The organism is Streptomyces eurythermus, from assembly GCF_014649115.1.
In the GTDB taxonomy this organism is placed as follows: Bacteria; Actinomycetota; Actinomycetes; order Streptomycetales; family Streptomycetaceae; genus Streptomyces; species Streptomyces eurythermus.
The window spans coordinates 1-115,343 of record NZ_BMSK01000011.1 but is presented as its reverse complement, the minus strand read 5'-3'; the positions used below and the strand labels follow the sequence as shown (position 1 = coordinate 115,343).

General features: G+C 73.6%; 83 protein-coding genes, 1 pseudogene and 1 riboswitch (1 of these 85 running past the window's edge). Of the genes and pseudogenes, 50 read left to right on the top strand and 34 right to left on the bottom strand.

Annotated elements, in window-relative coordinates:
* Positions 1-922, top strand: partial view of a sensor histidine kinase gene (locus IE251_RS21830; protein ID WP_189754690.1) — the 3' portion only. The gene continues 410 nt to the left of window position 1, outside the view; only the last 922 of its 1,332 coding nucleotides appear in the window; its start codon lies beyond the left edge, outside the window; its stop codon occupies positions 920-922.
* Here IE251_RS21830 and IE251_RS21825 read toward each other — a convergent pair.
* The 7 genes from IE251_RS21825 to IE251_RS21795 form a co-directional block, all read right to left on the bottom strand.
* Entirely contained in the window at positions 902-2,362 is a 1,461-nt protein-coding gene (locus tag IE251_RS21825; protein WP_189754689.1) for an amino acid permease, read from the bottom strand. The genes IE251_RS21830 and IE251_RS21825 overlap by 21 nt on opposite strands.
* Positions 2,363-2,539: 177 nt before the next feature.
* A complete protein-coding gene (locus IE251_RS21820; protein ID WP_229896881.1) occupies positions 2,540-3,232 on the bottom strand; it encodes a GntR family transcriptional regulator in 693 nt (230 codons plus the stop codon).
* Between the two features lie 65 nt (positions 3,233-3,297).
* A complete protein-coding gene (locus IE251_RS21815) occupies positions 3,298-4,299 on the bottom strand; it encodes a proline racemase family protein (protein WP_189754688.1) in 1,002 nt (333 codons plus the stop codon).
* Between the two features lie 21 nt (positions 4,300-4,320).
* Positions 4,321-5,217, bottom strand: coding sequence for a dihydrodipicolinate synthase family protein (locus IE251_RS21810; RefSeq protein WP_189754687.1), 897 nt, complete (start codon positions 5,215-5,217; stop codon positions 4,321-4,323).
* A 66-nt stretch (positions 5,218-5,283) separates the two neighbouring features.
* A complete protein-coding gene (locus IE251_RS21805; RefSeq protein ID WP_189754686.1) occupies positions 5,284-6,681 on the bottom strand; it encodes an FAD/NAD(P)-dependent oxidoreductase in 1,398 nt (465 codons plus the stop codon).
* A complete protein-coding gene (locus tag IE251_RS21800; protein ID WP_189754685.1) occupies positions 6,674-6,976 on the bottom strand; it encodes a (2Fe-2S)-binding protein in 303 nt (100 codons plus the stop codon). Before IE251_RS21800 ends, IE251_RS21805 begins: the two co-directional genes overlap by 8 nt.
* On the bottom strand, positions 6,963-8,132 hold the full coding sequence (locus IE251_RS21795) for an NAD(P)/FAD-dependent oxidoreductase (protein WP_189754684.1): 1,170 nt from the start codon (positions 8,130-8,132) through the stop codon (positions 6,963-6,965). Before IE251_RS21795 ends, IE251_RS21800 begins: the two co-directional genes overlap by 14 nt.
* Before the next feature lie 129 nt (positions 8,133-8,261).
* On the opposite strand from IE251_RS21795, the gene IE251_RS42145 reads away from it, so the two are divergent.
* The 10 genes from IE251_RS42145 (at position 8,262) to IE251_RS21755 (ending at position 16,937) form a co-directional block, all read left to right on the top strand.
* Positions 8,262-8,384: a putative leader peptide gene (locus IE251_RS42145; RefSeq protein ID WP_342450982.1), complete on the top strand. Its 123-nt coding sequence runs from the start codon at positions 8,262-8,264 to the stop codon at positions 8,382-8,384.
* Positions 8,385-8,467: 83 nt separating this feature from the next.
* Positions 8,468-9,355, top strand: coding sequence for a glutathione S-transferase C-terminal domain-containing protein (locus IE251_RS21790; RefSeq protein WP_189754683.1), 888 nt, complete (start codon positions 8,468-8,470; stop codon positions 9,353-9,355).
* A gap of 77 nt (positions 9,356-9,432) precedes the next feature.
* A riboswitch (SAM riboswitch) is annotated at positions 9,433-9,543 on the top strand.
* 32 nt (positions 9,544-9,575) lie between these two features.
* On the top strand, positions 9,576-9,725 hold the full coding sequence (locus IE251_RS21785; RefSeq protein ID WP_157846993.1) for a hypothetical protein: 150 nt from the start codon (positions 9,576-9,578) through the stop codon (positions 9,723-9,725).
* A gap of 171 nt (positions 9,726-9,896) precedes the next feature.
* Positions 9,897-10,880, top strand: coding sequence for an amino acid ABC transporter permease (locus tag IE251_RS21780; protein WP_189754682.1), 984 nt, complete (start codon positions 9,897-9,899; stop codon positions 10,878-10,880).
* Between the two features lie 86 nt (positions 10,881-10,966).
* Positions 10,967-11,986 (top strand): transporter substrate-binding domain-containing protein, encoded by a 1,020-nt coding sequence (locus IE251_RS21775; RefSeq protein ID WP_189754681.1) that lies wholly within the window; start codon positions 10,967-10,969, stop codon positions 11,984-11,986.
* On the top strand, positions 11,902-12,207 hold the full coding sequence (locus tag IE251_RS42140) for a putative leader peptide (protein ID WP_359416352.1): 306 nt from the start codon (positions 11,902-11,904) through the stop codon (positions 12,205-12,207). Before IE251_RS21775 ends, IE251_RS42140 begins: the two co-directional genes overlap by 85 nt.
* Positions 12,208-12,345: 138 nt before the next feature.
* Positions 12,346-13,554, top strand: a complete 1,209-nt coding sequence (locus tag IE251_RS21770) for an LLM class flavin-dependent oxidoreductase (RefSeq protein ID WP_189754680.1) — start codon at positions 12,346-12,348, stop codon at positions 13,552-13,554.
* Between the two features lie 21 nt (positions 13,555-13,575).
* The gene (locus IE251_RS21765; protein WP_189754679.1) at positions 13,576-14,964 is read left to right on the top strand and encodes an NtaA/DmoA family FMN-dependent monooxygenase; all 1,389 of its coding nucleotides are present in this window, start codon (positions 13,576-13,578) and stop codon (positions 14,962-14,964) included.
* A complete protein-coding gene (locus IE251_RS21760) occupies positions 14,961-16,058 on the top strand; it encodes an LLM class flavin-dependent oxidoreductase (RefSeq protein WP_189754678.1) in 1,098 nt (365 codons plus the stop codon). The genes IE251_RS21765 and IE251_RS21760 overlap by 4 nt, the downstream gene beginning before the upstream one ends.
* A gap of 54 nt (positions 16,059-16,112) precedes the next feature.
* Complete coding sequence (locus tag IE251_RS21755) at positions 16,113-16,937, top strand: TauD/TfdA dioxygenase family protein (protein ID WP_229896880.1); 825 nt, start codon at positions 16,113-16,115, stop codon at positions 16,935-16,937.
* Between the two features lie 105 nt (positions 16,938-17,042).
* Here the strand turns inward: IE251_RS21755 and absR1 are convergent, their stop codons facing one another.
* A complete protein-coding gene (gene absR1, locus IE251_RS21750) occupies positions 17,043-18,128 on the bottom strand; it encodes a beta-glucuronidase AbsR1 (protein WP_189754676.1) in 1,086 nt (361 codons plus the stop codon).
* 94 nt (positions 18,129-18,222) lie between these two features.
* Here absR1 and IE251_RS21745 point away from each other — a divergent pair, with 94 nt between their 5' ends.
* A complete protein-coding gene (locus IE251_RS21745; RefSeq protein WP_189754675.1) occupies positions 18,223-20,082 on the top strand; it encodes a helix-turn-helix transcriptional regulator in 1,860 nt (619 codons plus the stop codon).
* A 135-nt stretch (positions 20,083-20,217) separates the two neighbouring features.
* Here the strand turns inward: IE251_RS21745 and IE251_RS21740 are convergent, their stop codons facing one another.
* Positions 20,218-22,830 carry a CHAT domain-containing protein gene (locus IE251_RS21740; RefSeq protein WP_229896879.1) on the bottom strand — a complete coding sequence of 871 codons (2,613 nt, stop codon included), beginning with the start codon at positions 22,828-22,830 and terminating at the stop codon, positions 20,218-20,220.
* 76 nt (positions 22,831-22,906) lie between these two features.
* Between IE251_RS21740 and IE251_RS21735 the strand changes: the two genes are divergently transcribed.
* From IE251_RS21735 to IE251_RS21725, 3 genes are read left to right on the top strand one after another with little or no spacing between them, the layout of a single operon-like run.
* Complete coding sequence (locus tag IE251_RS21735) at positions 22,907-24,334, top strand: S8/S53 family peptidase (RefSeq protein WP_189754674.1); 1,428 nt, start codon at positions 22,907-22,909, stop codon at positions 24,332-24,334.
* Entirely contained in the window at positions 24,331-24,969 is a 639-nt protein-coding gene (locus tag IE251_RS21730) for an RNA polymerase sigma factor (protein ID WP_189754673.1), read from the top strand. Before IE251_RS21735 ends, IE251_RS21730 begins: the two co-directional genes overlap by 4 nt.
* Before the next feature lie 14 nt (positions 24,970-24,983).
* Positions 24,984-25,436, top strand: coding sequence for a hypothetical protein (locus IE251_RS21725; protein WP_229896878.1), 453 nt, complete (start codon positions 24,984-24,986; stop codon positions 25,434-25,436).
* A gap of 131 nt (positions 25,437-25,567) precedes the next feature.
* Here the strand turns inward: IE251_RS21725 and IE251_RS21720 are convergent, their stop codons facing one another.
* From IE251_RS21720 to IE251_RS21695, 6 genes are all read right to left on the bottom strand, one after another.
* Positions 25,568-26,359, bottom strand: coding sequence for an N-formylglutamate amidohydrolase (locus IE251_RS21720; RefSeq protein WP_189754833.1), 792 nt, complete (start codon positions 26,357-26,359; stop codon positions 25,568-25,570).
* Between the two features lie 111 nt (positions 26,360-26,470).
* Positions 26,471-28,690 carry an NADP-dependent isocitrate dehydrogenase gene (locus tag IE251_RS21715; protein ID WP_189754671.1) on the bottom strand — a complete coding sequence of 740 codons (2,220 nt, stop codon included), beginning with the start codon at positions 28,688-28,690 and terminating at the stop codon, positions 26,471-26,473.
* 37 nt (positions 28,691-28,727) lie between these two features.
* Positions 28,728-29,159, bottom strand: coding sequence for a DUF4186 domain-containing protein (locus IE251_RS21710; protein ID WP_189754670.1), 432 nt, complete (start codon positions 29,157-29,159; stop codon positions 28,728-28,730).
* 1,093 nt (positions 29,160-30,252) lie between these two features.
* Positions 30,253-31,344, bottom strand: a complete 1,092-nt coding sequence (locus IE251_RS21705) for a mechanosensitive ion channel family protein (RefSeq protein ID WP_189754669.1) — start codon at positions 31,342-31,344, stop codon at positions 30,253-30,255.
* 188 nt (positions 31,345-31,532) lie between these two features.
* Positions 31,533-33,068 (bottom strand): amino acid permease, encoded by a 1,536-nt coding sequence (locus IE251_RS21700; protein WP_189754668.1) that lies wholly within the window; start codon positions 33,066-33,068, stop codon positions 31,533-31,535.
* A 62-nt stretch (positions 33,069-33,130) separates the two neighbouring features.
* Complete coding sequence (locus IE251_RS21695) at positions 33,131-34,117, bottom strand: hypothetical protein (RefSeq protein ID WP_189754667.1); 987 nt, start codon at positions 34,115-34,117, stop codon at positions 33,131-33,133.
* 353 nt (positions 34,118-34,470) lie between these two features.
* On the opposite strand from IE251_RS21695, the gene IE251_RS21690 reads away from it, so the two are divergent.
* From IE251_RS21690 to IE251_RS21680, 3 genes are read left to right on the top strand one after another with little or no spacing between them, the layout of a single operon-like run.
* Positions 34,471-35,901 carry an FGGY family carbohydrate kinase gene (locus IE251_RS21690; protein WP_189754666.1) on the top strand — a complete coding sequence of 477 codons (1,431 nt, stop codon included), beginning with the start codon at positions 34,471-34,473 and terminating at the stop codon, positions 35,899-35,901.
* Positions 35,898-37,301: an FAD-dependent oxidoreductase gene (locus tag IE251_RS21685; RefSeq protein WP_189754665.1), complete on the top strand. Its 1,404-nt coding sequence runs from the start codon at positions 35,898-35,900 to the stop codon at positions 37,299-37,301. Before IE251_RS21690 ends, IE251_RS21685 begins: the two co-directional genes overlap by 4 nt.
* On the top strand, positions 37,298-38,530 hold the full coding sequence (locus IE251_RS21680; RefSeq protein WP_189754664.1) for an NAD(P)/FAD-dependent oxidoreductase: 1,233 nt from the start codon (positions 37,298-37,300) through the stop codon (positions 38,528-38,530). Before IE251_RS21685 ends, IE251_RS21680 begins: the two co-directional genes overlap by 4 nt.
* 26 nt (positions 38,531-38,556) lie before the next feature.
* Here IE251_RS21680 and IE251_RS21675 read toward each other — a convergent pair whose 3' ends face one another.
* Entirely contained in the window at positions 38,557-39,495 is a 939-nt protein-coding gene (locus IE251_RS21675) for a lysylphosphatidylglycerol synthase transmembrane domain-containing protein (protein WP_189754663.1), read from the bottom strand.
* 96 nt (positions 39,496-39,591) lie between these two features.
* On the opposite strand from IE251_RS21675, the gene IE251_RS21670 reads away from it, so the two are divergent.
* The 11 genes from IE251_RS21670 (at position 39,592) to IE251_RS21620 (ending at position 53,406) form a co-directional block, all read left to right on the top strand.
* Complete coding sequence (locus tag IE251_RS21670) at positions 39,592-41,484, top strand: ABC transporter ATP-binding protein (protein WP_189754832.1); 1,893 nt, start codon at positions 39,592-39,594, stop codon at positions 41,482-41,484.
* A gap of 133 nt (positions 41,485-41,617) precedes the next feature.
* Positions 41,618-42,148 carry a 2Fe-2S iron-sulfur cluster-binding protein gene (locus tag IE251_RS21665; RefSeq protein WP_189754662.1) on the top strand — a complete coding sequence of 177 codons (531 nt, stop codon included), beginning with the start codon at positions 41,618-41,620 and terminating at the stop codon, positions 42,146-42,148.
* Positions 42,145-43,140 carry an FAD binding domain-containing protein gene (locus IE251_RS21660; RefSeq protein WP_189754661.1) on the top strand — a complete coding sequence of 332 codons (996 nt, stop codon included), beginning with the start codon at positions 42,145-42,147 and terminating at the stop codon, positions 43,138-43,140. Before IE251_RS21665 ends, IE251_RS21660 begins: the two co-directional genes overlap by 4 nt.
* A 20-nt stretch (positions 43,141-43,160) precedes the next feature.
* Positions 43,161-45,266 (top strand): xanthine dehydrogenase family protein molybdopterin-binding subunit, encoded by a 2,106-nt coding sequence (locus tag IE251_RS21655; RefSeq protein WP_189754660.1) that lies wholly within the window; start codon positions 43,161-43,163, stop codon positions 45,264-45,266.
* The gene (locus IE251_RS21650; RefSeq protein ID WP_189754659.1) at positions 45,263-47,635 is read left to right on the top strand and encodes a glycoside hydrolase family 65 protein; all 2,373 of its coding nucleotides are present in this window, start codon (positions 45,263-45,265) and stop codon (positions 47,633-47,635) included. The genes IE251_RS21655 and IE251_RS21650 overlap by 4 nt, the downstream gene beginning before the upstream one ends.
* A 116-nt stretch (positions 47,636-47,751) precedes the next feature.
* On the top strand, positions 47,752-48,723 hold the full coding sequence (locus IE251_RS21645) for a GNAT family N-acetyltransferase (protein ID WP_189754658.1): 972 nt from the start codon (positions 47,752-47,754) through the stop codon (positions 48,721-48,723).
* Entirely contained in the window at positions 48,720-50,030 is a 1,311-nt protein-coding gene (locus IE251_RS21640; protein ID WP_189754657.1) for an ABC transporter substrate-binding protein, read from the top strand. Before IE251_RS21645 ends, IE251_RS21640 begins: the two co-directional genes overlap by 4 nt.
* Complete coding sequence (locus IE251_RS21635) at positions 50,024-50,983, top strand: carbohydrate ABC transporter permease (protein ID WP_189754656.1); 960 nt, start codon at positions 50,024-50,026, stop codon at positions 50,981-50,983. Before IE251_RS21640 ends, IE251_RS21635 begins: the two co-directional genes overlap by 7 nt.
* Complete coding sequence (locus IE251_RS21630; RefSeq protein ID WP_189754655.1) at positions 50,980-51,849, top strand: carbohydrate ABC transporter permease; 870 nt, start codon at positions 50,980-50,982, stop codon at positions 51,847-51,849. Before IE251_RS21635 ends, IE251_RS21630 begins: the two co-directional genes overlap by 4 nt.
* A gap of 116 nt (positions 51,850-51,965) precedes the next feature.
* Complete coding sequence (locus tag IE251_RS21625) at positions 51,966-52,775, top strand: LytR/AlgR family response regulator transcription factor (RefSeq protein WP_189754654.1); 810 nt, start codon at positions 51,966-51,968, stop codon at positions 52,773-52,775.
* Between the two features lie 76 nt (positions 52,776-52,851).
* Entirely contained in the window at positions 52,852-53,406 is a 555-nt protein-coding gene (locus IE251_RS21620) for an SRPBCC domain-containing protein (RefSeq protein ID WP_189754653.1), read from the top strand.
* Between the two features lie 13 nt (positions 53,407-53,419).
* On the opposite strand, the gene IE251_RS21615 is transcribed toward IE251_RS21620, so the two are convergent.
* The 6 genes from IE251_RS21615 to IE251_RS21590 form a co-directional block, all read right to left on the bottom strand.
* Positions 53,420-54,616, bottom strand: coding sequence for a cytochrome P450 (locus IE251_RS21615; RefSeq protein ID WP_189754652.1), 1,197 nt, complete (start codon positions 54,614-54,616; stop codon positions 53,420-53,422).
* 31 nt (positions 54,617-54,647) lie between these two features.
* Positions 54,648-56,021, bottom strand: a complete 1,374-nt coding sequence (locus tag IE251_RS21610) for an NAD(P)/FAD-dependent oxidoreductase (protein ID WP_189754651.1) — start codon at positions 56,019-56,021, stop codon at positions 54,648-54,650.
* Positions 56,011-56,220, bottom strand: a complete 210-nt coding sequence (locus IE251_RS21605; RefSeq protein ID WP_030786640.1) for a ferredoxin — start codon at positions 56,218-56,220, stop codon at positions 56,011-56,013. The genes IE251_RS21610 and IE251_RS21605 overlap by 11 nt, the downstream gene beginning before the upstream one ends.
* Before the next feature lie 159 nt (positions 56,221-56,379).
* Entirely contained in the window at positions 56,380-57,426 is a 1,047-nt protein-coding gene (locus IE251_RS21600; protein ID WP_189754650.1) for an amidohydrolase family protein, read from the bottom strand.
* Positions 57,427-57,787: 361 nt separating this feature from the next.
* Positions 57,788-58,420, bottom strand: coding sequence for a TetR/AcrR family transcriptional regulator (locus IE251_RS21595; protein WP_189754649.1), 633 nt, complete (start codon positions 58,418-58,420; stop codon positions 57,788-57,790).
* Positions 58,421-58,559: 139 nt separating this feature from the next.
* Positions 58,560-58,985, bottom strand: a complete 426-nt coding sequence (locus IE251_RS21590; protein ID WP_189754648.1) for a cold-shock protein — start codon at positions 58,983-58,985, stop codon at positions 58,560-58,562.
* Between the two features lie 98 nt (positions 58,986-59,083).
* Between IE251_RS21590 and IE251_RS21585 the strand changes: the two genes are divergently transcribed.
* Positions 59,084-59,539 carry a hypothetical protein gene (locus IE251_RS21585; protein WP_189754647.1) on the top strand — a complete coding sequence of 152 codons (456 nt, stop codon included), beginning with the start codon at positions 59,084-59,086 and terminating at the stop codon, positions 59,537-59,539.
* Positions 59,540-59,613: 74 nt separating this feature from the next.
* Here IE251_RS21585 and IE251_RS21580 read toward each other — a convergent pair whose 3' ends face one another.
* Positions 59,614-62,979 carry a sialidase family protein gene (locus tag IE251_RS21580; protein WP_189754646.1) on the bottom strand — a complete coding sequence of 1,122 codons (3,366 nt, stop codon included), beginning with the start codon at positions 62,977-62,979 and terminating at the stop codon, positions 59,614-59,616.
* Positions 62,980-63,164: 185 nt separating this feature from the next.
* Positions 63,165-65,138 carry a tachylectin-related carbohydrate-binding protein gene (locus IE251_RS21575; RefSeq protein ID WP_189754645.1) on the bottom strand — a complete coding sequence of 658 codons (1,974 nt, stop codon included), beginning with the start codon at positions 65,136-65,138 and terminating at the stop codon, positions 63,165-63,167.
* Between the two features lie 286 nt (positions 65,139-65,424).
* On the opposite strand from IE251_RS21575, the gene IE251_RS41720 reads away from it, so the two are divergent.
* The 4 genes from IE251_RS41720 to IE251_RS21555 all read left to right on the top strand — a co-directional run bounded on the left by IE251_RS41720 (position 65,425) and on the right by IE251_RS21555 (position 78,766).
* Positions 65,425-75,117 carry a polymorphic toxin type 30 domain-containing protein gene (locus IE251_RS41720; protein WP_189754644.1) on the top strand — a complete coding sequence of 3,231 codons (9,693 nt, stop codon included), beginning with the start codon at positions 65,425-65,427 and terminating at the stop codon, positions 75,115-75,117.
* Positions 75,118-75,450: a hypothetical protein gene (locus tag IE251_RS21565; RefSeq protein WP_189754643.1), complete on the top strand. Its 333-nt coding sequence runs from the start codon at positions 75,118-75,120 to the stop codon at positions 75,448-75,450.
* A gap of 310 nt (positions 75,451-75,760) precedes the next feature.
* Positions 75,761-76,381 carry a hypothetical protein gene (locus IE251_RS21560; protein ID WP_189754642.1) on the top strand — a complete coding sequence of 207 codons (621 nt, stop codon included), beginning with the start codon at positions 75,761-75,763 and terminating at the stop codon, positions 76,379-76,381.
* A 183-nt stretch (positions 76,382-76,564) separates the two neighbouring features.
* Positions 76,565-78,766 carry an endonuclease gene (locus tag IE251_RS21555; protein WP_189754641.1) on the top strand — a complete coding sequence of 734 codons (2,202 nt, stop codon included), beginning with the start codon at positions 76,565-76,567 and terminating at the stop codon, positions 78,764-78,766.
* A 68-nt stretch (positions 78,767-78,834) separates the two neighbouring features.
* On the opposite strand, the gene IE251_RS21550 is transcribed toward IE251_RS21555, so the two are convergent.
* The 5 genes from IE251_RS21550 to IE251_RS21530 form a co-directional block, all read right to left on the bottom strand.
* Positions 78,835-79,077: a hypothetical protein gene (locus IE251_RS21550; protein WP_189754640.1), complete on the bottom strand. Its 243-nt coding sequence runs from the start codon at positions 79,075-79,077 to the stop codon at positions 78,835-78,837.
* Positions 79,074-80,393, bottom strand: a complete 1,320-nt coding sequence (locus tag IE251_RS21545; protein WP_189754639.1) for a S8 family serine peptidase — start codon at positions 80,391-80,393, stop codon at positions 79,074-79,076. Before IE251_RS21545 ends, IE251_RS21550 begins: the two co-directional genes overlap by 4 nt.
* A gap of 559 nt (positions 80,394-80,952) precedes the next feature.
* Complete coding sequence (locus IE251_RS21540; RefSeq protein WP_234470509.1) at positions 80,953-82,914, bottom strand: ABC transporter ATP-binding protein; 1,962 nt, start codon at positions 82,912-82,914, stop codon at positions 80,953-80,955.
* 572 nt (positions 82,915-83,486) lie between these two features.
* On the bottom strand, positions 83,487-83,939 hold the full coding sequence (locus IE251_RS21535; protein ID WP_229896877.1) for a hypothetical protein: 453 nt from the start codon (positions 83,937-83,939) through the stop codon (positions 83,487-83,489).
* A 222-nt stretch (positions 83,940-84,161) separates the two neighbouring features.
* Positions 84,162-85,010 carry a dipeptidase gene (locus IE251_RS21530; RefSeq protein ID WP_491590672.1) on the bottom strand — a complete coding sequence of 283 codons (849 nt, stop codon included), beginning with the start codon at positions 85,008-85,010 and terminating at the stop codon, positions 84,162-84,164.
* A 415-nt stretch (positions 85,011-85,425) separates the two neighbouring features.
* Between IE251_RS21530 and IE251_RS21525 the strand changes: the two are divergent.
* From IE251_RS21525 to panD, 4 genes and pseudogenes are all read left to right on the top strand, one after another.
* Positions 85,426-85,541, top strand: a pseudogene (locus tag IE251_RS21525) (IS5/IS1182 family transposase); the annotation flags it as partial.
* A 298-nt stretch (positions 85,542-85,839) separates the two neighbouring features.
* A complete protein-coding gene (locus tag IE251_RS21520; RefSeq protein WP_189754636.1) occupies positions 85,840-87,294 on the top strand; it encodes an alpha/beta hydrolase family protein in 1,455 nt (484 codons plus the stop codon).
* 188 nt (positions 87,295-87,482) lie between these two features.
* Positions 87,483-88,916: a lamin tail domain-containing protein gene (locus IE251_RS21515; protein WP_189754830.1), complete on the top strand. Its 1,434-nt coding sequence runs from the start codon at positions 87,483-87,485 to the stop codon at positions 88,914-88,916.
* 184 nt (positions 88,917-89,100) lie between these two features.
* Positions 89,101-89,520 (top strand): aspartate 1-decarboxylase, encoded by a 420-nt coding sequence (panD, locus tag IE251_RS21510; RefSeq protein ID WP_030611681.1) that lies wholly within the window; start codon positions 89,101-89,103, stop codon positions 89,518-89,520.
* A gap of 886 nt (positions 89,521-90,406) precedes the next feature.
* On the opposite strand, the gene gnd is transcribed toward panD, so the two are convergent.
* The gene (gene gnd, locus IE251_RS21505; protein ID WP_189754635.1) at positions 90,407-91,846 is read right to left on the bottom strand and encodes an NADP-dependent phosphogluconate dehydrogenase; all 1,440 of its coding nucleotides are present in this window, start codon (positions 91,844-91,846) and stop codon (positions 90,407-90,409) included.
* Between the two features lie 271 nt (positions 91,847-92,117).
* On the opposite strand from gnd, the gene IE251_RS21500 reads away from it, so the two are divergent.
* A complete protein-coding gene (locus IE251_RS21500) occupies positions 92,118-93,290 on the top strand; it encodes a transglycosylase family protein (RefSeq protein ID WP_189754634.1) in 1,173 nt (390 codons plus the stop codon).
* Here the strand turns inward: IE251_RS21500 and IE251_RS21495 are convergent.
* Positions 93,260-94,585, bottom strand: coding sequence for a DMT family transporter (locus IE251_RS21495; RefSeq protein ID WP_189754633.1), 1,326 nt, complete (start codon positions 94,583-94,585; stop codon positions 93,260-93,262). The genes IE251_RS21500 and IE251_RS21495 overlap by 31 nt on opposite strands.
* 219 nt (positions 94,586-94,804) lie before the next feature.
* On the opposite strand from IE251_RS21495, the gene IE251_RS21490 reads away from it, so the two are divergent.
* The 4 genes from IE251_RS21490 to IE251_RS21475 all read left to right on the top strand — a co-directional run bounded on the left by IE251_RS21490 (position 94,805) and on the right by IE251_RS21475 (position 101,142).
* Positions 94,805-95,530, top strand: a complete 726-nt coding sequence (locus IE251_RS21490) for a (2Fe-2S)-binding protein (RefSeq protein WP_189754632.1) — start codon at positions 94,805-94,807, stop codon at positions 95,528-95,530.
* Between the two features lie 155 nt (positions 95,531-95,685).
* Positions 95,686-98,007: a GH92 family glycosyl hydrolase gene (locus IE251_RS21485; protein ID WP_189754631.1), complete on the top strand. Its 2,322-nt coding sequence runs from the start codon at positions 95,686-95,688 to the stop codon at positions 98,005-98,007.
* A gap of 138 nt (positions 98,008-98,145) precedes the next feature.
* The gene (locus IE251_RS21480) at positions 98,146-99,477 is read left to right on the top strand and encodes a wax ester/triacylglycerol synthase family O-acyltransferase (protein WP_189754630.1); all 1,332 of its coding nucleotides are present in this window, start codon (positions 98,146-98,148) and stop codon (positions 99,475-99,477) included.
* 171 nt (positions 99,478-99,648) lie between these two features.
* Positions 99,649-101,142 carry an SDR family NAD(P)-dependent oxidoreductase gene (locus IE251_RS21475; protein ID WP_189754629.1) on the top strand — a complete coding sequence of 498 codons (1,494 nt, stop codon included), beginning with the start codon at positions 99,649-99,651 and terminating at the stop codon, positions 101,140-101,142.
* Between the two features lie 122 nt (positions 101,143-101,264).
* On the opposite strand, the gene IE251_RS21470 is transcribed toward IE251_RS21475, so the two are convergent.
* On the bottom strand, positions 101,265-101,660 hold the full coding sequence (locus IE251_RS21470) for a hypothetical protein (protein ID WP_189754628.1): 396 nt from the start codon (positions 101,658-101,660) through the stop codon (positions 101,265-101,267).
* Positions 101,661-102,154: 494 nt separating this feature from the next.
* On the opposite strand from IE251_RS21470, the gene IE251_RS21465 reads away from it, so the two are divergent.
* Positions 102,155-102,328: a hypothetical protein gene (locus tag IE251_RS21465; RefSeq protein ID WP_189754627.1), complete on the top strand. Its 174-nt coding sequence runs from the start codon at positions 102,155-102,157 to the stop codon at positions 102,326-102,328.
* A 275-nt stretch (positions 102,329-102,603) separates the two neighbouring features.
* Here IE251_RS21465 and IE251_RS21460 read toward each other — a convergent pair whose 3' ends face one another.
* A complete protein-coding gene (locus IE251_RS21460) occupies positions 102,604-103,944 on the bottom strand; it encodes an amidase (RefSeq protein WP_189754626.1) in 1,341 nt (446 codons plus the stop codon).
* A gap of 256 nt (positions 103,945-104,200) precedes the next feature.
* The gene (locus IE251_RS21455; protein WP_234470505.1) at positions 104,201-105,274 is read right to left on the bottom strand and encodes a LacI family DNA-binding transcriptional regulator; all 1,074 of its coding nucleotides are present in this window, start codon (positions 105,272-105,274) and stop codon (positions 104,201-104,203) included.
* A gap of 254 nt (positions 105,275-105,528) precedes the next feature.
* Between IE251_RS21455 and IE251_RS21450 the strand changes: the two genes are divergently transcribed.
* The 6 genes from IE251_RS21450 to IE251_RS21425 are packed head-to-tail and all read left to right on the top strand — an operon-like array spanning position 105,529 to position 115,139.
* Positions 105,529-106,815 carry an ABC transporter substrate-binding protein gene (locus IE251_RS21450; RefSeq protein ID WP_189754624.1) on the top strand — a complete coding sequence of 429 codons (1,287 nt, stop codon included), beginning with the start codon at positions 105,529-105,531 and terminating at the stop codon, positions 106,813-106,815.
* 6 nt (positions 106,816-106,821) lie between these two features.
* On the top strand, positions 106,822-107,709 hold the full coding sequence (locus tag IE251_RS21445) for a carbohydrate ABC transporter permease (protein ID WP_189754623.1): 888 nt from the start codon (positions 106,822-106,824) through the stop codon (positions 107,707-107,709).
* Complete coding sequence (locus tag IE251_RS21440) at positions 107,706-108,608, top strand: carbohydrate ABC transporter permease (protein WP_189754622.1); 903 nt, start codon at positions 107,706-107,708, stop codon at positions 108,606-108,608. Before IE251_RS21445 ends, IE251_RS21440 begins: the two co-directional genes overlap by 4 nt.
* Before the next feature lie 26 nt (positions 108,609-108,634).
* Positions 108,635-109,891 carry a glycoside hydrolase 5 family protein gene (locus IE251_RS21435; RefSeq protein WP_189754621.1) on the top strand — a complete coding sequence of 419 codons (1,257 nt, stop codon included), beginning with the start codon at positions 108,635-108,637 and terminating at the stop codon, positions 109,889-109,891.
* Positions 109,888-112,089 (top strand): endo-beta-N-acetylglucosaminidase, encoded by a 2,202-nt coding sequence (locus IE251_RS21430; protein ID WP_189754620.1) that lies wholly within the window; start codon positions 109,888-109,890, stop codon positions 112,087-112,089. Before IE251_RS21435 ends, IE251_RS21430 begins: the two co-directional genes overlap by 4 nt.
* Before the next feature lie 29 nt (positions 112,090-112,118).
* Positions 112,119-115,139 carry an alpha-mannosidase gene (locus IE251_RS21425; RefSeq protein ID WP_189754619.1) on the top strand — a complete coding sequence of 1,007 codons (3,021 nt, stop codon included), beginning with the start codon at positions 112,119-112,121 and terminating at the stop codon, positions 115,137-115,139.
* Positions 115,140-115,343 lie beyond the last annotated feature (204 nt).

The window sequence follows — 115,343 nt, the reverse complement described above, 5'->3', positions numbered from 1 at the left end:
CGCGCCGCTCACCGTCGACCGGCGCGTGCCCGGCGCCCTCGTCGTGCTCGGCGCGGGGGAGCCGGGGTCCGGGGCGCGGGCCACCGAGGAGGTGGCGCGCTGGGTCTCCGTCCAGCTGGAACTCGCCGACCTCGACCGGACCCGCACCGGGCTGATCGAGGCGGAGGTCCGGGCGCTGCGCGCGCAGATCTCCCCGCACTTCGTCTACAACTCCCTGGCGGCGATCGCGTCCTTCGTCCGCACCGACCCCGAGCGGGCCCGCGAGCTGCTGCTGGAGTTCGCCGACTTCGCCCGCTACTCCTTCCGCCGCCACGGCGCGTTCACCACCCTGGCCGAGGAACTGCGCGCCGTCGAGCAGTTCCTGGAGCTGGTCCGGGCCCGGTTCGGGCCGCGCCTGGAGGTCACCCTGCGGATCGCCCCCGAGGTGCTGCCGGTGGCCGTTCCCTTCCTCTGCCTCCAGCCCCTGGTGGAGAACGCGGTCAAGCACGGACTGGAGGGGAGCGCCGGGCGCGGCCGGATCACGATCACCGCGCACGACGAGGGGGCGACGGCCCGGATCGCCGTCGAGGACAACGGGGTGGGCATGGAGCCCGGCCGGCTCCGCCGGATCCTGCGCGGCGAGGACGGACCGACGGCGGGCATCGGGTTGCGCAACGTGGACGAGCGGCTGCGCCAGGTCTACGGCGACGAGCACGGCCTGGTCATCGAGACCGGCGTCGGCGCCGGGACGAAGGTCACCCTCCGCGTCCCCAAGTACCGGCCCGGGGTCCACAGCGCGCCCCCGGACACCCCGCCCGGGGACACCGGCCCCGGGAACGCCGAGCCTCACGACACCGGGCCCGCGCACAGCGAACCCCCGGACACGCAGGTGCCGGGGGTCGCGGAGCCGGGGGACGGTGGGCTACGCCGTCTCGACCGCTGAGGCCTCGGCTGTCGGCGTCCCGCCCGCCGGCGCCAGCCCGCGCTGCCGGCGCGCCGCCATCACCGCGTAGACGATGATCCCGACGAACAGGAACAGCACACCCTGGTACACCGCCGCGTACCCGGCGCCCGCCATCAGCCAGACGGAGAACGCGGCGGCCACGGCCGTGATCACGGAGTCCCGCACCAGCCGCCCCCGGTCGACCTGCCCGGGCCGCCCGGCCACGAGGTGGAAGATCTGCGCGGCGGTGGCCAGCAGATACGGCACGGTCGCGGTGAACGTGGTGACCAGAACCAGGACGTCGAAGACCTTGGCCGAGCCGGAGAAGTAGTTGTAGACGGTGAGCAGCGAGGCGAGGACGACCGTCACGCCCACGCCGACCGTGGGCACGCCCCGCCGCCGGCGGGCGAAGGCGCTCGGGAACAGTCCGTCGCGCGCCGCCGCGTACGGCGTCTGGGCGCTGAGCAGGGTCCAGCCGTTGAGGCAGCCGGTCATCGACACCAGCGCGGCGAGCGCCACCGCCGTACCGCCCCAGCTGCCCCCGAACATCGTGTTCACGGCGTCCGAGAACGGCGCGCTGGAGGACACCAGCCGGTCGTGCGCGACCGTGCCGAACACCGACACCGTGCCCAGCAGGTACACCAGCGCCGCGCCCGCGGTGCCGATGACGGTGGCGCGGCCCACGTTGCGGCGGGCGTTCTTGACCTCGCCCGCGCTGACGGCGGCGGACTCCACCCCGAGGTAGGAGAAGAGCAGCAGGGCGGCGGAGGCGGAGACCGCGCCGACCGCGCCGTGCCCGCTCGCGTTGAACGGCCCGAGCCGGTCCGGGTCGAAGAAGAACAGCCCGCCGACCGCGACCAGCAGCAGCGGTACGAACTTCAGCACGGTGGAGACCAGCTGGACGGCGCCGACGTACCGGGTGCCGGCGAAGTTGGCGAGGGCGGGCAGCCACTGGAGGGCGAGCGCGGCCAGGCAGGCGGTCCAGCGGTGGTCGTCGACCGGGATCAGCACGTCCAGGTAGCCGACGGCGGCGACGGCGAGCGCGGCGTTCGACACCCAGGTGGTGATCCAGTACGACCAGGCCGCGAGGAAGCCGGCGAAGTCGCCGAACGCCTCGCGGGCGTAGACGTAGGGGCCGCCGGTGCGCGGGTCCCGGGCGGCCAGCCGGCCGAAGACCAGGGCGAGCGCGATGGCGCCGACGGTCAGCACGACGAACGCGACCAGGCTGACCGTGCCGTAGGGGGCGATGGAGGCGGGCAGCAGGAAGATGCCGCCGCCGATGATGTTGCCCATGACCAGCGCGGTGGCGACGGGCAGGCCGAACCGGCGGGCATGCCGGCCGGCGTCGCCGTGCGGGTCCTCGGCGGGAACCGTGGGCGGCGCCGCGGGGGTCTCCGCGGAGGCCGGAGCCGACCGTGCGACGGTTCCGGTGTTGTGCATGGGTGGTGCGCCTCTCATGGAACGGATGTTCCCGGGATCACCGGGACGGGCTCCATGGTCGGGGATGCGCCGATCTGGCTCAAAATCGCCGTTTTTTGTTCCGTGCGGGCCGCTTGATCACGCAAAAAACGTCGCGGTGCGGACCTCCCGCCGCCAGATGTCCGGCGCCGGTCGCGGTCAGTCCGCCGCCCACAGCCCGCGCACATGCCCCAGATGCCGGGTCATGATCGCGTCGACGGCCTGCTCGTCGCGCTCCAGCAGGGCGTCCAGCAGCTCCAGGTGCTCCTCGGCGGAGGCGAGCAGCCGGCCCGTCCGGACCAGCGCGGTCAGCCCGTACAGCCGGGAGCGCCCCCGCAGGTCGGCGACGACCTCGACCAGGTGCGCGTTGCCCGCGAGGGCGAGCAGGCCGAGGTGGAAACGGGTGTCCGCCTCGACGTAGGCGATCAGGTCGCCCGCCGCGGCGGCCTGGACGATCTCCCGGGCCGCCGGGCGCAGCGCCTCCAGCGAGACCCGGTCCGCGGTGCGGGCCAGGGCCACCACGGTCGGGATCTCGATGAGCGCCCGGATCTGTGTGTACTCGTCCAGCTGCCGGTCGGAGACGACGGTGACCCGGAACCCCTTGTTGGGCACGGTGTCGACCAGTCCCTCCTTGGCCAGGTCGAGCATCGCCTCCCGTACCGGCGTCGCCGAGACACCGAACCGGGCGGCCAGCGAGGGCGCCGAGTACACCTCGCCCGGCCGCAGCTCGCCCGCGATCAGCGCGGCGCGCAGGGCGTCCGCGACCCGCTCGCGGTAACTGCTGCGCCGTCCGCCGAGCCGGGGGAGGGCGGACAGCTCCGCGTCGCGCGTGTTCTGTGCCATGTCACGCATCACCGGGGTGAGTGTAGAGGAGCCGGGCAGGGGAGGAGCCCGGGGGTGCCACAGGACGAACCCCGCTACAGGACGAACCCCTCGGGGAACGGGTCGTCCGGGTCCAGCAGATACTGTGCCGTCCCGGTGATCCACGCGCGGCCGGTGAAGCTGGGCAGCACGGCCGGCACCCCGGCGACCTCGGTCGTGCCCAGCAGCCGACCGCTGAACCGGGTGCCGATGAAGGACTCGTTCACGAACTCGGTGCCCAGCGGGAGTTCACCGCGCGCGTGCAGCTGCGCCATGCGCGCGCAGGTGCCGGTGCCGCAGGGGGAGCGGTCGAACCAGCCCGGGTGGATGACCATCGCGTGCCGGGAGTGCCGGGCCGTGGCGCCGGGCGCGTACAGGTGGACGTGGTGGCAGCCGCGGATGGACGGGTCCTGCGGATGGACCGGCTCGTCCTGCTCGTTGACGGCCCGCATCAGCGCCAGCCCCGCCGCCAGGATGTCGTCCTTGCGGGCGCGGTCGAAGGGCAGCCCGAGGGCGTCCACGGGCAGGATCGCGTAGAAGTTGCCGCCGTAGGCGAGGTCGTAGCGGACGGTCCGGCCGTCCGGCAGGGTGACCTCGCGGTCCAGCCCGGCGGCGAACGACGGCACGTTCCGCAGGGTCACGCTCCGGGCGGCGCCGTCCGCCACCGCGACCTCGGCGATCACGACCCCCGCCGGGGTGTCCAGCCGGATGGTGGTCACCGGCTCGGTGACCTCCACCATGCCCGTCTCGACCAGGACGGTGGCCACCCCGATCGTCCCGTGCCCGCACATCGGCAGATACCCGGAGACCTCGATGTAGATGATGCCCCAGTCGCAGTCGGGGCGGGTCGGCGGCTGCAGGACGGCACCGCTCATCGCGGAGTGGCCGCGCGGTTCGTTCATCAGCAACCGCTTGACGTGGTCGCGGTGCTGGCGGAAGTACAGCCGCCGTTCGTTCATCGTCGCGCCGGGCACGGTGCCGATCCCGCCGGTGATCACCCGGGTCGGCATGCCCTCGGTGTGCGAGTCGACGGCGTGCAGGACGAGCTTGCTGCGCATCTTCCGGCCTCCTTCCCCTCGTCAGACCAGCCCGGCGGCCAGGGCCTTCTCGGTGGCCGCGCGGACCGCGGCCTCCTGCTCGGGCAGCAGCGGCACCCTCGGCGGGCGCACCGGGCCGCCGTACCGTCCGGCGAGGTCCATGGAGAGCTTGATCGCCTGGACGAACTCCGTCCTGGAGTCCCAGCGCAGCAGCGGATGCAGCTGCCGGTACAGGGGCAGCGCGGTGGCCCGGTCGCCGGACACGGCCGCGCGGTACAGCTCCACCGAGGCGCGGGGCAGCGCGTTGGGATAGCCGGCCACCCAGCCCTTGGCGCCGGCCGTCGCCAGCTCCAGCAGTACATCGTCGGCACCGACCAACAGGTCGAGGTCCGGGGCCAGTTCGGCGATCCGCCAGGCGCGGCGCACATCCCCGGAGAACTCCTTGACGGCCTGCACCAGCCCCTCGCCGTGCAGCCGGGCGAGGAGTTCGGGCACCAGGTCGACCTTGGTGTCGACCGGGTTGTTGTACGCCACCACCGGCAGGCCGGCCCGGGCGACCTCCGTGTAGTGGGCGAGGACGGAACGCTCGTCGGCGCGATAGGCGTTGGGCGGCAGCAGCATCACCGCCGCGCAGCCGGCCGCGCCGGCCTGCTCGGCCCAGCGGCGGGCCTCCGCGGAGCCGTACGCGGCCACACCCGGCATCACCCGCTCCCCGCCGACCGCGGCCACGGCGGTCCGAACCACCCGGGCCCGCTCCTCGGGGGTGAGCACCTGGTACTCGCCGAGCGAGCCGTTCGGTACGACGCCGTCGCAGCCGTTCGCGACGAGCCAGGCACAGTGCTCGGCGTAGCGGTCGTGGTCGACCGAGAGGTCGTCGCGGAAGGGGAGCGCGGTGGCGACGAGGACGCCGTGCCAGGGGCGGTGCGGTAGGTCGGACATCGGAAGTCCCCCATCTCGGCAGGTAACCGTCTTGGTGAGGTGTGATATGGCACTGTTGGACACGGCTTACTCGGTATCCGGCAGCCCGGCCAGGACGCCGAGCGGTACCGGCCGGGCGAACGGCCGGCGTCCGGGATCGAGCGGGCAGCCCGTCAGACCGGCCACCGCGGGCCCGCACATCCGGCCCTGGCACCAGCCCATCCCGGCCCGGGTGAGCAGCTTCACGGTGCGCGCGTCCCCGGCGCCGAGCGTGCCGACCGCCTCGCACACCCGTCCCGCGGTGACCTCCTCGCAGCGGCACACCACCGTCTCGTCCGGCAGTCGCTCCGCCCAGCCCGCGGGCGGGGCGTACACCGAATCCAGGGCCGCGGCGAACGCGCGCGCCCGCGCCCTGGTCCGGTCGGCGGCGGCCCAGCGGCGCGGGTCCGGGGCGGTGCCGTACAGCCGCGCGGCGGCCGACTGCCCGGCGATGCGCCCCTCGGCGAGCGCGAGCGTCGCGCCGCCGACCCCGGTGGCCTCCCCGGCGGCCCAGACGCCGGGCACGTCGGTGCGCTGCTCGGCGTCGACCCGTACGGCGGTGCCGGACAGGGCGCAGCCGAGGGTCTCGGCGAGGTCGGTGTGCGGCAGCAGTCCGTGGCCCACGGCGAGGGTGTCGCAGCGCACCCGGCGGGCGGTGCCGGGCCGCGGGCGTCCGGTCCGGTCGAGCGCGGCCACCGTCACCGCCTCCAGCCGCTCGGTGCCGTGCGCCGCGAGGACCGTGTGCCGGGGCAGGACGCGCACGCCGTGCCGCAGCAGCCGGGCCGCGTACCCGGCGCCCTCGGCGAGTGTGCCGGGCTGTGCGGCCAGGGCGGGCAGCCGGCGTGACAGCGCGGCCGGACCGGCGGACTCCACCAGCGCCGCCACCTGGGCACCGGCCGCGGCCAGCCCGGTCGCCACCGGCAGCAGCAGTGGCCCGGTCCCGGCGACCACGGCCGTCCGTCCGGGCAGCACCAGCTGTCCCTTGAGCATGGCCTGCGCCCCGCCCGCTGTGACGACCCCGGGCAGCGTCCAGCCGGGAAAGGGCAGCACCCGCTCGTAGCCGCCGGTGGCGAGGAGCACGGCGTCCGCGCGGACGGTGACGCCCTCCTCCTGCCCGGGGCCGCGCAGCGCGTACACGGTGAACCCGCCGGAGCCGGACTCGCCTGCCACGCACCACACATGGTGGTCGGTCAGATGGGTGATCCGGCCCGCCGCGCGGTGCCGTTCGAGACCGGTCCGCAGCCGCTCCCAGGTCCGCCACCGGTGGTGCGGGGCGTGGGGCCGGCGGGCGCCGAGACCGGCGGCCGGCTGCCGGTAGAACTGCCCGCCGGCCTGGTCGGCCGCGTCGACCAGGAGCACCCGGACACCCCGTGCGGCGGCCGTCAGGGCCGCGGCGAGACCGGCCGGGCCCGCGCCGACGACGGCGAGCCGAGGGCGCTCAGTCATCGTCCCGGCCCGTCCCCCGCTGGGTGCGGATCACATCGCCCGGGCGCACCGGCACCAGACAAGCCCGTTGGCCGGGGCGGTCGTTGACGGTCACCAGGCAGTCGAAGCACACCCCGATGCCGCAGAACACCCCGCGCGGCGCGCCGGTGCCCCGGGTGCCGCGCCAGGCCGTCACACCCGCCGCCCACAGCGCCGCCGCGACCGTCTGACCGGGCAGCGCCCGCAGGGGCCGGCCGTCGAAGGTGGCGGTGTGGGCCGGGCCCGGCCGGGCCCGCGTCGGCTCAAGGGGATTCACCGTCGTTTCCTCCCTGTGTGTCGAACCGCTCCGGCCGGAACGGTGTGAGGTCGAGCTCCGGCGCCTTGCCGGTGAGCGCCCGCGCGATCAACAGCCCGGTGGCCGGGGCGAGTCCGATGCCGGCGCCCTCGTGTCCGCAGGCGTGGAACAGGCCGGGCACCCGGGGGTCGGGGCCGATCGCCGGCAGATGGTCGGGCAGATACGGCCGGAAGCCCGCGTACGTCCGCAGCGCGCGGACCTGCCGGAGGAACGGGAACAGCCCGACGGCCCCGGCGGCGAGCGCCCGGACCGCGCGCAGCGACAGCGAGCGGTCGAAGCCCACCCGTTCCCGGGTGGCGCCGATCAGCACCGGTCCGGCCGCCGTGCCCTCCACCACCGGCGAGGCGCGCAGCCCGGCCGAGTCGCTGGCCACGTCGGCCACGTAGTCCGCGGCGTACACCTTGTGCCGGACCCGGCGCGGCAGCGGCTCGGTGACCAGGACGAAACCGCGCCGGGGGAGCACCGGCAGCCGGATCCCGGCGAGCGCCGCGAGCTCGCCGCCCCGGACACCGGCCGCGTTCACCACCGCCGGGGCGTGGATGTCCCCCCGGTCGGTGCGGACGCCGTACACCATGCCGTCCGCCCCGCGCAGCACCCCGGTCACCGTGTGGCCGGGGTGCAGCCGGGCCCCGGAGGCGCGCAGCAGATGGGCGGCGGCCAGCGCGGGCATGACCTGGGCGTCCTGCGGATAGTGCACCCCGCCCGCCATCCCCGGCGCCAAGTACGGTTCCAGGTCGGGGAGTCGGTCGGCCGCCACCGGTACGGCCGTGACGCCGGCGGACCGCTGGCGGGCGGCGAGGTCCCGCAGCGCGGCCAGCGCGCCGGGTGCCGAGGCGACCACCAGACCGCCCTTGGGCTCGTACTCGACCGCCGCGCCCAGCTCCTGCGCCAGCCCGGCCCACAACCGGGCCGACAGCAGGGCCAGTCGCAGCTCCGGTCCCGGCTCCTTGTCGGAGACCAGGAGGTTGCCCTCGCCCGCTCCGGTGGTGCCGCCGGCCACCGCGCCGCGGTCCACCACCCGTACCTCCAGGCCGGCCCGGGCGGCGTACAGCGCGCAGGCCGCGCCCGCCATCCCGGCTCCGACGACCACGACATCGCAGGTCAGCCGCTTCGCCACGGCAGTACTATGTCACATGTTTCTCACCCTGAGGAGACCCCCGACTCCGGTGCGTGGACGCCCCCTTGACGTCCTACCGAGCCCGATCGACACTCCAGGGAGGGAATCCTAGTGAACAGGTAGGAAATCATGGCGCGCCTCGCACCGGGCACCGGCCGAACGGACCGGACCCCGTCGCGCGCACCCCTGCTCACCTCCCGCCGTCACATCGACCTCCAGCGTGTCTGCAGCGCGATCAGCCGCCACCGCTGAACCGGGCCGACCCTCGGCCCCCGCCGGCCGGCCGTCGCCCGTGCCGGAGCGCCCGTCCGCACGCCCACCACCCGGGGAGACGCATGTCCATCACTCCGCTCGCCGCCGTCCGGCCCGCCCACCGCACCGCCCCCCTGTTCCGGGGCCGGATCGGCCGGGACGCGCGCAGCGGCCACTACGCCGTGCCGCACCGCTACCGGCTCCACCTGTCCACCGCCTGCCCCGACGGGCTGCGCCTCGCCGTCGGCCACAGCCTCCTCGGCCTGGACACCCGCTGTCCGGTCACCCTCCTGCCCGCCGTCCCCGACTGTCCCGACGGCGGCCACACGGCGCTGCGTCCGCTGTACGAGGCGAGCGCCCACCACTACACCGGCCCCGCCCACGAGCCCGTGCTCAGCGACGACTGGTCCGGACGCATCGTCAGCACCCACACCCCCGACATCCTGCGCGACCTGGACCTGCTGCGCCCGGACGACCGCGCCGGCCTGTACCCCGCGGGCCTGGAGTCCGTGATCGAGGCGGTGGAGCGGATGTGCGCCGAGGGCATCGAGGAGGCCGCCCAGCGCGCCGGCCGGGCGGGCGCCGACCCGGGGGAGCGGGCCGCCGCGCTCGACACCCTGCTGGACACCCTGGGCCGGCTGGAACGCCGGCTGAGCGGCGAGGAGTACCTGGCCGACGGCCGGCTCACCGCCGCCGACATCGAGCTGTGGGTGACCCTGGTGCAGCTCGACACCGTCCACCGCTGCCACCTCGACGCCTCCGCCGTGCACCGGGTGGCCGGGCACCGCGCGCTGTGGGCCTACGCCCGCCGGCTGGCCGCCCACCCGGCCTTCGGCCGCCATCTCGACCTCGACGGCATCGCCCGCCGCCACCATGGCCACTGCCAGGGCCTGGAGGCCGCCGGAGCCGCCGTCCAGATCCTGGACTGGGCGAGCCACGCCGCGCACACCCCGGGCGCCTGCCGCAGGTGAGAGCGGTCCGCCGGGGTCCACTGGGCGGACGGGCGTTGACATTCGAACGGTCAACTGCCTTACTTACGGCTCAGAACGGTCATGAGCGTCAGCGCCAAGCCCTGGCTCGCTGACCGGCAACCCTCGCACCGCGGTGGGGTGCCCCAGGTGACGACCGGACCGGACGACGCATTCGGTAAGCGCGAGGCTCCCCGGGGCCACGACAGTGACAGGTGACGCCATGTACGCAGCTTCCAGGACGGCCCCGAGCCGCCCCCAGGGCCGCATGCCGTCGTACGCCGGTCTCCTGGTCGCCGACCGTGCCGTCGACCTGCTCCGTGTGAACAGCGCGCTGTGTACCGCGCCGGGCATCGCCCGCCGCCAGGGCTGACCGCTCCTCATCGCCCTCGCGTTCCCGCCGCACACCCCGCCCGATCGGTGTGCCGTTGTCCGCCCAGCCCCCGGTTAGCGCCGGCCCGTGCGCCGCCCCGTGCCCCAGAGCCGTCGCGGCGCGCGTCCGCCCGGCCGCGGCCCGGGGTGTCCGATCCCGCCGGAGCCCCTCATGAGTGAACCGCCAGGCGCCGCCGTCTCCCTCGCCGAGGCGCCCATCCCTGCCGACAGACCGTCAGAAAGACACGACGCGCCGCAAGTTCAGCCGCAGCGCCGGCCCGGCCGGTGGGCCGTCACCGCCGTCGTCCTCGTCCTCCTCGCGCAGATCCTGCACGGCCTGGTCACGAACCCCTTCTACCAGTGGGACCGCTTCCGCTACTGGTTCCTGCGCCCCGCCGTCCTCGACGGGCTCCTCGTCACCCTCGAAGTCACCGCGCTCAGCGCCGTACTGGGGCTCCTCGGCGGTGTCCTGCTCGCGCTCGGCCGGCTCTCCGGCAGCGCGGTGCTGCGCGCGGTCAGCTGGACCTACACCTGGCTGTTCCGCTCCGTCCCGCTGATCGTGGTGCTGATCTTCCTGTACAACTTCAGTGCCCTGTACAAGACCCTGAGCCTCGGGGTGCCGTTCGGCCCGGCCTTCGTGACCTTCGACGAGTCCCGGCTGGCCACCGACATGACCATCGCCGTCGTCGGCCTCACCCTGAACGAGGCGGCGTACGCGGCCGAGGTGGTCCGCGGCGGCATCCTCTCCGTCGACCAGGGTCAGCACGAGGCCGCCGCCGCGCTCGGCCTGCCCCGGGGCCACCGGTTCCGCCGGATCGTCTTCCCGCAGGCCCTCAGGTCCATCACCCCCAACTACGTCAACCAGCTGATCGGCCTGATCAAGAGCACGTCCCTGGTCTTCTACGTCTCCCTGCTCGACCTGTTCGGCGTGGTGCAGTCGATGGGCAACACCTACCCCGGCGACGTGGTGCCGCTGCTGATGGTCGCCACCGTCTGGTACCTGATCCTGACCAGCGCCGTCTCCATCGCCCAGTTCTACGTCGAGCGGTACTACGCCCGCGGCGCCACCCGCACCCTGCCGCCGACCCCGCTCCAGCGGCTGCGCGCCCGACTCGCGGAACTCCGGGACCGGTTGCGCCGCGAAGCCGCCGTATGACCGCCGCGCGGACCACCGAGGAACCCGCGCACGCCCCACGACCTTCTGCCCCACGACGCCCCGACACCCGAACGACAAGGACAGCCATGCCCAGCCAGTTCTCCCGACGCCGGCTCCTGCGCGGCCTCGCCGCGGCGACCGCGACCCTCTCCCTCGCCGGCTCCCTCGCCGCCTGCGGGGGAGACAGCGACGCCGCCACGACCGGCGACCGGGCCGGCACGGTGACCGTGGGACAGCTGTCCAACGGAGCCGCCGAACCGGTCGAACTGAAGGTCTCCGAGGTCAAGTCCATCAGCGCCGAGCTGCCCGCCTCCGTCCGCAAGAGCGGCAAGCTCGTCATCGGCGTCGGCGGCCTGCCCTCCGGCTCCGCACCGCTGAACTTCGTGGGCAGCGACCAGAAGACCCTCACCGGCTCCGAACCCGACCTCGGCCGGCTGGTGGCCGCGGTGCTCGGCCTCGAGCCCGAACTGCGCAACTCCACGTGGGAGAACCTCTTCGTCGGCCTCGACAGCGGCAAGAACGACGTCGCCTTCTCCAACGTCACCGTCACCGAGGAACGCAAGAAGAAGTACGAGTTCGCCTCCTACCGCAAGGACGACCTGGCCTTCGAGGTACTCAAGAAGAGCACCTGGAACTTCGACGGCGACTACCGCAACCTCGCCGGCAAGACGGTCACCGTCGGCGCCGGCACCAACCAGGAGAAGATCCTGCTGGAGTGGAAGGCCCGGCTGGCCAAGGAGGGCAAGAAGCTCACCGTCAAGTACTTCCCGGACCAGAACGCCATCAACCTGGCGCTGCGCGGCGGCAAGGTCGACGCCTACCTCGGCCCCAACCCCGCCGTCGCCTACCGCACGAGGCAGACCGCGCACACCCCCGACCCCACGCGCAGCGCCGGCACCTTCTCGGGCGCCGGCGAGACGGTCCAGGGCCTGATCGCCGCCACCGCCAAGAAGGACAGCGGGCTCGCCAAGCCGCTCGCCGACGCCCTCAACTACCTCATCGAACACGGGCAGTACGGCAAGTGGCTCGCCGCCTACAACCTGTCGAGCGAAGCCGTGCCCAAGGCCGAGATCAACCCGCCCGGCCTGCCCCTGGACAACTCCTGACCCGGCCAGGGAACAACCCGCGGCGGCGGCGTGTTGAGAGTCATGAAGAGATCCACCCGGCGGACGCCACACCGGCCCGCCGCGACCGACGGAGGGAGGCGACGGCCGTGGCCCCGGTGCCCGAACGGACCCGCCCGCCGCGCCCGTACCGCTCCGTCCGGCTGCACTCCCGGCCGCACATAGATCTCCAGCGCGTGTCCGCCGCGCTCTGTCGCCACTGATCTCCGCCCGGCCCCCCGGCCCGGCCGCTTCCCCCGCTTCCGCTCCCGCGCGCCCGCCCGGCCCGCGCCGCGTGCACCACGGCCCGCGCCCGGCCGCGCGCCGCTCACCGACGTACGGACATCAAGGAAGGCACCGACGTGTCGCCGACTCCCTCCGCACACCTGCACCTCGCCGTCGCCCTGGACGGCACCGGCTGGCATCCCGCCTCCTGGCGCGAGCCCGTGGCCCGCCCCCGGGACCTGTTCACCGCCGGCTACTGGGCCGACCAGATCACCGAGGCCGAACGCGGTCTGCTCGACTTCGTCACCATCGAGGACGGCCTCGGCCCGCAGTCCTCCCGGCGTTACGAGCGCGACGAGCGCACCGACCAGGTCCGCGGCCGGCTCGACGCGGTCCTCATCGCTTCCCGCGTCGCCCCGCTCACCCGGCACATAGGCCTGGTCCCGACCGTGGTGGCCACCCACACCGAGCCGTTCCACATCTCCAAGGCGATCGCCACCCTCGACTACGTCAGCACCGGGCGCGCGGGCCTGCGCGTCCGGATCAGCGCCCGCCCCGACGAGGCCGCCCACTTCGGCCGCCGCACCATCCGCCGGGCCGACGCCCCCGACACCCCCGACGCGCGCGAAGCGATCAGCGAACTGTTCGACGAGGCCGCCGACTACGTGGAGGTCGTCCGCCGGCTCTGGGACAGCTGGGAGGACGACGCCGAGATCCGGGACGCGGCGACCGGCCGTTTCATCGACCGGGACAAGCTGCACTACATCGACTTCCAGGGCCGCTTCTTCAGCGTCAAGGGCCCCTCCATCACCCCCCGCCCGCCGCAGGGCCAGCCGCTGGTCACCGCCCTGGCCCACCAGACGGTCCCCTACCGGCTGGTGGCCCGCCAGGCCGACATCGGCTACGTCACCCCGCACGACGCGGACCAGGCCCGAGCCATTGTCGCCGAGATCCGCGCCGAGCAGCAGGCGGCCGGCCGCGCCGGAGAGCCGCTGCACGTCTTCGGGGACCTCGTCGTCCTCCTCGACGACAGTGAGGCCGCGGCCCGGGCCCGGCTGGACCGGCTCGACACCCTCGCGGGCGAGCCGTACCGCAGCGACACCCGCGTCTTCACCGGCACCGCCAGCCAACTCGCCGACCTCCTGGATGAGTTGGCGAGCGGCGGCCTGACCGGCTTCCGGCTGCGGCCCGCCGTCACCGGACACGACCTGCCCCGCGTCACCGGGGACCTGGTGCCCGAACTCCAGCGCCGCCGGCGCTTCCGCACGGCCTACGACGCCACGACCCTGCGCGGCCACCTCGGCCTCACCCGCCCCGCCAACCGCTACGCCACCGCCGCCGCCTGAGCCGGGAGGACTCGCCCCACCATGAGCAAGCCGCTGAAGCAGATCCACCTGGCCGCCCACTTCCCCGGGGTCAACAACACCACCGTCTGGAGCGACCCGGCCGCCGGCAGCCACATCGAGTTCAGCTCCTTCGCGCACTTCGCCCGGACCGCCGAACGCGCCAAGTTCGACTTCCTGTTCCTCGCCGAGGGCCTGAGGCTGCGCGAACAGGGCGGCAAGATCTACGACCTGGACGTGGTCGGCCGCCCCGACACCTTCACCGTGCTCGCCGCGCTGGCCGCCGTCACCGACCGGCTCGGCCTGACCGGCACCATCAACTCCACGTTCAACGAACCGTACGAGGTGGCCCGCCAGTTCGCCAGCCTCGACCACCTCTCCGGCGGCCGGTCCGCGTGGAACGTGGTCACCTCCTGGGACGCCTTCACCGGCGAGAACTTCCGGCGCGGCGGCTTCCTGCCGCAGGAGGAGCGCTACTCCCGCGCCAAGGAGTTCCTCGCCACCGCGCACGAGCTGTTCGACTCCTGGCACGGCGACGAGATCCTCGCCGACCAGGCCACCGGCACCTTCCTGCGGGACGCCCGGGCCGGCGCGTTCGTGCACAAGGGACAGCACTTCGACATCCAGGGCCGGTTCAACGTCCCGCGCTCCCCGCAGGGCCGCCCCGTCATCTTCCAGGCCGGCGACTCCGACGAGGGCCGCGAGTTCGCCGCCGCCGACGCGGACGCCATCTTCAGCCGGTACGCCACCCTGAAGGAGGGCCAGGCCTTCTACACGGACGTCAAGTCCCGCCTCGCCAAGTACGGCCGCCGCCCGGAGGAGCTCCTCATCCTGCCCGCCGCGACCTTCGTGCTCGGCGACACCGACGAGGAGGCCGCGGAACTCGCCCGGGAGGTACGCCGGCAGCAGGTCAGCGGCGCCACCGCGATCAAGCACCTGGAATTCGTGTGGAACCGGGACCTGTCGGCGTACGACCCCGAGGGCCCGCTGCCCGACGTGGACCCGGTCGTCGCCGAGGAGCACATCTCGCGGGGCCGCGCCCAGGTGCGGATGTACCGCGACCCGGTCGCCATCGCCCGCGAATGGCGCGAGCTCGCCGAGGCCAACAAGTGGTCCATCCGCGACCTGGTCATCAACACCGGCAACCGGCAGACCTTCATCGGCTCGCCCGCCACCGTCGCCCGGACCATCAACGAGTTCGTCCAGGCCGACGCCTCGGACGGCTTCATCCTCGTCCCGCACATCACCCCCGGCGGGCTCGACCCGTTCGCCGACCAGGTGGTCCCGCTCCTCCAGGAACAGGGCGTCTTCCGCGCCGACTACGAGGGCACCACCCTGCGCGACCACCTGGGCCTCGCCCACCCCGACGCCGCCCGGCGCACCGGCGCCCCCGCCGAGCGGGCCGCGTCGTGAAGTTCCTCGCCATCACCCTGATCGTGCACCGGCCGGACCCCGCCACCGGCCTGCTGAAGCCGGCGCACGACCGGTTCCGCGAGGTACTGGACGACGCCATCCTGGCGGAGGAACTCGGCTTCGACGGCTTCGGCGTGGGGGAGCGGCACGAACGGCCGTTCCTCTCCTCCGCGCCGACGGTGGTGCTCGGCCACATCGCCGCGCTCACCCGTCGCATCCGGCTGTTCACCGCCGTCACCACGCTCAGCCTGCTCGACCCGGTCCGGGCGTACGAGGACTACGCCACCCTGGACCACCTGTCCGACGGCCGGCTGGACCTGATCATCGGCAAGGGCAACGGCACCGCTCAGCGCGAGCTGTTCCAGGTCACCCCCGAGGACCAGTGGGCCCGAAACGCCGAGAGCTACGAGGTGTTCCGGCGGCTGTGGCGCGAGGACAAGGTGAGTGCCGACACCCGGTTCCGGCCGCCGCTGAAGGACGCCGAGGTGTGGCCACGGCCCTACCAGCGTCCGGTGCGCGTCTGGCACGGCAGCGCCACCAGCGAAGAGTCCGTGGACCTCGCGGCACGCTACGGCGACCCGCTGTTCTCGGCGAACGTCACCCACCCCATCGAGCCCTACGCCGCGCTGATCCGCCACTACCGGGAGCGCTGGGAACACTACGGCCACGACCCGGCGGACCTCGCGGTGGGCGCCGGCACGGCCGGACTGTACGTCGCGCGCACCTCACAGGAGGCGCTCACGGCGTACCGCCCGGTCTTCGAGGCCGACCTGGCCATGAAGCGGGCGGCGGGCCTGCCCGTGGTCTTCGAGACCCTGGAGGACTTCGTCGCCCGCAGCTCGGCCCTGATCGGCAGCCCCGAGCAGGTGATCGACAAAGTGCACCGCTACCACGAGGAGTTCGGGCACACCGTGCTGCACGTGGCAGCGGACGCGGGCGGGCTGCCGCCCACGCTCCACCGCGACTCCCTCGAACTGTTCCAGGCCGAGGTCGCCCCCGTACTGCGCCGCCACATCCCCGACCCGCCGTTCCCCTGGGCCCCGGTCGTCCCCCGCCCGGCGCCCGCACCGGCCCCCGTGCCGGCCGGCCGCTGAGCCGCCGCATGTCCGCACCACGCACACCGTGAGCTTCCTACCGAGGAGATGGGCATGACCACCGTCACCGATCCCGGCACCAGCCTCGTCGTCCACCGGACCGGCCCGCGCATCGGCGCGGAGATATCCGGCGTCGACCTGACCCGCCCCGTCGACGCGGCCACCGCCGACGCGCTGCGCGGCGCCTTCCGCGACCACAAGGTGCTGGTGTTCCGCGACCAGCACCTGACCCCCGAACAGCACGTCGAGGCGGTCCGGCTGTTCGCCGAACCGTTCGACCACCCCACCGCCAAGCGCCACCCGGACCACCCGCTGGTCTACCCCTACAACGTGCGGCACACCGGCAAGGCCAGCACCTGGCACATCGGCGGCCTGTGGCGCACCCCCGCCTTCGCCATCGAGTCACTGACCTACGACGAGGTGCCCGAACTCGGCGGCCACACCCTGTGGGCCGACCTCCAGGCGGCCTACGACGACCTGTCCGAGCCCTTCAAGACGCTGCTCGCCGGCGTCACCGCGGTCTACGACGGCAACCCGGAGAACTACGCGCAGGGCAGCCGGAAGACCGCCCCGGACGAGACCACCACCGAGCACCCGGTCGTCCTCGAGCACCCGCTCACCGGACGCAAGGGACTCTTCCTCAGCTCCTCCGCGCTCGGGCTCACCGGCGTCACCGCGCAGGAGGGCCGGGTCCTGCTCGACCACCTCCTGCGGCACGCCGCCTCACCGGACTACACGATCCGCTTCGGCTGGCGGCCCGGCGACTTCGTGCTCTGGGACAACCAGGCCACCTGGCACTACGCCGTCGACGACTACGGCGACGGCGCCCGCGTCTACCGCAAGGTCATCGGCGTGGAACCGCTGCGCACCGCGTCCTGAGCGGGTACGAACGCGGCGTGGGCGCGGACGTCACCTCCCCCGTAGGTGACGTCCGCGCCCGTTCCCCCGGTGCCGGACTGTGGCCTCGGTGCCGTCCGTGTGCCGTCACCAGCACATGACCGCCGTCTCTCCCGACCCCCACGTCGAGTACAGGCGGACCCGGACGGTGTAGCGGCGGCCCTTGACGAGCCGGACCCGGACGGCGGCGTTGTCCGGCGTGCCGCCGTCGTCCCGCCCCGTGAGGAAGCGCGGCTCCCCGTCGCGTTCCTCGAAGACCACCAGCACGGTGTCGGCCTCGCCGAAGGTGCCCACGGTGTACTCGCGGGTCTCCGGCGGCTCGACGGCGAAGTCCGCCTGCTCGCCCGGCCCGAGACCGAGCGGCACCGACCGGAACGGCACCAGCGCGGCCGGCCCCGCCGTACCGGCGGGCGGATACCAGCGCAGTACGAACTCCTTGTCGGCCGGGGACGGGCTGCCGGGCGGCCGCAGCCCCCCGCGGTACTGCTCCGGCTCCAGCACCAGCCCCGGTCCGAGCGGCAGCGTCATCACCGACTGCGGATCCCACACCGAGGCCCCCGCCTCGCAGGCGTCCAGCCGGCCCAGCACATTGGTGTACGTCGTCTCCCGGCTCCAGAAGTTCGGCGGGCCGGCCAGCTCCGCGTACACCGCCTCGTCGTCCCAGTGCAGCCCCGCGTACGGGCTCTGGTGCTCGTGCACCATGCCGAGCGCGTGCCCGATCTGGTGCAGGACCGTCCCGCGCTCCCCGGGCGCGGTCACGTCCCAGCCGAGGTTCATGGTGCGCTCGCCCCGGCCCGCCGACAGCGCGTCCCGGCCGACCGCCGACCAGGACCCGGCACCGGCCTGGAACCCGATCCGCAGCTCCGCCTCGTGCCGGTCGGCGACCTCGGCGAAGGTGACGCCGATGCCGAGGTCCTGCCACTCGCGGAAGCAGTCGCGGACCACGTCCCGCTGCCCCTCCCCGCCCGCCCACGGCACCCGGCGCGGCTCCCCGGTCCCGGGAACCGGGATGACCGAGGCGTCGGTGCGGGCGTCCAGGAAGCAGTAGTGCAGCACCGTGCCGTTGACCCACATCCGCCGTCCGGCGAGCAGCGCGCCCAGCCGCTCGGCGGTCAGTCCCGCCGCGAACGACGGGGCCGGCTGCCGCGGGAGCGAGCAGAGGCGTCGGGTCATGTCACCAGAGTGCCGCCCGCCCCGGCCGCACACCTGAGTCGAGGGCTACTCAAGTCGCCCTGTATCAGAACCGAGTACCCGTGCTCAGCATGGTGTGAGGACTTACCGACAGGACGCGAAGACCCTTCAGCCGCCCTGGCCGTTCACCGGCCGGTCGGAGGAACTGGAGCGGGTGCGTGCCGCGTTGGCCGGGGGACGGCCCGGCATCGTGGTGACCGGACCGGCGGGCCACGGCAAGACCCGGCTGATCGACGAGGCGGTGCGGGGCCTGGACCACGCCCGGGTGACCGGCACGCCCGAGGCCCGGGACCTGCCGCTCGCGGCGTTCGCGCATCTGCTTCCCGACACCGTCTCGCTGCACCGCGCGGTCCGCGCGCTGTCCGGCGTACGGGTCCTCGTCGTGGACGACGCCCAGCTGCTGGACGAGACCTCCGCCGCCCTGGTCCACCAACTGGCCGTGCACGGCCGCACCCGGCTGATCGTGGCCGCGGCGGACGGGGCACCGGCGCCCGGCGCGGTGTCCCGGCTGTGGACCGGGGAACTGCTGCCCCGGCTGCCCCTCGGCCCGCTCCCGCCCGAGGACACCGCCCGGCTCCTCGCCGGCGCCGCACTGGACCCCCTCACCGTGCGCCGGCTGCACCAGGCCTGCCGAGGCGATCTGCGCCTGCTGCGCGACCTGCTCACCGCGCTGACCGAGGCGACCCGGCCGGCACCCCTGGCGAGCCCGGCGCTTGCCGGGGTGGGGGTGCCGGTGTCTGCCTCGGGGACGACGCTTGCCCCGGCCGAGTCGCCGGTACCCCTCCCGGGTGCCGGGCTCGTCGGGACCGGGTGGCTGGAGCCCGTGCCCGGTACCGGCGAGTGGGCCTGGCGGGGGCCGTTGCCGGTCACCCCGGCGGTCCGGGAGCGGCTCGCCCCCGCCCTGGAGCGCCCCGGCCCCGGCGAACGCGACATCCTGGACCGCCTCGCCTTCGCCGAACCCCTGCCGCTGCCGCTGGACGAGCTGGACGAGTCGGACCTGGAGGCCCTGGAACGCCTGGAGGCGGACGGTCTGATCGACGTCGGCGGACAGGGCGCGCTCACCCTCGCCCACCCCCTGCACGGCACCGCGCTGCGCGCCACGGCCGGCCGGCTGCGGGCCCGCCGGCTGGGCCGGACGGCCCCCGCTTACGAACCGGCGCTCGACGCCGAACGACGCACCCTGGTACGGCATGTGGAGCGGCTGGACGTCCGGCCGCTGCCCACGCCGGTGGGGGAGTGGCTGGTGGCGCACGACGTCCCGCTGCCCGCCCGGTACGCCGAGACCCGCGCCCGGTTCGCCCGCCTGCGCGGCGAGTTGCGCGAGGCGGCGGCCTGGGCCCGGGAAGGGCTGCGGTCGACTCCCTCGGACGGCGGCTGCCGCGGGGAACTCCGGCTGGCCGAGGGCGGCCCGGACGAGCCGGCCGACCCGGACGACGTCCACGCCCGCTACGCCGCCGTACGCCTCGGGCGGCCCGGCCGGGCGGCCGGGCGGCTGCCGGCCGGCAGCGTGCTGGCCCGGCACGCCGACGCCCTCGCCCGCGCGGACGGGCCCGCGCTGGACCGGGCCGCCGAGGCGCTGGCGGAACGGGGCTTCACGCTCTACGCGGCGGAGGCGTACGCGCAGGCCGCCCGCACGCACCGGGATCCGAGCGCCGCGAGGCGTTCCCGGACCCGGGCCGTGGCCCTGGCCCGCCGCTGCCAGGGCGCGAGCACGCCCGCGCTGGCCGGCCTGGTCCTCGGCGAACTCACCGCCCGCCAGCGGCAGATCGTCACCCTGGCCGCGGCCGGACTGAGCAACCGCGAGATCGCCGAGAAGCTGACACTGTCGGTACGGACGGTCGGCAACCACCTGTACAGCGCCTACACACGCCTGGGCACGGGCGACCGGACCGCGCTGCCCTGGCTACTGGACGGCCCCGACCGGGAGACGGCGTAGCGGCCACCGCCCGTACGTATGCCTGGTGTGGTGCCGGCCTCTGCGCCGTCCTGCTGCGACACTCTTCGGAAACCGTCATCATCGTGGTGCATCCGCCGCAGCCCGATCAACAAGGCACTTCGCAACGGAGCACCGCTAGGCCGCCCCGAACGCCGCGAAGGCCCAGCCCGTCGCCTGGTGGAGCGCATCGCCGGGCAGGGCGGCGCGGGCGTCGCGCAGGGCCTCGGCCAGGGACAGGCCCGCGTCGAGGCCCTTGTGCAGGGCCAGCATCAGCGGCACCACCGCCGCGTCGTTCACCGGCGCGCTGCTCGCCACCACCCCGGCCGTGCCCAGCGGCAGCAACGCCGTCACCACACCCAGCAGTTCGTCCGCGCCGACCGAGGCCAGGCGCGCCGTCTCGCAGCTGGACAGGATGATCCGGTACGGGCTGCGGGCCAAGCGCTCGAAGTCGTGCACGATCAGCGGCCCGTCCGCCATCCGCAGCGCGGAGAACAGGGGGCTGTCGGCGCGGAACGTGCCGTGCGCGGCGAGGTGCGCCAGGCCCGCGCCGTCCAGCTCCGCCAGCACCCGCGGCACCCGCGCCTCGTCGTCCTCCAGGACCGTCGCCGTGCCGTACCGGCCGGCCAGCTCCGGCACCTCCGCGCCCCCGGTCGCCAGACCCGGGCCGCGCACCAGCACCGGCCGGCCCCGGGGCGGCGGCTCCGTCTCCCGCGCGCGCAGCCAGCTGCCCGCCGACGGCGACACGCTGAGCACCCGCTCGCGCAGCGCGGGCAGCAGCGCCCACGGCACCTGGTGCAGCGCGCCCGGCGGCACGATCACCACCGGGCCGGCCCCCAGATGCGGCACCGCGCCGGCCAGCAGCAGGTCCTGGAGCCGCCGGCCGGCCTCCTCCACCAGCGGCAGCCGCGCCTCGGCCCCCGGATGCGCCAGCCGCCGCAGCGCGGCCTGCACATGCCCGGCCTCGGCCACCGCCTGGTCCAGCGATCCGCCGGCGAACCGCCGTACCCGGCCCTGACCGCACAGCAGGACGTGCACCCGGCCGTCGACCACGACCAGTTCCACCAGCCGCCCGTCGCCGAGCCGGTCCAGCAGCCGGTCCACGTCGAAGCGGTACCCGGCGCCCGCCGCGGCCCCGCCCATGTGCCGGGTGCGGGAGCGCACCTCCCGTTCCAGGCGCCGCTGTTCGCGCTCCAGCGCCGGCACCGGGCGGCCCTCCATCCGGGCGGCCTCCGCCCGGGCCGCGATCTCCCGGTAGGCGGTCAGCCCGCTCAGCAGCGCCGGATCGTCCGGCGGCCGGGTCGGCGGCGCGGACAGCACGGTCGCCCGCCACCGCTCGCTCCACGCCAGCAGCCGCCGCGGACTGCCCTGCGCGAGACTCACCTCCTGCGCCAGCGCGGCCAGTTCGGCGCCCTGCGCGGTCGCGTGGGCGCGCAGCTCCGAGGCGCCCAGCGTCATCCGGTGGTCGTCCAGCACGTCCAGGCCGCGCCGGCACGCCTCCAGCACGCCCCGCCGGGACCCGGCCGCCCGCGCCCGCAGCGCCTGCGCCGCCCAGCCGGTCACCCGGGCCGGCGGCGGCCCGCCGTACCGGCTGCGCGCGGCCACCGCCAAGTGCCGTTCCGCGTCGGCCGTCCAGCCCAGCGCCAGCGCGATCCGGCCGGCCAGCAGCGAGGCCTCCGGCGCGGCGGGCGAGCCGAAGGAGGCCAGCTTCTCGGCGACCGCCGCCGCGTCCGCGACCATCCGCCCCGACCGGCGCCCGGCCGCCACCCGCGCCTCGATCAGCACCAGCCGCGCGTGCGTCTCCCACCAGGTCCGGCGCTGCGCCGCGAACAGCCGTACGGCGACGGCGGCGCGGGCTATGGCGGTGTGCGCGTCCCCCGCCGAGCGGGCGGCCCAGGAGGCGGCGAGCAGCAGTTCGGCCTTGCGGGTGGACTGCCCGCCGATCCGGTCCAGTTCCGCGATCGCCGCGTCCGCCTCGGCCAGCGCCTCCGGGGCCAGCCCCGCCGCCCGCAGCACCTCGCAGCGCCGGATCGACAGGTTGTAGGTGGGGGTGCCCAGCTTGGCGTAGCGCTCCTCGGCCTCGTCCAGCAGCCGCAGCGCCGCCGGGATGTCCCCGGACCGGAAGGCGGCCAGGCCCCGGCTCTCCACCGCGTCCGCCTTGTCGTGCTCCTGGCCGGTGGTGTCCCACAGCCGCTCCGCCGCCGTGAAGTCGGCGACCGCCCGGTCCACCGCGCCGAGCGCCAGATGCACGGTGGCCCGCAGGGTCAGCGCCCGCGCGGTCCAGATGTCGTCGGCGACCTGGCGCAGCACCGGCAGCGCCCGCCGCACGTCCTCCAGCGCCTCCCGGTGCCGGCCCAGCACCCACCACACGTAGGCCCGCCGGTACAGCACCCGGGCCCGGGTGTGCCCGCTGCCCCGGGCCACCCCCCGCTCGAACGAGGCGAGTCCCTGCCGTGTGCGCCCCGCGTGCACCAGTGCGACCCCGAGCGTCGCGAGCACGTCGGCCTCCCGGTCGGCCGACTCGGCGCGCGCGGCCAGGTCCCGGGCCCGCCGCAGGTGCCGCAGCGCGATCCGCAGGTCACCGAAGTCCCGCTGCCAGATGCCGAGTACCTGGTGGGCCACGCTCGCGTGCAGCGGCGACGGACCCGAGCGCAGCACGTGTTCGGCCCGCGCCCGGGCCTCGCCCGGGTCGGCGAACACCATGGGCAGCAGTTCGAGAATCGCCTCGCTTCCCGCTGTCACGTCTCGCATGGTAGTAGCCGGCTGTATCAGACGGCGGTCCGGCGGCTCTCACTGTCGCAGCACCGTCTACGGGGGAGGACATCACGTGGCACCACAGCGTTTCCACGAGCAGTTCCAGCACATCCAGCGCGCCCTGCCCGACGTCCCGCTGACCATGGGGCCGGACGACTCGGCGGGCTTCCTCTACGAGAAGGGGGTCGTCCTCGTCCGGGACGGCGAGGAGGCCCCGTTCGTCGAGGACGCCGTGCGCACCCACTTCACCGAGACCCAGGGCCTCGTCCCCGACCACGTACGCCGCGAGGGCCCGCAGACGGGCCGCACCGGCGTGACCCGGATCCGGGTCGGCGACCCGGCCGACGGCGAGGACACCGTGCCGCACGCCCTGCACGCCGTCCGGCAGGCCGAGGACCGGCGGGGCCGCCGGCTGGCCGGCCGCAACCACGTCATGCACATCGCGGTCAACGCCTGCCCCGGCGACGAGCCGGTGCCCGTACCGCGTACCGAATCCGCCAACCCGGCCGCCGCCGAGGGCCGTTACGACCCGGCCACCGCGGTCGGCGTCCTCGTCGTCGACACCGGCCTGGTGCACGACCACCGGTGCTGCCCGCTGCTCGCCCACACCACCGGCGACGCCCAGCGCGCCGAGACCGACGCCGACGGCGTGCTGCGCCAGTACGTCGGCCACGGCACGTTCATCGCCGGGATCCTCGCCGCCGTCGCGCCCAACACCGACATCACCGTGCGGGGAACGCTCAGCGACGCGGGCGCCGTGCTGGAGTCGGAGTTCGGCGCCCTGCTGTTCGAGGCGGTCGACCGGGACGGCTGGCCGGACATCATCAGCCTGTCGGCCGGCACGCCCAGCGAGGACGCCGACGGCCTGATCGGGCTGGACGCGTTCATGCGGGAACTGCGCGACCAGCGCACCCTGCTGGTGGCCGCCGCCGGCAACAACGGCAGCGCCACCCCGTTCTGGCCCGCCGCCTACGCCGGGCTGCCCGAGTACGCCGGCAGCGTGCTGTCGGTCGGGGCGCTGCGCGCGGACGGCGAGGGCGGGGCCTGCTTCAGCAACCACGGCCCCTGGGTACGGGCGTACGCCCCCGGCGAGCGCCTCACCAGCGCCCTCACCGGCTTCCGGGTCCCGGTGCCGTACGTCTACCAGCACTCCACCTACGACTCCTGCCGGTTCGGCCCCGACGAGTACCCGTGCACCTGCCAGTACCCGCCCCACACCGGCGTGCTGAGCGAGGGACTGGCGAGCACGGGCGGGAAGCCGGACCAGGTGATGTTCGAGGGGCCGGCGCAGTGGAGCGGCACCTCGTTCGCCACCCCGGTGGTCGCGGGGCTCGTCGCCGACCGGATGACGCGGTACCGGGAACGCGACCCGCGGGCGGCCGGCGCCGCGCTGCTGGCGGCCACCGCGGACCGGGCCGAGGTACGCGGGTCGCGCGCTCCGGCGCTCCGCCCGCCGACCTGGCGCCCCGTACCGGCCGCGACCCCGGCGCTGCCGGTATGAGCGCCGGGACCCTTCCCCGCACGGCGTACGATGGCGTGCCGTACACAAGGGGTGGAGTCGTGGACCGAACAGAGGTCGGCGCGTTGGTCCGGTCCGCCGTCGACGGGGACGCCGCGGCCTGGAAGGCGCTGGTGGAAGGGCTGAGCCCGCTGGTGTGGTCGGTGGTGCGCGCCCACCGGCTCTCGGAGGCCGACGGGCACGAGGTCTTCCAGACCGTGTGGTTCCGCTTCGCCCAGCACCTCGGCCGCATCCGGGAGCCCGACAAGGCCGGTGCCTGGCTGGCCAGTACGGCCCGGCACGAGTGCCTGAAGGTGCTCAAGGGCCTGTCCCGGCTGACCCTGACCGACGATCCGCGGGTGCTGGACCGCGCCAGCGAGGAGCGCACCCCGGAGGAGTCGCTGATCGACTCGGAGGAGGCGGCGGACCGGGCCGAGCGGGTCCGCCGGCTGTGGCAGGAACTGGACGCACTGGGCGAGCGCTGCCGGCAGCTGCTGCGCGTGCTGATGGCGTCACCGCCGCCCAGTTACGGGGAGATCTCGGCCGCGCTCGGCATCGCGGTCGGCAGCATCGGCCCGCTGCGCCAGCGCTGTCTGCGCCGGCTGCGGGCCCGGATGGACGCGCGGGGTGAGCTGTGAACGGGGACGAGGAGATGCCCGGGGGACCGGACGCGCTCGCGGACGGGCTGCTGGAGGAGGAGCTGCGGCAGGCCGCCGCCGTGCTGGACCCGGTCCCGGCCGAGCTGCTCCAGTCGGCCCTGGACGCGTTCGCGCTGCACGACCTGGACGCCCGGCTCGCCGAGCTGACCTTCGACTCGCTCGTGGACGCCCTGCCGGTCCGGGGCGCCATGGACCCGCCGCGCATGCTCACCTTCCGCGCGGGCGAGGTGACCGTGGACGTGGAGGTCACCGGGGACGGGCTGATCGGCCAGCTGCTGCCGCCGCAGTCGGCGCGGATCGAACTCCTCGGCGGCCCTGGGCACGTCCGCCCGCTCACCGCCGACCCCCTCGGCCGGTTCACCGGCGGCCCGCCGCCCACCGGCCCGTTCGCCCTGCGGCTGCGCACCGGCGCGGAGGTCATCGTGACGGAGTGGCTGCGGGCGTGACACGGTAGCGGGTCGGGCGTGACACGTAACGGCGCGGGTGTGACGCGGTGGCGGCGTGGACGTGACGCGGTGGCGGCGCGGGCCGGTGCCTGCGCGGGCCGTGGCCCGTGCCGCCACCGTCGGCCGCACCGTCACACCGCGTCGACCAGTCTCGCCAGGGCCGTGGCCAGGCGGTCCAGGCCGGGTCCGGCCGGGCCGCCCGGCTCCGTCATGTACGTGTCCCGGCGGATCTCCACCATCAGCGCGCCGACCCGGGCGTCCGTGCCGTAGAAGTCCAGCGGCACGTACGTCCCGGCGAACGGGCTGTCCAGTCCCGTCTCCCCGCAGCCGGCGAACGCCTCGCGGGCGGCCTCGGCGAGGGCGGGCGGGGTGTGGAAGGCGTCCGTGCCCAGGCACACCGGCGGGCGCGGACCGGTGCCGTGCAGCTCGTAGGGGAGCGGCTCGGTGGGGTACGAGTGCACGTCGATGATCACGGCGCGCCCGGTCGCGGCCAGCCGGCCGGCCACCGCCTCGGTCATGGCCCGCGCGTAGGGCCGGAAATACCGGGCCAGCAGCGGCTCCGGGTCGGTGTCCGCCGGCCGCAGTCCGGCCCGGTGCGTGGTCCGCGTGTACACGGCGCCCATCCCGACGGCCGCCATCTCCTCCCGCTCGTCCGGGAACCGCTCCGGGTCCACCACCAGCCGGGACAGCCGGTTGACGAACCGCCAGGGCCGGACCCCGGCGAGCGCGGCGGCCCGCTCGGCCAGCTCGGCGGTGTGCGCGTCCGTGATGTGGTCCAGCTCCCGCTCCAGCCCGCCGTCGTCCAGCACGATCCCGGCGCGCACGTCGTCCGGTATCGCCCGCGAGGAGTGCGGCACGTGCAGCAGCACGGGCGAGTCCGGTGCGCCGGGCAGGAGGTCGAAGGAGCTCACGGGCTGCTCCAGGGGTGTGTCGGTGGCATCGTGCGTGATCACGGTGCCACACGGCACTGACAACGGACCGCGCCCCGGACGGGCGGTGCCGTCCCGGGGCGCGGTCCCAGGGTGTCGCGGGCGTCAGCTCAGGGACGCCAGGACCTCGTTCCAGGTGGCCGACGGGCGCATGATCGCGTCCGCCTTGGCCTTGTCGACCTGGTAGTAGCCGCCGATCTCGGCCGGCCGGCCCTGGACGGCGTTCAGCTCGTCCACGATCTTCTGCTCGTTCGCGGCCAGGGCCTCGGCGAGCGGCGCGAACGCCTTGGCGAGGCCGGCGTCGTCGGTCTGCTTCGCCAGCTCCTGCGCCCAGTACAGGGACAGGTAGAAGTGGCTGCCGCGGTTGTCGATGCCGCCCACCCGGCGGGTCGGGGACTTGTCCTCGTTCAGGAAGGTCGCCGTGGCGCGGTCCAGGGTGTCGGCGAGGACCTTGGCGCGGGTGTTGCCGGTGGCCGCCGCGTACTGCTCGAAGGACGGCACCAGCGCGAAGAACTCGCCGAGCGAGTCCCAGCGCAGGTAGTTCTCCTTGACCAGCTGCTGGACGTGCTTGGGCGCGGAACCGCCGGCGCCGGTCTCGAACAGGCCGCCGCCCGCCATCAGCGGGACGACCGACAGCATCTTGGCGCTGGTGCCCAGCTCCAGGATGGGGAAGAGGTCGGTCAGGTAGTCACGCAGCACGTTGCCGGTGACGGAGATGGTGTTCTCGCCGCGGCGGATGCGCTCCACCGACAGCTTGGTGGCCTCCACCGGGGACAGGATGCGGATGTCCAGGCCCTCGGTGTCGTGCTCCGGCAGGTACTGCTCGACCTTGGCGATCAGGTTGGCGTCGTGCGCGCGGTTCTCGTCCAGCCAGAACACCGCCGGGTCGCCGGTGGCGCGGGCGCGGGTGACGGCGAGCTTGACCCAGTCGCGGATCGGGGCGTCCTTGGTCTGGCAGGCGCGGAAGATGTCGCCCTGCGCGACCGGCTGCTCGATCAGGACGTTTCCGGCCTGGTCGACCAGGCGGACGGTGCCCGCGGCCGGGATCTCGAAGGTCTTGTCGTGGGAGCCGTACTCCTCGGCCTTCTGCGCCATCAGGCCGACGTTCGGGACCGAGCCCATGGTGGACGGGTCGTAGGCGCCGTTGGCCCGGCAGTCGTCGATGACGGCCTGGTAGACACCGGCGTAGGAGGAGTCCGGGATGACGGCGAGGGCGTCGTGCTCCTGGCCGTCGGCGCCCCACATGTGGCCGGAGGTACGGATCATCGCCGGCATGGAGGCGTCGATGATGACGTCCGAGGGCACGTGCAGGTTGGTGATGCCCTTGTCGGAGTCGACCATGGCCAGGGCCGGGCCCTCGGCGATCTCGGCGTCGAAGGAGGCCTTGATCTCGGCGCCCTCGGGCAGGTTCTCCAGGCCCTTGAGGATGCCGCCGAGGCCGTCGTTCGGGGTGAGGCCGGCCGCCTTGAGGGTCTCGCCGTACTTCGCGAAGGTCTTCGGGAAGAACGTGCGCACCACGTGACCGAAGATGATCGGGTCGGAGACCTTCATCATCGTGGCCTTCAGGTGCACGGAGAACAGGACGCCCTCCTCCTTGGCGCGGGCGACCTGCGCGGCGAGGAACTCGTTCAGCTCGGCGACGCGCAGGACGGAGGCGTCGACGACCTCGCCCTCGAGGACCGGTACGGAGTCCTTCAGGACGGTGGTGGTGCCGTCCTCGGCGACCAGCTCGATCCTCAGCGCGCCGTCCTCGGCGATGACGACGGACTTCTCGGTGGAGCGGAAGTCGTTCTCACCCATGGTCGCGACGTTGGTCTTGGACTCGGGGGTCCAGGCGCCCATGCGGTGCGGGTGGGTCTTGGCGTAGTTCTTCACCGAGGCCGGGGCACGGCGGTCGGAGTTGCCCTCACGCAGCACCGGGTTGACGGCGGAGCCCTTGACCTTGTCGTAGCGGGCGCGGATCTCGCGCTCCTCGTCGGTCTTCGGGTCGTCCGGGTAGTCCGGCAGCGCGTAGCCCTTGCCCTGGAGCTCGGCGACGGCGGCCTTCAGCTGCGGGATGGAGGCCGAGATGTTCGGCAGCTTGATGATGTTGGCCGCCGGGGTCTTGGCCAGCTCGCCCAGCTCGGTCAGCGCGTCCGGGATGCGCTGGTCCTCGTTCAGGTACTCCGGGAAGACGGCGATGATGCGCCCGGCCAGCGAGATGTCGCGGGTCTCCACGGGCACACCGGCCTGCGAGGCGTACGCCTGGATCACCGGCAGGAACGAATGCGTCGCCAGGGCCGGGGCCTCGTCTGTGTAGGTGTAGATGATGGTCGAGTCAGTCACCGGGTGCTCCGCTCCACGTCTGCAACATTGCTCGACATCAAGATATCTCGTGATCGCCCTCCGCTCGACAGGGGTCCGGCCCGGGAATTCCGTGACCCGCCGTCTCCCGCTCGATCCAGCGGCAGATCACGTCCACCACGTACACGTGTTCGCTTCGGGTCAGCTCGCGGCCCCGGAGAATGCCGTGCCAGCGTTCCAGGCAGCCGCGGCAGCAGGTGGCGGTCGCGTGCTGGGCCACGAAGACCGGGTGGCCGCGGTAGGGGGTCTGTCTGCCGTCCTTGTGCGGCCGGGCCGGCGCCAGCCGCCGGGCGATCAGGTCGTAGGCGTGCCACCGCAGGGTCGCCGGCCCCTTCAGCCGGGCGGTCGCGAGCTCCCGCCCGCGCAGGCGGAACCGGGCCCGGAACGGCTGCCGCGCGAGCGCGTCCAGCCGCCGGTCGAGCGCACGGGGGTCGAAAGCGGGAGAGACCACGCCTTCCGAGCATACGACCCCTACGGCCTCAGCCCCCGGCGCTCCGCCCCGCCCCCGGTGCCCTCGGGCCCAGCCTTCCGGCGGCCTCTCACCGTGGCTCGCAGAGGCCGTCCACCCCGGGGCCCGGGCCCTTCCGCCTTGGCTTTCCGGCGGGGACGTGTCCTTCTTCGCTCGGTCTGCTGCGGGCTTTCGGCCTTGGTCGCCAGTGGCCGTCCACCCCGGGGCCCGGGACCTTCCATCCTGGCGTCCGGCGGTGTCCCAGCAGGGGCCGTGCGCCTCTCCGCTCGGTCTCCCAACGGGTCCCTGGACCTCTCCGCCCGGCCTGCTGCGGCCTCCCCCTTGGCCCCCGGCGGCCGTCCACCCCGGCCCCGGGCCCTTCCGTCCGGGCCCCCGGCGGAGTCCTGGCGGGGCCGTGCGCCTCTCCGCCCGGTCTGCTGCGGCCCCCTGCCCTCGGCTTCCGCTGGCCTGCCACCCGGGCCCTGGGCCCCGGGGCCCGGGACCTTCCGTCCTGGCTTCCGGCGGCGTCCCAGCAGGGGCCGTGCGCCTCTCTGCCCGGTCTCCCAGCGGGTCCCTGGACCTCTCCGCCCGGCCTGCTGCGGCCTCCCCCTTGGCCCCCGGCGGCCGTCCACCCCGGCCCCGGGCCCTTCCGTCCGGGCCCCCGGCGGAGTCCTGGCGGGGCCGTGCGCCTCTCCGCCCGGTCTGCTGCGGCCCCCTGCCCTCGGCTTCCGCCGGCCTGCCACCCGGGCCCTGGGTCCTTCCCCGCCCTTCTGCGGCCTTCGGCCCAGGCTCTCTATGGCCTCGGCCTTCCCCACGGGCCGCTGTGGCCGTCGGCCCTTGTGCCGGCGGCTTCCGCCCCGGCCCGCTGCGGGCGCCGGGCAGCCTCGGTCCGCCCTGCGCCCTTCCGTCCGGCCTACCGGGGCCTCGGGCCCCGGCCCACGCCAGGGACCCCTCCAGCCCACCCCCAGGGCCGCTTGGCCGGCGCCCCGAGGGGCCTCCGTACCCGGCCCCCTACGGCCCTCCGCCCGGCCTCCGCACCCCCGCCCGGCTCCCCGCGCACCCCCGCCCGGCCCCCCCGTGAACCCCCTACCGCCGCCTACTCCGCGCCCGGGACCCCCGACACCGCGTCCTCGCCGCTGCGCTGCTGCGGGATGGTCACCGAGCCCTGCTGGAGGGCCACCGTGCGGGTGGGGGCCGGGATGCGGATGCCCTCGGTGCGGTAGCGGCGGTGGAGGCGCTTGATGAACTCGTGCTTGATCCGGTACTGGTCGCTGAACTCGCCCACGCCGAGGATCACCGTGAAGCCGATCCGCGAGTCGCCGAAGGTGTGGAAGCGGATCGCCGGCTGGTGGTCGGGGACGGCGCCGGTGACGTCCCGCATCACCTCCGTGACCACCTCGGCCGTCACCCGCTCCACGTGCTCCAGGTCGGAGTCGTAGCTCACCCCGACCTGCACCAGCACGGTCAGCTCCTGCTCGGGCCGGGTGTAGTTGGTCATGTTGGCCTTGGCGAGCTGGCCGTTGGGGATGACCACCAGGTTGTTGGAGAGCTGGCGGACCGTCGTCTGGCGCCAGTTGATGTCGACGACGTAGCCCTCCTCGCCGCTGCTCAGCCGGATGTAGTCGCCGGGCTGCACGGTCTTGGAGGCGAGGATGTGGATGCCCGCGAAGAGGTTGGCGAGCGTGTCCTGGAGGGCGAGCGCGACGGCCAGACCGCCCACGCCCAGGGCGGTGAGCAGCGGCGCTATGGAGATGCCGAGCGTCTGCAGGACGATGAGGAAGCCGATGGCCAGCACCAGCACCCGGGTGATGTTGACGAAGATGGTCGCCGAGCCCGCCACCCCCGAGCGGGACTGGGTGACCGAGCGGACCAGGCCGGCGACGACCCGGGCCGCGGAGAAGGTCACCACGGCGATCACCCAGACCTGGAGCACCTCGTCGATGTGGTGCTGGACGGTTCCGGTCAGCGGCAGCACGGCCGTCGCCGCCGCCGCGCCGCCCGCGATGGCCGCCCACGGCACGACCGAGCGCAGCGCGTCCACGATGACGTCGTCCCCGCTCCAGCGGGTCCGCTTGGCGTGCTTGGCCAGCCAGCGCAGCAGGGTGCGGGACATGAAGGCGAGCGTCAGGCCCGCCGCCAGGGCGATTCCGGCGAGGACGAGGTCGTCCAGGGTCAGCGTGCGGTTCACCGGTCACCTCCGGGGCGCTCGGCGGCTGCGGGGGGCCGGTTGTGAAGTCTCGTCACGTTGTCACCTGCTCGATGTCCGGGATGTGCGACCGCGCCGGCCGGCGGAACTCCGGGCTCCGGCGCGTTCGTTCATCCTGCCGCATCCCGCACGTCGGTCCGTACCGGGAGCGGTGCCCGCCGCACCGCCGCTCAGACGATGCCCTCCGCGAAATCCGCCTGGTCCCGGCCGCTGCCGTAGGCGGCCGAGGGCGTGCCGTACGACCGGCGGGCGACGAACCACCAGACGGTGGCGAGGGCCAGTACCACGGCGAGGGCGACGGAGGCGTAGTTCATCGTGCCCACCGTGACCGGTGACGCCTGCGGCAGACAGAACAGGACGGTCACGCACGCCACCCACCCGACCGCGATCCATCCCACCGGCCTGCTCCAGCGGCCCAGGTGCCACGGCCCCGGCCGGAAGCGGTCGCCCGCGCGCAGCCGCAGCAGGACGGGGATGGCGTAGGCGGGGGTGATGCCGATGACGTTGATGGCGGTCACCGCGTTGTACGCCGTCGCCGAGTACAGCGACGGCAGCGCGAGCACGCACGCCACGCTCACCGACAGCCACACGGCGGCGACCGGGGTCTGGGTGCGTCCGCTCACCTTGCGCCACAGGTGCGAGCCGGGCAGCGCCCCGTCCCGGCTGAAGGCGAACACCATCCGGCTGGCCGCGGCTACTTCGGCGTTCCCGCAGAACAGCTGGGCGACGATCACGACGAGCAGCAGGGCGCTGGCGCCGTCGGTGCCGAGGCCGTCCAGCATGATCTGCGCGGGCGGCACACCGGTTTCCGTGGTGCGCGTGGCGTCGTAGTCCTGGATGGCGAAGGTCAGTCCGGCCAGCAGTACGAAGCCCGCGAGCCAGGACACCCAGATGGCGCGGACGATGCCCCGGGAGGCGGCCACCGAGGCGTGCGAGGTCTCCTCCGACAGATGGGCGGAGGCGTCGTACCCGGAGAAGGTGTACTGCGCGAGCAGCAGGCCGATCGCCGCCACGTACACCTGGTCGTCCCAGCCGGTCCCGTTGACGAACTCGGTGAACACGAAGGACGCCGACCGGTGCCGGTCCGGGACGATCACCAGCGCGCCCACGATCAGCGCCACGCCCGCGAGGTGCCACCACACGCTGACCGAGTTCAGCAGGCTGACCAGTCGCACGCCGAACAGGTTCAGCACCGCGTGCAGCAGCAGGATGACGCAGAAGATCAGCATGGTCGTGCCGGGCGTCGGCGTGAAGCCCCACCGGAGGTTGGCGAACGCCCCGGCGAACAGGGCCGCGCCGTAGTCGATGCCGGCGATCGCGCCGAGCAGGCCGAGCAGGTTCAGCCAGCCGGTGTACCAGCCCCAGCGCCGGCCGCCGAGCCGGTCGGCCATGTAGTACAGGGCGCCGGAGGTCGGATAGGCGCTGGTCACCTCGGCGAGCGCGAGGCCGACGCACAGCACGAACAGGCCCACGCCCGCCCAGCCCCACAGCATCACGGCCGGGCCGCCGGTGTTCAGCCCGAAGCCGTACAGGGTCATGCAGCCGGACAGGATCGAGATCACCGAGAAGCTGATCGCGAAGTTGCCGAAGCCGCCCATCCGGCGGGCCAGCACCGGCCGGTAGCCGAGTTCGCGCAGGCGCTGCTCCTCGTCCTGCTGCGGCAGCCCGGGGGAGGGCACGGGCGAGGGATCGGGGGTGGGGGACACGCGGGAGACCTCCGGATCGTGGTTGCCGAACGGTGCCGAACTGACCTGCTGCCACCGGGCGTTCAGGGACCGGAGCCCGCCGCGGCGGCCCGGCAGCGGTCCCGGGCCTGGGTGAAGACCTCCACCGCGCGCTCCCGGTCCCGGGTGCGGTACATCCAGGGCGGCGGGGTGAAGTAGGGGCCGATCGCCTCGAACACCCGCGCCCCGTCCCGGAACCGGAGGGATCCCCACAGCGCGTGGGCCAGATGGTTGAGGTCCGGCAGCGGGCGCTCCCCGGGCAGCGTCCGGTCGAACCAGCACTCCAGCGCCCGCCGTGCCTCCCGGGCCGCCTCCTCCGCCACCCAGTGCAGGTCCAGCGCCGCGTCCTGCCCGCTGTCCCGGCGGTAACGCTCCACCCGTACGTACAGCGGCAGCAGGTGCAGCGCCGAGCCCGGCGGTGCCTGGCCCGCCGCCCACTGCGCGTACCCGGACGCCTCGGTGAGCCGCCCCGACCCGCCGCGCACGTACAGGAACTGCAGCATCCGGTGGTGGGCCTCGCGGTTGAACGGGTCGCGCCGGTCCGCCTCGGCCAGCAGCCCCCAGGGGCCCGGCGGCAGCACCGGCTCCGGCGGGGCGGCCCGGTGCTCCTCCCAGCGCTGCTCGGGGTCGAGCTGGGCCAGGGCCAGCAGGCACACCCAGGGCACCGGGTCCCGGGGCGCGGCCACGGTGGCCGTCTGGGCCGCGTCCCACGCCTCGATCCACAACTCGTGGGTGCGCCGGTGGCGTTCCCGCCGGGCCCGCAGCGCCCGCTCGACGCCGACCCGGGCGAGCATCACCGTCGCGTGGGCGTTGTCCGGCTCCTCGGCGAGCCAGGCCCGCACCACGTCGGTGCCGGCCGCGGCCGTCGCCAGGACCTGGGTGCGCTGGGTCCAGCGCGGCCATCCGGCGGTCTCCGCCAGCAGGGTGCGCATGGCCATCCAGCGGCCGGTGCGCAGTTCCTGGAGCGCGGCCCGCAGCGCGTGATCGGGGCCGGCGGGGTCGTAGGAGGGGCGGGCTCCGTCCCTGGCCATCAGCCGCCCCCCGGCCGCGGGCGCACCTGACGTAGCAACGGCCCTCCCCTGGGCGGTGAAGCGGTGGTCTCGCGTGGTCGGCGGTCACTATAGAGGTGACCGTTCTCCCTATCCATTGTTGCCAAGTCAACCACCGGCTATGGGCAGTTGGCCTACCCGGCGGTAGCCGGACGGCGCCGTGTCCGGCCACCGGCGAGGACGGGCCGCGCCCGGCCGGAAGAGCTTGACGCCGGGCCCGCGCGACGGCAGGCTGGCGCGGTGATCTTCAGGGCCGGAGCGGTGGTCTTCAGGGCCGGAGCGGTGGTCCTCAGGGCCGGTGCGGTGGTCCTCAGGACCGGAGCGGAGGACGCGCGATGACGGGGCCGGTGCTCGCCGTCGACCAGGGCACGTCCGGCACCAAGGCGCTCGTCGTCTGCCCCGGACGCGGCGTGATCGGCACCGGTTTCGCCGAGGTCCGGCCCCGCCACCTGCCCGGCGGCCTGGTCGAGGCGGACCCGGGCGAGCTGTACGACTCGGTGGTCGAGGCCGGCCGGCGCGCGCTCGCCGAGGCCGGTGAGGACGTCGTCGCCCTCGGCCTCGCCAACCAGGGCGAGACCGTCCTCGCCTGGGACCCGGACACCGGCCGCCCGCTCACCGACGCCCTGGTCTGGCAGGACCGGCGCGCCGACACTGTCTGCGCGGAACTCTCCGGCCACGGCGAGGAGTTGCGGCAGCTGACCGGGCTGCCCCTCGATCCGTACTTCGCCGCGCCCAAGATGGCCTGGATCCGCCGCCACCTCACCCGCGACGGCGTCGTCACCACCTCGGACGCCTGGCTGGTGCACCGCCTCACCGGCGCGTTCGCCACCGACGCCGCCACCGCCGGCCGCACCCAGCTGCTCGACCTGGACCGCGCCGAGTGGTCCCCGCGCGCCCTGGACCTCTTCGGCCTGGCCGGCGAACGCCTGCCCGAGATCACCGACAACGCCCACCCGGTCGGCACCACCACCGCGTTCGGCCCCGAGATCCCGCTCACCGCCTTGGTCGTGGACCAGCAGGCCGCCCTGCTCGCCCAGCGGATCACCGGCCCCGGCACCGCCAAGTGCACCTACGGCACCGGCGCGTTCCTGCTCGCGCACACCGGGGACCGGCCCCGGCGCGGCGCGTCCGGCCTGGTCTCCTGCGTGGCCTGGCGGCTCGCCGGCGAAACCGGCTACTGCCTGGACGGCCAGGTCTACACGGCCGCCTCCGCCGTCCGCTGGCTCACCGGCCTCGGCGTCCTCTCCTCCGCCGCCGACCTCGACCCCGTCGGCGGCAGCGTCCCCGACAGCGGCGGGGTCACCTTCGTCCCCGCCCTCGCCGGGCTCGCCGCCCCCTGGTGGCGCGGCGACCTGCGCGGCTCGCTCACCGGACTCGGCCTCGACACCACCGCCGGGCACCTGGTGCGCGCCCTGTGCGAGGGCATCGCCGCCCAGGTCGCCGAGCTGGCCGAGGCCGCCGCCGGCGAACTGGGCGCCCCGCTGGACACGCTCCGCGTCGACGGCGGCCTCACCCGCTCGGCGCTGCTCATGCAGACCCAGGCCGACCTGCTGCAACGCCCGGTCGAGGTGTCCGCGCTGCCCGACGCCACCGCGCTCGGCGCCGCCGCCCTCGCCCGCCTCGGCGCGGATCCCGGGCTGCGCGTCGAGGACGCCCTGCCCGACGGGAGACCCGCCGCCGTGTACGAGCCCCGCATCCCGGCCGGCCAGGCCGCCGAACGACGCGACCGGTTCCGCGCCGCCGTCGCCGCCCTCCTCGGCCCGTGACCGTCACCGCGGCCGGACCGCTCCCGCGGACGCCGTACGACGTCGCGATCGTCGGCGCCGGCGTGGTCGGCTGCGCCATCGCCCGCGAACTCGCCCGCCACCCCCGGCTGCGCGTCGCCCTCGTGGAGGCTCAGGACGACGTCGGCCAGGGCACCTCCAAGGCCAACACCGCGATCCTGCACACCGGTTTCGACGCCACCCCGGGCACCCTGGAGGCCCGGCTGGTCCGCGAGGGCCACACCCTGCTCGGCGCCTACGCCGCCCGGAACGGCATCCCCGTCGAACGGGTCGGCGCCCTGCTGGTCGCCTGGGACGGGGAACAGCTCGCCGCCCTGCCCCGGCTGGCCCGGAAGGCCGAGGACAACGGCTGCCACGACACCGCCCTGCTCGGCCCCGAGGAGCTGTACACCCGTGAGCCGCACCTCGGCCCCGGCGCGCTCGGCGCCCTGCACGTCCCCGGCGAGAGCGTCATCTGCCCCTGGACGACCACCCTGGCCTACGCCACCCAGGCGGTCCGCGCCGGCACCGACCTGCACCTGAACACCGCCGTGCGGGACGTGGCCTGGGACGGCGGACACCGGCTGACCACCAGCCGGGGCACCCTGTACGCCCGCCACCTGGTCAACGCGGCCGGACTGCACGCCGACACCCTGGACCGCGCCCTCGGCCACGACGACTTCACCGTCACCCCGCGCCGCGGCCAGCTCCTGGTCTACGACAAGTTCGCCCGCCCCCTGGTGCGGCACATCCTGCTGCCCGTGCCGACCGCCCTCGGCAAGGGCGTCCTGGTCGCGCCCACCGTCCACGGCAACGTCCTGCTCGGCCCCACCGCCGAGGACCTGCGCGACAAACACGCCACCGAATCCACCGCCGAGGGCCTTGCCACCCTGCGGGAGAAGGGACGGCGCATCCTGCCCGCCCTGGTGGAGGAGGAGGTCACCGCCGTCTACGCCGGGCTGCGCGCGGCCACCGGGCACGAGGACTACCGCATCACCGCCCACCCCGGGCAGGCGTACGTCACCGTCGGCGGCATCCGCTCCACCGGCCTGACCGCCTCGATGGCCATCGCCGCCCACGTCACCGGGCTGCTGGCCGGCGCCGGGCTCGACCCCGGCCCGGTACGCGAACCCGAGCCGGTGACCCTGCCCGACCTCGGCGAGGCCTCCCCCCGGCCCTGCCGGCGGGCCGACCTGGTCGCCGCCGACCCCGAGTACGGCACCCTGGTCTGCCACTGCGAGCGCGTCTCCCGGGGCGAGATCCGCGACGCCCTCGCCAGTACCATCCCGCCGCGCGGCCTGGAGGGCCTGCGCCGCCGCACCCGCGCCGGGGCCGGCCGCTGCCAGGGCTTCTACTGCGGGGCGGCGGTCCGCGAGCTGTTCGAACGGGGAACGGGGTCATGACCGCCGTACGGCACGTGGACGTCCTCGTCGTCGGCGCCGGTCCCGCCGGGCTCGCCGCCGCCGCACGGCTGGCCGCGGCCGGCGCCGGGCGGGTGGAGGTGCTGGAGCGCGAGCCCGAGCCCGGCGGCGTGCCCCGGCACAGCGCCCACGGCGGCTTCGGCACCCTGACCCGCCCGCTCACCGGCCCCCGCTACGCCCGGCTGCTCACCGAGGCCGCCGAACGGGCCGGCGCCACCCTGCGCACCGGGGTGACGGCACTGGACTGGGCGCGCGGGGGCCCCGTGGTCACCACCGTCGGCCCCGGCGGCCCGGAGACCGTCCGGGCCCGGGCGGTCGTCCTCGCCACCGGCGCCCGCGAACGCCCCCGCGCCGCCCGCCTGGTGCCCGGCACCCGCCCCGCCGGCGTCTGCACCACCGGCGAACTCCAGCGGGCCGTCCACCTGTTCGGGCAGCACATCGGCACCCGCGCGGTCGTCGTCGGCGCCGAGGACGTCTCCTACGCGGCCGCCGGCACCCTGCGCGCGGCCGGCACCGAGGTCGTCGCCCTGGTCACGGAAGACCCGCGGGCCCACACCGGCCGCGCCCGCGCCCAGGCGGCCCGGCTGTACCACGGCATCCCCCTGCTGACCTCCGCCACGGTCACCGAACTCCTCGGCCACGGACGGCTGTCCGGCGTCCGGGTCCGCCACCGCGACGGCCGTACGGCGGTCCTGCCCTGCGACACCGTGGTCTTCACCGGCGACTTCGTACCCGACCACGAACTGGCCCGGCGCGGCGGCCTCGTCCTCGACCCCGGCACCCGCGGCCCCGCGGCCGACGGCGCCTGGCACACCTCGCGCCCCGGTGTCTTCGCCGCGGGCGACCTGCTGCACGCCGTGGAGCCCGCCCGCACCGCGGCCCTGGAGGGCGCCCGGGCGGCCCGCGCGGTCCTGGACCACCTGGCGGGCGCTCCCTGGCCGGACCCCGGGGTGCCCGTCCTGGTGTCCGCGCCGCTGCGCTGGATCACCCCGAACCGCGTCACCCCCGGGGCCCGGCCCGACCACCACCTCCTGCGCACCGGCACCCCGCCGCCCCGCCCGGTCCTGTACGTCCACCAGGACGGCCGCCTCCTGCACCGCACCCGGCCCGTCCCCCGAGTCGCCCTGCCGCACCGCACCCTGACCCTCACCGCCCGCTGGCACGACCGCGTCGACCCCGGGGGCGGACCGGTGCGGGTGAGCACCGGCTGAGCGGGGCGCCGGCGGCCGCCGGCGCCTCAGATGACCTTCAGCCGCACCAGCGCCCCCAGCGTCACCGCCCCCGGCAGCAGCGGCAGCCACACGGTGATGATCCGGTAGGCGAGGACCACCGCCGTGGCCGGCGCCGCCGGGCCGCCCACCGCGACCAGGGCCACGATCAGCGCCGCCTCCACGGAACCGAGCCCGCCGGGGGTGGGCACCAGGGCCACCGCGACCGTCGCCGCGAGATAGGCGAGCGCCGTGTGGGCGGGCGGCACCGGCAGCCCCAGCGCCCGGCCGACCGCGGCCAGCCCGGCCGCCTGGAGCGCGGGGAAGGCCAGCGAGCCGCCCCACAGCGCCAGCGCCCGGGCGGGCCGGGCGTGCACCGACCGCGCCTCGCCCAGGGCCTCCCGTACGAAGGACCGCACCCGCGCGCGCAGCGGCCGTACCAGGGCCAGGCCGGTGGCCGCCAGGAGCAGCAGGCCCGCGGCGACCGGCAGCACCCGCGCCGGGTGGTCCGGCAGCAGTGCCCCGGGCCGCAGCGCGCCCGGGAAGGCGATCAGCAGCGCGGCCAGCAGTCCGAGCCGGCCCACGGACTCGGCCAGCAGATACAGGGCGAGCGCGGCCGAGGACCGGGCGAGCGGCACTCCGCACACGGTCATGAAGCGCAGGTTCACGGCGCCCGCGCCGAGCCCCGTGGGCAGCAGGTGGTTGGCGGCGGCCGCCGCGAACTGGGTGGCGAGCAGCCGGCCCTTCGGCAGCGGCTGCACCACCGCGCCCTGCCGGGTGACGGCCGCGGCCACCCAGGTCAGACAGGTGGCGCCGGCCGCGACGAGCAGCCACGGCCAGGACGCGGTGCGCAGCTGGCCGAAGCCCTCGGCGAGCAGGGCGCGGTGCCGTACGGCGGCCACGGCGACCAGCGCGAGCGGCACCAGGCAGAGCACCCGGCGGACGGGGACGCGGCGGGGGATCGTCACGGCACCCGAGGATGGCCGCGCCGTCCGAACCCCGGGTGAAAAACCGCCGACCTTGACCTCAACGAAGCTTGAGGTCCTACCGTCGTCGGCATGAGCATGGAGACCACCGCCTGGACGCAGCTGCACAGCGTGATGAACGCGCAGTCCCAGCGTCGCCCGTTCGCCCGCGCCACGCTGCGCCGGATCGCCGCCTTCGCCCGCCCGCACCGCGCCGGCATCGCCCGGTTCGTGCTGATCGGGGTGGTGACCGCGCTGCTCGCCGTCGCCACCCCCGTGCTCGCCGGACGCGTCGTCGACGCGATCGTGGCGGGGCACGACTCCGCCCGAGTGATCCGGCTCTCCCTGCTCATCGCGCTCGTCGCGCTCGCCGAGGCGGGGCTCGGCATCCTCGGCCGGCGCCTGTCGGCGACGCTCGGGGAGGGACTCATCCTCGACCTCAGAACGGCTGTGTTCGATCATGTGCAGCGCATGCCTGTCGCGTTCTTCACACGTACCCGTACGGGAGCGCTGGTCAGCCGGCTCAACAACGACGTGATCGGCGCCCAGCGGGCCTTCGCCAACACCCTGTCCGGCGTCGTCAGCAACCTCGTCACGCTGCTGCTCACGCTCGCCGTCATGCTGACCCTGTCCTGGCAGATCACCCTGCTCGCGCTGGTACTGCTGCCGGTGTTCGTGCTGCCCGCCCGCCGCATGGGCAGCCGGATGGCCCGGATGCAGCGGGAGGCGGCGGCCCTGAACGCGGCCATGGGCACCCGGATGACCGAACGGTTCTCCGCCCCCGGCGCCACCCTGGTCAAGCTGTTCGGCCGCCCGGAGCAGGAGTCCGCGGAGTTCGCCGCCCGCGCCGCCCGGGTCCGGGACATCGGCGTCCGCACCGCCACCGCCCAGTCCGTCTTCATCACCTCCCTCACCCTGGTCTCCGCGCTCGCCCTGGCCCTCGTCTACGGCCTCGGCGGCTGGTTCGCCCTGCACGACACCCTGGAGCCCGGCGCGGTCGTCTCCCTCGCCCTGCTGCTGACCCGGCTGTACGCCCCGCTGACCGCGCTCGCCGGGGCCCGGGTCGAGGTGATGAGCGCGCTCGTCAGCTTCGAGCGGGTCTTCGAGGTGCTGGACCTGAGGCCCCTCATCGAGGAGAAGCCGGACGCCCGCGAGGTCCCCGAGGGCCCGGTCGCCGTCGAGTTCGACGCCGTCCGCTTCGCCTACCCGGCCGCCGACCAGGTCTCCCTCGCCTCCCTGGAGGAGGTCGCCGCGCTCGACACCCGCGGCGGCACCGAGGTGCTGCACGGCATCTCCTTCCGCGCCGAACCCGGGCAGACCGTCGCCCTCGTCGGCTCCTCCGGCGCCGGCAAGTCCACCATCGCCCAGCTGCTGCCGCGCCTGTACGACGTCGACTCCGGCGCGGTCCGTATCGGCGGGGTCGACGTCCGCGACCTCACCTCCGCCTCGCTGCGCGCCACCCTCGGCATGGTCACCCAGGACGGCCACCTCTTCCACGACACCGTCCGCGCCAACCTGCTGCTGGCCCGCCCCGACGCCACCGACGAGGAGCTGTGGGACGCCCTCGGCCGGGCCCGGCTCACCGATGTCGTACGCGCCCTGCCCGACGGCCTGGACACGGTCGTCGGCGAGCGCGGCTACCGGCTCTCCGGCGGCGAACGCCAGCGCATGACCATCGCCCGGCTGCTGCTGGCCCGCCAGCGCGTGGTCATCCTGGACGAGGCCACCGCCCACCTGGACAACACCTCCGAGGCGGCCGTGCAGGAGGCGCTCGCCGAGGCGCTCCAGGGCCGTACCGCCGTCGTCATCGCCCACCGCCTGTCCACCGTCCGCGCCGCCGACCAGATCCTCGTCGTGGAGTCCGGCCGCATCGTGGAGCGCGGCACCCACGACGAGCTGCTGGCGGCCCAGGGACGCTACGCCGAGCTGCACCGGACCCAGTTCGCGACCCGCGGCGAACCGGCGGCGGCGATGGCACCGCCGGCCGGCTGAGCGGTAGTGGCCCAGCTCCGGCGGGACGGGTGGCGCGGGGGCGACCGGTTACGCGGCGGGACGTGTGAGGCGGGGGCGACTGGATACGCGGTGGGAACGGCAGCATCGTCCGTCCGGAAGGTCATCCCCGCCCATGACCAGCGCATCCCACCACTCCGAGGTCACCCTCCGGGTCAACGGCAAACCCCACACCCTGCGCGTCGACAACCGGCGCGTCCTGCTGGACCTCCTGCGTGAGGACCTGGACCTCACCGGTTCCAAGAAGGGCTGCGACCACGGCCAGTGCGGCGCCTGCACCGTGCTGGCCGACGGCCGCCGCGTCAACAGCTGTCTGCTGCTCGCGGTCACCCTCGACGGCAGCGAGATCACCACCGTCGAGGGCCTCGGCGGCGACGGCGAGGAACCGCACCCGCTCCAGCGGGCCTTCCTGGACCGCGACGCCTTCCAGTGCGGCTACTGCACCCCCGGCCAGCTCTGCTCCGCCGTGGGCCTGCTCGCCGAGGCCGCGGCCGGCCACCCCTCCCACGTCACCGACCCCGCCGCCCCCTCCGGCCGGCCCGTCCCGCTGGACCGGACCGAGATCCGCGAGCGGATGAGCGGCAACCTCTGCCGCTGCGGCGCCTACCCCCGCATCGTCGGGGCGATCGAGGACGTGATCGAGTGAACGGCTTCGGATACCTGCGCCCCGGCACCCTCCAGGAGGCCGCCGAGGCCTACGCCGCCCACCCCGGCGCCCGCTACCTGGCCGGCGGCACCAACCTGGTCGACCTGGTCAAACTCGGCGTGGAACAACCCACCGTCCTCATCGACGTGGGCCGGCTGCCGCTGGACACCATCGAGGAACTGCCCGACGGCTCGCTGCGCGCCGGCGCCACCGTCCGCAACAGCGACCTCGCCGCCGACCCGCGCGTGCGCGACCGCTGGCCCGCCCTGTCCCAGGCCCTCCTCTCGGGCGCCTCCGCCCAGCTGCGCAACGTCGCCACCACCGGCGGCAACCTCCTCCAGCGCACCCGCTGCCCCTACTTCCAGGACCTGGACAAGCCCTGCAACAAGCGGGAACCGGGCAGCGGCTGCGGCGCCCGCGACGGCGTCCACCGCGACCACGCCGTCCTCGGCCACTCCGCGCGCTGCATCGCCACCCACCCCTCCGACATGGCCGTCGCCCTCGCCGCCCTCGACGCCCAGGTGGAGCTGTACGGCCCCGAGGGCACCCGCCGGCTGCCCGTGGCCGACTTCCACCGGCTGCCCGGCGAACACCCCGAACGGGACACCTGGATCCGCCCCGGCGAACTGATCACCGCCGTGCTGCTCCCGGCCGCCACCGCCGGCGTGCCCTCCGCCTACCGCAAGGCCCGGGACCGGGCGTCGTACGCCTTCGCCCTCGCCTCCGTCGCCGTCGCGCTGCGCGTCGCGGACGGGATCGTCGACCAGGTGGGCATCGCCTTCGGCGGGCTCGCCCACCGCCCCTGGCGGGCCCGGCACACCGAACTCGCCCTGCTCGGCGCCCCCGCCACACCGGACGCCTTCGAAGGAGCCGTCGCCCTCGAACTCGCGCACGCCGAGCCGCTGCGGGACAACGCCTACAAGGTGTCCCTCGCCCGCAACCTCGCCCTGGACGTCCTGAACCGTCTCGCCCCGGCCACCGCGACGGCCTGAGCCGACCGAGGAGGACCCCCATGACCGGTACGACCGGCACCGCCCTGGGTGCCCCCGCCGAGCGCCGCGAAGGACGCCAGAAGGTCACCGGCGCCGCCCGCTACGCGGCCGAGTACACCCTGCCCGGCCGCGCCCACGCCTGGCCCGTGCCCGCCGCGATCGCCCACGGCCGGGTCACCTCCGTCGACACCTCCGCGGCCCTCGCCCTGCCCGGCGTCCTCGCCGTCCTCACCCCCGGCGACGCCCCCCGGCTCGCCGAACCCGAGGACCACACCCTCGCCCTGCTGCAGAACCCGAAGGTGCCGCACCGCGGCTGGTGCGTGGCCCTGGCGGTCGCCGACACCCTGGAGACGGCACGCGCCGCCGCCCGCGCGGTCCGCGTCCACTACGCCCCCGAACCCCACGACGTCACCCTCGTCCCCGGTCACCCGGACGCCTACGAACCCGAGGAGGCCGGCGGCCAGCCCGGCCGGCTGGAACAGGGCGACCCGGCGGCCGCCTACGCCGCCGCCGAGGTCCGCCTCGACGTCACCTACCGGGTGCCGCCGCTGCACAACCACCCCATGGAACCGCACGCCAGCACCGCCCACTGGGACGGCGACCGGCTCACCGTGTACACCTCCAGCCAGGGCGGCAGCACCGTGCGGTCCGTGCTCGCCGGGATGTTCGAACTGCCCGAGGACCACGTCACCGCCGTCACCGAACACGTCGGCGGCGGCTTCGGCTCCAAGGGCACCCCCCGCCCCGACGTCGTCCTCGCCGCCCTGGCCGCCCGCCGCACCGGCCGCCCCGTCACCGTCGCCTACCCCCGCCGCCACCTGCCCACCACCGTCGGCCACCGCGCCCCCACCGTGCAGCGGCTGCGGCTCGGCGCCCGCCCCGACGGCCGGCTCACCGCCCTGCTGCACGAGGTCACCACCCACACCAGCCGGGTGCGCGAGTTCGTCGAACAGGCCGCGCTGCCCTCCCGCGTCATGTACGCCACCCCGGCCCTGCTCAGCACCCACCGGGTGACCGCGCTCGACGTCCCCAGCCCGTCCTGGATGCGCGCCCCCGGCGAGGCACCCGGCATGTACGCCCTGGAGTCGGCCATGGACGAACTCGCCGACGCCCTCGGCATCGACCCGGTGGAGCTGCGCCTGCGCAACGAACCCGACCGGGAGCCCGGCAGCGGCAAACCCTTCAGCAGCCGCAGCCTCGTCGCCTGCCTGCGCGAGGGCGCCCGCCGCTTCGACTGGGACGGACGCGACCCGCGCCCCGGGACGCGCCGCGAAGGCCCGTGGCTGACCGGCACCGGAGTGGCCGCGGCCACCTACCCGGCCGCCGCCCAGCCGTCCGCCGCGGCGGCCCGCGCACTGCCCGACGGCACCTTCACCATCCGGATCAACGCCACCGACATCGGCACCGGCGCCCGTACCGTCCTCGCCCAGATCGCCGCCGACACGCTCGGCGCGCCCCTGGACCGGGTCCGCGTCGAGATCGGGCACAGCGACCTGCCGTACGCCTGGCTGGCCGGCGGCTCCATGGGCACCGCCTCCTGGGGCTGGCCCGTCCACGACGCCTGCGCCGAACTCGCCTCCCGGCTGGCCGCCCACCCCGGACCGCTGCCCGCCGAGGGCATCGAGACCCGCGCCGACACCACCGGGAAGGCCGACGCCGACAGCCCTTACGCCAAGCACGCGTTCGGCGCCCACTTCGCCGAGGTCGCCGTCGACACCGTCACCGGCGAGCTCCGGGTCCGCCGGCTGCTCGGCGTCTACGCCGCCGGCCGCATCCTCAACGCCCGCACCGCCCGCTCCCAGTTCACCGGCGCCATGGTCATGGGCCTCGGCATGGCCCTGACCGAACACAGCACCCTGGACCCGGCGTTCGGTGACTTCCCCGAGGCCGACCTCGCCTCCTACCACGTGCCCGTGCACGCCGACGTCCCCGACATCGAGGCCCACTGGATCGAGGAGGACGACCCCCACCTCAACCCCATGGGCAGCAAGGGCATCGGCGAGATCGGCATCGTCGGCACCGCCGCCGCCCTCGGCAACGCCGTCCACCACGCCACCGGCATCCGCTTCCGCGAACTCCCCCTCACCCCCGACCGGATCCTGGCCGGCCTGCTGTCCGAGGGGTGACGGTGACCGGGCCCACCTGGGAGTACGACGGCTACCGGCCCGGCGAGGAACGCCTGCGGGAATCCCTGTGCACCCTCGGCAACGGCTACTTCGCCACCCGCGGCGCGCTGCCCGAGTGCACCGCCGACGACATCCACTACCCCGGCACCTACGCGGCCGGCTGCTACAACCGCCTCACCTCCGAGGTCGCCGGGCGCCGGGTCGAGAACGAGGACATGGTCAACCTCCCCAACTGGCTGCCCCTGCGCTTCCGGCCGGCCGGCGGCGACTGGCTCACCCCGGACACCACCCCCGTCACCGAGCACCACCAGGTCCTCCACCTCGACCCCGGGACCCTGGAGCGCCGCACCCGCTACCCGCTCGGCGGCGGCGCGAGCCTGCTCGTCCGGCAGGTGCGCCTGGTGCACCTGGCCGACCCCCATCTCGCCGCGCTGCGCTGCGAGTTCACCGCCGAGGGCGGACCCCTCGACCTGGACGTGGAGGCCGCCCTCGACGGGCGCGTCACCAACTCCGGCGTCGCCCGCTACCGGGAGCTGGACGGCCGGCACCTCACCCGGGTCGAAGCCGGCGCCGCCGCCCCCGGCACGGTCTGGCTGCGCTGCCACACCCGCACCTCCGACATCGGCTTCGGCCTGGCCGCCCGGCTCACCGCGCAGGCCCCGGTCCAGCACGCCGCCGAGGACCGCCGCGCCGTGCAGCGGCTGACGCTGCGCCTGCCGCCCGGCCGGACCGCCACCGTGGACAAGACCGTCGCCCTGCACACCTCCCGCGACCCGGCCATCAGCGACCCGCTGTGCGCGGCCCTCGACCGCACCGCCGGCGCGCCCCCGTTCGAGACGCTGCTGGAGGCCCACCGCACCGCCTGGCAGCAGCTGTGGCGGCGCACCGCGCTCGACGTGCCCGGCGAGGCGGGCAGCATCCTGCGCCTGCACCTGTTCCACGTGCTGCAGACCCTCTCCCCGCACACCGCCGACCTGGACGTGGGCGTACCCGCCCGGGGACTGCACGGCGAGGCCTACCGGGGCCATGTCTTCTGGGACGAACTCTTCGTCCTGCCCTACCTGAACCTGCACCTGCCCGAGGTCTCCCGGGCCCTGCTGCGCTACCGCCACCGCCGGCTGGACGCCGCCTGCCACGCCGCCACCGCGCTCGGCCGGCGCGGCGCGCTCTACCCCTGGCAGAGCGGCAGCGACGGCCGCGAGGAGACCCAGCAACTGCACCTCAACCCGCGCTCCGGCCGCTGGCTGCCCGACCACTCCCGGCTCCAGCACCACGTCGGCTCCGCCGTGGCGTACAACATCTGGCAGTACTGCGAGGCGACCGGCGACACCGATTTCCGGCACGGCGAGGGCGCCGAGATGCTGCTCCAGATCGCCCGCTTCTGGGCGGACTCGGCCGTCTGGGACGACCACCTCGGCCGCTACCGCATCCGGGGCGTGGTCGGCCCCGACGAGTACCACGACGCCTACCCCGGCGCCGCCCGCCCCGGCCTGGACGACAACGCCTACACCAATGTCACCGCCGCCTGGGTGCTCGGCCGCGCCCTGGAACTGCTGGCCGGCCTGCCCGAACCGCGCCGCCGCGAACTGACCGAGTACTCCGGCCTCGCCGAGGACGAGCCCGCCCGCTGGGAGCAGGTCTCGCGACGGCTGCACATCCCCTTCCACGACGGCGTGATCAGCCAGTTCGACGGCTACGCCGACCTGGCCGAACTCGACTGGGACGGCTACCGCAAGCGGTACGACGACATCCGGCGCCTGGACCGGATCCTGGAGGCCGAGGGCGACACCGTCAACCGCTACAAGGCGTCCAAGCAGGCCGACGTCCTGATGCTCGGCTACCTCTTCTCGCCCGGCGAACTGCGCGGCCTGTTCCAGAGCCTGGGGCACCGGCTGGACGAGCACACCTGGACCGCGACCGTCGACCACTATCTGCACCGCACCAGCCACGGCTCCACCCTCAGCGGCCTGGTCCACGGCTGGATCCTGGCCCGCGCCCGCCGCGCCGACGCCTGGCGGTTCGTCCAGGAGGCGCTGCGCGGCGACATCGCCGACCTCCAGGGCGGCACCACCGGCGAGGGCGTCCACCTCGGCGCGATGGCCGGCACCCTCGACCTCGTCCAGCGCGGACTGACCGGCCTGGAGACCCGCGGCGGCCTGTGCCTGGACCCCGTCCCGCTGCCCGAGCTGTCCTCCTACGGCTTCTCCCTGCGCTACCACGGCCACTGGGGCGTACGGCTGCGGCTGCGCAGCGGCCTGCTGGAGATCGCCGTACCGGCCTCCGACCGCTCACCCATCGACATCCGGCTGCGCGACCGGGTGGTGCCGGTCGGCCCGGGGGAGACGGCCCGGCTGGTACTGCCGGACTGAGCCGCTCCGGGCGCGTCCGGCTCGACAATCCCGGACGGAGCAGTAGATTTCCAGCCACCGTTTCGACAGGCCGCCCGGCAGCCGGGGGCACAGGACGAGCCAGACGGGGGCACCCGATGAGCCAGCACGACGGGACCGTGCTCCGCGGCTTCCGCACCGGTGACGGACCGGGCGTGGTGGAGGCGTGGCGCCGCAGCGCGCCGGCCGACCCCCTCACCCCCGACCGGTTCCGCGCCCTGGTCCTGCTGGACGCCAACTTCGACCCGGAAGGACTCCGGGTCGCCGTGACCGGCGGCCGGGTCGTCGGCGCCGCCTACGCCGTGCGCCGGCTGGTCCCGCAGACCGGCACCGACCTGGAGCCCGAGCAGGGCTGGATCCCGTTCTTCTTCGTCGACCCCGCCGCCCGCGGACGCGGCCTCGGCCGACGGCTGCTCACCGACGCCCTCGACTGGCTGCACGGCCACGGCCGCACCCGGGTCGACTTCGCGTCGTACACCCCGAACTACCTGCTGCCCGGCCTGGACACCGGCACCTACCCGGAAGGGGCCGGGCTCCTCGCCTCGCTGGGTTTCCACACGCTGTACGAGGCGGCGGCGATGGACCGCGGCCTGGTCGGCTACCGCCTCCCGGACGGGATCGCCCGCCGCCAGGACGACCTGACGGCCCGCGGCTACCGGTTCACCACCCCGGCCGACGACGACCTGGTGGACCTCATCGCGCTCGCCGGCGGCCACTTCCACGCCGACTGGGCCCGCGCGATCCGCGAATGCTGCGCCGCGGGCACCCCACTGGACCGGATCGTCTTCGCCCGCGACCCCTCGGGCCGGCCGGCCGGCTGGGCGATGCACGGGGCGTACGAGGGAGCCGTCGAGCGGTTCGGTCCCTTCGGGGTGCGCGAGGACCTGCGTGGCACCGGCGTCGGCAAGGTCCTCCTCCACCTGGTCCTGGAACGGATGCGGGCGCGCGGCGCGCACGGCGCCTGGTTCCTTTGGACCGGCGAGGACTCCCCGGCGGGCCACCTGTACCGCTCGGCCGGCTTCACCACGACCCGGGTGTTCCGCGTACTGCGCCGCGAGGCCGCCCGGTGACGCCGAGCCGCCGTCACTTCGCGCTCGCCCTGCCCTCGGCGCTGCTCGCCGCCGGCTGTGCCGCCCCGCACCGGGGCACCGGGCGGCCCGGCGACCCCATCGTCCTCACCCTGCTGTCCCACTACGCGAGCGGCACCCTCCGCCAGGCCCTCCAGGGACCGGTCGACGAGTGGAACGCCACCCACGACCGGGTCAAGGTCCGCACCAAGGCCGTCGAGTTCACCGACCTGCTGACCACGTTCATGGTCCGGCAGGCCGCGGGCCAGGGCGCCGACATCCTCCACCCCTACTGCCTGTGGAACGGCCAGCTGGTGCGGGCCGGAGTGCTGCGGCCCGCGCCGCCCGAGCACGCCGAGCGGATCCGGCGCGACTGGGGCGAGGCCGCCGTCGGCGCCGTCACGGTGGACGGCACGGTCTACGGCTACCCCACCGAGGCCCAGACGTACGCCCTCTACTACAACCGGCGGCTGCTGCGCGAGGCCGGCGTCGACGGCCCGCCCGCCACCTGGCCGGAGCTGGAGGAGGCCGCCTACCGCACCACCCGCCGCGACCGGTACGGCAACCCCCTCGTCCAGGGGTTCGGGCTGTCGGCGAACGACGACGCCACCACCGTCGGCCAGACCCTCGCCCTGCTGCACGCCGCCGGCGGACGCTTCGTCACCCCCGACGGCAGGTCCACCGCCATCGACTCGCCGGCCGGCCGCGCCGTGCTCGCCCTCGAACACCGGCTCGTCACCCGCGGGGCGAGCGCCCCCGCCGTCAACGTCTACCAGGCCTTCCCGTCCGGGCGGGTGGCCATGGTGGTCGGCGCAGGCTGGTGGACCGGCAGCCTTCGGCCCCTGATGGGCGGCGACTACCGGGACGTCGGCGTCGCCCCCGTGCCCGCGCCCGCGCCGGGCGCCCGGCCCGCCACCCTCGCCACCGGCTTCATGCTGGGCGTCAACACGGCCAGCCGGCACCCGCGCGAGGCCTGGGAGTTCCTGCGCTGGCTCAACGCCGACCGGGTGACCACGCCGAAGGGCGCCGCGGCCACCCGAATGAGCCGCCTCCAGGTGTCCGTCGGCACGCTCACCGCCCGCGCCGACGACATGCGCGCGCTCCTCGGCACGGGCGGCGACCCGAACCTGCGCCCGTTCCTGGACGCCCTGGACCACGCCGTGCCGGAGCCGAACGGGCCGGGCGCGGCCCGGGCCAAGACACTGCTGCGCAAGAACATCGAGGCGCTGTGGACCGGCCGGCAGTCGGTCGAGGAGACGCTGCGCACCATCCGCCGCCAGGTCGACCAGGAGGTGTCCCGGCCATGGTGAACGTCCTGACCCCGCAGACGCCCGAGCGGGCACCGGACCCGCTGCCGGGCGCGCCCGCCCGGCACGGCCGCCGCCGGGGCCGGCACCGCGAGACGGCCGTCGCCTACCTCTTCCTGGCCCCGGCGCTGCTGTTCTTCGCGGTCTTCCTGCTCCTGCCGCTCGGCTTCGCGCTGCTGCTGTCGGTCTCCCGCTGGACCGGCTTCGACCTCGGCGCGATCGAACCGGTGGGCCCCGACAACTTCGCCGCCCTGTTCGCCGACGGGTCGACGTTCCTGGTGCCGGTCCTCACCAACACGCTGCTGTTCGCGCTGGGCACCGTGGCGCTGGCCCTCACCGGCTCGGTGGTCGTCGCCACGTGCGTCGACCGGCTGCGGTTCCAGGGGCTGTGGCGCACCCTGTACTTCCTGCCGATCGTCACGACCGTCGTCGCCGTCGGCAACGTCTGGAAGTACATGTACGAGCCGGGCGGCCTGGCCAACGGCGTCCTCAACGCCCTCGGGCTCGGATCGGTGGCGTTCCTCCAGGACCCGGACACCGCGCTGCCCTCGGTCGTCGTCGTCCAGGCCTGGGCCTCGCTCGGCTCGGCGATCCTCGTGCTGACCGCCGGGCTGAAGTCCGTCCCCGCCTCCTACCACGAGGCCGCCGCGTTGGACGGCGCCGGGCCCGGCACCGTCTTCTGGCGGATCACCCTGCCGCTGCTGCGGCCGTCCCTGCTGTTCGTGTGCGTCACCCAGTTCCTCACCGGCCTGCAGTCCTTCGCGCTGATCACCGTGATGACCAGGGGCGGCCCGGGCGACGCCACCAACGTGGCCGCGCTGGAGATGTACCGGCGGGCCTTCGACCACGGCGACTGGGGCACGGCCAGCGCCGCCGCGTTCGTGCTGTTCGCCGTGGTCCTCGTGGTCACCCTGGCCCAGTTGTGGGTCTTCCGCCGGGCGGGGGAGGACGCGTGAGGCCGCGCCGCTTCCCCTGGCTGTCGTACCTGGTCGTGGCGACCGGCGCCCTGCTCACGGTGGTGCCGTTCCTGGACATGGTGATGACGTCCTTCAAGGGGCCCGGCGAGGCGGGCACGCTGCCGTACCGCTTCTGGCCGAAGGCGTTCGCGCTGTCCAACTACCGCGCGGCCATCAGTCAGTTGAACCTTCCGGTGCTCTTCCGCAACAGCGTCGTCGTCACCACCGTGATCACCGCGTCGGTGCTGCTCACCTCCTCGCTCGCGGGCTACGCGCTGGCCAGACTCCGCTTCCCCGGACGGGACCTCGTCTTCCGGCTGGTGCTGGCGACCATGATGTTCCCGCCGTTCCTCTTCCTCATTCCGCGCTTCCTGATCCTGGTGCACTGGCCGCTGGCGGGCGGCAACGACCTGCTCGGGCGCGGCGGCGCGGGCCTGACCGTCAGCATCGCGGCCCTCGCCGTGCCGTTCCTGGTCAACGGCTTCGGGATCTTCCTGACCCGCCAGTTCATGCTGTCCCTGCCCGACGAGGTCCTGGAGGCCGCCCGCATCGACGGGGCCGGCGAGTTCACGGTGTGGTGGCGGATCGTGGTCCCGCAGACCAAGCCGGTCCTGGTCACCCTCGGGCTGCTGACCTTCGTCGACGCCTGGAACGAGTACATCTGGGCGCTGCTCGTCTCCACCGCCAACCCGGACCTGATGACCCTGCCGGTCGGCGTCCAGCTGCTGCGCGACCACGTCGACCCGGCCCGTACGATGCCCGTCGTCATGGCCGGACTCGTGCTGAGCGTCCTGCCGGTGCTGGTGCTGTTCCTGCTGCTGCAGAAGCACTACATCCGCGGCGTCATGCTCAGCGGCCTCAAGTGACGATGGGCGCCCCGCGGGCATTACGGCCCGGACACACCGCCGTCCGCGATCTCGACGCCGGTGACCGGCCGGTCCACCATGGGGGACCGGTCGAGGACGAGAGGAGCTGTGCGCACATGGGGGTGAGCGACGCGCCCTTGCGCGTCCTGGCCGTGGACGACGAACGACCCGCGCTCGACGAACTGCTGTACCTGCTGGGCGAGGACCCCCGGGTCGGCACGGCCGTGCCCGCGCGGGACGCCACCGAGGCGCTGCGCCGGCTGGACGACGCCCTCACCCGGGACCCGGACGGCCCCGAGGGCTTCGACGTCGTCTTCCTCGACATCGGCATGCCCGGCCTGAGCGGCCTCGAACTGGCCCGCACCCTCGGCGGGTCCACCGCACCACCGCTGATCGTCTTCGTCACCGCTTACGAGGACTTCGCCGTGCGCGCCTTCGACCTCAAGGCGGTGGACTACCTGCTCAAACCGCTGCGCAAGGAGCGCTTCGCCGAGGCCGTGCGGCGCGTCGCCGAACTGGTCCGGGCCGGTCAGGGCCCCCGCCCCGCCGGACCCCCGGCGCCCGCGCCCACCGTGCCCGGCACCGGCGGCCACGTACCCGTGGAACTCGGCGGGGTGACCCGGTTCGTGCCCCTCGCCGACATCACCCATGTCGAGGCGCAGGGCGACTACGCGCGGCTGCACACCGGCGAGGGCAGCCATCTGGTGCGGATCCCGCTGTCCACCCTGGAGGAACAGTGGCGCGCGCACGGCTTCGTACGGATCCACCGCAGCCGGCTGGTCGCCCTCGGCCGGATCGAGGAACTGCGGGTGGAGGGCGGCAATCTGACGGTCCGGATCGGTGACCGGACGCTCGCCGTCAGCCGCCGCAACGCCCGCGACCTGCGCGACCTGCTGACCGGCCGCGCGACGGGCCGGGCACGCTGAGCCGAGCCGTCGGCCACCGGCCCGGGCACGCCGAGCGGAGCCCTCAACCGCCTTTCCGGGGTGTTAGGTTGGGCCCATGGACGCAGGCAACCTCGCCCGGGCCGGGACGGACGGGCCCCCGGCGCTCCCCGCGCGGCACGGCACGTTCTCCGTCGACAAGGACTTCACGGTGCCCCGCGCCGAGGTCTTCCGCGGCTTCGCCGAACCCTCCCTGCGCCGCCGCTGGTTCCGGCTCCCCGGCCCCTCGGGCACCGCCGTACACGACCTGGACTTCCGGGTCGGCGGCGGCGAGAGCGCCGGCAATGTCTTCGTCGCCGGTGACACCGAGGAACGCCTCGCCTACCGCTCCCGCTTCCTGGACATCGTCCCGGACACCCGCATCGTGTACGTCTACGAGGCCGAGGTCGACGGCGCCCGCCGCTGGATCTCCCTCGTCACCGTCGAACTCTCCGACGATCCCGCCGGCTGCCGTCTGACCTGGACCGAGCAGTACACCTGGCTCGTGCCCACCGGCGACGGCGAGCAGGACGCCGCCCATCTGCGCGGCGGCACCCGTCTGCTGCTCAACGGCCTGTCCACAGTGGTGAACCCGGACCGCCACGCCGGCCTCGTGCGCCGTCCCGCGTCGTAGGCGCCGCGCCGGTTCACATCCGGACGCGCAGATGGCGGGGGCCGCGCAGCATGGCGTTCTGCCGGTACGGCGGGTCCTCGGCCGGCTCTGCCCCCTCCAGCCGGGGCAGCAGCGCGCCCAGCGCGGTCTGGGCCTCGATACGGGCCAGCGGTGCGCCGTAGCACAGGTGGATGCCGCTGCCGAAGCCCAGGTGCTCGTTGTCCGGACGGTCGGGCACGAACCGGTCCGGCTCGGGAAAGCGCAGCGGGTCGCGGTTGCCGGAGGCCAGCGCCAGCATCACGGAGGTGCCCGCGGGGATCGTGGTGCCGGCCACCTCGATGTCCACCAGGGGCACCCGCTCGCGCAGATGGACCGGCGGCTCGTAGCGCAGCAGCTCCTCCACCGCGAGCGGCAGCAGGCCCGGCTCCCGGCGCAGCCGCTGAAGGTGCTCCGGGCCGCGCAGCAGGGTCAGCACCCCGTTGGTGATCAGGTTCACCGTGGTCTCGTGCCCGGCGATGAGCAACAGCGCGGCGGTCACCGCGAGTTCCTGCGGGCTGAGCCGCAGCGACGGGTCGGGTTCGTTGACGAAGGCGGAGAGCATGTCGTCCGCGGGCCGGCCGCGCCGCCGCTCGGCGAGGTCCAGCAGGTACTCCCGCAGTTCGGCGCCGGCCCGGTCGCCGGCCCGCTCCACCTCGGTGGTGTCCTCGCCCGGCCGGATGTCGGCCGTTGCCACCAGCGCGTCGGACCAGGCGCGGAACCGCGGCTCGTCCTCGCGCGGCACGCCGAGCAGCCGGCAGATCACGATGACGGGCAGCGGGTAGGCGAAGTCGTCCACGATGTCGACCGGCCGGTCCGCCGGGAGGTCCGCGAGCAACTCCTCGGTGATCCGGGCGATCTCCCCGCGCATGGCGTCGACCCGGTGCGGGCTGTGCGGCGGCCCGAACGGCCGCATGGCCAGGGTGCGCAGCCGGTGGTGCTCGGGGTCGTCGAGGCGCAGGAACGACGCGTCCCGCGTCCCCTCGTACGGTGCCGGCGCGGTGCGGGACCGCTCGTCGGCGCTCATCCGGGGGTCGTGCAGCAGCGCGGCGATCTGGTGGTAGCCGCCCACCAGGAAGGTGCCGTCCTCCTGCCGCACCACCGGCCCCGCCGCCCGCAGTTCCGCGTACAGCGGATAGGGGTCGGGGCGGCTCGCGTAGTCGGTGATCCGGGCCAGCAGGGTGCCGGGGTCCATGGCGGCTCCTCGTGGTCGGGCGGGACGCGGGTCAGCCGGGCGGCTGCACCACCATCAGCCGGCGGTCGGGCAGATGACCGGTGAGCGCCACGACGGGTTCGTGGGACAGCTCCCCGGGGTCCGGCACGTCCGAGGGGACCGGGACGTCGGCCGCCAGCGCGCGGTCCGCCGCGCCGGGCGGGGGCGGGAACGGGGCGGCGGTCTCGATCAGATGCCGGTAGTGGTCGACCGACTTGGCCATGTCGACGGTGACCGCGGCGGTGACCCGCCCCCGGTAGCCGTAGACCACCGCCAGCCGGCCCGCCTCCAGCGAGCCCTGGGCGATGACGACGTGGTCGGAGTAGGTCGGCACGCCCACCGACTTGATGTTCCGCCCGAACTGGGTGGACCAGAACACCGGCAGGGACAGGTGCGGGCGGCGCAGCGGTCCGGGGCTGACCATGTTGTGGGCCGCCACCTCGGCCTGGGCGACCGCGTTCCCCCAGTGCTCCAGGGAGAGCATCTGGTAGCCGAACAGCGGGTGCGGGAACCGGGAGACGTCCCCGGCCACGAAGACGTCGTCGGTGACGATCCCGTACCGGGTGAAGGCCCGGCAGCCCGCGTCGCAGGCGATCCCGCGCGGGCCGGCCGCCAGCCCCGACTCCGCCAGCCACTCCACATTGCGCACCGCGCCCAGCGCCACCACGCACACATCCGCCTCGACGCGGGTCCCGTCGGACAGGTCCGCCCCGGCGAACCGGCCCGCGCCGTCGCCGAGCAGCGCGGTGACCGTCACCCCGCAGCGCAGGTCCACCCCGTGCTCGCGGTGCATCAGGGCCGCGAGCCGCGACAGCGTCCCGCCGAGCGCGCCCACCAGGGGAGCGGGGCCGCGTTCGGCGACCGTCACCTCCAGCCCGCGCTTGCGGCAGGCCGAGGCGATCTCCGAGCCGGTGAAACCGGCGCCGATCACCAGCACCCGCCGCGGACCGGCGGCCAGCCGCGCCGCCAGCCCCGCCGCGTCCTCGCGCGTGCGCAGGGTGAACACCCCGTCCAGGGCCGCCTGCCGGGGGTCGGGCCAGGGCCGGGCCCGGGTCCCGGTGGCGATCAGCAGCCGGTCGTACGGCAGCGACTCCCCGTCGGCCAGCAGCACCCGCCGGGCCAGCGGGTCCAGCCCGGTGGCGGCCACCCCGAGACGCCACTCGGCGTCCGGGTCCCGGCGCACCGGCAACCCCGTGCTGTCCGCCGGGACGTCGCCGAGCAGTACCTGCTTGGACAGCGGCGGCCGGTCGTAGGGCGGATGGGGCTCGTCCCCGACCACGGTCAGCGCACCGGTGAAGCCCGCGTCGCGGAGCGTCTCCGCGGCCCGCAGCCCGGCGAGCGAGGCGCCGACGACGACGATACGGCCGTCCCGCGGATCACCCGTCACCGGCGGCCACCTCCTCGCCGACCAGGATCGCCTGCACCGGACAGGCGGCCGCGGCCTGGCGGACGCGCTCCAGCCGGTCACCGGGCACCGCCGGGGTGTAGAGCAGTCCCTCCTCCCCGTGCAACTGGAAGACCTCGGGGGCGAGGAACACACACTGCGCGTAGCCCTGGCAGCGCGTGAGATCCACCACGATCCGCATGGCCGTCGCTCTTCCCGCTCGGCTGACCGCTGACCGTCCCATCATGGGCGGGACGGCGCCCGCCCGCCACGCGAGCCCGTCGGCGGCGCGGACGGCCCTCGGCCGGCATCGGGCCGAAGACCAGTCGCCGGCCCGCGGGCCGGCAGGCGGCCCGGAGGGTCAGTCGGCGCCGGGCTGGACCAGCTTGAAGGCGAGCCGGGCACCGGCCCGGTGCACCGACCGGCGCAGGCGCGCGGTCAGGGGCCGGGCCGGGGCCGCGGGCGGCCTGGCGGCCAGCCGCGGGAAGAGCGCCTCGGCGTTGGTGCGGCTGACGGCGGTCAGGGTGTCCGGGTCGACGTGGGTGTCCAGGCCGGCGGTGAAGTACTGGCCGGCGGCGGTGGGCGCGAACGGCCAGTCGCTGCCGAACAGGACGTGCCCGGGGCGGGCGAAGCCCAGCAGGGTGGGCAGGGCCGCCGGACTGGAGGAGAGCGCGGTGTCGAAGTAGAAGGACCGGAAGTCGTCCAGCACGTCCAGCGGACAGCGCCCGGTGTCGTTGGCGATGGTGACCGCCATGCGGTGCGAGGCGTACGGCACGAAGCCGCCGCCGTGGCTCAGCACGAACCGGATGTTCGGATGGTCGCGCACGATGCCGCCCCGCACCAGGAGGTAGGCGGCGCGGGTGGTGTCGAGCAGGAAGTCGGCGGCGAACGGCGGGATGTCCTTGATCGCGGGCGCCGGCAGCTCGGCCGGGTGGACGAACACCACCGCGCCGTGCTCGTCCAGGCACCGCCACAGCGCGTCCTGGCCGGGCGCGCCGAGGTAGACGCCCTGGGTGTTGGCGAGCAGGGTGACCCCGTCCGCACCCAGCGAGAGCAGGGCCCGGCGGGCCTCGTTCACGGCGGCCTCGGCGTCCGGCATGGGCAGGGTGGCGAACCAGCCGAAGCGGCCGGGGTGGTCGGCGGCCAGGGCGGCGGAGAAGTCGTTGAGCCGCCGGGCGAGGCCGGCGGCCTCGGCCGGGTCGGTGAGGAAGCCGGTGCCGGGCGTCGAGACCGACACCATGGCCGTGGCGGTGCCCAGCAGGTCCATCGACTCCAGCGCGGCCCCGGGGTTCCAGTCGGGCAGGGCGCGGCCACCCGCCTCGGCGATGCCGGCCTGGGCGAGCAGGGCGCCGTAGAAGGGCGGTGTGACGTGCTGGTGGACGTCGATCCGGCGAAGTGCGGCGGGCATGCGGTGACCTGCTGACTCTCTCTCGGGGATGGGTTTCCGGACGGCGCGGGCGGGTGGCGGTGGTCCGCCGGACGTCATCGGCACCGGGCCGGGACGGCCGGGGTGCGCCTCGACGCGCCCGGGCGGCGACGGCGGCGGGCGCGGCGGTCGGGACGCCGGGTGATGTCCGCGGGCCGGGGTCCGGGGCGCTGCCGTAACCGGTGGGGACGTCCGGCCGGCGCCGTGGCGAGGGGCCGGGCCGTCCGTCCGCCCCGAAGCCGGGGGAGTCCGGGGTCTGCGTACGGGAACCGGTCGGCGCACGCGGGCCCGGCGGCCCCGCTCGGCCGCGGGGCGGCCTCGGCGCGTCGCCGGCCGGCCGGGGTCATCGCGCGCTCTCCGCGGCCATGCGCAGGCCCGTCTCGTACACCAGCCGGGCGTGGAACTGGAACATCTCCACCAGATCGACGCTGTCGCCGTTGAACTCCCGCTGCACGAACAGCCCGTCGGCGCCGGCGATGGCGTAGGTGGTGAGGACGCGCACCGCGTCGTCGTCCAACTGCGGCAGCACGAACCGGACGACTTCCTCGATCCGCTGCCGCGCGATGTGCCGGACCTGGAAGAACACCGTCCGGCTGCGGGGCTCCTCGGGCCGCCGCTCCAGGGCGAGCATGAGGCCGAGACGCAGGAAGTCCGGCTCGTTCACCAGGGACTTGGCCACGTTCGCCGCCATGATCACGGCCCGGTCCAGGGGAGTGCCGGCTTCCTCGCCGGGCAGCTCGACGGCCGCGAGCCAGGTCTCGAAGCTGCGCTCGATGACCGCGGCGATCAGGTCGTCCTTGTCCCTGAAGTGCCAGTAGATCGAGCTGGCCGGCAAGCCGCACCGGGCGCTGACCGCCGCGATCGACGTGCCGTCGTACCCGCGTTCGCCCGCGATGGCCACCGCCGCGTCGAGAATGCGCTGCCGCGACTCCACGCCGTTGGCGCGCTTCTTGCCACTCGTCCGCGGCCCGGTCATGCAGAAGACCCTTCCGTCGCCCCGCTCTTGACCCTGTCGAGCGCCGATCTTACCGTAATGCCTGCTCCAATTGGAGCAGGCATTACGGTAAGTCGCGGAGCCGGCGGACGGCTCACCGGACGGCCGGGCCGGTGACGGATCAGTCCTCGACCCAGCCGTGGCTCTCGCTGAACTTCACCAGGGCCGCGCGGATGCCGAGGATCTGCTCCGCGGTCAGCGACGGGCTCGCGTTCAGCAGCAGCTCCGTCACCTCGCGCCGGTACTCCGCGGCGCTGAGCACGTCGCACATCGGCTGGCCGGACTCGTCCAGCAACACCGGCCGCGACGCCGCGCCCGGCCGGCGCGGCGCGCCGGGCTCGACGCCCTCGGCGAGCCGGATGTTCGACGCCTTCGGCCCCCGCTCGCCGTCCTCCACGTCGAACTCCACGACCAGCCCCGGGCGCACGTACTCCTCGGGAATCAGCAGATCGTTCACGTGCAGGAAGACATCCTCTCCGCCGCCTTCCGGCGCGACGAACCCGTAACCGCGCGAACTGTCGAAACGGACGACACGACCCGCGACCATGCGGAACCCCCAACTCCTCGAAACCACACACCATCCGGGACCTGTCCCCGGAAACCATGTACGGATGCTAAGCCCGGTCGTCGGGCATGATCGGGGCCATGGAGCACGCACACCTGCCGACCACCGAGGCCGCGGTCACCGCGATACGCGCGCTGGCCGGGGAATTCCGGCTGTCGGTGTCGGTCACCGACGACATCGGGGCGGACCGCACATCGCGTCGTACCTCGGCCCCGCCGTTCACCGTGACCGACCCCGACGGCTCGCTGCCGCACGAGGCGTTCGTGGAGCTGGCGGGCCCGCCGTCGGTCAGCGTCCGGCTCTTCCCCGAGGACGACGCGAAGATCACCGTCGAGGGTGTGGAGTTCCACGACGTCCCCCGCGACTCCGTCCCCGCCTTCCTCCGCTCCGTCTACGGCGGCCTGGCCTTCACCAAGGGCCGCCTGTTCCCGCCCGGCCAGTGGCTCGTCGTCCCCCTCCCCGGCGACGAGACGTACAAGGAACTGATCCCGTTCTCCCTCCTGACCCCCTGGCTCGCACGGGGCACCCGTCGCTAGCGTGCCCCGGCACTCCGACTCGGGGCGCCGGGGCCAGGACCACCTCGGACCCGGTGGTGGAGGACAGGGCCCGCTCACATGCGGGCGTACGGCTGGGGTGACAGGGTCTCGAAGGGCAGGCGGACGGTGGTGGCCGTCCCGGTGTCGGCGTTGGCCGTGCGCAGGGCCGTCAGCTCCTGCGCCGTCAGCGCCCGCCGCACCAGGCGGAACTCGTCCAGGGAGCCCTTGAACCGGTCGTAGCCGTCCGGGCTGGCCCCCAGATGCAGGCCGAGCACGGCGAAGCCGTCGTCGTACGTCACCGAGCCGGCCGGGGCCGCGGCCTCGCCGGGCGGTCCGCCGTCCACCGACAGGCTCAGCTTTCCGCCCGCGCGCTGGAGCACCACATGGTGCCAGGCGCCGTCGCCGAAGGCGTAGGCCGCGCTCGGGTCGGTGGCGTGGACGAGGGTGGTGGCGGTCTCCGTCTGCAGCAGGGCGGTGAGCCGGTCCTGGCCCGGCTGGGCCCGCAGCCACAGCTGCCGTTCCGCGCCGCCGATGCCGTAGGCCCAGAAGACGACCTGGTTGGCGCTGGACTGACCGGCCGTGTAGCGCACCCAGGTCGCCACGGTGAAGTCGCGGGAACCGAGGGCCTCGTCCGCGCCGTACGGCAGCTCGACGGAGTCGTCCGTGCCGTCCAGGGCGAGTCCGGCGCCGAACCGGCCGCCGCCCGCCGAGGTCACGGGCCGGGCCCCGCCGCGTACGAAGGCGTGGTTGCAGCGCGCCGAGGAGTCCGGGGTCGCCGGGCCCGCGGCCGGCCGGGCCACCAGGTGGGCCTCGGTGTGGCCGTTCTCCATGGACCACGACAGGGCGGGCCGGTCGGCCGGGTAGCCGCCCGTGGAACCGACGACGGACTGCGCGGTCCTCGTCAGCTCGTCCGTCGTCAACGCCCTCTTGTACAGCCGGACTTCGTCCAGGGAACCGGTGAACGGGATGAAGTCGCCCGGCTTGGAGCCGACCCGCAGCCCCTGTGGTGTCGCCGTCGAGGTGAGGGCACCGGACAGCCCGGTCGCCTCGGCGGCCGTGGTTCCGTCCACGCTCAGCCGCAGCGTGCCACCGCTGCGGCTGACCGCGAGCAGGTGCCAGGCGCCGTCCCCGAAGGCGGCCGACGGGCCGGGGTCGGTCAGCGCCACCTGCGTCGCCCCCGCGGGTGTCTCGGCCCACGCGAGGAGCCGCCGCTCGGACGGCTGGGCGCGCACCCACAGCGAGGGTTCGCCGGAGACCGAGCCGTAGGCCCACAGCAGCGCGGCGTTCGCGTCGGTCTCGGTCAGGGTGTGCCGGAACCACAGGGTGTAGGTGAAGTCGCCGGAGCCCACGTCGAGGGCCGGCAGATAGGGCACCTCGACGCCGGGCCGGGACGCCGAGACGGAGATCGCGCCTCCGCCGACCCGGCCGGTCACCTCACCGGGCGGCCCGCCGAGGAGGGTGCCGTCGGCGCAGTGCCCGGAGACGTCGTCCTCGATCGCGACCGAGGTCAGCGCCGGCACATCGGCCGTGTCGATCACCTGGAACGGAAGGCGCGCACCGAGCCGGTCCTCCGCGGAAGGGGCCGAGTTCGCCGTGCGCAACTCCGCGAGCTGGGCATCGGTCAGCGCGCCGCGGTACACCCGGAACTCGTCCAGGCCGCCGCCGAAGGGGTCGCCGGCCGTGCTGTCGGGCTTGGCCCCGAGCCGGATCCCGTCGACCCCGGCGGCGCGGTCGGCGCTCACCGACCCGGCCACCCCGGTGGCCTGCGCCGAGGACGTGCCGTCCACCGAGAGCGTGATCCGGCCGCCGTCGCGCACCAGCGTCAGGTGGTGCCAGGCGTCGTCGCCGAAGGCGGCCGACGGGCCGGGGCCGGCGAGGGCGACGGAGGCGGTGCCGCCGGTGCCCTGCACCCACGCGTACAGCCGGTTCTGGCCGGGCTGGGCGCGCACCCACACCTGCGGTTTCGTCGCGCCGTACCCGTAGGCCCACATCAGCGCCCGCTGCTGGGTGTCGCCGGGCTGCGCCTTGTACTTGAAGAACACCGAGTAGGTGAAGTCGCCGTCGCCCGGGTCGATTCCCGGCGCGTAGGGCACGTCGGCGTACTCGCCCGGGGCGTCGAGAGCCAGACCTTGCTCGAAGCGGCCCGCGCCGAGCGCCGAACCCCCGGCGAGGTAGGCGTCGTTGGCGTCCGGGGTGGTGTCGGGGGTGGTGCGGCCCGCGGCCCGGGACGGCTGCGGGTGGACCGCGCCGGTGAAGGTGCCCGGCACGCCGGCCGCCGCCGGGGTGAAGCGGTTGAAGTAGATGTTGGCCGCGGAGAAGCCGTCACCGCCCTCGTAGACCAGGCCGATCTCGCCGTCGGTCAGCTCGACGAGGTCCGAGTAGCCGGCCCGCTTGGCGTTGATCTGCGCGGCGTCGTGCCAGGTGGCGCCGCGGTCCGTGGAGTAACGGATCCGCATGTTCTGCCGGTCCGTCGGGTGCGAGGGCGCCGAGAGGACGAGCGTGTCACCGGGCGTGGCCTGGTAGGTCCGCTCCAGCGCCAGGACCGACGCCTGTGCCTCGGGCGTGGTCAGCGAGGGCACGACCTGCTGCACGGGCACGCTCGCGCCCGCGTCGGTGCTGACGGCGTGCGTACGGTGCCCGGACGACGTGCCGTTGTTGTTGCGGGCGTTGATGTACACCTGGCCGTTGTCGAGTTCGGCGACGGTGGGCTCGCCCGGCGCCAGTCCGGGCCCGGAGGAGTCGGGCGTGGTGCTCGCGGACCACTGCTCGCCGTCGTCGCTGTACAGCACGCCGACGTACTCGGCGTCCCGGCCGGAGCGGGGCAGGGACTCGTACGCCCCCACCACCAGCCGGCCCGCCTTGTCGCCGTGCTTGAGCTGGATGCCGTGCGAGGGGCCGGTGCCGAACCAGCCGTCCTGCGGGTTCACCAGCCGCGGCAGCGGCTTCGGGGCGCCGAAGGTCAGCCCGTCGTCCGTGCTGCGCTGGACGTACGGCAGCCGTTTGCCGCCCGGCTCGGCCGGTTCCGCCGTGGAGAGCAGGTGGACGGCGCCGGTGCGCAGGTCGGCGACGGGAGAGGGGTTGCCGCGCGTGTAGGGCGTCTCCGGGTCGGTGTCGCTGCCGGTGAGCGCCACGCGGACGGGGCCCCAGGTACGGCCGCCGTTGGTGGAGCGGCGGACGACGATGTCGATGGCGCCCCGGTCGGCGCAGGAGGGCGAGCGCCGGGCCTCCGCGAACGCGAGGAGGGTGCCGGCCTTCGTGCGGACGACCGTGGGGATGCGGAAGCATCCGTATCCGGCGGTCCCGGAGCGGAAGAGGATCTGTTCGGTGCCGATGAGGCCGTCGGCCGACGGCTGTGTGCCGCCGGCCACGGCGGGTGGCGCGACGGCCCCGAGGAGGAGCAGGAGCAGGGGTATGAGGACGCGTATGCGTGAGCAGGACACGGCGGCGCGGACCTTTCTTGAGCGGTGCGGACCCGCGGCGGGCCCCCGACCGTGAGCGGGCCGCTGCCCGGTCCGCCCCGGGCCCGTGCCGACGGGACGGGAGGAACGCGGGGCGGAGCGGGCGGCCGCCGAGGAGGGGCGGCGGTCGGGCCGCCGCGGCCTTCACTACGGCTTCTGCGGCGTGGTCACCCGGCCGGCGGGGCGGGCAGCTCGTGGGCCCGGAATTCCGGCGCGTCGGCGGCGGCGCGCATCGCGCTGAGCGAAGCGCTCTGGCCGACCTCGTAGATACGGGTCTGGTTGTCGGCGCTGCGGAAGGTGAAGCCCCAGGTCACACCGTTGGGGTTGGTGTAGGTGAAGGCGACCGGGTCGGTGGCCGCGGCGTCGCCCTGGTACGTCCTCGGCTTCCAGGTGCGCCAGTCGGCGCCGCCCTGAGTGATCTCACCGGTGTTGTAGACGAGGTTGTCGGTGCCCCGGACGACGATCTCGGTGAGACCGGTCAGCGGGGAGAGCACCGCGCTGGGGGAGCCCTGCGCGGTGATGCCGGCGACGGTGTCCCACGTGCCGTAGGCGCCGCCTTCGGCGGACTGGCCGGCGGTGATCACGTTGCCGCCCGTGTCGGTGGCGAACAGACGGATGCGGTAGCCGGGGTAGACGACGACGGACGGGGCGCCCGTGACCGCCGGGCTGCCGAGGGAGGTCCACGCGGAGAGGGTGCCGTCCTCCTTGAAGAGGGCGGTGCTCAGCGTTCCGGAGCCGTTCTTGGCGAAGAGCTGGATGCCGTCGCGCACGGTGACGGCGCGCAGGGGACCGGTGAAGCCGGTGCCGGTGAGCCGCATCCAGCCCATGAAGTCGACGTTGGCGCGCTGCTGGATGCGGTACCAGGGGGTGCCGCCGGAGTCGAGGGCGAACTGGGTCATCAGCCCGGTCGGCGTCTTGCCGGTGACGGGGTGCTGGGGCATGGCGCCGCCCAGGTCTGTCCAGTCGCCCCAGTCGGCGGCGCCCTTGACGGTCTGGTTGCGCTGCCAGATCCTGCCGGAGGTGTTGTGGGCGGTGACGACGACGCGGCCGTCGGTGTGGGAGGAGAGCGACGGCGTGCCGGCGAAGGCCTCCTGACCGGAGATCACCGTCCACTGGGCGCCGTTGATGTCGGCCGGGTCGGTGCGGCCGTGGACCAGACGGCCGACGTTGTCGGTGTAGGCCAGCTCGATCTTGCCGTCGGGTCCCTGCATGACGGCGTTGGGGGTGTACGACTCCAGCGGCACCGAAGTCGCCGCAGGCGTGTGGTTGTTGAGGATCCGGCAGGCGTCCGGGGCGCCCGCGACATTGGTGTAGTCGTCCCAGCCGGCCGTGCCGACGGTGGTCTTGTAGACGGGGAAGTCGCGGACGTTCTCGTCGAACCGGTAGTAGTGGGCCTGGCCGGCGGCGTTGACGCCGAGCAGCGTGTCCCCGCCGATCGACGTGATGCCCTTGGTGTACAGGTTCCAGTCCGCGAGGCTCTCCACGACATGGCGCTCGATCCAGCGCTGGCTGGCGAAGTCGTAGCGGGAGCGGTAGAGCTTTCCGTCGGTGGCCGAGCGCCCGTAGAGCACGCCGGCGTCCGCCGCGGCGATCAGGTTGTAGCGGTCCCAGCCCTGGTCGAGGATCTTGCCGCTGCCGGCGACCCAGCTGCCGTCCGCCACGTCGTACTTGTACGCGCGCAGCGCCCCGGCGTTGTCGAGCACCCAGATCCAGCCACCGCGGTCGACGGTGACCTGGTTGCGGTCCTCGGCCTTGGTCAGCCAGCCGAAGCTGTCGCTGATCTTCTTGTGGTGGATGTCCCAGGTGGCGGTGGAGCTGATCCGGTGGCTGAGGTAGAGCCCGTCGGACTTGATGCCGTAGAACTGCGCCGACGGGCCGGCCAGCACCCGGCCGTAACCGGACCAGCCCGTGTCGATCTGCGCGGGGTTGCTCAGGCTGCCGCCCGAGAGCGGTGTCGGCATGTCGTAACGGAGCAGCTTGCCCGCGGAGTCGAGCGCGTAGGTGGGGCCGGTGGCGGTGCAGGAAGCGGACTCGGCTGCGTGCGCGGTGCCGGGCGCGGCGACGAGAAGCGGCATCGCGGTGGCGATCGCGGCCGCCAGGACGGTCCAGCGTGTTCTTCGGGGCGATGAGTCGAGAGTCATGCCGACGGACATTAGGCAGCGTTTGGTGAACGCTGCGGTGGCGAAAAGATGAACTTAATGATCTTGGAGCTTTCGATTCCATGAACATGAAGATTCCGTGGGGAAGTTCGGGAATTTATCCCCCTCATGGCCGACTCGCGCCGTGGATGGCCGCATTCGTCCAGGTCGGAATGGTCACGGAAAGATCACGCGCAGATGAATGCTCTGGGCAACGGGTCGACAAAGAGGCCGGCGGACCGTCAGGCTCCCCTCAATTCTTTGTGTTTTCCGTGGGGGGACTGTGCCGGTGTATCGAATACGCGCGCGCAAATTCCTGCCGGCCAGGTTGCTGCGCACCCGGTGGGGCAGGGCCGTCGCGCTCGCCATGGTGGCGGTCATGGCCATGGGGGCGCTCGCCGTCGCCGACGGGGGGATCCCGCTCTTCCCCGCGGACCCGGCCGCTGCCGAGGGCCCCGCCCAGCGGTGGGGCAGCGCCGAGGGGCTCGGCCACCTCGTGCGCGGCCGGCACAACGACGACGCGCCGCGGTCCCTGCGGGCCAAGTACCCCCTGAAGGGCGCGCCCGCCGCCCGGCCCGTGGTGCGGAAGAACAAGGCCGAGGTGACCACGCCGCCGCCCGCGCGGGTGAAGGGCTTCGACCGCGGGACGAGCAAGGAGATCGTCGAGCGGCGGGACGCCCACAGCCGGACGTACGCCAACAGCGACGGCACCCGCACCACCGAGATCTCCACCAGCCCCCTCAACTACCGTGACCGGCACGGCGACTGGCGGGGCATCGACAGCTCCCTCACCGAGAACGACAGCGGCGACGGCTGGGCCAACACCGCCGACTCGGTGGCCGTCCGCTTCGCGGGCCGGGCCGACGCCGATGTGCTGGCCTCCGTCACGCTGCCCTCCGGCGAGTCCTTCGGGTACGGGCTGAGCGGCGCCGCACCCGTGGCCGGACACGCGGACGGCACCCGCGCCGCCTACGCGCAGGTGCTCCCCGGGACCGATCTCTGGCTGGACGCGCGGGCCGGCGGGGCCAAGGAGACCCTCGTCCTGAAGTCCGCCACCGCCCCGAACAGCTTCGTCTTCCCGCTCCGCCTGAAGGGCCTGACCGCCGAAGCCCATGGCGAATCGATTCTGCTGACCGACGCCGAGGGCCGCACCCGCGCCGTGATCCCGGCCGGCTTCATGGAGGACGCCGCCCGGTCCGTCTCCCACGCCGTCTCCTACGAACTCGTCCAGGGGCAGGACGGCGGCCAGGCGCTGAAGGTCACCGCCGACCGGGAGTGGCTCGCCGACCCGGCCCGCGCCTACCCCGTCCGCATCGACCCCTCCGTCGACACCACGACCGCCTCCACCGCCATGACGGCCGGCGGCTCCGGCACCGACGCCAAGGAACTCCAGGTGGGCAAGGGGCCGAACGGCGCCACCGCCGCCTACCTCGGCTTCCCCGGACTCGACGAGGAGCTCAAGTACCACCAGATCTTCGGTGCGCAGCTCCAGGTCGTGAACTACGACTCGGCCTCCTGCAAGCCGCGTTCCGTCTCCGTCCACCCCGTGACCGAGTCCTGGACCGCGGGCAGCGGCACGGCCTACCCCGGCCCCGCCGTCGGCGGCGCCCTCGCCTCGAAGTCCTTCGCCTACGGCCACATCGGCTTCGGCCAGTCGGCGTCCGCCTGCCCCACCGCCGGTGAGCTGTTCGACCTCGGCAAGGGCGGCCGGGACCTGGTGCAGCGCTGGGTCAACGGCACCCAGCCCAACTACGGCCTGTCCCTGCGCGCCTCGGCCACCGACCCGCTCGCGTTCAAGAAGTTCACCGGCCCCGGCACGGCCAACCCGCCCAAGCTGTACGTCACACACTCCCCGTACAGCGCGTCGTACAGCTTCCCCAAGCCCGTCCCCGACCCGCCGGTGCTGCAGAACCAGGCCGGCCAGGTCAAGGTGGCCGTCACCAACAAGGGCGCCGAGACCTGGACGCCCGCCACCTACTACCTCGCCTACCGCGCCTATGACAAGAAGGGCAAGCTGGTCACCCAGCAGCGTGCGGGCAGCCTCACCGGCAACGTGGCCCACGGCGCCAAGGCGACCGTCGACGCCACCATCAAGGCCCTCCCGCCGGGCGTCTACATGCTCGACTTCACGATGGTGCGCCAGGGCGGCAAGGTCTTCACCGACGAGCAGGTGCCGCCGGGCCGGCTGACCATCCAGGTCTTCGACATCGCGCCGGTGGTCAAGGAGCAGTTCCCGCCCAACGGCTACCAGGCCCAGACGCTGACCCCGCAGCTGTGGGCGGCCGGCGTCGACATCGACGCGCCCCCCGGGTCCTCGCTCCAGTACAAGTTCGAGATCTGCGAGGCGGACAAGGACGGCAAACCGGCCGCCTGCACGACCTCCGCCTACCAGACCAACTCGGCCTACCCGGTGCCCGCCGGCCGGCTGAAGTGGGGCAAGACCTATCTGTGGCGCGGCTTCGTCAAGGACGCGTCCAACGAGGTCCCCACCCAGCAGGTGGCCCTGGTCGCCACCGTTCCGCAGCCCGAGATCACCTCGCGGCTCTCCGGGGCGCAGGGCAAGGAGTACGACCCGAACGTCGGCAACTACACCGCGAGCGCCACCGACGCCTCCCTCGCCGGCGTCGGCCCCGACCTGACCCTCATCCGTACGTACAACAGCCTCGACCCCCGGCGCGACCTCGCCTTCGGCGCCGGCTGGACCACCCGCTTCGACATGCGGCTCACCCCGGACGACGACGGCAGCGGCAATGTCGTCATCCGCTACCCCGACGGCCAGGACGTCCGCTTCGGCAAGAACGCGGACGGGACCTACGCCCCGCCGCCCGGGCGCTTCGCCAAGCTGACCTTCGACTCCACGGCCGGCACCTACAGGCTCCAGGACAAGTCCGGCACGACGTACGACTTCAGCACGACCGGTCTGCTCGCGAAGATCACCGACGCCTACTCCAACTCGGTCACCTACACCTACAGCGCCGGCAAGCTCGTGACCGCGACCAACAACCGCACCGCGCGCTCGCTGACCTTCACCTGGACCGGCGCGCACGTCACCAGGGTCCAGACCACCCCGGTCGACGGCGCCCCGCTCACCTGGACGTACAGCTACACCGGCGACCTGCTGGACAAGGTCTGCGACCCGCTGAACGGCTGCACCCAGTACACCTACGGCACCGGCAGCCACTACGCCACCACCGTGCTCGACTCCCGCCCCGAGTCCTACTGGCGCCTGGGCGAGGAGGAGGGCACCGCGGCGAACAGCGCCAACGAGGCCAACCTCGGCAAGGACCGCGGCACCTACCAGAACGTCACCCTGAAGGCGGCCGGCGCGATCAGCGGCGACCCCGGCACCGCCGCCTCCTTCAACGGCACCGCCTCCCGCGTCGACCTGCCCCCTGGCACGCTGAAGAAGAGCCGTGACGCGGCGGTGGAGGTGTGGTTCAAGACCATCGCCGGCGGCGTCGGCGGCCCGCTCGTCGGCTACCAGGACAAGGCCTGGGGCACCACCCCCGGCACCGGCGTCCCCCTGCTGTACGTCGGCACCGACGGCAAGCTCCGCGGCCAGTTCTGGACCGGCACGGCCGGGCCGGTCACCGACATCACCAAGAACGTCAACGACGGCCAGTGGCACCACGCGGTGCTGTCGCTGTCCGGCTCCACCCAGAGCCTCTACCTGGACGGCAAACTCTCCGGGACCCTCACCGGCAAGCAGCCGCTCCAGGGCAACCTCACCTACAACCAGATCGGCGCCGCCCACGCCACCACCCCCGCCTCCTGGCCGGGCTGGGGCTCCACCGCCGCCAGGTCCTTCGCGGGCACCATCGACGACGTCGCCGTCTACCACCACCCGCTGGGCACGGCGGCCGTCACCGCCCACTACCGCGAGGGCGGCCGCACCGCCGACGTCCTGACGAAGACGACGCTGCCGAGCGGCCGCACCGCCTCCGAGGTCCAGTACGACACCGCCCGCGACCGCGTCCAGGAGTACACCGACCGCAACGGCGGCACCTGGCGGATCGGGACACCCGCGGTCTTCGGCAACGACAGGGACCTGCGCCGCACCGTCGAGGTGCGCGACCCGATGGACGCCCCGTACTTCTACGAGTACGACGGCCTGTCCTCGCGGCTGCTGCGCTACGGCGAGCCGATGGCGCTCGGCGCCCGGGAGCCCGTCACCGCGACCCCGTCCCCGTCACCGACCGACCCCGGCCAGGTCTGCACCCAGCCCGACCCGGGCGACCCGGCCTTCTGCACGACTCCACCCGGCCGGAGCGGCGACGGACCGGACTTCATCCGCTACCCCGTCGACGGCGTCGCCATCCGCTCCTTCACCTACGACGACAACGGCTTCCAGACCGGGATCACCAGCGAGAACGGCGACAAGGTCACCCTCGGCTACGACGACCGGGGCAACGTCACCAGCCGGACGACCTGCCGTGCGGCCGGCGACTGCCAGACCTCGTACACCACCTACCCGACGACCACCGGCGACTTCGACCTGCGGGCCGACCAGCCGGCCGAGACCCGCGACGGCCGCTCCACCGGCCCCACCGACAACCGCTACCTCACCAAGTACACGTACAACACCAGCGGTGCGCTGCTCACCCAGACGGCGCCCGACGGCGGCACGGCCAGGAACACGTACACCACCGGCGCCGAGCCGGCCATAGGCGGCGGCAACACGCCCACCGGCCTGCCGCTCACCACCGCCGACCCGCGCGGGAAGATCACCCGCTACCAGTACTACAAGAACGGCGACCTGGCCTGGGTGACCGAGCCGTCCGGCCGCGTCACCAAGTACACCTACGACGCGCTGGGCCGCAAGCTCACCGAGACCGTCGTCACGGACGCCCAGCCGGCCGGCACGACATCCGCCTTCACCTACGACAAGCTCTCCCGGGTCCGCACCCTGACCGACCCGCCGGCGACCAACGCCGTCACCTCGGGCCGGCACCAGCAGCGGACCACCACGGACTACGACGCCGACGGCAACGTGGTGCGCACCGAGATCAGCGACCTGCTGGGCGGCGACGCCACCCGCGTGATGACCTTCGGCCTCGACGACCGCGGCCGCCCGGAACTGGTCACCGACGCGGAGGGCAACGAAACCGCCTACACCTACGACGTCTTCGGCAACAAGACCTCGATGGTGGACGCGAACGGCAACCACTTCGACTACGTCTACACCGCGCGCAACATGCTGGCCGAGACCCGGCTGCGCGACTGGGAGGACGACGGCGGCGACGACGACTACACGGTCCTCCAGTCCTACGCCTACGACATGAGCGGCCGGCTCGTCCGCCACACCGACTCGATGGGCCGCTCGCTGGTCTACCAGTACTACGGCGACGACCTGGTCAAGTCGATCACGCTCAAGGACTTCCACGACCCCGACGGCACCAAGCGCGACATCCTCGTGGAGTCCGACACCTACGACGGCGCCGGCAACGTCCTGACCGAGACCACCGCGAACGGCACGCTCGTCACCGCGTACACCTACGACCTGGTCGGCCGGGTGAAGTCCGAGGTCACGGACCCCGACGGGCTGGCCCGCCGCACGACGTACACCTACGACCCCGCCGGCAACGTGCTGACGACGGCCTCCAGCGGAGCCCCGTCCAACGTGCCCTGGCCGGTGAGCGTCAGCGGCGACTCGGTGCGCTACGAGTACGACGACGCGGGCAATGTCGTGCACGAGACGGTCGAGAACGGCACCGACTCGCGCACCACCGACTACACCTACGACCAGCGCGGGCTCGCCACCTCCAAGACGGACCCGGCGGGCAACAAGACCGAGTACGGCTACGACGAGCTCGGCCGGCCGGTCTCCGTCACCGCGCCCGCCGTCCCGACCGAGTCCGGCGGCGCCGCGCCCACCACCACCCGGCCCACCACCTTCACCGGCTACGACACCTTCGGCGCGGTCACCGAGTCGGTCGACGCCCTCGGGAACCTCAACCGCACCGCCTACGACCGGCTGGGCCGCCCGGTCACCGAGACCGCGCCCGCCTACACCGCGCCGGGCTCCACCGAGACCGTCGCCCCGACCGTCACCCAGACCTACGACGCGCTCGGCAACGTCACCGAGAGCACCGACCCGCTCGGCCGCGTGACCAGGTTCCGCTACGACCGCCAGAACCGGCTCACCGTCAAGGACGTCCCCGTCGGCACGGGCGACGAACGCGGCCAGTGGACGTACACCTACACCCGCACCGGCGAGATCCTGTCGGTCACGGACCCCGGCGGCGCCCGCGCCGAGACGACCTACGACGACCTGGACCGCCCGGTCACCACCACGCGGATCGAGCGCAGGCCCCGGCCCGGCGCCTTCACCACCCGCAACGAGTACGACGACGCGGGCAACGTGGTGCGGCAGATCTCGCCGAGCGGCGCCGAGAGCCGGTTCGCCTACGACCGCCTCGGCCAGCTGACCCGGATGGAGGAGCCCGGCGGCGTCGTCACCCGGCTCGGCTACGACGCCGAGGGCCGTGAGGTCCGCCGCACGGACGGCATGGGCCGCACCTCGGCCAAGATCTACGACCAGCTCGGGCAGCTCGTCCAGGACCAGGACCTGGACCCGGCGGGCAACCTGCTGCGCAAGGCCGGCTACGGCTACGACAAGGCGGGCAACCTGGTCACCTCGACCAACCCGCTGAACCGCACGACGACTTACACCTATGACGCCCTCAACCGGCTGACCAGCCAGACCGAGCCGGTCTCCGACACCAAGTCGATCACCACGTCCTTCGGCTACGACGCGCTCGGCAACCGCACCCGCTACACGGACGGCCGCGGCAACTCCACCGTCTACACGTTCAATTCGCTCGGCCTCGCCGAGTCGGTGATCGAACCCGCCACCGACCGCGACCCCGCACCGCAGGCCCGCACCTGGACCACCGCCTACGACGCCGCCGGGCAGCCCGTGAAGGCCACCGCCCCGGGCGGCGTGGTCCGCGAGCGCGCCTACGACAAGGCGGGACAGCTGGTCCGCGAGACCGGCACGGGCACCTCGGCGGCCACCGCCGAAAGGCAGTTCCAGTACGACGCGGCGGGCCGGCTCACCAGGGCCTCCTCCCCGAAGGGCGACAACACCTACGAGTACGACGACCGGGGCGCGCTGCTGAAGGCGACCGGCCCGCTCGGCGACGCCACGTACGAGTACGACGGCGACGGCCGGCTCACCAGCCGCACCGACGCGGCCGGAACCGCGCTCTTCGGCTACGCCGGCGGGCAGCTGACCTCGGCGACCGACCCGCTCACCGGTGTGCGGCAGACCTACGCCTACGACGGCGCCGGCGCGCTGAAGAAGGTCGACTACGGCGCGGGCCAGTCCCGCGGCCTCACCTACGACGACCTGGGCCGCGTCGACACCGACACGCTCAAGAACAGCGCCGGCCAGACGATGGCCTCGACCGACTACGGCTATGACGACGACGACCGGCTGACGTCGAAGACCACGGCCGGCACCGCGAAGGCCGGGACCAACACCTACGGCTACGACCAGGCCGGCCGCCTCACCTCCTGGACGGCCGACGGCAGGACGACGGCGTACGGCTGGGACGACAGCGGCAACCGCGTGAAGAACGGCGACAAGGCCGCCACCTTCGACGAGCGCAACCGGCTGCTGTCCGACGGCGACTACACCTACGACTACACGTCACGCGGCACCCTCGCGTCGCGCACCAGCTCCGGCCTCAAGGAGGACTTCACCTTCGACGCCTTCGACCGGCTGGTGAAGGCGGGCGAGTCCGGCACGGAGTACACCTACGACTCGCTGGACCGGATCGCGTCCCGCAACGGCACGGACTTCTCCTACGCCGGTTTCGCACCCGACCCGGTCAAGGACCAGACCGCCACGTACGGCCGTGGCGCGGCGGACGAACTGCTCTCGGTCGCCGAGGGCGGCGGCCCGGCCCGGCTGACGCTGGAGGACAAGCACGGCGACGTCGTCGGCAGCATGTCCGCCGCGGACGGCGCGGCCTCCGCCCTGGACGAGTCCACGGCCTTCGACCCGTTCGGCCAGGTGCTCGGCACGACCGGCACGGCCGGTACCGCCGGCAACGCGGGGTACCAGGGCGACTGGACCGACCCGGACACCGACCAGGTCAACATGCAGTCCCGCTGGTACGACCCGGGCACCGGCAGCTTCGACTCCCGGGACTCCTACCTCTACGACTCCGGCGCCTCCATCCTGGCCAACCGCTACACCTACGGCGCCGGCGCCCCGCTGGACTACACCGACCCGGACGGCCACTGGCCGAGCTGCGGCTGGTGCAGCAAGGCCGCGAGCTGGACGGGCAAGAAGCTGCGCCAGGGCGCGAACTGGACGGTCAAGAAGTTCCGGCAGGGCGCGAGCTGGACGGCCAGGACCGCCAAGTCCGTCTGGCACGGCGTGCAGTGGGCGTGGAACAACCCGGGCGCGGCGCTCAAACTGGCCCTGAAGTACGTGGGCAAGGGCGCCAGTTGGGTGTACCGCAAGTCGGGCCTGAAGACGGTCGTCGACGCCACGGTCAACGCGGTCAAGTGGGTCGGCCAGAAGACCGGCGTCACCCAGTGGGCCCGTGAGAAGGCGAGACAGGCCATCAGGGCCGCGTACCAGGCCAAGGTCTACCTCACCCAGAAGGCCAGACAGGCGGCCTCCTTCGCGGCCCGGCACAACCCGATCCCGGCGATCGTCGCGGCCACCAAACCGCTGATCGCCGTCGGCAAGGCGATCGTCACGGCCGACCCGAACCTGCCGGCGATCATCGTCGGCGCGGCCGTCCAGGTCGTCGCCGACGCCGCCAAGGCCGCGGACGCCATCCGCGACGAGGTCGTCAAGCAGGTCGGCAGCGTCGTGGAGACCGTCTCGGACGCGGTCGACTGGGGCGAGGTCTGGGACGACGTCAAGACGGTCGGCAACTTCGTCGGCGACGTCACCGGCTTCAACGACATCAAGGACTGTGTCACCACGGGCGACATGGAGTCCTGCGCCTGGGCGGCGGCGACCGTGGGCGGCATCGTCCTCGGCGGCGCCGGCGCGGCGGCGGTCCGCGCGGCGAAGGCCGGCCGGATGACGGCGAAGGCGGCGAAGTACGCGGACCAGATCGCGAAGGCGGCGGAGAAGGGCAAGAAGGTCCTCGACGAGGCCGAGTCCATCGGGGAGTGCGTCTCCACCGCCCGGGACGTCGCCTCCCTCGCCAGCGGCAACAGCTTCGTACCCGGTACGCAAGTGGTGATGGCCGACGGCAGCCGCAAGCCGATCGAGGAGGTGAAGGAGGGCGACGAGGTCCTCGCCACCGACCCGACGACCGGAAAGACCTCCAAGGAGAAGGTCACCGCCACGATCGAGGGCAAGGGCGCGAAGAACCTCGTCAAGGTCACGATCGACACGGACGGCGACCGGGGCCGGGCGACGGACACCATCACGGCCACCGAGGGCCACCCCTTCTGGGTCCCGGACCTGAAGAAATGGCTGAAGGCCGGAGAACTGCGCCCCGGCGAGTGGCTCCGCACCGGCTCGGGCACCCAGGTCAAGATCGAAGCGGTCACCGCCTGGACCCAGCAGGCAGCGGTCTACAACCTGACGGTCGACAGGGCCCACACGTACTATGTGCTCGCCGGGGCCACGCCGGTCCTGGTGCACAACTGCGGTGGCTATGACCTGCGGGGCAAGGATCCCATGAGCATCGTTCCCGATCACGCGAGCGTGCGCGAGCTCAAGCCGGATCCGAGGGGGGGATCGCAGTACGGCCTCGAGTTCAAGTGGAAGAACGCCGACGACAAGACCGTCCGCTTGAGGATTCATGGTCCTGACGGGCGAGCGCCGGCCGGTTCGAACTCGGCTACCGGTGAAACGTATCGCGTCCAGATCGGAAACCAGTATCAAGATGAAGCTGGAAACCTCTATCACCGGAACGTCCACAACCCGGACAGTCCGAACTACAATGAGCAGGCGGCAAACAACACTCACATTCCATGGCCTTCGCAGTTCCCGGGGCTCTAGATGAGTATCGGTCGACCCAGGCTGGCAGGGCTGCTCGAGAAGATCGTTTCAGAGTTGCCGGAAGAGCGCGAAGAGGGTGCTGAGAACGTTTGTGACTGGTCACAGTCGTTCGATGCGCTGGAGGCGAGGGTTGTCGTACGGGTTCTTGCCGTCATGGCGCCGTCCGAGGAAAATCCGGCCGCAAGAGAAGCTCAGCTGAACGCGGTTGCGGAAATTTTCGACCCACGGTCGGTATCGCGCGACGATGTAGCCCCGTTGTTGGAAATCCCGCCGGCGGACCTGGACCCGTCTGAAACCTCCTACGTCCAGGAAATCAGGGATTCCTTCATGTGATACCGGGACTCCAAGGCGGCAGGCCCCCTCCCACAGGCGACTTCGGGAGGGGGCCTGCCGACAGGCGTCGGGCGACCGGGTCACTTATCGTGAGAGGCGGTGAGCCGAAGGAGGCTCACCCGATCGGGGTCACTTGGTGCGCAGTCCCGAAAGCACCCCGCCCCGTGGGGCCGTGAGTACGCCGGCCACGTCACCCGTCCCCGGCGCATCCCGCCGACGCTCCTTTTCCGACCGGTTCCCCGGCGGAACCGATCGCGCCGTCCGGAACGGTTCGCGGGGGTGCGCAGGCGCCTCGACGAACGGAGGGACCATGGCAGCAATCCGCCTGACTCTGAGGGCTCTGTTGTGCACGGCCGTCGCCCTGCTGGTGGCCGCCGTCTGGACACAGCCGGCGAACGCGTGGACCTGGGCCAGAGGGGTCACCGTGTACAACGGGCCCGGCCTGTGCGTCCGCGGTGACGCGGGAATCGACCACAAGCGCCCCGGCGCGCTGTCCGGCAACCTCGCGTACTCCCACACCTACGCGCTCACCCAAGGATGCGGCACCGGGCTGTCCAGGCCCGACGGCTGGGCCGCCACGCGGGCCACCGTCTACCACTGGAACGGCTCCGCCTGGACGGTGTGCCGTACCAGCGACTGGAAGTTCGGCGCCACGGGCCAGACGGGCGGCGAGTTCCCCGGACCCTGGGGGCCTGAGCTGGTGTTCGACTGGGGCGGGTGGCAGTCCTGCGGGCAGGGCTACTACGGCACGCTCGCCGCGGCCTACGTCTGGGACGGCTCCGCATGGCGCGGCGGCGACGTCTGGTCGGGCTACGAGTACGCCTCGGTCACCAGCTTCCACGGCGCCCGGGAGAAGGCGCCCGAGCTCGCACCCTCCCGGCACACCGCGCCGCCCACCGTCCACCCGAGGACGCGCGAGCACGCTCACTGACACCGGGAGCACACAGCGTCACCCACGTGTCCGGCGGATCCACGAGGACCCGCCGGACACCTGCGTCGTGCACGAGCTCGGTTGACCAGGTGACCATTGAAGCGGTGACCACCCGTACGAGAAGAAATCACCGGTGACCGGTGGACACAATGGGGGAGGGGAGCGGAGCGAGGGAGACCTTCGATGATCACCGTGGAACACGTTCCTCAAGCGGAAACGGATTACCTGGCGCAGCTGGAGAAGGCCGCGCGACGCTTCGGCGACCGGACCCCGCAGCGAGAGGAGACTCTCCGGACCCTCGAAAGCCGGGGCGTGCTGTACGCCGACGAACCCGGCCGGGTCCAGAAGCGGCTGGCGCGACTGAACGCCGACTGGTCGCTCGCCAAAGCGATCGAACACATACCGACGCAACCCGCCACGACGACCGGCAGCACGCTGTCGCTGTCACCGGACGCGTTCGGCGCCGATCTCCTCGGCCTGGAACGCCTCATGGGACGCAACAACCTCACCGGAGTGGCTTTCCTGGAGGGAGGGTACCTGGCCGCCCGGTCGATCGGACGGGTCGCCGTCCGCACACCGGAGGGCGGGCACTACGGCACCGGTTTCATGGTGTCCCCTTCCCTCCTCCTCACCAACAACCACGTACTGCGGAGCCCGGAGGAAGCGGGTCACGCCGTCGTCGAATTCGATTTCCAGGCGGGCGTGGACGGGCGCCCGCTGGTTCCGGTGACCTTCCGCATCGATCCCCACGGGTTCTTCGCCACCGACCGTGAGCTGGACTTCACCGTCGTCGCGGTGGCCGAGAGCAACCAGGAGGGCGCGCGGCTCGCCGGCTACGGCTGGCTGCCGCTGGACGGGGCGCAAGGAAAGGCCATCGTCGGGGAATTCGTCAACATCATCCAGCACCCCAACGGCGAACCCAAACAACTCGCCCTGCGCGAGAACCAGATCGTCGACCTGCTGGACCGGTTCGTCCACTACGTGACCGACACCGCGCCGGGTTCCTCCGGATCCCCCGTCTTCAACGACCAGTGGGAAGTCGTCGCGCTGCACCACTCGGCCGTGCCGGAGACCGATGCCGACGGCCGCCCCCTGGCCACCGACGGCACACCCTGGCGGCCGGGGATGGGCGAGCACCGCCTGGCGTGGAAGGCCAACGAGGGAGTGCGCGTCAGCCGCGTGCTGCAGGCGCTGAGCCGGCTCACCCTGACCGGGAACGCGGCCCGGCTGCGCGACGAACTGTTCCAGCCGCCGGACCGGCCGCACCCCGAGGGCGCGCCGCCGACGGCGGCGAAGCCGGGGCCGGACGGATTCGTGCCGGACGGTTCCGCGCCGCTCACCCCCGGCACCACCGTCGGCATCACCGTCCCGCTGCGGATCACCGTGGGCGTCGACGCGCCGGCGCCCGAACAGCGCGGCCCCGGCCGGTTCACCGGCCCGCGGGTGACCGCGGTGGCCGCGGACGGCGCCCGCCCCGCCCTGGCGGAGCGGGCGGCGGGAAGCTCCGTCGTCGCCGACGCCGTCGCACAGGACCTGGACGCGGCCCTGCTCAGCCTCCGGCTCGGGGAGGCGCGCGCCTACTACGTCCCCGACGCCGACCGCGCCGCGCGGGACGCCTACTACGCGCACGTCGACGCCGACGCGTACGGCGAGCCGCTGCGGCAGGCACTGACCGCGCTGCTGGAGGAGACCCACGGGCCCCGCCCCTCCTACAAACCGGCGCGCATGGTCTACCCGTGGGTCGACCTCCATCCCGACCGCCTCCTGCACAGCGTCTACTCGGGGAGGACCTTCACCGCGGAGGAGCTCATCCGCGCGGACGCCGCCGCCGAGGCGTCCCGGCTCCGGGGCATGCAGGAGTTCCTGCTGCGGGAGAGCGCGGCGAGCGCCGACGAGCTCGCCGCCGAACTGGACGAACTGGAGGCGTCGTTGCCGTTCAACTGCGAGCACGTGGTCCCGCAGTCCTGGTTCGCCAAGCGGGAGCCCATGCGGGGTGATCTGCACCATCTGTTCGCGTGCGAACCGGCGTGCAACAGCTTCCGCGGCAACTACCCCTACATGGACTTCCCCGGCTTCGACGAGGCCGTGCGGGACGACTGCGGCATGCGCGAGAAGAGCGGCTTCGAACCGGAGCACAGCAAGGGAGCCGTCGCCCGGGCCACCCTGTACTTCCTGTTGCGGTACCCCGGCCTCGTCGGGGACAGCGCGCGGGAGTTCCCCGAGGAGCGGCTGCCCATCCTCCTGGAGTGGCACGAGAGCGAACCCGTGACCGAGTACGAGTTGCACCGCAACGCGGCCATCGCGGGGATACAGGGGAACCGCAACCCCCTGATAGACCACCCGGAGTGGGCTCGGAGCATCGACTTCTCCGGCGTCTGGCCCTGACAGACAGAGACCGGAAGGCCCTGAACGGAACCGTGAAGGCCCTTCAGGGCCTTCAGGGTTCGGGTCCGTCACCGGTCCGGCGGCTCGGGCGGTGGCAGGCGGATGGTGCGGGCCCGTTCGACGGCCTCCACGCCTTCCACCGCCCGCAGCAGCGGGATCCGGTCCTCGGCGATGGTGCCGGCGGCCGTGCCGATGAGCGGCTGCTCACTCGTCACGGTGAGGCCGACGGCCTCCGCCGCACCGATCGTCTCGGCGAACCGCCCGACATCGTCGACGGACAGGATGACATCCACCCGCGGGGATTCGGTCACGGAGTCTGCCCCAGACCGGCACCGACGCTCGCGGGCAGCTGCGCGAGCCGGTACGCGCCGGAGAGCAGACGCTTCTTCAGTTCGGCCGCCGTGGCGTCCGGCACGCCCTGGGCCAGCAGCGCGACGATCCCCGCGATGTGCGGGGTGGCCATGCTGGTCCCGCTGATCGTGTTGTAGACCTGGGGCATCGGCCAGGCGGAACGCACCTCCACGCCGGGCGCCGCGATGTTGACCTCCGCCCCGATGAGACCCTGGCCCCGGCAGGAGAACGGCGCGACGTCCAGCGCCTTGCCCAGAGCCGCGACAGCCAGGACCGAGGGGCAGTTGGCCGGGTGGTTGACCGGTCCACCGTCGTTGCCCGCCGCCGCGACGATCAGCGTGCCCGCGGTGACGACCCGCTTCGCCAGGCTCTCGAAGACCGGTGAGAACAGCTGGCCGGGGCTGACCGGGGCACCGAGCGACATGGAGATCACCTTCGCCCCCTGGGAGAGCGCCCAGGCGATCCCCGCGAGGATCTGCCCGTCACTCCCGCTGCCCTGGTTGCTGAGCACCTTGCCGGCCAGGATCTGCGCCTCGGGGGCGACGCCGTAGCGCGGCCCGTGCTGCGGCTGCGCCGGGCCCGCCGCCGTGCCGATGCAGTGGGTGCCGTGGCCGTTGCCGTCCTGCGCCGACTGCCCCGGCACGAAGGACGCGGTGCCGGCGATGCGCGCGGAGAGGTCGGGGTGTTCGGTGTCCACTCCGGTGTCGAGCACCGCGACCCTGACGCCCTGCCCCGTCAGCTGGGAGTGGTTGGCCCGTACCGCCTGCAGGCCCCACGTGTGATCGGTCTCGTCCCAGGCCGGGCCCAGCGAGACGGCCATCGCCGCCGTGGTGTGCCGCTCCATGACGTCCTCGTCGCTGCGGTACGTGGGGTAGTAGCCCTTCACCTCCCGCGTACGGTCCGTGATCGTCGAGATGTAGAGCAGGCGCTCGGGCTCCGCGGCGATGACCGACGGTTCCTCCTGAGCGGCCGTCACCAGCGCCTCCCGCTGGTCCGGTGCCACGTCGACGACGGCGACACCCAGCTCCGGGAAGAGCGCGTTCACGTCCGGCGCCTCCAGGACGCGCACGGCGTTCTCCGCCTCGGCACCACGCACCGGTTCCGCGTTCGCGATGCCGGCCTGGGAACGCAGCACCTGCATGCCGCGCTCTTCCTCCTGGCAGTCGAGAAGTACGAGGTACTTCCCGGTGTAGGCGTTCTCACGCTTGAGGACGCTCTGGTCGTAGAGTACGAACTGCCCGTCGCCCGCACGGCGGTCGAATGATTCGTTCGTCATGGTGTCTCCGCTCCGACTGCCCCCGTGCACACGGTGACCGCCCCGCCGCACGCCCGAGACACCATCGGCGAGCTGATACGGCACGTCCGGCCGTACGGTGACTCGGCGCGTCCGAGCCTGCTTGTCGCCTTTTCTTCCAGCCTCGTGCCGACCACGGCCGTACGCAACTCGTCCGGGGTGATCCCGCGCCCACAGCCGGCAGGCGGGTCCGGTTGCGGCATCTCCCGGGGAAGCTGTTATGGACCAAGTGGTCCACAACGGCTCCGGCGCCCAGCGGTGTGATGACCCCGAGGCTCTCGCCAGGTGTGCGCGCGCAGGAGGAATTCCTCATGGGCGTAACACCGGGAGGGCCACCAGGTCACCCCCGGACACGGCCGGTGTGCGCTGTCGCAGGCCCTTGGCGATCGACACCGTCGCGCCCGCCGACGGCCGCGGACCGTGGCACCCGCCGGTCCCTCGTCCGCCCGCCGAGAGAAGAAACCCCCCACCCCCACGAGCCGCCCGGTCAACCCCACTTCGACGCGGCGTGCCGTCACATGACGCGTCGGCCACGAGCGGGTCACGCGGGATCTGTGACGGTGGGGGAGCCGGGGCGGGGGACGGTGGCCTCGGGGGCGTACTGGGAGGCTTGCGCGTCGAACATCGCGGCGTAGCGCCCCCGGGCGGCCATGAGTTCGGCGTGGCTGCCGTGCTCGACGAGCCGTCCGTGGTGCAGGACGTGGATGCGGTCGGCGTGGCGGACGCCGGACATGCGGTGGGTGACCAGGACGACGGCCCGGTTCGGGGCGGCGAGCCGGCGGATGCGGTCGAAGGCCGCGATCTCCGCTTCCGGGTCGAGGGCCGAGGTGGGCTCGTCCACGATGAGCACGCCGTCGGCATCGGAGGTGGAGTCGCGCCAGTGGGTCCGGGCGAGGCCGATCTTCTGCCACTCGCCGCCGGACAGTTCGCTCGCGCCCCGGAACATCCGGGCCAGGAGGCTGCGCAGGCCGTCGGGAAGTTTGGCGACGACCGGTCCTGCGCCCGCGTAGTCGACGGACGGCCGCAGGTCCTCGGGACCGGCTTCCCGGGCGGGCCGGCCGATCCGGATGTTCAACGCCGCTGTCACCGGCCAGCGTTGGAAGTCCTGGGTGAGCAGCGCGACACGGTCGAAGACCTCGGCCCGGTCCAGGGAGACCAGGTCGGCCTCGCCCCACAGCACCGTCCCGCTCTGCGGCAGCAACAGGCCCGACAACACCTTCATCAGGGTGCTCTTGCCGGAACCGTTCTCGCCGACCACGGCGGTGACCGAGCCCATGGGCAGGGTGAGGGACACCTCGTCCAGGGCGGGGGTTTCCCGGTCCGGATAGCGGTAGCTCACCGTGTCCAGGACGACCTGCCGCACCCGTGCCGGGACGGGATCACCCCCGCTGGGAATGGTGTGCCGCGCCGCCTCCTCCAGGAACCGGGCGTGGTCGCGGACGTAGAGGGACTCCTCGTGCAGCTGGTTCACGTTCATCACCAGCGCGCCCAGGCTCGCCGAGCCGGACCGGACGGCGATGACGGCGGTCCCGGCCACGGCCAGACTCATGTGCCCGCTCATGATCAGCCAGAACATGGCCCCGTACGTCACCGCCATGGCGAGGCCGGACAGCGCGGCGGCCACCCACTCGGTGACGGCTTTGCCGGAGGCCAGCCGCTCCTGCTCGGCCTCGGCGCTCTCCGCCATCCGCTCGTAGCGGCTGAGCAGGAACGGTCCGACCGCGTGGATGCGCACCTCCTGTGCCGCGGTGCGCTCCGTGAGCAGATTGCCGATGAGGCGGCTGGCCCGCATGTGCTCGACCCAGCTCATCACCGACACGTACCGTTCCTGCGCCACCCGCATCGCGCCCCAGCCGCGCGGCGCCGCGATCAGGATCAGCATCGGCAGAAGGACCGGGTGGAGGATGGTGAGCACGCCCGCCGTGGAGATCAGGGAGATGGTCCCGTTCAGCGCGGCGACGCAGGCGCTGATCATGCGGCGGGCGGATGCGGCGCCGTACTGGGCGACGTCGATCAGCCGCCGGAACTCCGGGTCCTCGATGGCCTCCAGTTCGACGGACGCGGCGGCCGCCAGGTACTGGGTCGTGGCGATCCGCTCCACCAGCGGCTCCAGCCGGCCCGCCCGCGAGGTGGACCAGCCGGCCAGGCCCGAGTTGACCACGGCGGCTCCGGCGGCGGCGAGCAGTCCGGGCAGGACCGCGTGCAGCCGCTGGTCGGGGGTGCCCGAGCCGAGCAGGGCGTGCATCACGGCGTTCACCGCGAGCAGCCCGACCGCCGCGGCGAGACCCTGCCCGACCTCGCTGACGGCGACCGTGAGCAGAGCACGGCGGTCGGCCTGCCACGCCATCCGCAACGTCGCCCCGACCAGCCTCGGCATGGAGCGCAGAGCGGACATCATCGTCAGGTCGAGCCAGGCGCGCTCGTGTTCCGACCAGCCCAGGTCGTAGCGCAGAGGACCGCCGAAGAGCTCCCGCTCGGCGTCGGAGACCTCCGGCTCGGCCATCCGTACCCGTCCGAAGAACCTCTTCACAGCGCGCCTCCCCGTCCGGGCCGGGCAGTCGCAGGTGCTGGTGTCCTGGCCGAAGTCGACATGGTCCCCCTTGACGGTTGTGTGACTGCTCCTGCGACTCAACGAGCCGACGGCCCTTTCGAACACACGTGTTTCGGTCGTGTTGGGGACCGGGGGATCGTACGCGCGAGAGCGCCGGTGATCACGAATGCCTTCAGAGGGTGCTGCGTAGGCTGACGCAGTCGAAGCCGGCGACCGGCCGGGCACTGTCCTGGCGTGCCCCGCGCTCGCGCGGCGTACGTACCACGGGACGCTCGGCCGGATCGCCCGTTCCGCCGAGCGGCGCGCGTACGGAGACTTCCTCGGCAAGGACCAAGGGGACGCCCGCACCGGGGAGTTACCCGTCGAGAACGACGGTCAGGCCGCCCCGCACTGGCGGCGCCGCACCCCCTTCCGGTACCCCCGCACGCTTCTGCCAAGTTGCGTCTGGGCTCAAGCGCAGGGCGCACCGGCCGACGGTGCCGACCGGTCCACCCCGGTTCGGTGTCCGCCCCTCCGGGCGTCGGTCAGAGACGGTCGCACAGAGACCGGGCCGCTTTCAGATCCTTGCGGAACCCGGGTTCAGTGAAGTCGTCGGCGCGCATCTGATGGTTCAGCACCTGCTGGAGCGCATCGGCCAAGGGCTTGTACTCACGGTCACCGGCCGCCGCCGCGGCAGACAGTGCGGCGGCGCCGCCGAGACGGTTGAAGGCGATATTCCTCTGTGCGTCGTTGTCCATGTCGGCCGACTCGTCGAAGCTCTCCAGGGTGACACACGCACGACGGGCGTCATCGGCCGCTCCGTCACCGGAGGAGCCGTCGTCTCCGCTGAGTGCCCAGGCGATGCCGACCCCGCCGGCCCCCAGGACCAGTCCTGCCGCGACAGCGGCAGCCAGCGAAGGTCTGAACCGGCGATCCGATGCTGTGGGCACAGGGCTGCTGACGGGGGCGCCGTGAGCGGGCGGTATTGGCGTCGACATGCCAGAAGGATATCGATGGGCGGGACCCGCTCGGCCGGCACGGCGACCGTCCTCGACGGCCTGAGGACGGCCGCCTGCCCCGGTGCTGCTGCCCTGGCCGCCGGCCTTCGCACGACGGCACGGCCGCGCCCGGCGGCGTGCCGCTGCTCCAGAGGCACGGCGGCCCGGGCACGACCTGGACCCACCCGGACACCCGCGGGCGGACGGTCTGGGACCCAGGAGTCACTGCCACACCTGTGCGGCGACGCGGCGGAAATTGCCGCCCAGGATCGCGGTGACGGCGTCGTCGGGGTATCCGCGAGCGATCAGCGCGTCTTCGACGGTCAGCAGGCCTTCCGGGGGCAGAAAGTTGATGGGACCCCAGCGGGTGTAGGAGTCGGGGAACAGCTCCGGGCTCTGTTCGAGCATCGCGTTGAAGTCGTCGTGGTCGAAGGGGTAGTCGGTCGATACTCCGACGTGTTCGGGGCCGACGAGTTCGACCGCGTAGTCGATGTGCCGTACCAACGCGTCGACGGAGGCGTCGTTGGCGCCGAGGAAGATCCCGACACCGGTGATGCCGACGACCCCGCCCGTGGCAGCGCACTCCTTGGCCTGGTCGTCGGTGATGTTGCGAGGGTGGTCCCACAGCGAGCGCATGCAGGAGTGGCTGTAGATCACGGGCTGTTCGGAGACCTCACACATGTCCAGCCCCGTGCGGGTCCCGCAGTGAGAACCGTCCACCACCATGCCGACGGCGTTCATCTCCCTCACCAGTGCCCGGCCGTAGGCGGTAAGTCCCTCGTCGACCGCGTCAAGGCAGCCTCCGCCCGCCGCGTTGCGGTTGTTGTAGCTCGGCAGCATCGTGCGGACACCGAGTTCATAGAACCGGCGTACACGCTCCAGCCGCCCCGCGAGCGGACCGGAATCCTCCAGGTCGAAGGCCACGGCCACGTTCCCGTCGCGGCCGGCGGCGTCGACGTCGACGACACTCTCCGCCGGCCGCAAGCGGTGATCCGCTGCGATCCGCTCCCGCCAGCTCATGATCAGGCCGGTGACGTCCTCCGCGGAATGCGGGACGTAACCAACGTTCACCGACACAAGACTGCCACCCGGCCTGCGGTAGCGAGCCAGCTCACCGACATCGGCGTGCCGCTCCGACGGCAGACAGCAGTGCTGCTCCCACAGCAAGCGCGGGCGGCGTGGTACTGAATCCGCGTGTGCCATGGAAGGGATCGTGCCCATCCCCGCCCGTCCCCAGACCGGGCCCCTCGGCCGACTCTCCTCGCAGCGGCGGAAATCCGCGGGCTCCCGTGCTCCACCCGGACGTGTTGATGTGTGCCGCCGAACCGGGCGGCGGCGGGGCGAGCCGGGCCTCGGACCGAGCGGCCTTGTGCAGGTGCTCGTCGCACGTCTCGACGGTGAATCGGGCCGGCCCACCGGCGCCCCCAGCTGGGGCACCCTCCCGCTGCCATGCCTGCTCGGCGCTGTGCGACTACGCCCAGCGCGTATGTGGAGTCGGATTGTTCCGGACGGGCTGTGGGAGATCGCGAAGCCGTCGATCCCACCATCGAGGTGCGGCCACAGGGGGGCGGGACGCAGGACACGCCTGATGAGACGCGGTACTGCACCGACTCGATGACGCCCCTCTCTGACGCGAACGGACTGCCGCTGGGGGTCGGCGTCTCGGCCCTCGCGCCCCCCGCAGGCGTGCCGGACGGGGGACGGCCCTCGGCCGTGGCGGTGCGCTGGTCGTGCCGCGACCCGTCGTCGCGTGCGCCGGCCAGGTGGTCGGTCGCACAGGTGAGATGCCCGGATGCGACTCTGGTCGTACGGACGGCACGCTTTCGTGTGCGACCTGGGTCGCATGCGATGGCGACCGGCGGACGATGCGGCATGACGTGCCCGTGTCGAGGATGGCCGGGTGACCGAGATCATCGCGGGGCTGTACGTGTCCCCTCTGGAATTGCTCGCCATGCTGGCGGCCGTCGTCCTGGTGACGGCGCGCTGGCTTCCGGCAGCTGCCCGTCCGCGCGCCACGATCGCGGCGGGGGCGGTGCTCGTGCTGTCGGCGACCGGGCTGAGTGTGGTGGGGCTGCGCTGGCAGATGCTGCCGGTACTGGCAGGCGCCGCCGTGGCGCTGCCGTTCGCGCTCTCTCCCCTGCTGCGACGCCGTACCGGCCGGCCGGCCCGGCGGGCGCGATGGTGGCTGGCGTTGCCCGGGACGGTGGCCTGCGCCGCCCTGATCGCCGCGGGTCCGGTGGCCGCCTGGGCCTTTCCCGTCCCCGTGTTCCCCGAGCCGTCGGGCCGTTTCCCGGTCGGCACCCGTGTGGTGGAGTGGACCGACCCGCACCGCCCCGAGGGCTTCACCGCCGATCCGCACGACCGACGCACGGTCGTGGTCCAGCTCTGGTACCCCGCGCAGGAGAGTCCCGCGGGCGCGCGGCGGGCCCGGTACCTGGGACGCACCGAGCACGAGGCGCGCACCGTCGCGGACGCCCTCGCCGACGGGGCCGGCCTGCCCGGCTTCCTGGTCGACGGCGTCCCGCGTGCCCGCACTCACGCGGTCTTCGACGCCCCGGTGGCCAGTGGGGGCGGACGGTTCCCGGTCGTGCTGTTCTCTCCCGGTTCGGGCGGGGTGCGCACCCAGAACACCGCCTGGGCGGAGGAACTGGCCAGCCACGGCTATGCGGTCGCCGCCCTCGACCACCCGTACGACTCCGCCGCGGTCGTCCTCGCCGACGGGCGGACGATTCACTCCAGGACGTCTTCCACCGGGGACCGGGGCAAGGACGAGGACCTGGCGGTCGGCTGGACGGCTGTCCGGGTCGCCGACCTCAGCTTCGTCCTCACCCAGCTCGACCGCATGGACCGAGGAGAGATCACCGGCCCGCTGACCGGACGCCTGGACACCGGCCGGGTCGCGGTCACCGGTCACTCCATGGGCGGCGCCGCCGCTCTGCAGGCGGCCCGGCAGGACCGCCGGTTCGACGCCGTCATCGATCTGGACGGCTACCCCCACGGTCCCACCTCGCCGGCCCTGCGCCGGCCGGTGCTCGCGCTCACCGCGGCCATCACCCCGGAAACCGACCCGCGTTACCTCCCCCGCCTCACCGAGGCCCTCGAGGCCGGCACCGCGACGAGTTACCGGCTCACCATCCCCGGCGCCGCGCACCTCACCTTCATGGACGGCCCCCTGTACCTGCCGCCCGTGCCCTCGATGACCGGTTCCCTGGGCCGTGCCCGGAGCCCGCGTGTCGTCGCCGCGACCACGCTCGCCTTCCTGGACACCACCCTGCGGCACAAGCCCGGCGACCCGGCCGGTGCTCTGTCGGCCTACGGCGACCTCAGCGTCCTCCACCCGGAAAACAGCCGCTGATCAGCCGACGACGCGCTCGAAGCAGCCGGGCCGACCGCCCCTCGGGGTGGTCGTCGGCAGCGAGGACGAGCGGGACGAGGGCAGTTCGTCAGCCGTTCATGTGCTGTCCTTCTCGACCGGGGCCGCGTGTTCGGACTGGTTCGCGACTGTCGGGCCGCCCTGCCCATGACGACGTCAGGACTCGTTCAGTGACCGCATCGGCCGCTTTCCGGCACGCTCGTGCCCTTGCTCGTTTTCTCGTCGCCGCACCCCTCGTGGCCGCGGGTGCCCTGACCGGCGTACCGGCGGCGCACGCGGCCGTCACGGACGACGTCCGTATCAACGAGGTGACGACCACCGGCGGCGTCAACGACTCGATCGAGTTGTACAACAAGGGCGCCGCCACGGTCGACGTGTCGGGCTGGGTTCTCAAGGACAACGACAAGGACCACGCCTACAGGATCGCTTCCGGGACCACCCTGGCACCGGGCGCGTACCGTGCGTTCGACGTGAGCGGCAAGTTCGGCCTGGGCTCGGACGACGAGGCCGGCCTCTACCTCGCGGACGGCACGACCCAGGTGGACAGCTTCTCCTGGGGCGAGCACTCCGACCCGTCCTGGTCACGCTGCCCCGACGGTACCGGGGCGTTCGGGCAGGCGGCCACGGTGACCCTCGGCGGCCCGAACAGCTGCGGCACCGGCGGCGGAGGCGGCGGCTCCACGGCGCCGGCCGTGTGGCCGGGAAGCGGCAGTGTGGCCACCGCGGACGGCTCGAACGTGTTCGGCCAGGACCTCAGCGGCCTGTACCAGGGGGACAGTGTGCTGTGGGGTGCGCAGAACAGCGGCAGGCTGTGGCGTCTGGTGCGTGACGGCTCCGGCGGCTGGAAGCCGGATGCCGCCGGCGGCTGGTCCGCCGGCAAGAGCCTGCGCTTTCCGGGCGGCTCCGGCACTCCCGACAGTGAGGGCGTCACGCTGACCGGTGCCGGTTCGGCCGCGGGCGCGTTCGTGGCCAGCGAGCGCGACGGGGACGCGTCGGGTACCAGCCGCCTGTCGGTGCTGAAGTACGACGTGAGCGGATCAGGCTCGTCGCTGACCGCGGTCAAGGAGTGGAACCTCACGTCCGACATCCCCTCGACCGGCTCCAATCTCGGTCTCGAGGGCATCACCTGGATCCCGGACACCGCGCTGACCGGCGCCGGGTTCAAGGACGCCTCGACCGGCTCGGCCTACGATCCGGCCCGCTACGGCAGCCACAGCGGCGGAGTGTTCTTCGTGGGCGTCGAAGGCACCGGCATGATCTACGGTTACGTGCTGGCCGACTCCGGCTCCTACACCCGTGTCGCGTCCTTCGGCAGCGGCATGTCCGGGGTGATGGAACTGCAGTGGGAGCCGCAGGCGTCGCGTCTGTGGGCGGTCTGCGACGACACCTGTGACGGGCAGCACCGCACTTTGGAGATCGGCACGACCGGCGTCTTCACCACCACGGGCGTCTTCAACCGCCCGTCGGGCATGCCCGACTACAACAACGAGGGCTTCTCCCTGGCCGGCGCGGACGAATGCGTGGCCGGTCACAAGCCCGTCTACTGGGCCGACGACTCCAACGACGGCGGGCACGCTCTGCGCAGGGGCACCGTCACCTGCTGAGCGGGCTCGAGCAGTGGGCGGCAGCCCGCGCTGCCGCCCACCTTTCCGGCAGCCGCTCCACAGACCGTAGGAGCCTTGGAAAACCTGGGGGAAGCTGCCCGGACGCGCGAGTCGTTGTTAGGGTGTCGAACAGCCCTTGACCTGCAAAAGCGCAGGCAGGGAGCCGATCATCAGGAGTGCATCGATGCTTCGTACCATGTTCAAGTCCAAGATCCACCGCGCCACCGTCACCCAGGCCGACCTGCACTACGTGGGATCGGTGACCATCGACGCCGATCTCCTCGACGCCGCCGATCTGCTGCCCGGGGAACTGGTGCACATCGTGGACATCACCAACGGTGCCCGGCTGGAGACGTACGTCATCGAGGGCGAGCGTGGCTCCGGGGTCGTCGGGATCAACGGGGCGGCGGCCCATCTCGTCCACCCCGGTGACCTGGTGATCATCATCAGCTACGCGCAGGTCACCGACGCGGAGGCCCGTGAGCTGCGGCCCCGGGTCGTGCACGTCGACGCCGGCAACCGGATCGTGTCCCTCGGCGCCGACCCGTCCGAGCCGGTGCCCGGTTCGGACCAGCAGCGCAGCCCGCAGGCCGTAGGCGCCTGACCGGCCGACCGGCGGACCAGGGTGCGCGCGGGGCCATGAGCGAGACCGTGCGCCCCTGATCCTCGTCCACACGACCGTCGGGCCCGCCCACGAGGGCAGGGGCCTTCGGTTTCCTTCCATGGGGGGGGGTCGATCAGCGGCGGCTTTTTCGCGGGGGAGTCTCCCAGGCGGTGGTGATGTCGCGGGCGACATCGCGTAGGAGGTCGATGAGCAGGTCCGCGAGGGGGGTGAGGCTCGCGTCGGCCCTGGTCACGGCCTAGAGCTGACGGTAGGGCCTGGGGCGGGCCGGTTCGCGGTGGGTGGTGCCGGGCGTGTGGGTCAGGGCCAGGCGGGAGACCGGGGCCACCGCGATGCCCGTGCCGATGAGCGCCTGGGCGACGGGAGCGCCGAAAGGCGAGTCCGTCGAAGGCCGATCCGAGCCGCAACCGTGCGCGCGGGGCCGGGTGCGTTCGGTGCTGCCGTCGGGTGAGTGGCCGCGCGGGCACCGGGTAGGCGGGGGAAAAGTCCAGAGGCGACGTCCCGTGACAGCCCGGAGGACACGATGACCAACCCGCATCCCGACCCGGTCCCGCCCGACCCGGCACCGCCCGGCCCGGCGCCGGGGCCTGCCCCGAGCCCGACCCCGCCGGATCCCTATCCCACCCCGGTCCCGCCGCCCGAGCCGGTCCCGCAGCCGACCCCGCCCCCGCCGGGCCCCGGCCCCGCACCGCCTCCGGCGCCGCCCCACCCGGGCCCGCCGGAGCCGCCACCGTCCCCCATCCCGCCGGGCCCGGAACCGGTGCCGAACCCCGAACCAGGCCCGCCCCTCACCTGAGCGTCACCGAGGGGTGTGCCCGTCCCCCCGGTGCCCCGGGCAGCCGCCCCGGGGCACCGAAAAGCGCCCTGCCTACGCGGTGACCTCGCCGCGGTCCCCGCCCCACAGCGTGTGGAACGCCCCCTCGCGGTCCACCCTGCGGTAGGTGTGCGCGCCGAAGAAGTCCCGCTGGCCCTGGGTCAGCGCCGCGGGCAGACGCGGGGCGCGCAGGCCGTCGTAGTACGCCAGGGCCGCAGCGAAACCGGGCGTCGCCACTCCCTGCCGTACCGCCGCGATCTGCACCTCCCGCCAGTCGTCCTGCGCGTCGGCGATCTCGCGGGCGAACGTCTCGTCCGAGAGCAGGCTCGGCAGGTCGGGCCGGGCGTCGTAGGCCGCGCGGATACGGTCCAGGAACGCGGCGCGGATGATGCAGCCGCCCCGCCAGATGGAGGCCACCGCACCCAGGTCGATGTCCCAGCCGTACTCCTCGCTGCCCGCCGCGATCTCGTGGAAGCCCTGGGTGTACGACACGATCTTGGAGGCGTACAGCGCCTGTTCCACCCGGTCGGCGAAGGCGGCGGCCTCCGACTCGCTCAGCGCGGACGGCTTCGGGCCGGCCAGGTCCCGCGACGCGGCCCGCAGCGCCGCGTGCCCGGACAGCGACCGGGCGAACACCGCCTCGGCGATGCCGGACACCGGGACGCCCAGGTCCAGCGCGATCTGCACGGTCCAGCGGCCGGTGCCCTTCTGCTCGGCCTGGTCCACCACCACGTCCACGAACGGCTTGCCGGTGGCCGCGTCCACGTGGGACAGCACCTCGGCGGTGATCTCGATCAGGTACGAGTCCAGCCGGCCCGTGTTCCAGGTGCGGAAGATGTCCGCGATCTGCGCGGGGGAGTACCCGGCGACATCGCGCAGCAGCTGGTACGCCTCGCCGATCAGCTGCATGTCGGCGTACTCGATGCCGTTGTGGACCATCTTCACGAAGTGTCCGGCACCGTCGGGGCCCACATGCGTCACACACGGCGCGCCGTCCGCGGCCTTCGCCGAGATCTTCTCCAGCATCGGGCCCAGCGACCGGTACGACTCCACCGACCCGCCCGGCATGATGCTCGGTCCGTGCAGCGCGCCCTCCTCGCCGCCGGAGATGCCCGCGCCGACGAAGTGGATGCCCCGCTCGCGCAGCTCGCGCTCCCGGCGCCGGGTGTCCGCGAAGTGCGCGTTGCCGCCGTCGATGATCATGTCACCGGGCTCCAGCAGCGGGGCGAACTCCTGGATCACCGCGTCCGTCGGCTCACCCGCCTTGACCATGACGACCAGGCGGCGCGGCCGCTCCAGCGCCGCCACGAATTCCTCGGCGGTCTCGGCCGCGACGAAGTCGCCCTCCTGCCCGAACTCCTCCACCAGCGCCTTCGTACGCGACACCGTACGGTTGTGCACGGCGACCGTGTAGCCGTTGCGTGCGAAGTTCCGTGCGAGGTTGCGGCCCATCACCGCGAGGCCCGTGACACCGATCTGCGCTGAAGTGCTCATACCGCCTGCTCCCTGGTTGCCTCATGTCTACGGCTCCGTCAGTACGGGGCCCTGCTTATCCTGACGTGCTGCAACGGCGAACGCGTTTACGACCCGCCACATTCCGGTACGCGTCGCGAACGCCCCGCCTCGGCCATCGGCCGCGCCCGGCTCAACAAGAGCGCGTTCCCGGCCACTTGACCCTCACGGCAGGCCGATTCCCCGCCTTGTCATGGCCAGTTCGCGGCACTTACGTTTGCCCCTCCTGACGCATGCCGAGGGGAATTCGGACATGGCCGCACGCGGCCGGCACCGCCGGTACCAGCCGAACAGGATCAACCGCGCCTCGCTCACCGTCACGGCGAGCGGCGCCGGCCTCGCCATCCCGCTGGTCGCCGCCGGCACCGCGCACGCCGCCGACGCGGCCACCTGGAGCAAGGTCGCCGCCTGCGAGTCCAGCGGCGACTGGAGCGTCAACACCGGCAACGGCTACTACGGCGGGCTGCAGTTCACCCGGTCCACCTGGGAGGCGTACGGCGGCACCCGCTACGCGCCGCGCGCCGACCTGGCCACCCGGGCCGAGCAGATCGCCGTCGCCGAGAAGGTGCTGGACGGGCAGGGGCCCGGCGCCTGGCCGGCCTGCGCGCCCCGCGCCGGGCTGACCCGCGGCGGCGGCACGGCCGGCGCGCCCACCGACTCCGCGGCCGCCCACCCGGCGCGGGCCGGTGCGCACCCTGCCTCCTCCGTCGGGGACGTCCGGCCGCAGACCACCCCGCAGTCCCGCGCGGGCCGGGCCGAGATGTACACCGTGGTGCGCGGCGACAGCCTCTCCGGCATCGCCGGCGAGCGGCGCGTGCCGGGCGGCTGGCGGGCCCTGTACGCGGGCAACCGCGCCACGATCGGCTCCGATCCCGACCTGATCCTGCCGGGCCAGCGGCTCAGCCTGAACGGCACCCGGACCGGGAGCACACCCCCGAAGACCCCGGACTCGCCCAAGTCCCGGAAGCGCAAGGCCCCTTCGGAGCATCCCGGCACCCACCACACCCCGGCTCCGGCCCACCACGCGCGCGTCGCCCCCGTGTCCGCCTCCGTCGGCACCGGCTACCACGCGGCCGGCTCGCACTGGTCGAAGGGCTACCACACCGGCGTCGACTTCCTCGTGCCGACCGGGACGTCCGTGCGGGCGGTGGCGGCCGGCCGGGTGGTGGCCGCGGGCTGGGGCGGTTCGTACGGCTACCAGGTCGTACTGCGGCACGCCGACGGCCGCTACACCCAGTACGCCCACCTGTCCGCCATCTCCGTGCGGGCCGGCCAGGACGTCACCGCGGGCCGGCGCATCGGCCGCTCCGGGTCCACGGGCAACGTCACGGGTCCGCACCTGCACTTCGAGGTGCGGACCGGCCCCGATTTCGGGTCGGACGTCGACCCGCTCGCCTACCTCCGGGCCGGCGGCGTCGCCATCTGACGCGCGCACGGCGCCGGCAGCGGGACCGGCACCGGCACCGGCAGCGCCACCGGCACGTGGAAGCGCGCGGACAGCGGGACGTACGGCGCGGGGGCCACGTCCTCGGCCGGCGGCCCGGCACCTCCGGCCTCCGTGCCGGTTCCGCTTTCCGCCGTGTTCCTGGACCTCGTCCCGCCCCCGGTTTCCGTCCCGCTCCTGGCCGCGGTTCCGCTTCCGTTCGGGTCCGCGTCGGTGTCCGCCGCCCCGCGCTGCCGTGGCACCACGGGCCGGGGCTCCCGGGCGGCGAGGGCCGGCCCGGCGACGTCCCGCAGCGGGCACACGGCGGACGGCCCGTCCGGGGACACCGCGGGAACAGCGGGCGCGGCAGCGGCCGGGGAAGTTGCCGGGACAGCCGGGGACGCCGGTGTCGGCTCCACCGGGGCGTCCGCCGGGGCGTCCGCCGGGGCCGTTCCCAAGGACTCCGGGGCCTCCGCGTGCTCCAGCCGTTCCGTCGTCAGCATGATCAGGCCGCCCGCCGCCACCACCCCGCAGCCCAGGGCGAGTACGGTGCCCGCGGTGCCGTGGCGGAAGGTCTCGCCGAACATCAGGACGCCGACCGCGGCGGCCAGCACCGGATTGACCACGGTCAGCGTGGCCAGCGGGGCGGCGAGGCCGCCGTGCCGGTAGGACAGCTGGGACAGCAGGACACCGGCGACCGAGAACGCGCCGATCACCCCGAGCGAGGGCAGCGCGCCCAGGTCGATGCCGTGCGTCCAGTCCACGGCCACGGTCTTGGTGAAGACCGACGACATGCCGAAGGCGGCACCGGAGGCGGTGGCGAGCAGCACGCTGCGCACCGCCGGATGCCGGTGCGCGGCCAGCCCGGCGAAGGCCAGCGCCGCCACCGCCGCGCCGGTGGCCGGCGCGACGGCCAGCCGCTGTCCGGCGGTCAGGGAGTGCGTGGCGGAGGAGCCGACCAGGGACAGCAGACCGGCGAGGCCGGCCGTGGCCATCAGGGCGCCGCGCCAGGCGGTCGCCCCGGCCCGGCGGCCCACGCACAGCGCCGCCATGGGCAGGGCGAAGACGATGGTCAGCGCGCCGAGCGGCTGGACCAGGCTGAGCGGCCCGTAGGCCAGCGCCACGACGTGCAGCACACCGCCGAGGCCGTTGAGCGCGAGCGCACCCCACCAGCCCGGCCGGCGCACCGGCGCGCTGCCGGCGGAGGACACCGCCACCTGCTCCTGCGTGATCGCTCCGCCCGCGTAGGCCAGGGCGGAGACGACCGACAGGAGCACGGACAACGCCAGGGCGCTCATCGGCGTCTCCTCTGGGGGCGGTGCGTGTCCTCGGCCCGTATGCGATCGGCTTCCATGGTCGACACTCTGCCCGGTCGTGATCTTCCCGTCGTCGTCCCTGAGCGCAATGCCGCCTACTGCTTTTGCAGTACACCGGCGTGCCGGTGATCCGTTGGCGGGCTGACGCCGGGCGGGCACCCGCCGCGTCGCCCGGGTGACACGCCTGGTAGGAGTGCTGTCATGCCTCTCGACCGCGATCTCGCCGCACTGCGCCCGCTCGGCGGCTTCTTCGTGCTGCGCACCCTCCCGGGCCCGGCCGGCGCCGTGGATCCGCGGGGGCTGCCGGCCCTGGCGGACGGCTACGCGCAGGTGCCGCCGTCCGGCCGGGATCCGGTCGCCGCGCGGGTCGCCGTGGTGGGGGAGCGGCTGCGGACCGCCGAGCCCCGGGTGGCCGCCTCCCTCGCCCAGCAGGGGCTGGCCGCCCGGCTGTGGTCGGCGGCCCTGGGCTGTGCCGTGCTGTACGGCCGGCTGCCCGACCTGGACCCGCGCCTGCTGCGCTGGGACGTGGACGCCGCCGCCCCCGACGATCTGTGGCTCACCGAGGTGCGCGCCCTGCCCGGGGACGCGGCCACGCTGGCCGCCACCGTGCTGCACGGCCATCTGGAGCCCCTGACGGCGGTGCTGCGGGCCCGCTACGGCGTCGCGGCCGGCCTGCTGTGGGGCAACGCGGGCTCCGCGCTGGCCGCGACCGCCCGGGAACTGGGCCGCTGGGCCCGCGCTCACGGCCGTACCGACGTGGCGGCCCGCGCCCGCGCCCTCACCGGCGAACTGTTCGCCCATCCGCTGCTCGACGCCACCGGAGCGCGCACCGGCGCGTCGTTCCGGCGGCGCAGCTGCTGCCTGTACTACCGGGTGCCCGGCGGCGGACTCTGCGGCGACTGCTGCCACACCCGCCCACCGGGCTGACCTCACCGACGTACCCCCGCACCCGGCGCTCCCCGTCCAAGAGAGAGCCCCCTCGGCGCGACGCGTTCCAAGCCAATCACCCGGAATGCCCGGGTTCGCGCCCCGCGGCCTTCAGGATGCAGGCAACGATGTCCAATCCGCGGAGGTCATCCGACATGAGAGGGACCCGGCGCACGCGCTGGTGCATGGCCGGGGTGCTGGCAGCGTCGTCGCTGATCGCCACCCCCGCCGCACGGGCCGAGGAGCCGCCCGCCGGCCGCCTCACCGAGCTGGTCAACCCGTTCATCGGCAGCCGGAACGAGGGCAACACCTTCCCCGGCGCGGCCGTGCCCTTCGGCATGGTGCAGCTCTCCCCGGACACCGGGCACAGCACCGGCTACGACTACGCGCAGAACCGTATCCGCGGCTTCTCCCTGGTCCACCTCTCGGGCGTCGGCTGCCGCATCGGCGGCGACCTCCCCGTGCTGCCCACGACCGGCGATATCACCCGGACGGATTACGCGCAGTACGCGGCGGCCTTCTCGCACGACGACGAGGAGGCGAGCCCCGGCTACTACCGGGTCGGCCTCGCCTCCGGCATCCGCGCCGAGCTGACCGCCACCGCCCGCACCGGTGTCCAGCGCTACACCTTCCCGGCCACCGGGAAGGCCAACGTCCTGCTGAACGCGGCCCAGGCGCTGCACAAGCCGGTGAGCAGCGCGGTGGAGATCCTGGACGACCACACCGTGCGCACCGAGATCACCGGCCACGGCTTCTGCCGGGACACCGGCCCCTACACCGTCCACACGATCACCCGCTTCAGCCGGCCCTTCACCGCCTACGGCACCTGGGACGGCCGCACCGTCACCCCCGGCGCCCGCACCGGAGCCGGCGGCGCCTACGTCCGCTTCGACACCACCGGCGACCGCGTGGTCGAGGCGACCACCGCGCTGTCGTACGTGGACGCGCGCGGCGCCGCGGCCAACCTGGGTGCCGAGGGCGGCCGCTCCTTCGACGCCGTGCGCCGCCGGGCCCGCGAGGAGTGGGAGCGCCGGCTGGCCGCCGTCCGGGTGCGGGGCGGCACGCCCGCGCTGCGCCGGACCTTCTACTCCTCGCTCTACCGGTCGTACCTCGCGCCCAACATCGGCGGCGACGCCGACGGCCGCTACCTCGGCTGGGACCGCCGCGTGCACCGCACCCGGGGGTACACCTACTACCAGAACTGGTCGCTGTGGGACACCTACCGCACCCAGGCCCAGCTCCTGGCCCTGCTCGCGCCGCGCGAGGCCCGGGACATGGCCCGGTCGGTGGTCGCGGTCGCCGAGGACGGCGGCTGGCTGCCCAAGTGGGGCTACGGCCCGGTCGAGACCAACATCATGACCGGCGACCCGGTCACCCCCTTCCTGACCACCGCCTACCACTCGGGCCTGCTCAAGGGCTTCGAGGAACGGGCCTACCGGGCGCTGCGCGAGAACGCCGACGGCGTGCCGCCCGCCGCCTACCCGGGCGTCGGCCGGGAGGCCAACGCCGAGTACATCGCGCGCGGTTTCGCGCCCTACGTCAAGGGCCGCCCGTACGCCAAGGCGGGCGACTCCGACTACCACTACGGCGCCTCGGTCACCCTGGAGTACGCGCTCGCCGACGCCATGCTGGCGCAGATGGCCCGCGGGCTCGGGCACCACGAGGACGCCGCCCGCTACGCCGCCCGTTCGCGCAACTACCGGAACATCTTCGACCCCGCCACCGGCTTCTTCCGCGCCCGGGACGCCTCCGGCGCCTTCGCCGGCCCGCCCGACCCGGCCCGCGGCACCGGCTTCCACGAGGGCACGGCCTGGCAGTACCAGTGGCTCGTCCCGCAGGACGTGCCCGGCCTGATCGGGCTGATCGGCGGCAGGAGCGCGGCCGACGCCCGCCTCGACGCCTTCTTCGCCTACGACCGGCTGCTCGCCGATCCGGAGAAGACCGCGCGCGAGGTGTGGGTGCACGGTGACCCGTACGCCTACTACAACGCCGCCGTCTACAACCCGATGAACGAGCCGGACCTCATCGCGCCCTACACCTACCTCTCCACCGGACGGCCCTGGAAGACCACGGACGTGGTGCACGCGGCGCTGACCCTGTTCACCGACAGCCCCGAGGGCCTGACCGGCAACGACGACCTGGGCACCATGTCCGCCTGGCACGTGCTGTCGGCCATCGGGCTCTTCCCGGTCCAGCCCGGCTACGGCACCTGGGGCCTGACCACGCCCGTCTTCGACCGGGTCGACCTGGCCCTGGACCGCGGCTACTGGCCGGCCGGCCGGCTGACCGTGACGGCGCCCGGCACCTCGGCCACCGACCGCTACGTCCAGGCCGTACGGACCGACGGCACCCCGCACGGCGGGACCTGTCTGACGACCGGCGCGCTGCGCTCCCTGCGTTCCCTCGCCTTCACCGTCGGCCCGCGCCCGTCGGCGTGGGGCACTGCGCCCGAAGCGGCGCCACCCGTCCTGAAATGACCTCGGGAGCCTCCCGGCTCCCGCCCTCGCCGTGACTTAATCCGACCTTAACTGAATGTAACCCGCTGGTACTTGACCGTAATCGCCCGTCGGGGATCGACTGTTGATCGACCCGTCACCGATGCGTGAGGCAAGCCCGTGACGTCCGACCTGCTCGCTCCTTTGGACCTGGCCTTCTGGAACATGGAGTCCGACCGGCACCCGATGCACCTCGGCGCGCTCGGGATCTTCGGCGCGCACTCGCCGACCGCCGGGGCGCACGCCGCCGACCTGCTCGCCGCCCGCGCCGCCGCCGTCCCCGGGCTGCGCCTGCGCATCCGCGACCTGTGGCAGCCGCTCGCCTTCGGTGGCGCCGCCCGCGAGACGGACCCGCACTTCGATCCGCTCCACCACGTCCGGCTGCACGCCCCCACCGACGACTTCCACGCGGCCGCCGGCCGGCTGATGGAGCGCCCGCTGGAGCGCGGCCGGCCACCGTGGGAGGCGCATGTGCTGCCCGGCGCCGACGGGGTCTCCTTCGCGGTGCTCTTCAAGTTCCACCACGCCCTCGCCGACGGGCTGCGCGCCCTGAGGCTCGCCGCCGGCGTCCTGGACCCCGGCGGCCTGCCCGAGCGCGCGCCCCGCGCCATCGAGCCGCCGCGCGGCCCGCTGCCCGGCGTGCGCCCGCTGCCCGCGCGGGTCCCCGGGCTGGTCCGGGGGGTGCTCACCGACATGGGCCGGGCGCTGGACATCGGCGCCTCGCTGGCCCGGTCCACCCTCGGCATGCGCCCGTGCGCCGCGCTCACCTCCGCGCCCAGCGGCACCCGCCGTGTCGCCGGGGCCGTCCTCGACATCGATGACGTGCACCGGGTGCGCAAGAGCGCCGGCGGCACGGTCAACGACGTCCTCATCGCCGTCGTCGCCGGGGCCCTGCGCCGCTGGCTGGACGAGCGCGGCGACGGCAGCGAGGGCGTGGCGCCCCGTGCTCTCATCCCGGTCTCCCGGCGCCGGCCGCACGCGGCGCAACAGCAGGGCAACCGGCTCTCCGGTTATCTGATACGGCTCCCGGTGCACGAGAGCGACCCGCTCGCCCGGCTGCACACCGTGCGCACCGCGATGCTCCGCAACAAGGACGCGGGGCCCGACCGGGGCGCCGGAGCGGTGGCCCTGCTCGCCGACCACGTCCCGGCCCTCGGCCACCGGCTCGGCGGGCCGCTGGTCGGCCAGGCGGCCCGGCTGTGGTTCGACATCCTGGTCACCAGCGTGCCGCTGCCCGGCCTCGGGCTCCGGCTCGGCGGCCAGGAGCTGACCGAGGTGTACCCGCTGGCCCCGCTCGCCCCCGGCCAGGCCCTCGCGGTCGCGATCTCCACGTACCGCGGGCGCGTGCACTACGGGCTGGTCGCCGACGCGCGGGCCGTACCGGACCTGGACCGCCTCGCGCGGGCGGTGTCGGCGGAGGCGGCGGCCCTGCTGTCCGTCTGCGACCGCTGAGGACCGGGTCCGGGGGCCGCCGTACCGCCCGTACCGGCCGGACGGCGGTGATCCATCGGGAGCGGAATCGGCGGCGGTTTGGTCCATCGGCCCGGCGCTCCGTAAAATTCGCTGTTCGAAAGCGGACGCGAGTCGGAGCGCCGCTCGGGTGACCAGGGGAACGGCAGCGCGATGACGGTGACAGAGGACGGTTCGGCGTCCATGGACGAGATGGTCTACGGGCCCGGTATCGACCCCGAGCGGCTCGCCGTCTGCCTGAGCGTGCTGGAGGAACTGGACCAGCTCGACGTCGACCACCCCGACGCGATCAAGGTGCGCCGGGCCACCTCGCACGTCTACCGCGTGGTCAAGCAGCGCCGCCGCCAGGAACGCCGGGCCGCCAAGACCGCCCACGACCGCGCCGTCACCGAGGCCACCGCCACCGGCTCGGCCGAGCGCATCGACGACGAGACCGAGGGCATCCTGCCGTCCTCCAAGGTCGAGGAGGGCCGGATCGCGGGGATACTCCAGCGCCCGCGCTCCTGCTACACCTGCAAGCAGCGGTACGTGGAAGTCGACTACTTCTACCACCAGCTCTGTCCCGACTGCGCCGACGTCAACCGCGCGAAGCGGGACGCCCGCGCCGACCTCACCGGCAAGCGCGCCCTGCTCACCGGCGGCCGGGCCAAGATCGGCATGTACATCGCGCTGCGGCTGCTGCGCGACGGCGCGCACACGACCGTCACGACCCGGTTCCCCAAGGACGCCATCCGCCGTTTCAAGGCCATGGAGGACTCGGCGGACTGGCTGCACCGGCTGGAGGTCGTCGGCATCGACCTGCGCGACCCGGCCCAGGCCGTCGCGCTGGCCGACCGGGTCGCCGAGGCCGGCCCGCTGGACATCCTGATCAACAACGCCACGCAGACCGTGCGCCGCCTGCCCTCCGCCTACGCGGCCCTGGTCGACGGCGAGAGCGCCCCGCTGCCCGCCGGCGAGCTGCCCGCCCACCACGTCATCGGCGCCTTCAACTCCGGCGCGGTCGACGGCCTGGCCGCGCTGCCCGTCGGCACCAGCGGGCTGGACGCGCAGAAGGTGGCCGACCTCGCCCTGGTCGCGGGCAACGCCAGCGTCGCCCGGCACCTCGACGGCACCGCCATCGACGCGGGCGGTCTGCTCCCCGACGTCGTCGACACCAACACCTGGGTGCAGACCATCGACCAGATCTCCCCGGTGGAGCTGCTGGAGACCCAGTTGTGCAACTACACCGCGCCCTTCATCCTGATCAGCAAGCTCCGCCCGGCCATGGCCGAGGCCGCGCGCAAGGCGGCCAGCGGACGGGCGTACATCGTGAACGTCTCGGCCATGGAAGGCGTCTTCAGCCGCGGCTACAAGGGCGCGGGTCACCCGAACACCAACGCCGCCAAGGCCGCGATGAACATGGTGACGCGGACCAGCGCCCAGGAGATGTTCGAGTCCGACCGGATCCTGATGACCTCGGTCGACACCGGCTGGATCACCGACGAGCGCCCCCACTACGACAAGCTGCGCCTCGCCGAGGCCGGCTTCCACGCCCCGCTCGACCTGGTCGACGGCGCCGCCCGCGTCTACGACCCGGTCGTGCGCGGCGAGGCGGGCGAGGACCTGTACGGCGTCTTCCTGAAGGACTACGCACCCGGCAAGTGGTGAGCGGCGGGCGGGTGTCGGCCGGGCGCGCCCCGGCCCACCGCGCCCGGGCGCACCATGATCCGGCGGGCGCCGTCCTCCCGGTCGGCCGTGCCTCGGTCGGCCGTGCCTCGGCCCGCCGTGTCTCAGTCGACCGCGCCGAGCCGGCACCGGCCGGCCGCCACCAGCTCCAGCACGGTGCGCCAGTCCTCCAGCACACCCGCGTCGAAAGCGGCCGTGCGGCCCTCCTCCTCGGCCTGGCGCAGCCGCAGCACATCGTCGTCGGCCGGGCCGGCGTCCGCGCGGACCAGCCGGGACACCCGCTCCCCGAGCAGGGAACGCACCGCCTCCGCCGCGCTGCCGGCCCCTGCCGCCTCGTCGCCAGGGCACAGCACCGGCCCGATGCCCCGTACCAGGCCCGCCAGTTGGAGTTCCTTGTCGGCGGGGCGGCCACGGCGCAGCAGCGCGGCGGTCCGCAGCGCGTGCCGGTGCCGGCCGGCGTACAGCAGATCCATCAGCTCCTCGACGCTGCGCAGCTCCATGCGTCAGTCCTTCCGCGAGACAGCCGTTGCCGCGTCAGCAGACCATGGCCGGTTTGCCGCCCGGCCAACGGCACTTGAACTGCGCCGGGTCGGTCAACCGTTCCCCAACTTATTTCGAAGAGGCGTTCGTTCATATCCGCCGTACGGGTGATTCCGGGCGTCGTACGAGTGAGCAGCTTGTAGGAAAAGGCCCCATATTGGGGGCTATTGGGCGGCTCGCGAAGCGTATTGGTTACACCTTGTTTTCATTCCCTATCGAGCGGATGCCCGCTCATTTGGTTAATCTGGGAGTCGACGGACAACAGTACGGGGTCTCACCCACACCCACCGTCCGTCCTGGGGCACGCCGGTCCACAACGGCCTGCTCCGGCAGCGGAAACCGGCGCCACCGCGCCCGTAATCGGCCTTTCCACCAGACCCGAGCGGGCGTCCGGCGCCGTGGCGCGGACTGTCCGGTATGCCCCGAGGGTGACCCGACACATAAGGAGTGCGCGGTGACACCGGAGAAGACGAATCGCGAACAGGGCCCCGAGGAACGCGCGGAGCGCGGGCGCCGCCGGCCCGGAGAACTCGGCAGCCTCGAGGTGTGGGCCCGCTCCGCCCCGATCCGCCTCGCCGGATACGAGGACGACCTGGCCGAACCGCACATCCTGCCGAGCGTGGACTGACCCTCCCGCCCCGGCCCGCCGCGATCGCCGTCCGCGAAGGCGTGACAGACTCACGCCCACGCTGATCGGAGAAGCCACGGCCGGGGACCGGCCGCGGATCCGGCCCTTCCGGTACCGGATCGTCACCGCCGCCGAGACCCGCGAGCGAGCACGACGTCCCGCCGGCCGAGCTGTGCGCCGCAGGTGACGCGGACAGCCGATCCATGCCGTCCGGGGAGCGACGGCGCAGGGTGGGGCCGCACATCATGTACCGGGCGCTGGACCAGGCCCTGCCGTCACCCTCCCGCCGTCCGCCGCCAGGGGATCAGCTCCGCCAACTCCTCGGCCACGCCCAGCAGAAGGGCCTCCGTGCCCGGCCGGCCCACCAGCTGTACGGCGCAGGGGGCGCCCGAGGGCAGGGTCCCCACCGGCACGGACATCGCCGGCCAGCCGGTCAGGTTCCACGGCGGAGTGAACGGCGAATACGCCGAGTTGGCGAGGATGTTGCGCAGCCAGCCGCGCTCGTGCCACGGCCCGGCCTGCGGGGAGCGGCGGGCCAGGGCCGGGGTGAGCAGCACGTCGTGCTCGGTGAAGAACGGCGTCAGCCGGGCGCGCAGCCGGTCCCGGGCGTCCCCGTCGCGGACCGCGCGGGTGAAGCGGCGGCCCACGGCCGCGTGCACCCGGGTCCGCCGGGCCAGCCGGGCCGGGTCCAGGCCCTCCGCGTCCACCGCCGTCCCGGCCGTCCAATGCCGGAGCGCGGTCACACCGAGGGAGAGCGGGTACGGCGGTTCCGCCCGCCGCACCCGGTGCCCGGACCGGGCAAGCGCCCCGGTCGCCTGCCGCACCGCGTTCGTATACGGCCGGCTCACCGGCACCCCGGCGAGCGGGCTGCGCAGCGCGACGGCGATCCTCAACGGGCTCCGCTCCTCAGGCCGTTCGAACTCCGCGTCGGCAAGGACGCGCAGCATCAGCCGCAGATCCTCCACCGTCGTGGCCAGCGGCCCGTTCTCGGCCATGCCGAACCAGTCGCCGTGGCCGATCCCGGCCGGCACCACCGCGTGCCCCGGCTTCAGTGTGACCAGCCCGCAGTTCGCGGCCGGGATGCGCAACGAGCCCATCCCGTCGTTGCCGAGCGCCAGCGGCACCAGCCCGGCGGCCACCGCCGCCGCGCTGCCGCCGGAGGAGCCACCCGCCGTGCGGGACGGATCCCAGGGGTTGCGGGCGATGCCGTACGGGCCCTCCGTGGTGCCGAAGACACACAGCTCGGGCACGTTCGTCAGGCCGACCACCACCGCCCCCGCCGCGCGCAGCCGGGCCACCGTCACATGGTCCTCGGCGGCCGGGGTGTCCGGGGAGGCGGCGGAGCCGTTGCGGCACGATTCGCCGCGCACCGCCAGGTTGTCCTTGACCGCCACCGGCACGCCCGCGAGCGGCAGACCCGCCAGGTCCGCCCGGGCGGCCACCTCGTCGGCCTCGGCGAGCGCCGCCCCCGCCCGGACCTTACGGAACGCCCCGATCCGGCCGTCCAGCCGCTCGATCCGCGCGAGGTGTTCGGCCACCACCTCCCGGGGTGTCACCCGCTTCTCGCGGACGGCGGCGGCGATCTCGGCGGCACTCCGGCCGGCCCAGCTGGTCACGGACGCTCCTCGGGTGGTCGTCGGCTGCGCGCCCCCTGGGTTACCCGTCGGTATGAGGGCGCGTGGAAAGAACTCTGCACCCCCGGGCCCGGTACGTCGAGAGGCCGACGGTGCGGGCGTGGCGCTCGGGACCCGGGCGTCGGTCCGGGAGGCGCTCCCGCCCCGGCCTGCGGCTCGGTTCCGCGCCTGCGGCCCGGGCGCCGGTCCCGCATCCCGGGCGTCGGTCCGCCTCCCTGCCCGCGGCCCGGCCGGCGGTTCACGCGTCGGCGGCCGAACCACCGGCGTCCGTACCGCCGTTCGCGGTACCGAGACGTGGCGGCCGGTCCGTCCGTGCCGGGCCCGTGCTGTCCCGCTCGATCAGCCGGGGGACCGGTACCCGTACCGTCCGGGCCGGGCCGCCGTCCAGCAGTGCCAGCAGCTCCCGGGCCGCCGTCGACCCGAACTCCACGCTGTCCCGGGACAGCGCCGACAGCCACGGCGTGACCATGCGGCACAGGGCCGAGTCCTCCCAGGCCACCACCGACAGCTCGGCCGGCACCGAGAAACCCAGCTCGGCGGCGGCGGCGAGGCCGGCGACGGCCATCACATCGGTGTCGTAGACCAGGGCCGTCGGGGGAGCGGGGCCGCGCAGGACCCGGCGGGTGACGGCGGCGGCCTCGGCGCCGGAGTAGTCGGTCGTCACCGACTCCACCTCGGCGAGCCCCCGCCGCTCCGCCTCGGCGCGCAGCGTGCGGATGCGGCGCTGGGTGTGCGCGAGGCCCGGCAGACCGGCGATGTGGACGATCCGGCGATGCCCCAGGGCGGTCAACTCGCCCACCACCGAGGCCATCGCGCCCGCGTCGTCCGCCCAGACCGTGGACAGCCCCGGGTGCCGCTCGTCCGGGGCGCCGCCGATCACCACGGCGGGCAGGGACAGTTCGTCCAGCAGGCCGGGACGCGGATCGTCGGCGCGCGGATCGACCACCAGCACGCCGTCCACCCGGTGCTCGGCCCACCAGCGCCGGTACACCGCGCACTCACCGGCCACGTCCTCCACCACCTGGAACAGCAGGCCCAAGTGACGCTCCGCCAGCACTCCTTGGATCCCGGAGACGAGCTGGAGGAAGAAGGAGTCGACGCCCAGCGTGGCCGCGGGGCGGGCCAGCACGAAGCCGACCGTGGCCGCGCCCTCCCCGGACAGCGCGCGGGCCGCCGTACTCGGCCGCCAGCCCAGCTGCTCGGCGACCCGGCGCACCCGGGCCCGGGTGGCCTCCGAGACGCCGGGGCGGTCGTTGAGCGCGAAGGACACGGCGCTCTCGGACACCCCGGCACGCCGGGCGATGTCCTTCATCGTGGGCCGGCGGGCGGGGGACCGTCTGGTCGGCACGTTTCCTCCCCTTCGGCAGGGAACTGCTAAAGCGCTTGAGTGTCAAGACCCTAAAGCGCATTAGTCAACTCCCGCAAGGTCCTGGCCAGTAGAGGCCGACCTGCGCCTATGCCAGACGGAATGCTTTGGCGGCGACGAATCCATTGACTTTCCCGGAAGGCCCTGTGCAAGGTCTTTCGCGCCACCCACAGCCCCGACACAGCAAGGGAGCCGTGTCCGTGCCCATCTCCCGCAGAGCCCTCACCGCCGTCGCCGTCGCCCTCGTCCTGCCGCTGAGCGCCTGCGGCTCGGGCGGCGGTGCCGGCGGCACGAGCGACGCCTCCGGCAAGGTGGAGGGCGACATCACCTTCCAGACCTGGAACCTGCGCGCCAACTTCAAGGACTACTTCGAGGATCTGATCGCGGCCTTCGAGGAGAAGTACCCGGACACCCACGTCAAGTGGATCGACCAGCCCGCCGAGGGATACGCCGACAAGATCAGCGCGGACGCCGGCGGCGGCACCCTGCCCGACGTCGTCAACGTCTCCCCGGACCTCGTCGCCCCGCTCGCCCGGGCGGGCCTCGCACTCGACCTCGACAAGGCCGCCGCCCGCTACCGGAAGGAATACCTGCCCGGTGCCTGGGCCGGACACCGGGTCCCCGGCACCACCGGCACCTACGCCTTCCCCTGGTACCTCAACACCGGCCCGCTCTTCTACAACAAAGCCCTCTTCCGAAAGGCCGGACTCGACCCCGAGAAGCCCCCGAGGACCTACGACGAACTCTTCGCCGACGCCCTGGAAATGGCCGAGAAGAGCGGCGGCAGGGTCGCCACCCTCGCCAATGTGCCCACCATCGAGGACTTCGGCCGCTACGGCGTCCCGCTCATGAACGAACAGGGCACCGCGTTTACCTTCAACGACCCCAAGGGCGTCGAACTGCTCACCAAGTACAAGCAGTTGTACGACGCCAAGGCCCTCGACCCGCAGGCCCTGACCGCCACCGGCGAGTCGGCCGGCAAGAAGTTCCTCACCGGCGCCGTCGCCATGAACCCCGGCAGCGCCCTGGACCTCGGCAACTTCAAGAAGAACGCCCCGAGTCTGTACAGGAACATCGGCATCACCGACCAGATCACCAGCACCGGGCACGCCAACATGTACGTGATGGGCGTGATGGTCAACTCCCGCACGCGGCACACCCCCGCCGCCGTCGCCTTCGCCCACTTCGTCACCGACGCCAGGAACCAGATGGTCTTCGCCAAGCGGGTCGCCATCTTCCCGAGCACCGCCGGCTCGCTCGACGACCCGTACTTCACCAGGGAGGACGGCACCGACGAGACCCGGGTACGCGTCGCCGCCGCCAAGTCACTGAAGAACGCCGTCAATTACACGCCCGTGCTGTTCAGCGAGCAGATGAAGACCGCGCTGCGCAACGAGGTCGCCAAGGCGCTCCAGGGCAAGGAGAGCCCCGAGGAAGCCCTAGACAACGCTGTCAATGCCGCCGACCGGCTGCTGCGGCAGGGCTGACCCGCCATGGCCACCCCCCTCCGCGTCCGGCGGCAACTGCCCACCAGCCCCTGGCTGTTCGCCGCACCCGGACTGCTGATCACCGGCGCCTTCGTGCTCTACCCCTTCGTCTCCACCCTGGTGAACTCCTTCACCGACCGCCGCACCCTGCTCCCCGGCCGCTTCGTCGGGCTCGCCAACTTCCGCGAACTGCTCCACGACGACATGTTCTGGACCGGCCTGCGCAACAGCGTCCTCTACGTCCTGGTCGTCGTCCCCGCACTCGTCGTCCTGCCGCTGCTGCTCGCCCTGCTAGTGCGCCGGAACATCCCCGGGATCACCTTCTTCCGCTCCGCCTTCTACACCCCCGTCGTCGCCTCGATCGTCGTGGTGGGCCTGATCTGGGTGTGGCTGCTGGACGAACGCGGCCTGGTCAACTCGGTACTGGAGACGGTGGGCATCGGCCGGATCGGGTTCCTCAGCGACCAGTGGCTGCTCCTGCTCAGCGCCATGGCGGTCACCGTGTGGAAGGGCCTCGGCTACTACATGGTCATCTACCTGGCCGCGCTGGCGAACGTGCCACGCGAACTGCACGAGGCCGCCGCCGTCGACGGGGCCGGACCGGTGCGCCGCTTCCTGTCCGTCACCGTGCCCGCCGTACGGTCCACCATGGTGCTGGTCGCCGCGCTCTCCTCGGTCGCCGCCTTCAAGGTGTTCTCCGAGGTGTACCTGATGGCGGGCCCGAGCGGCGGCCCGGCCGGCGAGGACACCACCCTGGTCATGCTCGTCCAGCGCACCGGCACCGGTCTGACCGGCCGGGTCGGCTACGCCTCCGCCCTCTCCGTCGTCGTGTTCGCCGTCACCGTCGCCTTGATGCTGCTCGTCCTGCGCGCCGACCGGAGGGAGGAAGCGTGAGCGTCCTGGAGAAGGTCCGCCCCGAGCGGCCCGCCGCCACGGCCCGGGAGCCCCGCGTCACCGACGACGGCCGCCGCGTCCGGCCCGCCGAACTGCTCTGGCGGTACCTGCTGCTCCTGGCCGTCCTCGCCCTGACCACGGGCCCGTTCCTCTGGCAGCTGGCCACCTCCCTCAAGGGCCCCACCGAGGACATCTACAGCTCCCCGCCCAGCCTCCTGCCCGCCCACCCCACCCTGCACAACTACGCCCGGGTCGCCGACACCATCCCGGTCTGGGACTACGCCCTGAACTCCCTGAAGGTCGCCGTCGCCAACGTCGTGACCAACTGCGTCGGTTCGGCCCTCGCCGGATACGCCCTGGCCCGGCTGCGCTACCGCGGCCGACGCGTGACCACGCTCGTCTTCGTGCTGGCGATGCTCGTCCCCGTCGAGGGCATCGTCATCGCCCAGTTCACCACCATGCGCGAACTCGGGCTGAACAACACGCTCATCGGCGTCGTCCTGCCCGGCGCCGTCGGCGCGATGAACGTCCTGCTGATGCGGGGCGCCTTCCGCGCCCTGCCCCACGAGATCGAGGAGGCCGCCTACGTCGACGGCGCCGACGTCTGGCAGCGGTTCCTGCGGATCGCCCTGCCCTCGGTCAAGGGCACCCTCGCCGTCGTGGCGATCTTCGCCTTCATGGGCGCCTGGGACGACTTCCTGTGGCCGCTGATCGTACTGAGCGACCCTTCCAAGTTCACCCTGACCATCGGCCTCAACTATCTGCACGGCACCTTCGCCAACGACGAACGCCTGGTCGCCGCCGGCACGGTCATCGCCGTGGCGCCGCTCATCGCCCTGTTCGCCTGCCTCCAGCGGTACTTCTTCCGAGGCGTCGGCGAAGGCGCCGTCAAGGGCTGAACCTCCCCCGAGCGCAAGGACACCGCATGCCCCCCGCCGTACGCTTCGGCGTCAACTACACGCCCAGCCAAGGGTGGTTCCACCACTGGCTCGACTTCGACCTCGACTCCGTCCGCGCCGACCTCGACGCGATCGCCGCGCTCGGCCTGGACCACATCCGCGTCTTCCCGCTGTGGCCGTACTTCCAGCCCAACCGCACCCTGATCCGCCCCCGCGCCGTCGAGCAGCTCGTGGCCCTCGCCGACGCCGCCGCCGAACGCGGCCTCGACACCGCCGTGGACGGACTGCAGGGCCACCTGTCCAGCTTCGACTTCCTGCCCGCCTGGACCCGTACCTGGCACCGCCGCAACCTCTTCACCGACCCGGACGTCACCGCCGGGCAGGCCGCCTATCTGCGCACCCTCGCCGCCGCCCTCGCCGACCGGCCGCACTTCCTCGGCATGACCGTCGGCAACGAGATCAACCAGTTCGCCGCCGGCCCCCACCCCGATCCCGACCCGGTGACCACCGACGAGGCCGGACGCTGGCTCACCCGGATGCTGGACGCCTGCGCCGAGGGCGCCCCCGGCCGCCTCCATCTGCACGCCTCCTACGACGCCGCCTGGTACCAGGACGACCAGCCCTTCACCCCCGCCCACTCCGCCCGGCTCGGCGCCGTCACCGCCGTGCACTCCTGGGTGTTCAACGGAACCGCCCAGCGACACGGCCGTACCTCCGTGCCCGTCGAGCACCACGCCGCCTACCTGGTCGAACTCGCCAAGGCATGGGCGGACGACCCGCACCGGCCGGTCTGGCTCCAGGAGGTCGGCGCCCCCGCGCCGCTGGTGCCCGCCGAGCACGCCGCCGCCTTCGCCGAGGCCACGATCGGCAACGCCCTGGACTGCCCCGACCTGTGGGGCATCACCTGGTGGTGCTCCCACGACGTGTCGCGCACGCTCGCCGACTTCCCCGAACTCGAGTACTCCCTGGGCCTGTTCACCGGCGAACGGCGGCCGAAGGACATCGCCCGCGCGCTGGCCGACGCGGCCCGCGGCACCCACCGCGCCCCGGCCGTGCGCCGCACGGCCCTCGTCGTGCCCGCCGCGCCGGACCGCCGCTCCCGCTGCGCGCCCGGCGGCGACGTCTTCGACGCCTACTTCCGGCTCGTCGCCGACGGCGCCCGCCCGGCCACCGTGCTCGACACCCGCGCCGACGACCAGGACCACCTCACCGCGCGCGGCATCACCGACGTCGTCACGCCCGATCAGGTACTCCCCGTCCCCCAAGGAGGCACCCGCTCGTGAACCCCAGCAGACGCACCGTCCTGCTCGCCGCCGGTGCCGCGGCCCTGACCACCGCGGGGAGCGCCACGGCGGCCCCGCGCGCCACCGCCGCCACCCCGCCGTACGCCGCCTACTGGTTCCCGGACTCGCTGCCCGCCGGCAGCCCCGGCCCCGGCATCACCTGGCGCAGCCTGAAGAGCTGGCGCGCCGCCGACGACCCCGACCTCGCCTTCAACGCCGCGACCGTACCCCTCGCCGCGCGATTCACCCCGACCCCCGCGAACCCCACCGCCCGCACGGGGCAGGCCCGCGTCCAGGCGCTGGTCTCCTTCGGCCCGACGTCGGCCAACCCCTCCCAGGGCTCGGCCACCGCCGACTACTACGCGCTCACCCACTGGGCGTACCTCGACGAGCTGGTGTTCTGGGGCGGCTCGGCCGGCGAGGGCCTGATCCTCGCCCCGAACGCCCCGGTCGTCGACGCGGCCCACCGGCACGGCGTGCCCGTCCTCGGGAACGTCTTCCTGCCACCGGCGGCCTACGGCGGACAGCTCCAGTGGACCCGCGACCTGGTGCAGCGGGATGCCACCGGTCACTACCCGCTCGCCGCGCAACTCGTCGCGGTGGCGGCGGCGTACGGCTTCGACGGCTGGTTCCTCAACGCCGAGACGGGCGGCGGGAACACCGCGCTGGGCACGGCCATGCTGGGCTTCGTCAAGGAGCTGAAGGCGCTGGCCGCGGCCAAGGGGCAGCGGGTGACCTGGTACGACGCGCTGACCGTGAACGGCACGGTCAGCTGGCAGGGCGCGCTGACCAGCCAGAACCAGGCGTTCTTCCAGGCCGCCGACAGCATGTTCGTGGACTTCCGGTGGAGCGCGGCCTCGCTGGCGTCGTCCGGCACGAAGGCGGACCGGCTGGGGCGCGGCCGCTACGAACTGTGGGCCGGCGTCGACGTCGAGTCGAACGGGTCCGGTACGTATGTGAACTGGGACGCGATCGTGCCGGCCGGGAAGCCGCACGTCACCTCGGTCGGGTTCTACCGGCCCGAGTGGACCCGGAACCACCTGCCCGCCGACCGCCGCAGCCCCGGGGACTTCCACGCGGCCGACGACCGGTTCTGGACCGGGCGTTCCATGGACCCGTCCCGACCCGACCCGGGCGATCCGTGGCGGGCGCCGGCGGTGTCCGTGGCGGACCGGTCGACGGTGACCTCCGTGCCGTTCGCGACCGTCTTCAACACGGGTCACGGGCTGCGGTGGTACGAGGAGGGGGCCGTCGTCTCGGAGAGCCCCTGGAACCATCTCGGCCTCCAGGACCGGCTGCCGTCACGGCGGTGGGTGGTCCGGACGGCGGGGAAGCGGCCGACGGTCGCCTTCGACTTCGCCGACGCCTGGCGGGGCGGGAGCAGCGTGCTGGCGGCCGGTGAACTCGATCAACCGGTGCTGCTGGACCTGTACGCGACCCGGCTCCCGATCGCTGTGAACACGGTTGTCGACCTGACGTTCCGGAGCGAGTCTGGGGATGTGAACGTCGAACTGGCGGTGGCAACGGCGCTACCGAGCGGGCCGGGGGAGACACCGCCGTACAGGTATCTGGCTGTGAACTCGGTCAACGCGCGGGCTGCCGGGCCGTCGTCGGCCGTCAGGCCGGGTGTGAACTCCGGTCAGGCGGAGCACGGTGTGAACTCCGGTGAGCCAGAGGGCGACGTGAACTCCAGTCAGGAGGAAGACGGTGTGAACTCGGCTCACACCGAAGCACCCGGAGACCCCGGCCACGCCCACGCCCGTGTGAACTCGGTCAACGGCTGGCAGACCGTCACCGTCCCGCTCACCGGCCTCTCCGGCACCGTACACGCCCTCGGTATCCGGCTCACCCCCACCGACGGCCCGACCCCGGTGCGCTGGCGGCTCGGCGGCCTCGCCGTCCGCCCCGCCGGTACCCCGCCGGCCCCCGCCGCCCCCTCCGCCGCCCGCGTCACCGCGGCCGACGGCGGTGACCTCCGCCTCGCCTGGAACCCCGCCCCCGGCCCCGTCCGCCACTACACCCTCCACCGCCTCCTGGCCGACGGCACCCGCCGCTTCCTCGGCGCCACCGGTCAGCGCGCCTGGTTCGTCGCCGGCCTGCGGCCCGAGCGGGGCGAGCCGGCCGCACGGTTCGAAGTGCGCGCCGTGGGGGAGCTCTACAACGCCTCGGCCCCCGTCACCGTCACCCACCCCTGGTAATCACCCGGAACCCGCAGGGAGCACCCCGCATGCATGACGACCGCACGCTGGTGGAAGCCCGCCTCAGGCGCGTGCTCGACGAACGTATCCGCCCCGCCGTGTACCCCGAGTCCGTGCCGCTCCAGGTCGCGGTGTGGCACGCGCCCGGCGAGCCGGTGCCGGTCGCCGAGGGGCTGGCCGCCGCGCCCGAGCCGATCGCGGTGGGCGCCCGCTGGGGTGCTCCCTGGGGCACCAGCTGGTTCCGGGTGACCGGGACCGTGCCCGAGGCGTGGGCCGGGCGGACCGTCGAGGCCCTGCTCGACCTCGGCTTCGACGAGAACATGCCCGGCTTCCAGTGCGAGGGCCTGGTCTACCGGCCCGACGGCACCCCCGTGAAGGGCCTCAACCCGCGCAACCAGTGGGTGCGGATCGGCGCGCCCGTCGCGGGCGGCGAAGAGGTGCGCCTGCACATCGAGGCCGCCTCCAACCCCGTCATCCTCGACTACCAGCCCTTCCGGCCCACCTGGCTCGGCGACAAGGACACCGCCGGCACCGAACCCCAGTACACCCTCGCCCGCATGGACCTCGCCGTGTTCGACGAGACCGTGTGGCAGCTGGTCATGGACCTGGAGGTGCTCGGCGAGCTGATGGCCGAACTGCCCGTGGACTCCCCGCGCCGCTGGGACATCCTGCGCGCGGTCGAACGGGCCCTGGACACCGTCGACCTCCAGGACGTGAACGCCACCGCAGGCCGGGCCCGGGAGCGGCTCACCGGCGTGCTGTCGGCCCCCGCCGTCCCCTCCGCGCACCGGATCGGCGCCGTCGGGCACGCCCACATCGACTCCGCCTGGCTGTGGCCGCTGCGCGAGACCGTGCGCAAGGTGGCCCGGACGGTGTCCAACATGACCGCGCTGCTGGAGGACGAGCCGGACTTCGTCTTCGCCATGTCCCAGGCCCAGCAGTGGGCGTGGGTGAAGGAGCACCGTCCCGAGGTGTGGGCGCGGGTGAAGAAGGCGGTCGCCGAGGGGCGGTTCGTGCCGGCCGGCGGGATGTGGGTGGAGTCGGACACCAACATGCCCGGCTCGGAGGCGATGGCCCGGCAGTTCACCCACGGCAAGCGGTTCTTCCTCGACGAGTTCGGCATCGAGAACGAGGAGGCCTGGCTGCCGGACACCTTCGGGTTCGCCGCGGGGCTGCCGCAGATCATCAAGGCGGCCGGCTCCAAGTGGCTGCTGACGCAGAAGATCTCGTGGTCGCAGACCAACAGGTTCCCGCACCACACCTTCCACTGGGAGGGCATCGACGGCACCCGGATCTTCACGCACTTCCCGCCGGTCGACACCTACAACTGCTCGATGAAGGGCAGCGAGATCGCCCACGCGGTACGCAACTTCCGCGACAAGGGCAGGGCCCGGCACTCCCTCGCCCCCACCGGCTGGGGCGACGGAGGCGGCGGCACCACGCGGGAGATGGTCGCCAAGGCGGCCCGGCTGCGCGATCTGGAGGGCTCGGCCACCGTCCGCTGGGAGACCCCGCGCGCCTTCTTCGAGCAGGCCGAGGCCGAGTACCCCGAACCGCCGGTCTGGGTCGGGGAGTTGTACCTCGAACTGCACCGCGCCACCCTCACCAGCCAAGCCCGGACCAAACAGGGCAACCGGCGCTCCGAGCACCTGCTGCGCGAGGCCGAACTCTGGGCGGCCACCGCCGCCGTGCGCACCGGGCTCCCGTACCCGTACGAGGAGTTGGACCGCATCTGGAAGACGGTGCTGCTGCACCAGTTCCACGACATCCTGCCCGGTTCGTCCATCGCCTGGGTGCACCGGGAGGCCCGGGCGACGTACGAGCGGCTGGCCACGGAACTGACCGCGGTCATCGACGCGGCCCAGCGCGCCCTGGCGGGCGAGGGGACGACCCCGCTGCTGTTCAACTCCGCCCCGCACGCCCGCCACGGCGTCCCGGCGGGCGCCGCTGCCACCCCGGACGCGCCCGGCACCAGCACGCTCACGCCCCGCGAGGACGGCGGGTTCGGGCTGGACAACGGCCTGCTGCGGATCACCGTGGACGCCCGGGGCCTGGTCGTCTCCGCCTACGATCACGGCGCCGGCCGCGAGACGATCGCCCCCGGCACCGCCGCCAACCTCCTCCAACTCCACCCGGACTTCCCGAACATGTGGGACGCCTGGGACGTCGACTCCTTCTACCGCAACACCGTCACCGACCTCACCGACGCCGAGACGGTCACGGCCGGCGAGGACGGCGCCTCGGTGCGGATCGTCCGGTCCTTCGGCTCCTCCCGGGTCACCCAGCTGCTGACCCTGCCGCCGGGAGAGCGCCGGCTGGTCATCGACACCGAGGTGGACTGGCACGAGACGGAGAAGTTCCTGAAGCTGGCGTTCCCGCTCGACCTGCACGCCGAACGGTACGCGTCCGAGACCCAGTTCGGGCACGCCTTCCGCCCCACCCACACCAACACCTCCTGGGAGGCGGCCAAGTTCGAGGCGTGCAACCACCGCTTCGTGCACCTGGAGGAGCCCGGCTGGGGCGTGGCGGTCGTCAACGACTCGACGTACGGCCACGATGTGACCCGCACGGTCCGCGCGGACGGCGACCGCGGCACGACCACCACGGTCCGGGTCTCCCTGCTGCGCGCCCCGCGCTTTCCCGACCCGGAGACCGACCAGGGCGTCCACCGCTTCCGGCACGCCCTGGTCGTCGGCGCCTCGGTCGGTGACGCGGTCCGCGAGGGCTGGCGGATCAACCTGCCGGAGCGGCACACGACCGGCGCCCGCGCGGTGACCCCGCTGGTGGGCGTGGACGACGACGCGGTGGTGGTGACGGCGGTGAAACTCGCCGACGACGGCAGCGGGGACGTGGTGGTCCGCTTCCACGAGGCCCACGGCGGCCGCGCCCGGGCGACCCTGACGACCGGCTTCCCGTTCACCGATGTCACCGTCACCGACCTGCTGGAACGCCCGCTGCCGGACGCGGAGCCGCCCGCCCGCGAGGACGAGCGGATCACCGTACGCCTGCGTCCGTTCGAACTCGTCACGCTCAGGTTCGGCCGGCCCTGACCGGCGGGGTTCCGGGCGCCGCGGCGCCCGGACGGCACACCGAACCGGACCCGGCCCGACCGGCTACGGCCAGGTGTACGGCTGGGCGCGATGCCGGGCGCTAGCTGTTCTGTCCGGGGAGGTTGTGGACAGGTGAGCCAGGTCTCGGCTGAGAGATCTTGAACGGGTGAGGGCCTTCCGGGTTCGGTGTGGATTGCGACGTCT

Excerpts from the sequence above, each read along its gene's own strand:
- IE251_RS21825 (WP_189754689.1), bottom strand. The coding sequence starts at position 2,362 with ATGCACAACACCGGAACCGTCGCACGGTCGGCTCCGGCCTCCGCGGAG.
- IE251_RS21820 (WP_229896881.1), bottom strand. The coding sequence starts at position 3,232 with ATGCGTGACATGGCACAGAACACGCGCGACGCGGAGCTGTCCGCCCTC.
- IE251_RS21815 (WP_189754688.1), bottom strand. The coding sequence starts at position 4,299 with ATGCGCAGCAAGCTCGTCCTGCACGCCGTCGACTCGCACACCGAGGGC.
- IE251_RS21810 (WP_189754687.1), bottom strand. The coding sequence starts at position 5,217 with ATGTCCGACCTACCGCACCGCCCCTGGCACGGCGTCCTCGTCGCCACC.
- IE251_RS21805 (WP_189754686.1), bottom strand. The coding sequence starts at position 6,681 with ATGACTGAGCGCCCTCGGCTCGCCGTCGTCGGCGCGGGCCCGGCCGGT.
- IE251_RS42145 (WP_342450982.1), top strand. The coding sequence starts at position 8,262 with ATGGCGCGCCTCGCACCGGGCACCGGCCGAACGGACCGGACCCCGTCG.
- IE251_RS21790 (WP_189754683.1), top strand. The coding sequence starts at position 8,468 with ATGTCCATCACTCCGCTCGCCGCCGTCCGGCCCGCCCACCGCACCGCC.
- IE251_RS21785 (WP_157846993.1), top strand. The coding sequence starts at position 9,576 with ATGTACGCAGCTTCCAGGACGGCCCCGAGCCGCCCCCAGGGCCGCATG.
- IE251_RS21780 (WP_189754682.1), top strand. The coding sequence starts at position 9,897 with ATGAGTGAACCGCCAGGCGCCGCCGTCTCCCTCGCCGAGGCGCCCATC.
- IE251_RS21775 (WP_189754681.1), top strand. The coding sequence starts at position 10,967 with ATGCCCAGCCAGTTCTCCCGACGCCGGCTCCTGCGCGGCCTCGCCGCG.
- IE251_RS21765 (WP_189754679.1), top strand. The coding sequence starts at position 13,576 with ATGAGCAAGCCGCTGAAGCAGATCCACCTGGCCGCCCACTTCCCCGGG.
- IE251_RS21755 (WP_229896880.1), top strand. The coding sequence starts at position 16,113 with ATGACCACCGTCACCGATCCCGGCACCAGCCTCGTCGTCCACCGGACC.
- absR1 (WP_189754676.1), bottom strand. The coding sequence starts at position 18,128 with ATGACCCGACGCCTCTGCTCGCTCCCGCGGCAGCCGGCCCCGTCGTTC.
- IE251_RS21740 (WP_229896879.1), bottom strand. The coding sequence starts at position 22,830 with ATGCGAGACGTGACAGCGGGAAGCGAGGCGATTCTCGAACTGCTGCCC.
- IE251_RS21730 (WP_189754673.1), top strand. The coding sequence starts at position 24,331 with ATGAGCGCCGGGACCCTTCCCCGCACGGCGTACGATGGCGTGCCGTAC.
- IE251_RS21725 (WP_229896878.1), top strand. The coding sequence starts at position 24,984 with ATGCCCGGGGGACCGGACGCGCTCGCGGACGGGCTGCTGGAGGAGGAG.
- IE251_RS21695 (WP_189754667.1), bottom strand. The coding sequence starts at position 34,117 with ATGGCCAGGGACGGAGCCCGCCCCTCCTACGACCCCGCCGGCCCCGAT.
- IE251_RS21690 (WP_189754666.1), top strand. The coding sequence starts at position 34,471 with ATGACGGGGCCGGTGCTCGCCGTCGACCAGGGCACGTCCGGCACCAAG.
- IE251_RS21680 (WP_189754664.1), top strand. The coding sequence starts at position 37,298 with ATGACCGCCGTACGGCACGTGGACGTCCTCGTCGTCGGCGCCGGTCCC.
- IE251_RS21670 (WP_189754832.1), top strand. The coding sequence starts at position 39,592 with ATGGAGACCACCGCCTGGACGCAGCTGCACAGCGTGATGAACGCGCAG.
- IE251_RS21665 (WP_189754662.1), top strand. The coding sequence starts at position 41,618 with ATGACCAGCGCATCCCACCACTCCGAGGTCACCCTCCGGGTCAACGGC.
- IE251_RS21655 (WP_189754660.1), top strand. The coding sequence starts at position 43,161 with ATGACCGGTACGACCGGCACCGCCCTGGGTGCCCCCGCCGAGCGCCGC.
- IE251_RS21645 (WP_189754658.1), top strand. The coding sequence starts at position 47,752 with ATGAGCCAGCACGACGGGACCGTGCTCCGCGGCTTCCGCACCGGTGAC.
- IE251_RS21635 (WP_189754656.1), top strand. The coding sequence starts at position 50,024 with ATGGTGAACGTCCTGACCCCGCAGACGCCCGAGCGGGCACCGGACCCG.
- IE251_RS21625 (WP_189754654.1), top strand. The coding sequence starts at position 51,966 with ATGGGGGTGAGCGACGCGCCCTTGCGCGTCCTGGCCGTGGACGACGAA.
- IE251_RS21620 (WP_189754653.1), top strand. The coding sequence starts at position 52,852 with ATGGACGCAGGCAACCTCGCCCGGGCCGGGACGGACGGGCCCCCGGCG.
- IE251_RS21615 (WP_189754652.1), bottom strand. The coding sequence starts at position 54,616 with ATGGACCCCGGCACCCTGCTGGCCCGGATCACCGACTACGCGAGCCGC.
- IE251_RS21605 (WP_030786640.1), bottom strand. The coding sequence starts at position 56,220 with ATGCGGATCGTGGTGGATCTCACGCGCTGCCAGGGCTACGCGCAGTGT.
- IE251_RS21600 (WP_189754650.1), bottom strand. The coding sequence starts at position 57,426 with ATGCCCGCCGCACTTCGCCGGATCGACGTCCACCAGCACGTCACACCG.
- IE251_RS21595 (WP_189754649.1), bottom strand. The coding sequence starts at position 58,420 with ATGACCGGGCCGCGGACGAGTGGCAAGAAGCGCGCCAACGGCGTGGAG.
- IE251_RS21590 (WP_189754648.1), bottom strand. The coding sequence starts at position 58,985 with ATGGTCGCGGGTCGTGTCGTCCGTTTCGACAGTTCGCGCGGTTACGGG.
- IE251_RS21585 (WP_189754647.1), top strand. The coding sequence starts at position 59,084 with ATGGAGCACGCACACCTGCCGACCACCGAGGCCGCGGTCACCGCGATA.
- IE251_RS21575 (WP_189754645.1), bottom strand. The coding sequence starts at position 65,138 with ATGACTCTCGACTCATCGCCCCGAAGAACACGCTGGACCGTCCTGGCG.
- IE251_RS21565 (WP_189754643.1), top strand. The coding sequence starts at position 75,118 with ATGAGTATCGGTCGACCCAGGCTGGCAGGGCTGCTCGAGAAGATCGTT.
- IE251_RS21560 (WP_189754642.1), top strand. The coding sequence starts at position 75,761 with ATGGCAGCAATCCGCCTGACTCTGAGGGCTCTGTTGTGCACGGCCGTC.
- IE251_RS21555 (WP_189754641.1), top strand. The coding sequence starts at position 76,565 with ATGATCACCGTGGAACACGTTCCTCAAGCGGAAACGGATTACCTGGCG.
- IE251_RS21545 (WP_189754639.1), bottom strand. The coding sequence starts at position 80,393 with ATGACGAACGAATCATTCGACCGCCGTGCGGGCGACGGGCAGTTCGTA.
- IE251_RS21540 (WP_234470509.1), bottom strand. The coding sequence starts at position 82,914 with ATGGCCGAGCCGGAGGTCTCCGACGCCGAGCGGGAGCTCTTCGGCGGT.
- IE251_RS21535 (WP_229896877.1), bottom strand. The coding sequence starts at position 83,939 with ATGTCGACGCCAATACCGCCCGCTCACGGCGCCCCCGTCAGCAGCCCT.
- panD (WP_030611681.1), top strand. The coding sequence starts at position 89,101 with ATGCTTCGTACCATGTTCAAGTCCAAGATCCACCGCGCCACCGTCACC.
- gnd (WP_189754635.1), bottom strand. The coding sequence starts at position 91,846 with ATGAGCACTTCAGCGCAGATCGGTGTCACGGGCCTCGCGGTGATGGGC.
- IE251_RS21500 (WP_189754634.1), top strand. The coding sequence starts at position 92,118 with ATGGCCGCACGCGGCCGGCACCGCCGGTACCAGCCGAACAGGATCAAC.
- IE251_RS21495 (WP_189754633.1), bottom strand. The coding sequence starts at position 94,585 with ATGAGCGCCCTGGCGTTGTCCGTGCTCCTGTCGGTCGTCTCCGCCCTG.
- IE251_RS21490 (WP_189754632.1), top strand. The coding sequence starts at position 94,805 with ATGCCTCTCGACCGCGATCTCGCCGCACTGCGCCCGCTCGGCGGCTTC.
- IE251_RS21485 (WP_189754631.1), top strand. The coding sequence starts at position 95,686 with ATGAGAGGGACCCGGCGCACGCGCTGGTGCATGGCCGGGGTGCTGGCA.
- IE251_RS21475 (WP_189754629.1), top strand. The coding sequence starts at position 99,649 with ATGACGGTGACAGAGGACGGTTCGGCGTCCATGGACGAGATGGTCTAC.
- IE251_RS21470 (WP_189754628.1), bottom strand. The coding sequence starts at position 101,660 with ATGGAGCTGCGCAGCGTCGAGGAGCTGATGGATCTGCTGTACGCCGGC.
- IE251_RS21455 (WP_234470505.1), bottom strand. The coding sequence starts at position 105,274 with ATGAAGGACATCGCCCGGCGTGCCGGGGTGTCCGAGAGCGCCGTGTCC.
- IE251_RS21445 (WP_189754623.1), top strand. The coding sequence starts at position 106,822 with ATGGCCACCCCCCTCCGCGTCCGGCGGCAACTGCCCACCAGCCCCTGG.
- IE251_RS21435 (WP_189754621.1), top strand. The coding sequence starts at position 108,635 with ATGCCCCCCGCCGTACGCTTCGGCGTCAACTACACGCCCAGCCAAGGG.
- IE251_RS21425 (WP_189754619.1), top strand. The coding sequence starts at position 112,119 with ATGCATGACGACCGCACGCTGGTGGAAGCCCGCCTCAGGCGCGTGCTC.